Here is a 115,343-nt window from a genome sequence, read left to right as displayed (position 1 = left end):
TCTTCGGCGTGGGCGATCGCATCGGCAGCATTGCAGTCGGCAAGCAGGCCGACCTGGTGCTGTGGGAAGGCGACCCGCTGGATGTCGCCCACTACGCCGAGCAGGTGTGGCTGGGCGGCCGCGACATGCCGATGCGCTCGCGCCAGACCGAGCTGCGCGAGCGTTACATGCAACCGGCCGGCGCGTTGCCGCGGGCCTATCTGAAGTGATCGGGGCGGCGGGCGCGCGCGTGCCAGCGCAATGACACGCATGGCGTTGGGCGTACGCAGCGTCTACCTGCTGACCGCACTCGCCGTGTTTGTCATCGAAGTGGCGATCGGTGCTGGCACACTCGGCGGGCCCTGGGTGCGCGGCAGCCTGGGCGATATGCTAGCGGTGATCCTGGTGTATTGCGGGTTGCGCGGCGTGTTTGCGTTATCGCGACGCTGGGCGTGCGTGCTGGCGGTCGCGACCGGGTGCCTGATCGAAGGCCTGCAGGCGCTGCATCTGGCCGACCGGCTCGGGCTGCGCCCCGGCAGCGCGGCCTACATCGCGCTCGGCAACACCGCCACCCTGCACGATCTGCTGATGTATCTGGTCGGCGGCGGCGTGGCGTACATCGGTGATGTGGCGTCATGCCGTGTCGCTGCGTCTTCCCGGCGGCAAACGCCGCATTGATGCACTCCTTCGGGCCTACCGCATGTTTTCCGTCTGCTCATCGGCACTGATCGACAGCGTTGGCGCCCTGTCTGGGCAATGGCAGCAATGGCGTGCCCGCGCCAACCCTGCATCGCAGTGACTTCGCTGTTTCAAGGAAGCGGCTTGCGCTCGATCGATCGGGTCGTGTTACGCCAGGCGCCGGCCAATCTGCTGCGCGGCCTTGAGGCGGTCGGCGGGCGGCTGATCCTGACCGCCGATGCGCTGCACTTCCAGCCGCATCCCTACAACCTGCAGACCCGGTCGCTGACCGTGCACCTGACCCAGATCGCGACCGTGCAACCACGCTGGACGCGCCTGTTCGGCCTGTTGCCGGTGGCGCCGACATCGCTGGCGGTGCAGTTGCACCAGGGCGGCGAACACCGGTTCGTGATCGGCAAACGCGACCAGTGGATGGCCGCCATCGCCTCGGCGCGCGATGCCCTGCGCTGACGCTGCCCCGACACCCGCAGTCGCGCTGATCGATAAGACCGCAGTGCCCGACTGACCTGTCGCAATGCCCTGGCTGCTTTCCGGATACATCGCAGCGCAGACGAAGCGTGCCCTGCGCTGTGTTTCAGAATCGCCTCACGCGCATGGCAGAAGTCATGGCAGTGGTGAATGCTCAAGCAGGCGATCTTGGACACCTGATGCGAAACGTAGCCGTCGGTGGCCAGAGTCGTCGTGCGATCTTCGACGATTTTCGGCCATCGCAGGCGAAGCGGTACCGGCGTGTGTCGTGCTGCACGCCGGTCTCCGATGCCAACCGCGCACGCTCAGCCATGCGGCCGATTGGCGCTGCGCTTACTGCGCGTCCAACGTCGCGCTCACCTTGGCCCAGCCGCTGCCGCGTACCACTTCGAAACCGGCTTCGGCTGCATGCAGATACATGCTGTTGTTGTAGCGCCCATCCTTGGACCGGTTGGTCTGCAACCAGTTGAGGAAGGGCTTGGCGTCCACGTTGAGGCTGCCGCTGGTCTTCAGCGTGGCCTGCCCGGCAGTGCCGGTCGGGATGAAGGTGTAGACGTAGTAGCCGGCACCGGAGTTGAAGCCTTCCCACAGGTCGAAGGTGCGCCCGCCTGCGGTGATCACCTTGCTGGCAGTCAGCGTGCCGATCGGCCAGGAGTTGTGGTCGCCCCAGATCATGACTTCCAGCTGCGGGTTGCCCTTGGCGGTATCCCAGCGGAAGAAGATGTCATAGGCAAAATCGCCCGCGAGATTGGTTCCGCCCGCGCTGTAGGTGAACTTGAGCGGGATTTTGCTCAAGGAGGAAATCTGCCGCGGAAACAGCGTATCGCTGGTCGGGTTCCAGTCGTAGTGCCAGCCGCGCACGATCGCCGGATAGCCGTAGAGGTTGTAGTCGGCGAAGTTGAAGGTGACGGTCAGCTCGGGGGTGCTGCCGGTGCCGAACGTGCCCTGGATGATGTTGTTGGGATCGTTGAAATTATTGACCCACGCATAGTGGTTGCCGAAGACCTTGTAGGGACCGGCCAGCGCCGCTGGCGCCAGGGCGACCAGACCCACGGCCAGTGCAGCCTTCCACCAGCGCGATGCGCGCCGCCGTGTCGGCGGCGCCGGTGTGCCGGTCTGGGTGAGGGTGCGGGATTGGCTGTTTTGCATGGTGACTCTCTCCGTATGGGTTCAGCGCGGCGATGCCGGTGCGGCAGCGTCGAGAGCCGCTTTGCAGCGGTCGCGTTGGACCCTAGCAGCGGCCTTGTATCGGGAGCTATAGCAATTGCGACAGGCCTCGCTCGTCATCTGCGATAGCGGGCGCCATCCGCCAACCGAAGCGTGCGCAGATCCTCAGTTCGCGACCCAACCGGCAGCGTGACAGGATGTATCGGTCATCTGCATGACGGTACGGTGGACGCAAATGGTGCAGAGCCACATGGCTGCGGTCTGTGTCTCTGCCGCACCTGCGGCTGCTTGCTCCAGGCCCTATTCGGATGCGTCGAGCTTGCCTGGTGGCAGTGCGCCAGGCTCCCATCGCGCGATGTTCATTCAACGCAACAACGTCAGCGTATTGCCGATCGGCGTGCGCATCGGCGAAAGGGGGCTGGCCGATCACCGCGATGAGGAAGCGACGCTGCCTGCAGGCGCATGTGGCCGAAAGCGGACACCGAGCGCAGACACCAAGATATAAAGACAACCGGGCCTCCTAGTCGCGGCGTCGTTTACGCAAGGCGGTCAAACGCCCGGTTGATCGAGGGCGCGGTGTCCTTACCGCTCGCGGGACACATCATGCACTGCTGGCAACCACGCACGCCGATCATTTCGACCGGTCCTTGCCCGCCCGCCGTCGCGGGACCTGACGCGGCATGGATGCCGCGCAAGCGCCGACAAGGACGGACTTGCGGCGTCTCCCGCGATGGTGGGCAGGCAAAAACCCCGCAACCAAGCCGCAGCCCTGATGCACGCGGCCCACACCTCACCGCATCGTTAGCTCAGTGCAGCGTTATCGCAGCGGCACGTTCAATACCGATGGCGTTGCCGTCGGCGACGTAAACGTCACCGTGCCGCCGCCATCGCTGGCATCGGTGTAGCGCACATCGCGCGTGTCGATCACCAGCACCAGGCGCTGCCCTGCCGGAATCTCCGCAGCAGCCGCTTGCAGTGGCCAATCCAGCGTCACTGCGCGGCCTGCCGTGGTGCCGCGTAGCGTGTACGGTGCATGCGTGATCAGTTGCGCCACGCCGAATGCGTCCATGCGATACAGATACGCGAACAGGCTCACTTCCGATTGGCTGGGTACCACGGTCACGCGCAACGATGGACTGCCGGCCAGCCGCCGTGGCGTGCTCGACGGCGCACCCACCCACACTGCCGCGCCGATGCGATTGACCAACGGAATCGACGTGGTGACCGGCACACCGATGCCCTGCAACAGACCACTGACCAGTACCACGCCCGAGTCGGCCAACGTCGGCACATCGGTGGCAATGCGCGACTGCCATCCGCTGGCGGTGCCGCCGATCAAGCCGCCGGTGGGGCTGAGCAACCCGGCCGGTGCGGATAACCCCAGCCGCGTGCTTCCCTGTTGCACCGACGCCCAGTCCGCGTACTCCAGCCATTGCCCGGCACGCGGCGACAACCGCACCGGTGCTTCGCTGTCCACGCCGTTACGCAGCTGCTTGAGATGACGATCGAACCAGCGCGTGGCCGCCGTATAGACCTCGTTGGGCAGGCCTAGCGCGCCCGGCAATTCTGCGGTGGCGTGGTCGCCCTGGCTGAGCAGCAACTGCTTGGGTCCGCGCAGCTGGTTGAAGAACGCGATCGTCTGGTTCGGCGGAAACAGCCCGTCGTTGAAGGCATTGCCCAGCAGCACCGCGGTACCACGCGCATTGAGCGCGGCCACATCGCTTGACGGGCTGCGCGACGCGGCTTGCGGCAGGAAGCCCTGCACTGCACCGTCGTAGTCGCCAACTGCAACCCGGGTGCTGATCTGCGCCAGATCCGGGCCGGGACGTCCGGTCAACGCGCCTGCACCGACCAACAGGCCAACGCCTTGCTGGCTGACGGTGCGATTGGAATACAGCGACGCTTCCAGATCGGCCCAGCCGCTGAGCGCAGCCACGGCCTTGATGCGCGGATCGCGCTCGGCCGCCAACAGGCTGATGCCCGCCCCGTAGGAGATGCCCGATGCACCGATCGCATTCGCATTGGCCGGCGTATGTGCCAGCGCCCAGTCGATCACCGCGCTGACGTCTTCCACCGTGTCGGCGCCGGCAATATCGATCTGCCCGGCCGAATCCCAGAACCCGCGCGAGGTGTAGCTGACGACCACGTAGCCATCGCTGGCCAGCTGGGTCGCGCGTCCAAGGTATTCCAGATTCGGCAACGACCAGCTGGCCGGCATCACGATCAACGGAAACGGCCCGCTGCCCTGCCCCTGCGGCACCAGCACCAGCGCGCCCATCGGCGCACCATCCCAGCCGGGAATCCGTTCGTAGGTCTTGCGGAAGGCGCCCGCCACCGCCGACGCCGATGCCACCAGCAACGCCAAGGCGGCGATGCCTCCGATCCAATGCTTGTTCATGCGGATCTCTCCCACGCAAGGCCAGGCCGGGATGGCCCAGCGGCAACTGCCATGCATCCGTGGTTCGGGGGAGAACGTCGCGAACGTACCAGACGGTACGGTATGGCTCAAGGGGCGGGAATCGGGAATCGGGAATCGGGAATCGGGAATCGGGAATCGGGAATCGGGATTTGGGATTTGGGATTTGGGATTTGGGATTTGGGATTTGGGATTTGGGATTTGGGATTTGGGATTTGGGATTTGGGATTTGGGATTTGGGATTCGGGATTCGGGATTCGGGATTCGGGAGGCGGGTGCGTGCGCACCGCAATCGCCGGCTCGCAACTGGAAACAGCGTGCGCTTATCGCCTGGCCGCTCCAGACCCGCAGACGTTGGCTGCGATGCAGCACGCTTGCGCAACGCCTCCCGCGCGCTCAGCTCAGCCGACGAAGTGCTGATACCCGCGCCGCGGCGGCTGCCACGGGTTGCCGTCGGCGTCGTGGACCATCACCCCCGGCGTGGCGACGATCTGGCCGATGCGCGTCGCCGCGACGCCGGCGAAGTCCATCGCCTGCACCACCGCGTCGCGGTGGTGCACGGCGGCGGTGAAGCACAGCTCGTAGTCGTCGCCGCCGCCGAGTTGCCAGCCGATGCATTGCAGCGCGCTGATCCCGGTGCTGCACGGCATCGCCGGCAGTGCCGCCAGCGCCAGCTGCGCGCCCACGCCGCTGCGTTCGCACAGATGGCCCAGATCGGCCAGCAAGCCGTCGGAGACGTCCACACAGGCATGCGCAAGCCCACGCAAGCGCAGCCCGGCCTGCACACGCGGCTGCGGGCGCAACAGGCGACCGCGCCAAAGTTCGTGCAAGGGGTCGGTCGCCGCACAGGTCACGTCCAGCTGGCCGGCTTGCCACAGCGACAACGCCGCCGCCGCTTCGCCCGGCGCGCCGGTCACCCACACATCGTCGCCCACACGTGCACCATCGCGACGCAGCGCCGCACCCGGCGGCAGGCTACCGATCGCAGTCACCGCACACGCCAACGGCCCGCGCGTGGTGTCGCCACCGACCAGCGCAATGGCATGCGCATCGGCCAGTGCAAAGAATCCATCGGCGAACGCATCGACCCACTCGACATCGTCGTGCGGCAACGACAGCGACAAGGTGCACCAGCGCGGTTGCGCACCCATCGCGGCCAGATCGGACAGATTGACCGCCAGCGTCTTCCAGCCCAGATCCTCGGCACGCGTCTCGTGCGGGAAATGCACGCCCGCATTGAGCGTATCGGCAGTGATCGCCAGCTGCTCGCCTGGCGGCGGCTGCAGCAATGCCGCATCGTCGCCAATCCCCAGCGGCACATCCGCACGCGCCGCAATGCGCGCGCGCAAGCGGGCAATCAGATCGAATTCGGGCATGGGGACGGGAATCGGGAGAAGGGAATCGGGAATCGCAAAAGCACATCAGGAGATATCGGAGATGGTGCTCTTACAATTCCCCATTCCCGACTCTCCATTCCCGCGGCGCCTCAGGCGCCGCTGGCGCCCGACTCCAGCTTGCGCCACTCGACAGAGGCGCGATCCAGCACGCCATTGACGTAGGTGTGGCCATGCTCGGAGCCGAAGCGCTTGGCGGTTTCGATCGCTTCGTTGATCACCACGCGGTACGGCACGTCCTGGCGATACAGCAGTTCGTAGGCGGCCAGGCGCAGCACCGCGCGTTCGATCGCGTCGACCTCTTCCACGCCGCGATCCAGATACGGCGTCAGCGCGGTGTCAAGCTCGGCGCGGTTGCTCAGCACGCCTTCGACCAGGTTTTCGAAATAGGCCAGATCGGCCACTTCGTGCGCCTGCTCGTGCGCAAACTGGGAGATCACCTGCTTGGCGAACCCGCCGGAAATCTGCCAGGCATATACCGCCTGCAAGGCACGCCGGCGCGCGCGCGAACGCAGCACCGGGTCGATGCCGTCGCGACGGACGTGGCGGGCGTGTCCACCGGACTTGCTCATGGCAACAACTCCATCAAATTGACCAGTTCCAATGCCGCAAGCGCGCATTCTTCGCCCTTGTTGCCATGGCTGCCGCCGGCACGCGCCTCGGCATCTTCCACACGCTCGACCGCCAGCACGCCGTTGAGCACCGGGACGCCGGTCTGCAACTGCACGCTCATCAGGCCTTCGGCGCACAGGTCGGCGACGTGTTCGTAGTGGCGGGTGTCGCCGCGGATCACGCAGCCCAGCGCGATGATCGCCGCATGCTGGCCGGATTGCCCCAGGCGGTTGGCGGCGATCGGAATTTCCCAGGCGCCCGGCACGCGGACCACGTCGATGGCGTCCTCGCCGATGCCGTTGCCGGCCAGGCTCTGGCGCGCACCGGTGACCAGCGCGTCGGTGATGCGGGCATTCCAGCGGCTGGCGATGATCGCAAAGCGCGCGGTGGTGGGGCGGAGATCGCCTTCGTAGTGGGTCATGCGGGTCGGCAACTCGAGGGGGCGGCAAGTTTAACAGCTGCCGGGGCCTGGCCCGGCCGGTGCGTGCCGGCCGGGCTGCCGAAGCAGCCCCGGCCATGTCGCCAGGAAACGATTCGGGAGCGCGCAGTACAGGCTGGTGCGGCGGGCAGCTGGCGTGGTCGATGCGCGACAACCGTAAGAACCGCTCGACCAGCGCGGTTCCTGCGGCGCGTCCGGCAACCACCGGACAGCGGCGACTCCAGGCCGCCAGCGTGTCTCAGGGCAGCGCGGCCGCCGGCACCGAGCGCACGCCTGCGCCGGGGTGGCATTCGAGGTACTCCACCACCTCCAGCCCGAACCCGGCCAGGCCCACCTGACGCCGCGGCGTGCCCAGCACGCGCAGCTTGCCCAGGCCCAGTTCGGCCAGGATCTGCGCGCCGGCCCCGTTGCGCCGCCACTGGCTGACGTCCTTGGCGTTGGTGGCCGCTTCCGGTTGCTGGCGCAGCCGCGCCAGCAATGATTCGCTGTCGCGCGGTGCCGACAGCACCACCATCACGCCCTGCCCTTCTGCAGCGATCGCACGCAAGGCATCGGTGGCCGGCACGCCGAAGTCATCGCGCTGCCAATGCAGCAGATCGGCCAGCGGGTTTTCCACCTGCACGCGCACGAGCGTCGGTGTGTGCGGATCGGCAGTGCCGCGCACCAGCGCAAAATGCAGATCGTGCGCGATGCGGTCGCGGTAGGTCACCAGCGTGAACGGGCCGAACTCGGTACTGATCTCGCGTTCGTCAACGCGCTCGACGGTGTGCTCGTTGGCCAGGCGATAGGCGATCAGGTCGGCGATCGACCCCATCTTCAGCCCGTGCTCGCGCGCGAACACTTCCAGCTGCGGACGCCGCGCCATGCTGCCATCCGGGTTGAGCACTTCCACCAGCACGCCGGCCGGTTCCAGCCCGGCCAGCATCGGCAGGTCGCTGGCCGCCTCGGTGTGGCCGGCGCGGGTGAGCACGCCGCCGGGCTGCGAGATCAACGGGAAGATATGCCCCGGCTGGCTCAGATCCTGCGGCTTGGCATCCGGCCGCACCGCGGTGCGCACGGTGTGCGCGCGATCGTAGGCGGAGATGCCGGTGGTCACGCCTTCGGCCGCCTCGATGCTGACGGTGAAGTTGGTCTGGAACTGCGCGGTGTTGTTGCGCACCATCGGCGCCAGGCCGAGCTGCGCACAGCGCTCGCGGGTCAGCGACAGACACACCAGCCCGCGCGCGTGGGTCACCATGAAGTTGATGTCCGACGGCTTGACCAGCTCGGCGGCCATGATCAGATCGCCTTCGTTCTCGCGGTCCTCGTCATCGACGATCACCACCATGCGGCCGGCGCGCAGTTCCTCGATCAATTCCGGAACGGGTGCGAAATTCATGCCGCACCCCGCGTGCCGAGCAGGCGTTCGACATAACGCGCCACCAGATCGATCTCCAGATTCACCGCCGCACCAACCGCCGTCTGCGCAAACGCGGTATTGGCCACCGTATGCGGAATCAATGCGACTTCGAAGCCGTCCTCGTCCACGTCGTTGACGGTCAGGCTGACCCCGTCCACGCAGATCGAGCCCTTCTTGGCGACATAGCGCAACACCGCCGGCGGGGCGGCAAACCGCCAACGCTGCGCACGCGCATCGCCATGCACCGACTGCACCTGGCCCAGACCGTCGACATGCCCGCTGACCAGATGCCCGCCGAGGCGGTCGGTCGGGCGCATCGCGCGCTCCAGATTGAGCACCGCGCCTTCCGGCAAGGCGCCCAACGTGGTCAGCGACAGGGTTTCGGTGGAGGCATCGGCCTGGAAGCTGCCGGCATCGAAGGCGACCACGGTCAGGCACACGCCGTTGACCGCGATGCTCTCGCCCAGTTGCACCGCTTCGAACGGCAGGCTGCCGGTGGCGAAGGTGAAACGCACATCGCCGCCTTGCGGCTGGCGCGCCGCCAGACGGCCGACGCCTTCGATGATTCCGGTAAACATCAGCGCACCTCCGTCGTTGATGACGACAGCGCGGACGGAGTGCGGTGGAAGATCGCGACGCAGCGCGACGGGTGACGCATGGACATAGTCGTTTCTCGCAGGAGTTGAGCGAAAAACGCCACAAGGCAAACAGGCGCGCGCGCAGCCGCAAGGCTACGCGTTGGCCGTCTTCTTTCATCCGGACTATACCGTCGGCCCCGGCATCGCACCGGATCTGCTGACCTTGCGCAGCGGGGGTGTCGCGTTGGTCCGCTCAACCCAGGAGTGCAAGCGCTCGCGGGCTCGCATGCTTGCGCATGCCTACCGCCGGTGGGGAATCGCACCCCGCCCTGAAGACGTTTGTGAGTACCGGCGAACCGGCGTGCAAAGTCTAACAGGGCACATCGGCGCGATGGCCAAGGGTGAGCGCAGGCTGGCAGGACACTGCGTCATGTCGGGAAATCCCTCATAGCCAGGATTGTGAAGGATCTGTTAATTTACGCGCCGCGACGGGAGACGTCGCTTTTTCCATCCCGCAACGGGACGGAGACACGGACATCAATTCGGAGAGAGACATCCAATGCGTAACACCCTGATTCTGGCTGCCCTGCTGGCCGCCGCACCGTTTGCCGCTTCGGCCGAAGGCCTGAGCTATTCCTACGTCGAAGGCGGCTGGAACCGGACCGAGATCGGTGTAGACGGCGACGCCGACGATCTCGACGGTGGCTACCTCCGAGGCTCCTGGCAGATTGCCGAGCCGGTGTACGTCTTTGCTGGCTACCAGCGCGCGACCGAGAATTACAGCCCGTTTCCTGGTATCACTGCAGACATCACTGTGCAGCAGGCACACGTTGGTATTGGTTATCGCCAGGAAATGACCGAGCGTGTGGAGTTCACCGCCGACGTCGCTGCCCTCCGCAACAAAGGCGAAGTCGAATCGCGCGTCAACGGCCGCAGACTGGGTAGCGCATCGGATTCGACCAACCTGGGCTTCGCCAACCTGGGCCTGCGCGGCAAGCCCTCGCCGCGGACCGAAGCCTGGATCAAGGCCGGCTATATCGACGGTAGCGACGTGGACGAAGGCGAGTTCGTCGGCACCCTGGGTGGTCAGGTCAACTTCACCCGCACCTGGGGCCTGGTCGCCGAAGCGCAGTTCATCGACGACGCCAACCAGTACAAGGTCGGCGTGCGCGCAAGCTTCTGATCGACGCGACTCAGATACACCAAGGCCCCGCACGCGGGGCCTTTTTCATGCGCGCAACAGCACAGCTGCGCGGTATCGCGCGGGCCATGCAGCGCTCACCCGGCAACAACCGGCGCATAGCGCAGACGCAGATCCTGACCCAGCTGGCGCACATCCAGCAGCTGCAACGCAGCGCGCTGCGCCATCGTCTCGATGCCCAGCCCGGCCAGCAGCGGCCTGGCGGTATCGCCCAGCAGTACCGGGGCCATGTAGACCAGCAGCTCGTCGACCAGCCCGGCCTGCAGCAGCGCACCACCCAGCGTTGCGCCGGCTTCCACATGCACCTCGTTGATGCCGCGCTCGCCAAGCAGGGCCAACACCGCCGCCAGGTCGAAGCGGCCGGCTTGCAACGGCATCGCAAGGAACTGCGCATCGTCCAGCGACGGCGCGGCCACATCCTCGCCATGCAGATACAGCGTTGGCGCATCGCCCTGACGCATGTTCCTGCACGCCAACGTTCGCAGCCCGGCATCGAGCACCACGCGCAGCGGCGGCGCGAACGGCGTGTCCTCGCCCATCCGCACCGTCATGGAGGGGTCGTCGGCCAGCACCGTGCCCGCACCCGTGAGGATCGCGCCCGCACGCGCACGCCAGCGCTGCACATCCGCGCGCGCGTCACTTCCGGTGATCCATTTGGACTCACCGCTGGCCAGCGCAGTACGTCCATCCATGCTGGCGCCGAGCTTGACCCGCAGCCATGGCCTGCCCCGCTCCACCCGCGACAGAAATCCCTGGTTGAGCGCGCGCGCCTGTGTTTGCAGGACGCCGCTGAGCACCTCGATCCCGGCCGCGCGCAGCAGCGCAAACCCGCCGCCGTTGACCTGCGGAAACGGGTCGGCCATCGCCGCGACCACACGCGCCACGCCTGCATCGATCAGGGCCAGCGCACAGGGCGGCGTGCGTCCGTAGTGCGCACACGGCTCCAGCGTCACGTAAGCGGTGGCGCCGCGCGCCTGCGCGCCGGCCGCGCGCAGCGCGAACACTTCCGCATGCGGGCCACCGGCACGTTGATGAAAGCCTTCGCCCACGCACACGCCATCGCGCACGATCACGCAGCCAACCATCGGATTGGGGCGGGTGGTGCAGGCGCCGCGCTCGGCCAGGCGCAATGCCTGCGCCATCCAGCGGTGATCGTCGGCCGTTGCGCTCATTGCGGCGCCGCTTGCGGTTCGATACACATCACCACGATCTGCATCGGCCCCAGCAGTAATTCTGCATGCGTATGCCAGCCCAGCCGCTGATAAAACGGCAACAGCACTGGCTGGCAATACAGATACAACGCCGGCACGCCCATGCGCGCGGCCGCCTGCACGCAGTGCGTCACCAGCGCCTCGCCGATGCCCTGCCCGCGCGCCTGCGGCTGCACGTACAGCGACGCCAGCCATGGCGACCATTGGCGAATGCGCGCATCGTCGTTGTCCAGCAGGCTGACCGACCCGAGCCACTGCGCCTGATCGAGCGCCACCCACGTGGTCGGGATCACCCCGTCGCGGGTGTGGCTGCGCAACTCGCTTAAGGCCTCATCGAAATTCCAGTCCGGCAACAGACTGCCGAAGGCCTGCAGATGCGCCTGCGCGATCGCGGGCAGCAGCTGCGGCGTGTCGGCCACGCAGGCGATGCGCATCGCGCTCACCGCTTGCCGGGCTTGCCGGCGCGCTCCAGGGCCGCTTCCAGCAACGGCAATTGCTCGATGCCGACCGGTAGCTCGCGCTCGAGCTTTTCGATTTCCTCGCGGAAATCGGCCACGTCCTGAAAGCTGCGGTACACCGAGGCGAAGCGCACATAGCCCACGTGATCGAGCTTGCGCAGCTCGACCATGACGTATTCGCCGACACGCAGCGAGCCAACCTCGCGCTCGCCGGACATGCGCAACTGATGCACCACCGCGCGCACCGCCGCTTCGATCTGCTCTTCGGACACCGGGCGCTTTTGCAGCGCGCGGTCGAAACTGGTGCGCAGCTTGCGCGCGTCGAACGCCTCGCGCCCGCCATCGCTCTTGACCACGGTCGGCAGCTTGAGTTCGATCGTTTCCAGGGTACTGAAACGCTCGCCGCACGCCTCGCACTCGCGGCGACGACGAATCGTCGTCCCGTCTTCGGACACCCGCGAATCGATCACGCGGGTGTCGTTGTGCTGGCAGAAAGGGCAGTGCATCAGGCGTCCAGGAATAGGGAGAGGGGAATAGGGAATCGGAACGGCACAGCTATCGCAGCGTTGCTTCTACCATTCTCGTCTCCCTATTCCCCATTCCCACCTCAGCCATACACCGGATACTTCTTGCACTGCGCAGTCACCGCGTCGCGGACCTTGGCCAGCACGGCTTCGTCGCCGGGGGCGTCGAGCACGTCGGCGATCCAGTTGGCCAGGTCGACACTGTCCTGCTCCAGGTAACCGCGGGTGGTGATCGCCGGGGTGCCCAGACGCAGGCCGGAGGTGACGAACGGCGAGCGTGGGTCGTTGGGCACCGCGTTCTTGTTGACGGTGATGTGGGCCTTGCCGAGCGCGGCTTCGGCGTCCTTGCCCGAGACGTCGCGGCCGATCATGTCCACCAGCATCAGGTGATTCTCGGTGCCGCCGGACACGATCTTGTAGCCGCGCGCGATCAGCGTGTTGGCCATCGCCTGCGCGTTCTTGACCACCTGCTGCTGGTAGGTCTTGAATTCCGGCTCCAGCGCTTCCTTGAACGCCACCGCCTTGGCCGCGATCACGTGCATCAGCGGGCCGCCCTGGATGCCGGGGAACACGATCGACTGCAGCTTCTTCTGCAGCTCTTCGCTCGCGCCCTTGGCCACGATGATGCCGCCGCGCGGGCCGCGCAGGGTCTTGTGGGTGGTCGAGGTGACCACGTGCGCATGCTCCAGCGGGCTCGGATACACGCCGGCGGCGACCAGGCCGGCCACGTGCGCCATGTCCACGAACAGATACGCACCGACGCTGTCGGCGATGGCGCGGAAGCGCGCCCAGTCGATCTTCTGCGAATACGCAGAGAAGCCGGCCACGACCATCTTCGGCTTGTGCTCGGTGGCCAGACGCTGGACTTCGTCATAGTCGATCAGTCCCTGCGCGTTGACGCCGTACTGCACGGCGTTGAACAGCTTGCCGGAAACATTGACCTTGGCGCCGTGGGTCAGGTGGCCGCCATGGGCCAGGCTCATGCCCAGGATGGTGTCGCCGGGCTGCAGCAGCGCCAGATACACCGCCTGGTTGGCCTGCGAGCCGCTATGCGGCTGCACGTTCGCATAGTCGGCGCCGAACACCTGCTTGATGCGCTCGATCGCCAGCTGCTCGGCAATGTCGACGAATTCGCAACCACCGTAGTAGCGCTTGCCCGGATAGCCTTCGGCGTACTTGTTGGTCAGCTGGCTGCCCTGGGCTTCCATCACCAGCGGGCTGCAGTAGTTCTCGCTGGCGATCAGCTCGACGTGATCCTCCTGGCGGCCGGCTTCAGCAGCGATGGCCTTGGCCAGTTCGGGGTCGTAGGTTTCCAGTCGGACGTCGCGCGAGAACATGCAGAGCTCCGGGGCAGCTGTTGCCAGTAGGGGCGCAGATTGTAAGCCCCCGCGCGGACAGGTGACCAATTGCGACGCTGGCGCGGGCCGCGCATGCAATGGCCCGTTCCGCCCTTGAACGACAAAGGCGCACCGGAGTGCGCCTTTGCAGGATGCCCTGCCCGCTTGCCGGGCCGGGCCAGTGCCGTGGCCTAGTTGTTGAGCACCAGATCGGCGATCACACCGGTGGCGATGGCCACCAGCAGCAGATTGCCGGTGTTGTCGCGCTGCCAACGGTAGCCATACGGCGGGCGGCGCAGGTTGTAGCGGTCGTAGTCGTTGATCACGTAGACCGGGCCGTGGTAGCGCTGGCCGCGGGCCCAGTACGGGCGCGGCGGCGGGCCGGCGCGGTAATAGCTGGGGCGATCGTAGACATAGACCCGGTTGCGGTCGTAGCGACGGTCCTGATAACGGGCATCGCGATAGCCCTCGCGGTAGCCGTTGCTGTAGTAGCGGCGGTCATCGCGACGGTCGGCCCGGCGCTCGTCCTGCCAGTCGCGGCGATCGTTGCGCCAATTGCCATGCTGATCGCGGTCGCGATCGCGGTCGCGGCGATCGTCGCGGTCATGCCCACGACGATCGTGGCCGTGGCCCCAGTCGTCGGCAAACGCTGCCGGGGCCACGGAACCCAGCGCCAGGATGGAGGAAAGCACAACAGTCACGATGCGTTTGCGGTTCATGGGATTGCTCCTGTCTGCGATGTCGCAATTTCATTAAGGCGCTAACCGCCTTAACGCATTCCTGCTGGAATCGATTACGAAACCGCCCATTCAGGTGCGAGGTAAGCTGCCGTTTAGCTGCCGCATTGCCGCCGCGAGTCAGTCCGGTTGCCCGTATAATCGGCACAATCCCTTTTCCGCTGCCTCCGGCCCCGGCCGGCGGGCTGCCTGCGTCCACGGAGCACCCATGTCGCAATACATCTACACCATGAACCGCGTCAGCAAGGTGGTGCCGCCCAAGCGGCAGATCATCAAGGACATCTCGCTGAGCTTTTTCCCGGGCGCCAAGATCGGCCTGCTGGGCCTGAACGGCGCCGGCAAGTCCACGGTGCTGAAGATCATGGCCGGCGTGGATACCGACTTCGAGGGCGAAGCCCGTCCGCAGGCCGGCATCAAGGTCGGCTACCTGGCCCAGGAACCGCAGCTCAACCCCGAGCACACCGTGCGCGAAGCGGTCGAGGAAGGCGTGGGCGACGTGCTGCAGGCCCAGGCCGCGCTGGATGCGGTGTACCTGGCCTATGCCGAGGAAGGCGCCGATTTCGACGCCCTGGCCAAGGAACAGGAACGCCTGGAAGCGATCCTGGCCGCCGGCGATGCGCACACCCTGGAAAACCAGCTGGACGTGGCCGCCGATGCGCTGCGCCTGCCGCCGTGGGATGCGGTGGTCGGCAAGCTGTCCGGTGGCGAAAAGCGCCGCGTGGCGCTGTGCCGGCTGCTGCTGCAGAAGCCGGACATGCTGCTGCTCGACGAACCGACCAACCACCTGGACGCCGAATCGGTGGAGTGGCTGGAGCAGTTCCTGGCGCGCTACACCGGCACCGTGGTGGCGGTCACGCATGATCGCTACTTCCTCGACAACGCCGCCGAGTGGATCCTGGAACTCGATCGCGGCCGCGGCATTCCGTGGAAGGGCAACTACACCGACTGGCTGACCCAGAAGGACGAGCGCCTCAAGCAGGAAGACAACCAGGAAAAGTCGCGCCAGAAGGCGATCCAGAAGGAACTGGAATGGTCGCGCCAGAATGCCAAGGGCGGCCGTACCAAGGGCAAGGCGCGTCTGGCCCGCCTGGAAGAACTGCAGTCGGTGGATTACCAGAAGCGCAACGAGACCAACGAGATCTTCATCCCGCCGGGCGAGCGTCTGGGCAATGCGGTGATGGAGTTCAAGAACGTCTCCAAGAAGTTCGGCGACCGCCTGCTGATCGACAATCTGTCGATGATCGTGCCGCCCGGCGCCATCGTCGGCATCATCGGCCCCAACGGTGCCGGTAAGTCCACCCTGTTCAAGATGATCACCGGCGCGGAGAAGCCTGATTCCGGCGAGATTGTGGTCGGCCCGACCGTGCAGCTGTCGTACGTAGACCAGAGCCGCGACAAGCTGGAAGGCAACCACAACGTGTTCCAGGAGATCGCAGGCGGCCTGGACATCCTCAACATCAACGGTGTGGAGATCCAGTCGCGCGCCTACATCGGCCGCTTCAACTTCAAGGGGCAGGACCAGCAGAAGATGGTCGGCTCGCTGTCCGGTGGTGAGCGCGGCCGTCTGCATATGGCCAAGACCCTGCTGCAGGGCGGCAACGTGCTGCTGCTCGACGAACCCTCCAACGACCTGGACATCGAGACCCTGCGTGCGCTGGAAGATGCGCTGCTGGAGTTCCCGGGCAACACCTTCGTGATCTCGCATGACCGCTGGTTCCTGGATCGCATCGCCACGCATATCCTGGCGTTCGAAGGCGACTCGCACGTGGAGTTCTTCCAGGGCAACTACCGCGAGTACGAAGAAGACAAGCGCCGCCGCATGGGCGATGACGCAGGCCCCAAGCGTTTGCGCTTCAAGGCGCTGAAGTAAGCACGACGAGGGCGCCGCAAGGCGCCCTTGTCATATGCGGGTGCAGCTGCGGCACCGATGGCCTACAGGTCGTAGGACAGCACGTCTTCGAAGCCGAAGGTGGCGAAGTTCTCGATCCGCGAGGGATACAGGCGGCCGACCAGATGGTCGTATTCGTGCTGCACCACGCGTGCGTGGAAGCCTTCGGCCTCGCGCTCGATCGGGCTGCCGTCGGGTGCGAAGCCGCGGTAGCGAATGTGGCGATAGCGCGGGATGACGGCACGCAGACCGGGAATGGACAGGCACCCTTCCCAGCCGTTTTCCATTTCCTCCGACAGCGGTTCGATCTGCGCATTCGCCAACGCGGTGCGCGGCACCGCCGGCGCCTCGGGATAGCGTTCGCTGGCGTCGAAGCCGAACACCATCAGCTGCAGATCCACCGCGATCTGCGGTGCGGCCAGGCCAACGCCGCGTGCATCGTCCATGGTCTCGAACATGTCGGCCACCAGCGCGCGCAGCTCGGCGCTGCCCAGGTTGGTCACCGGTGGCGCCACGCGCAGCAGGCGCTTGTCGCCCATGCGGATAATCTCGCGAATCATCTGGCTGCTCCCCGGAAACGTTGCGGCGATTTTAAGACCTGTGCGGTAGGCGTAGGTGAGGTTGGGGAATGGGGATTCGGGATTGGTAGCTGGGCATTGGTTGCGCTGCTTGGCGGTTCGCATCTCCGCCAGGCTTCGCACGTCCCCGCGTCCGCCCATTCGGGGCAGCTTCTCCGGGAAGGAGAAAATCGCCGGCCCCGGTTGGTCGCGTCAAAAATCCGGCCGGCCCCAGATGCGAGCCGCCGCTGCTGCTCCCTGAAATTCCGCCGACGCAAGTGCACCGGTAACTGTTTCAGGCGAGCGCTTCGCGTTCAGCGCCCTATATGTCAAAAGATTGACACGCATCACGGATTCATGCTTCAGTCATGAACAGACTGAAACGGAAGGATTCCCCCGACGCCGGTGCCTGCATGGCGTTCCTTTCCCCTGTTGGACTCAAGGAAACCCCAACGATGATGAGCCTCCGTAAGCCCGGATGGATGCTGTCCGGAGTGTTGTGTGTCGTCTGCCTGCCGGCCATGGCCTTGGCGCAGGAGACTGCAACCACCAGTTCCAAGGTCGGTATCGATCCCGTCACCGGCAAGCTACGCCCGCTGACCGACGCCGAGAGCGCCGCGCTGGATCAGCAGGCTGCGTCGGCTGCCCGCAGCAGCGCTGCCCGCGCTGCGGTTCCGCAGACCGAATCTGCCGCACGCGCGACCGAGCGACGCCTGCCCAATGGCACCGTGGTGCGCAAGTTGCCGGCCACGCAGATGAGCTCGTTGATGGCGACGCGTCAGGCCGATGGCCGCATCGTCATCGAGCACAGCGAAGACGCCGACACCCAACCCGCCCACGCCGAGCACGGAGCGCTGCCGCATGAATAAGCCCTCGTTGCTGTTGTCTCTGGCCGTGGCTGCGGCCATCGCGCCGCTGCATGCAAGCGCCGCCAACGTCACGTTGATCAATGGCGACGCCGGCACCAGCGTCGGCTTGAACGACCCCACCACCGCAGCGCCCTTGGGTGGCAATCCGGGGCGCTCGGTCGGCGAGCAGCGCCGCATCGCCTACCAGTACGCGATGGACCTGTGGGGCGCGGTGCTGCAGAGCAATGTCGAGATCAAGGTGTATGCCTCGTTCGCGCGGCTGACCTGTACCGCCACCGGCGGCACGCTGGGCCAGGCCGGCCCGAACTGGATCGTCAACGACTTCCCCGGTTCCAAGCCCAATACGCTGTATCCGTCTGCGCTGGGCGACGCGATCGCCGGGCAGGATCTGGTCCCCGATCCCAGCGATCCGGCCGACGTGTTCTCGCAATTCAACGGCGATCTGGGCAAGCCCGACTGCCTGGCCGGCTCGGGCTGGTACCTGGGCCTGGACGGCAAGACGCCCGAGGGCCAGATCAACTTCCTCAACGTGGTGATGCACGAGATTGGCCACGGCCTGGGTGCGGCCGGCTTCCTCAACAAGACCACCGGTGTGCTCGGCTCGGGCAGCGGCCTGACCGATGTCTACACCGCGCAGGCCTTCGACAACGTGCAGAACAAGCGCTTCGACGACCCGGCCATGACCAATGCGCTGCGTGCAGAAGCGATGCGCACGCCCGGCCGTACGGTGTGGGCCGGCACGCGGGTCAACCGCGAAGCCGCGCTGATCCTGGATCCGCGCACCCTGTTGCAGGTGAGCGCACCGGCCAGCGCGGCAGGCAAGTTCGAGGTGGGCTTTGCCAGCTTCGGGCCGCTGGCCACGGCGGCCAATTTCCCGGCCCGCGCAGTGGTGACGGTCAATGACGGGGTGGCTGCCGCATCGGCCAGCGATGGTTGCGAAACGCCGTTCGTCAACGCGGCCGAGGTGGCCGGCAGGGTGGCGCTGATCGACCGCGGCACCTGCGCGTTCGCGATCAAGGTCAAGAACGCACAGCTCAACGGTGCGGTGGGCGTGATCGTGGCCAATAACGCGGCCGGCGTGCAGACGATGGGCAATGCCGCCCCGCCAATCACCGACATCACCATCCCGGCGATCATGGTGTCGCAGACCGATGGCGCGCGGCTGAAAGGCAACGCCGGAGTGGTGGCGGCGTTGTACGAAGACCCCGAGCTGTTGCAGGGCACCGATACCGCGGGCCGCACGCGGCTGTATTCGCCCAGCGTGGTGGCCGGCGGGTCGACGTTCTCGCACTTCGATACCGACCTGCAGCCGAACGCGTTGATGGAACCATTCGATACGCCGGAAGTGCAGGCGCATCTGAACATCGACTTGACCCCGGCGCTGTTTGCCGATATCGGCTGGACGCTCAATCGCGGGCTGGCCAAGCTGGGCAACTGCAATACGCTGGTGCCGACGCTGGAAACCGGCGGGCTGATTCCCGGCGCGAACATCTCGGCCGAAAACAGCCTGTGCAAGACGCAGAACGCCGGTAACCGTCTGGGGTACCTGACCTGCATGGACGAGCACGCACGCGAATTGCAGAACCAGGGTGCAATCAGCCGCATTCAACAGGCAGCGGTGTTTGTCTGCGCCACCAAGGTGCGCCCGTAAGCGACGGGCGCGCTCTGCAGGTAGTTGGTGGAATGCGAACGGCGCCCCTAAGGCGCCGTTCGCTCACCCCCTCATGCCGCTCAAGCCGGGCCGCGCCACCAGCAGCGATGACGCACAACGCCTTACCGGGCCCGGCGCGCAGTCGTCTCAGTCATTGCCGCGCGGATTCGCCCGCTTCCGGCATCGGCAGCAAGCCGAACACATCGCGCAGATAGCGCAGGTAACCGGCGTCCTCGCACATGCTCTTGCCGGGCGAGTCGCTGAGCTTCGCAACCGGCTGCCCATTGCAGCGGACCATCTTGATCACGATCTGCAGCGGCGTCGGCCCCAGGTCGTTGGTGAGGCTCGTGCCTACGCCAAATGCCAGCCGGCAGCGCGTGTGGAAGTGCGCGTACAGCCGCATCACCTTGTCGATATTGAGGCCGTCGCTGAACACCAGCACCTTGGTCGCGGGATCGATGCGGTGTGCCTGCAGGTGGGCGATGACCCGCTCGCCCCATTCGAACGGGTCGCCCGAATCATGGCGCATGCCGTCGAACAGCTTGCAGAAGTACAGATCGAAATCGCGCAGGAAGGCGTCCAGCCCCACCACATCGGACAGGGCGATGCCCAGATCGCCACGGTACTCGCGCGCCCACGACTCCAGCGCAGCCACCTGCGAGTCGCGCAGCCGCGGCCCCAACGCCTGGAACGCCTGCAGGTACTCGTGCGCCATCGTGCCCAGCGGGGTCAGGCCGTAATGCTTGGCGAAATACACATTGCTGGTGCCGACGAACTGCTCGCCCAGGCCATCGCGCAGCAACGGCAGCAACTCGCCGTGCCAGTGCCGCGAATAGCGCCGCCGGGTGCCGTAATCGGCGATCTTGCAGCCGGCCGGCATGCTGCGCAGGCTGCTCACCTTCTCGCGCAGGCGGCGACGGCCTTCTTCGTAATCCGGCTCGGAGGTGTTGCGGAACCACACCTCGTTGATGATCGCCAGCAACGGCACCTCGAACAGGATGGTATGCAGCCAGGGGCCGCGGATGGTCAGCTCGATCTCCCCTGGGTGGCTGGTCGATGCCGACAGCTGCAGATACTTGCGGTCCAGATGGAACAGCGCCAGGAAGTCGGCAAAGTCCGGCTTGATGAAGCGCAGGCCGCGCAGATAGCCCACTTCATCCTCGCGCAGACGCAGCCGGCACAGCGCGTCGATCTCGCGCGAGATTTCGTCGATGAACTGCGCCAGATCCACACCAGGCGTGCGGCACTTGAAGCGGTAATCGACTTGCGCGGCCGGATGCTGATGCAGCACCGCCTGCATCATGGTGAATTTGTACAGGTCGGTGTCGAGCAGCGAATGGATGATCATGCTGCCGGATTATGCCCGCAGCGGCGATCGCGCTGCGTGCAAACCGTTCCCATGCCCCGGGCGGCGGTGCGCTGCGCGGCGGCAGTGCGCTTGGCGATCTCACTTGGCAACTGCGCTCGGCAGCTTCTCTGAGAGATGGCCGGGCGTGATCGCTCAGCGCGCCAGCACCTGCTGCGCAGGTTTGCCCTGCACGGTGAAGTCGCTGTCGCCTGGCCCACCGGCCTTGGGGTCGGTGTACCAGCACCACAGCGCGATGCCGTCCACGCCGTGCGCCTGCAGGACCTTGCGCCACTGCTGCAACACCTGCAGCTGCAGGCGGGTGTCGACTGCGGCGGCGCGTTGTTCCGGGCTTTCCCATGGCGCGGCCAGGCTGCCGCGTGCAGAACGCAGCCCCAGCTCCGCCACCCACACTGGCTTGCCCACGCGCTGCCCGAGTTGCTGCAGACGCTGCGCGGCAGCGTTCATCTCGGCCGTGCGTGTAGCGGCCGCTTCGGACAGCCGCGGATACAGGCTGGTGCCCACTGCATCGAACAAGGACCAGTAACGGAAGCTTTCGGCGTGCTCCATGCCGTCGGCCACGTACAGCAGCTTGCCGTGGTAGACCTTGCGCACTTCCGCCACCAGGCCAGGCCACTGCGGCGCGTCCTGCAGCTTGCGCAGTTCGGTGCCGATCACCAGCGCTTCGGCGTGCTCGTCTTCGGCCAGTCTGGCCAACGGCAGCAACGCGTTCTGATACGCGGCAAACCAGGCTGCCTGGTCTGTGGGCGCCGTGTCGCCGGCCCAATGTCCGGGAATCCACACATGCACCTTGAGCGTGGCCTGCAGGCCGGCGTGGTGGCTCTGCCGCAATGCGGCGCGCATGGCCTCCACGCTGCTGTCGCTGCCCAGCACCGGGTCGTTCGACTGCGGGTTGGCCTGCCACACAAATGCCACCAGCAGCGCCTTGCTGGCGCCGGTTCTGGCCAGCGCGTCCAGCGACTGCGCCGCCGCTTCGCTTTCCCACGGCGCATTGGCCGAGACCTTGACGTTGGCGCCCATCCACGTCGATGCGTCCGCGTTGCAGCCGTTGACCAGCATGCACGCCCCGACCAGAAACGCAGTGCTCAGAACGCGTCTGAACATGCGGCAGATGCCTCGGTGGTGGAGGCTGTCGTGGTGCGCGCGCAGTCCGCTGCACCGATGCCAGCGGCGTTCCTGCCCGGCTGCACCATTGCAGCAGTGGCAGCTCTGGCGTCAACGGGCGCGCTGGCACCGGCAGCGACCTGCCCGGACACGGCCGCGGAAGTGGCTGCGGGGGGCCGCGACTGCCTAGCGTCCGCTGCCGACGTTGCCGCGCCGTTGGTGGGCAACGAGACCGGCGCAGCCATGACCATCGCCTCGCCCTGCAGCAAGGATTGCGCATCGGCAGGCGCCGCACGCATCCAGCTGCCCCAGCCCTGCGGCTGCACCCAGGCCGCACCGATCAGACCCAGCAACAGCAGGCCGGCGGCCTGACTGCGCTGATCGGCATGGAGTGCACGCAACAGCAATGCCACCGGCACCCACAGCAGCAACAAGGCGTCGAACCCGGCCCAGCCGAAGGCAAATGACAACGCCGCTGCGCAGATCACGGTGCCGGCGCTGGCCACCACGCCGCGCGTGAGCGCGCTGCTGCAACTGCGGGCCAGCAATGCCAGGACCGGGAAGCAGACCACCGCCGCCACGCCCCACCGCACGGCCGGCAACCAGCCCAGCGCGTGGTCGGCCAGCGGCAACGGCAGCGGATGCGCGCCCTGCCCGATGCTCGACAGCGACGGCCACGGTGCGTTGAACACGGTCAGATTGACGTAGGCCCACATGCCGACCAGGAACGCGAACGGCAGATAGCACACCAGATAGAACGACCCCGGCGCCTTGCGCAGCATCTGCGGCGGCATCACCAGCAGCAGCCACGGTGCCACCATCGTCGACAGCGCAAGTGTCTGCACATCCAGACACAGCAGGATGCACAACCAGCCGGCGATGCGCAGGTAGGTGAAGGCCTCCACCGGCATCTGCAGGCGGCGCAAGGTGCGGCACAAACCGTAGAACGCCAGCAGACCCACCGCCTGGCTTCCACCGGCGGCGATCGGCAACAGGAACAGCGGATTGCAGCCCACCAATACCGTCAATCCGCTGGCCCAGCCGCGTCCGAACACGCCGGCCAGATCGCGCCACAGCAGCGACAGGAACAGTGCATTGGCGGCAACTGCCAGGAACGGCCAGACCTGGAACGGCAGATTCCAGCTGTCCAGTCCGAGGTTGATCGCCCACGCCAGCAAACTGGTCGCCGGCAAGCTGTCCGCGGGCGCGATTGCCGGTGCGGCGGAGCCGACCGACTGCAACAGCAAGGGTTGGCTCAGCAGCGACAGGGCCACCACGGCGACCAGAAACGCCGGCAGCCCGCTGTGACGACGCGAGACGGCCGACTCACTCTTCGAGTGCGGCGCGGCGCTCGTTTTCCGAATGCTTGCTGATGCCATGAGTGGTCTTCTCCCAATAGAACGGATTGTGGATCAGCTGCCAGAGACCCTTGTAAGCGGCGATCGACTGCAGCGCCCAATAGAACGGCACAGTCAGCGCGTAGGGCGCCAGCTTGAAGTAGTCGCGCTTGAACGCAGCCACCAGCGTGATGTAGATGAAGAACGCATTGGCCAACAACAGATTGACCAACGACACGGTCGCCAGCCAGGGCGGGAAGAAGCGCTCGAACGCGGTTGTCCCGGTCACGGCCCAGACCACATACAGCGCCCACAGCACCGGCACGCCCAATGCGGTGAAGAAGCCGCCGCCAATGAAGAACTGAAAGCCCCAGAAGCCCTTGAAACCGGTGCTGCGATACAGATGCACCGGGTCGCGCATGTGCACCAGCCAGGTCTGCATGTAGCCCTTGAGCCAGCGCGACCGCTGCCGGATCCAGTTGGGAATGCTGACGTTGGCTTCTTCGAACGTGGTGGAATTGACCACGTTGACGCGGTAGCCGTTCTGGATCAGCCGCACGCCCAGATCGGCGTCTTCGGTGACGTTGTACGGGTCCCATGCACGCACCTGGCGCAACACATCCAGACGGAAGTGGTTGGACGTGCCGCCCAGTGGAATCGGAATGCGCAGGTACTCCAGCGCCGGCAGGTAGAAGTCGAACCAGAGCGTGTACTCCAGCGTGAACATCCGCGTCAGCCAGTTCTCGTCGGCGTTGTAGTAGTTCAAGCGCGCCTGGATGCACACCACGTCCTTTTCGGCCTTGCGGAATGCGGCCACCACGCGCTTGAGCTGATCCGGCTCGGGCTTGTCTTCGGCGTCGTAGATGGTGAGCAGTTCGCCGCGCGCAAAATGCAGCGCGTAGTTGCAGGCCTTGGGCTTGGTCTTGGGCTGCGACGGCGGCACCCGGATGATTTCGAAGAACGCCTCCAGGCCGAGTTTCTTGGCGGCTTCGATGGTGTCGACATCGTCCGCTTCCAGCACCAGCTTCACGTCGAGCTTGCTGATCGGGTAATCCAGCTTGCGCAGCGCGTTGGCCAGGATCGGCAGGACTTCCGGCTCCTTGTACATCGGCACCAGCACGGTATAGACCGGCAGGTCGTCATCGCGCAGCGCGGCCACTTCGTCTTCGGTGACCTTGATGTCGATGCGGTGGCGCGAGCCGAACCACACCAGCAACAGCTTCAGCCCGAAGGTTGCCAGAAAGCCCAGCGCCACCAGCGTGTTGACGGTGATCAGGGCCGGCACCGGGAACAGCACCATTGAGATCACCAGCACCGCGGCAATTGCCCACAGCGTGAACTTCTGTCCGCGCGTCACCACCTGGCGCGCCGAATAGGTCGGCGCATGCGCTGCAAGCAGGTTCAGCGCGTTGTCGGTGAGCTGCTCGTCGGCATAGCGCTGCAGGCTCCAGATGATGTCGAACTTGGCGGTGCCGACAAAACGCACGTCTTCGCCATAGTGCGCACGCGCCCAGGCAAACACCGCCGGGTCGGGATCGGCCACGGCCAGCACCAGCACGCCGTCCTCGCGACGCCACGGCAGCAGCAGGCGCTGCGCGTAACTTTCCAGATCGCCGGGGGTGAGCAGTTCCGGATCCGGCGGCTGCTGCACCAAGTCGATGAACTCAAGACCGAAATGCGCGGCGACGATGGCGTAGAACCGCTGCGCCGGTACGCCGCGCTGGGCCAGGATCACATCGCCCAGGCGCGAGTTCCAGCGTTGCTGCAACGCCAGCGCCGAGCGCAGCTGTTCGTCGGTGATGACGCCTGCCGTGACCAGCGCGCGACCCAACAGACCGCGCTCGCGGCCGATGTCCGGTGCCCGTCCAAGCGCCTCCATTTCGCAGGTGACCGTCATTGTCGTGGCGTCCTTAGAACCGCCACCAGGCGGCCACGAATGGCCCACCCGCGGCGCCGGTGTTGCGGCCCATGACAGGCTGCTGATAGCCCACCTGCCACTGGCTGCCGCCCGGCGCGGTGTACAGCGTGGACAGCTGCAGCTTGGTGAGGTCGTAGTTGGTGCCGGTGGCGACGAAGCCGGAATCGCCAGGTGTCGAGCCAACGACAAACGCGTCGTTACGACCGTTACCCAGGCCCTGGATCACGTTGACTTCGCCGAGCAGCAACCAGCTCGGGGTCAGGCTCAGGCCGGTGGATGCATCCACCCGCACTTCGTCGGAAGCGGCACTGCCGCGCAAGCGCACCGCGCCCCCCAGATCGACGTAGCCGTTGCGCCCGCCCAGCGTGTAACCACGCCCACGGCTGTAACGCAGCTCCAGGCCGTAGTCGCCGAGGCCGAGCGCGGGGTCGCGCCCAGGATTGTTTGGGTGATAGGTTTTGCTACGCCCGTAGGCCGGGAGACTGACCAAGGCCTGCACCGCGCTACGCCAGACGTCGTCGGCCGCGCTTGGCAGTGCGTAGCGCAGGCCGATCTCCTGATCGGCAAAGCCGGTCGTGCTGCGGCGTGCCCGCCCGGGCGCACCGTTCACCGGTTCGTCGTTGTTGAAGCCGACTTCGGTGAAATAGAAATTGCCGATCACGCTCAGCGTATCGCTCAGACCATGCTCGACATACACATTGAGCTGGTCCTGGCGGCTGCGTCCGTTGTTGCCGAAATCACCGCGGTGATGGGCGTCGTCGAACCAGCCGGTGCCATCGCTATGCAGCGCCTTGACGATCACCAGGGTGTCGCCCTGCGGCTGGGTCCAGGCACCGGCCAAGGCCGTACCCGGCACGGCAGCCATCAGGCAGCTCAACGCGAGCGCCGACAGCGCAGCCACCGGCGCGCGACACATGGTGGACTCAAGAGAAGGGGGCAAGGCAACCGAACTGGACTGCAGCGCGGCGGCGCATGGCTGACGTACCCGCAGCTGCGGGTCGTTGTGTAAGGACATTGCACGATTCCTGATGGGGGACCCGGAAGGGACAGGAAGCTAGTGATTGATCACACTTCGAGGCGAAACGTATCACAGTTAAGTTCCGCCACCCATCACCGATTTATCACAAATTTAACGCGAGCGGACTCATCTGTTTTGCAACAATCTCGGCACCTGGGCGGCCGCATGGGTCCAGATCGCCAGCCAGACGCCAAGCCGGGTGAACCGCCCGCGCCGGCCCGCCTCGAACTTGCGGAAATAGCGCCACAGGCCGCGGTGCTTATGCCACTCGACAAAGAACGGCCGCGAACGACTGGACACGCCGCGCACATGCAGGACCTGCAGATCGTTGGCCACCGCCACCAGCGCGCCGGCCTGACGCGCACGTCGGCACAGGTCCAGGTCTTCGGCGTGCAGCCGGTAGCCGCCATCCCAGCCGTCGAGTCGGTCGAACAGGCTGCGTTGCATCAGCATCAAGGCGCCGGAAATGGCGTCCACCACCTGCAAGGTCGCAGATGGATCGGCCGGCACCGCCAGCTGGGCGGCAGCGCGCGGTGCGCGCAGCATCGCCGCAAAATCCGGATCGCGACGGCGCACGGCGGCATCCGGCTGCCCCTGCTCGTCTACCTGCTCCACGCCCAACAGCACCGCCGCGTGCCCGGCCGCGCGCGCGCACAGCTGCGCCAATGTGTCGCGTTCGACCATCAGGTCCGGGTTGATGAAGACCAGCCAGGGCGCCTGCGAGTCGCGCGCGCCCTGGTTGCAGGCGGTCGCAAAGCCCGGGTTGTCCGGATTGGCGATGAAGTGCAGCCGCGCATCGGCCAACGCATGCCGCTGCACGACCTCCAGCGTATCGTCGCTGGACGCGTTGTCGACCACCCGGATCTCGCTGATGCCCTCTGCCGCGCGCAGCCGCAACAGGCATGCATCGATGGTGCTGCTGCTCTGATAGGTGACGACGACGGCGGCAATCTGGACGGGAGTCATCCGGCCATTATCCGGCGCCGGGGCAGCGCAACGCCATCGGGCGTGTGCCGGCGCCGATCTGGCGGCTGGCAGCCGCAGCAGGCATACTGCGCGCCCGGAGCCGCCCAGCGGCTTTGCGCAGGCGCCGCCCACGGCGCACCCCACATTCAGTATCGAGATGACGGCCAGCGACCTTTCGGTGTTGCGCTGCCTTTTCATTCCCTGCAACGCAACCGCCTGATGGTGGGCGCGCCGCAACGACGGCCTGGCAGCGCCGTCCATGTTGTCGCCGGCGCGCGCGCCGGGTGCGCCCCTTCGACACCGATTGGCTGGTCTATACCACTGGACGGCTCAACATTGCCGGATCCGCGCGCATGAGCACCTCGCATCAGGTGCACGGCATGGGCCTGGAGTTGGCGCTGCCGGACTGGCCGGTGTTGACCGCCGACGAAATCCATCGCGTGCTGCAGCACTTTCCCGCTCCTGGCGGTGGCGAACTGATTCGCTGGCATAGTGCGCGCCCGTTTTCCGCCGCCGCCTGCGTGGACACCGCCAACGGCACGGTCATCGTCAAGCGGCATCACCGCAGCGTGCGCAATGTCGCTGCGGTGCGCGAAGAGCACCGGTTCATGGCGCATCTGCGCTGGGCCGGGGCACCGGTGGTCGAGGTGCTGCACGATGCCGCGGGCCGCACCGCCCTGGCCGATGCGGACTGGGTCTACGAAGTGCAGCGCGCGGGTCTCGGCCAGGACCTGTACCGGGATGCCTTGTCGTGGACGCCCTTTACCTCCGCCACGCACGCGTGGGCGGCAGGTGCCGCGCTGGCCCGCCTGCACCTGGCAGCGCAGGGATTCGATGCGCCGCCACGCCAAAGCAGCGTGCTGGTGGCCAACCTGGCCCTGTTCGCGCAGGCCGACCCGATCCGGGCGGTGGAACAGGCATTGCTGTCGCGCCCCGGCCTGGCCGCCGATTTTCAGGACCGGCCCTGGCGCCGCGACCTGACCGACCACCTGCTGCCCTGGCACGCCCGGGCATGGCCGGTGCTGTCGGCGCCCGGTGCCCTGCCGCCGCTGTGGACGCATGGCGACTGGCATGCCTCCAACCTGCTGTGGCGCACGCATGACGATGGGGCCATCGCGGTCAGTGCGGTGTTCGACTTCGGCCTGTGCGACCGCAGCTTTGCGATGTTCGACCTGGCCACGGCAATCGAACGCACTCTGATCCCATGGTTGAACCTGGATGCAGGGCAGCGCGCGCAGCCGCAGCTGGAGCAACTCGACGCCTTGCTGGACGGCTACGCCCGGCACTGCGCGCTGGACGCCGCGCAGCTAAGGCAGCTGGCCGCCTTGCTGCCGATCGTGCATGCCGACTTCGCACTGAGCGAGATCGACTACTTCGCCGGCATCACCCGCTCGGCCGACAACGCCGACATCGCCTACCACCGTTACCTGCTCGGCCATGCGGACTGGTTTGCCAGCGCCGATGGCCAGTGTCTGCTCGATCACCTGCGCGCACGCGCGCGCCGGTTGCCATGAGCGTTCTTCCTTCTCCTTTTCGAGCCCTGCGCATGCACCTGTCCGCCCCCCTGCCCCACCGCCGCCCGCTTGCGCTTGCACTTGCGCTGTGCGTCGCCACGCCTGCACTCGCGCAGCAACACCCCGGTGCCGAGGCGGTCGAACTGGATGCGGTCAACGTGCGTGGCGAACACGCCGACGCCAGCACGGCCTTGACCGGCTTCGGCGCCACGCGGCTGCTGGATGCCCCGGCCTCGATCGCGGTGATCGATCGCCAGCAATTGCTCGACCGTCAGGCTCGCGTGCTCAGCGAGGTATTGCGTGCCGATGCCTCCGCCGGCGATGCCTATGCACCGATCGGCTACTACGAAAATTTCGTCGTGCGCGGCTATTCGCTCAACGCCGCCAACAGTTACCGCATCAATGGCCTGAGCGCAGTGGGCGAACAATCCATCGCACTGGAAAACAAGCAGCAGGTGCAGATCCTCAAGGGCCTGGCCGGGCTGCAATCGGGTGTCAACGAACCGGCCGGGCTGATCGACTACCGCACCAAGCGGCCCGAGCACGTGCGCAGCGTGACCCTGGGCACCGACGAACAAGGCTCGCGCTATGTCGCCGCCGACCTGGGCGACTGGTTCGGTGCCGAGCGCAGCCTGGGCCTGCGCGTCAACGCAGCGCGCGAAGACATCAACAGCTATGTCGAGCACGCCGACGGCTATCGCAATTTCCTGTCGCTGGCCGGCGACTGGAAGATCAGCCCGCAATCGCTGCTGCAGCTGGATGTGGAGTATCAGCATCGGCAGCAACGCTCGGTGCCGGGTTATCAGCTCCTGGACGGCACCCAGGTGCCGCGCGCTATCGATGTGCATCGCCTGCTCGGCTACCAGCCGTGGTCGCGGCCGGTGGAGATGGATTCGCTCAATGCGCAGCTGCGCTACGCCTACCAGTTCAACGACGACTGGCGCGCTACCGCTGAAGCGTCACGCAGCCGCTCGGTGATCAACGATTTCTCCGCGTTCGCCTGGGGCTGTTATGGCGCGGCCAGTTGCGCCGACAGCGTCACCCCGAACTTCTTCAGCGCGCAAGGCGAGTACGACGTCTACGACTACCGCAGCCCCGACGACACCCGCGTGCACGATCAACTGCGCGCCACGCTGGAAGGCCGTGTGCTCACCGGCGCGCTGGATCACCGCCTGAGCATCGGCGGCGACTGGCTACGCCGCACCATCGATCGTTTCGGTTCGGTCAACGAATTCGTCGGCAGCGGCAGCATCGACCGCGACCCCGCAGTGTTTGCACAGACCGACGTCGCCCTGGACCCGAAGCAACGCCGCCTGGACAGCCGTCAACGTGCGTTGGTATTGGCCGACCGGATCGGTCTTGGGTCGCAATGGGAGCTGTCGCTGGGCGCGCGTTACGTGCGCCTGGACGAGCGCAGCTTCGACCGCGATGGCGTGCTGGAGCGACGCACGCGCAAGGACACGCTGCTGCCGCAGGCCGCGCTGCTGTTCAAACCGCAGCAGCAGGTATCGCTGTACGCCAGCTACGCCAAGAGCCTGGCCGCCGGCGGTACCGCCCCGTGGTTTGCCGACAACGCCGATGAGATCCTGCCCCCGACCAATGCCTACCAGCTGGAGACCGGCGCCAAATTCGAGCTCGACAGCCTGCGTCTGGGCGCGGCGCTGTTCGACATCCGCCAGGCCTACCAGTTCACCCAGCCGCAGGCCGATGGCGGCCTGCGCTATGTGCAACAGGGCCGCCTGCACAACCGCGGCCTGGAGTTGTCGGCCGATGGCGCGGCCACCGCGCAGCTGCGCATCTTCGCCAGCGTCGCGGCGATCCGCGCACGCGCCGAAGACACCGACATTGCCGAGTACGAAGGCCACCAGGCCATCAACGTGCCCAAGCTGCGCGCCAGCCTGCAGGCCGACTACAGCGTGCCCGGCATCGATGGCCTGGCGCTGCTGGCAGGCATGCGATACAGCGGGCGCAAGTTCGCCGACCGGCTCGGCAACGCCAGCGTGCAGGCCTACACCGTGGCCAACCTGGGCGCACGTTACGCCACTGCACTGGGCGGGCTGGCCACCACCTGGCGCTTGAACGTGGACAACGTGTTCGACAAGCGCTACTGGCGCGATAGCGGCGAATACCAGGGCGATGCGTACCTGTTCCCGGGTGCGCCGCGTACGGCGCGTCTGACCGTGCAGGTGGACTTCTAAACGCGGCCGATGCGGCCATGCGATCCGCTGACGCATGAGCTGCACGGGTTACGCGACAGCGGTGCTGCGCGGGCCGAGTGCGCTGCAGGTATCGGCTACAGGCAGTGAACGCGCTCGGCCTGCTCGCACGGTCGCGTTGAACTGTTCTGCGTCCCAGCCCCCGATCCATCGCCCATCAGACATCCTCCCCAGACCTTCCATGTCATTGCTCGAATCCATCGCCGTCGTGATCAACCTGCTCGGTGTCTGGCTGACCGCGCGGCGCATTCGATGGTGCTGGCCGGTCGGCATCGTGGCGGTGGCGCTGTATGCCTGGCTGTTCTACCAGTGGAAGCTGTACTCGGACATGTTGCTGCAAGGCGTCTACGTGCTGACCCAGCTGTACGGCTGGTGGCAGTGGCAGCGCGGGATGGCCGCGCGCGCACGCATTCGCCCGTTGCCGATGCCGCAGGCGGAGCTGTGGATCTCGCTGTGCAGCGGCGCCGTGTTCGCCACCGCGCTCGGTGCCTACATGCATCACCGTACCGATGCCGCACTGCCGTGGCTGGACGCGGCGCTGGCCAGCTTCAGCCTGGTCGCCAGCGTCTGGGCCGCACGCAAACGCATTGCCAACTGGATACTGTGGATCGTGCTCGATTGCGTCTACGTGGGCGTGTTCGTCAGCAAGGGGCTGTACCCCACCGCACTGCTGTATGCAGGCTTCGTGCTGCTGGCGCTGTATGGATGGCGCAGCTGGAAAACCCAACAGCAGCAGAACCCGGCCGGCCTTGCCTGAGCCGCCTGCGGTTTGCGGGCGCGTTCTTCTTTACCATCGCAACATGCATCTCTTTCATCACACTGTCTTGCACATGCGCGGCTTCCGTCATCGGTGGATCGCCGCATGAGCGTGTCGCGCCAACACGCCATCACCGAAATCGTCTCGTCGCAGATCGCCGCCGGCGAATGGGGCCCCGATCAGCGCCTGCCGGTGGAGCGCGAGCTTGCCGAACGCTTCGGCTGCACCCGCATCACCTTGCGTGAGGCCCTGCAGCAACTGGAAGCGCAGGGCCGCATCTATCGCGAGAACCGGCGCGGCTGGTTCGTCAGCGCGCCGCGCGTGCGCTACGACCCCACCAGCATCGCCGGCTTCATGCAGTACGTGGCGGCGCAAGGACGCAGACCGCGCACCGAGCTGTTGAGTGCCACCCGTCAGGCAGCGGGGGCCGCCTACGCGGCGGCGCTACGGCTGGAGACGCCGTACGAGCAGGTCTTCGTGCTGCAACGCCGGCGCTGGATCGACCGCCGCGCGGTACTGCTGGAAACCAACGTGGTGCTGGCCGCCTGGGCACCGGGCCTGCTGGAGCACGACCTGGCCGGCTCGCTGTCGAGCGTGTTCAACCAGAAACTCGGGCTGTTCCTGAGCCGCGCGCAATTGTCGATGCATCCGGCCGGGCTGGACGCCACGCAAGCCCTGTTGCTGCAGTCCACCACCGGCACACCCTGCTTCCGGCTGCAGCGGATCAGCTTCGCCGAAGACGACCGCGCGGTGGAGCTGGATATCGAATCCTGGCGCCACGATGCACTGGATGTGGTGGTACGGACCGAGGCACCGATGCGGTCGGCTTCTTGAGCGGCTAACAAGACTACGTCACGTCAGTCACTGCACTGCGGCCTGGCTGCAGGGGCCCTTGCCCGCCCACCATCGCAGGACACGCTGCAAGTACGTCCTTGTAAGCTCTTACGCGACGGTGGGCGGGCAAGGACCCGTCAAGATGGTCGGTGTGCATGTTTTCAACAAAGCAACCGACTCACTCTCTGGTGCGGTGCCCTCGCCGATTGCGGGACCGTGTGGCGGCATGGATGCCGCCACCGAGCCCCCACGGACGGGTTCACGGCGTGTCTCGCGAGCGCTGAGGGCACCGCGCCCTCGACCCACTCGGCGTTTGACCTGGACGTCCGATAGCATCCACCAACATACGGCCGACAAAGCCACTTCACTCAGCGCACGGCGAGCAGTCGTCAGGTTGCATAGGACAGCGCTCAGGAACTGCACTGTAGGAGTCCACCGAACACCTGCTGCGCCCGCCTGACGGTGAGCATGCCGCGTTAGCAGCTGTTCTACGCGTCAAATAGCCTGCGTTGTGGATCCGGCGGCGGTAAATCGGCTAGCAGCTGCGAGAGTTGATCGCGCTGCGCGCGCAGCGGGTCGTGCATCAGGAAGTTGGCCAGGCGTGCGTGCCAGGCCGGCCAGCGTGTGGCCAGTGCATCCATGTCGCCATCGGCGGGGCGGCCTTCGTGCGGCGAGGCGACGAAGGCGGTGTCGCACAGTACGTTGCGCCAGCCCAGCCCAGCCATGCGCAGGCTCAGATCGACCAGTGCCGCATACCAAGAGCCATAGCTGCTGGCATCCAGGCCGCCGGCCTTGCGCCGTGCGCTGCCGCGCAGCAGCACCGCGTGGCCGATTGCCGACGGCAGTTCCGGATGCAGTGGCGGCATCGCTGCACATGCAGCGGCAAGCCGCTCCGGCGCGGCGGGCATCGGATTGAGTTCGCCCAGGCGTGGCCAGCTGCAGGCTTCGCCCACATTGCTCCACGGGGTGGCGGTGGCGATCGCCGCATCGCGCGCAAAGCAGGCGTTGAGCTGATTCAACCACCCCGGCAGCGGGCAGGCATCCACACCCAACACCACCACATCGGCATCGCCGCAGCCGCTGAGCATTTCATCCAGATGCGCCACCTCGCCGAGCATGCGCTGGCGGCGGGTGTGATGCGCCTGCAACGGCGTGCGCGCCAACCAATGTTCAATCACGGCACGGCCGCGCGGGCCGGCCTGCGCATCGTCGGCCAGCCACACCCGCGTACCGGCGGGCGTGGCTGCATCCAATGCGCCTAAACAAGCGTCAAGTCGATGCTCATCCAAACCAACGCTCATTAGAACAATAGGCAAAGCCTCAACCATTACTCAGCCTAGAAAAGGAGCAAAATAATACAATATTAAAATAAATTGATTACAAATTACCCAGGGATTTGCTTCGTGCATGTAATAGTAGCTATCACTACATAACCGCCCGCCGAGCCGTTGGGCTGATACCAAATAAGATTAGTTAAAGGGCATAATTTATCTGCCACTTGCGGAGTATTTGCTCCAAGCCAACCATCAAAATAGGCACGCATTCTTGCATACCCAATAGCATCAATTCGGGCGGTCTCATAGCGCGGACCAGATGCTTCCCCATTGTAAGTCACACTAAACGGAACAGCCTGGGCACTCGTTACAAAAAAACCGGAAAAAACAGAAACTGCTAGCACAGATTTAATTAAAAATTTTGAGCTACTCTTGTTCATATTAAATCCTAAGTTGGCCTATTATTTCCAACAGCAACTAATGATCAGAAATACCACCTCCTTTTAACGAGCATCAATCCTTCTCAATCGGTTTCATAGCATTGAATTTTTGACCGTATTCATCCGTCAAATCTCGCGCATCTTGAGGGTTACGCACTATAGATGGCGTAATTAGAACAATAACTTCCCTACGATTCCTATTCTGTGTCTTGCGTCCAAAAAGAGACCCTACAACTGGTAGCTTGCTCAGAAAGGGTAGGCCGTCACTGCCATCTGAAGTCGTGTCATCAATTAAACCAGCCAGCATGATTGTATCTCCATTCTGAACAGCTGCCTCGGTCTTGACACGCCGAGTATTAATGTCCACGTTACAGGCAGCACTGTTCACAGTGGTGGTTGCTGCAGCGGTGCATGCAGCAGGACGTGCACCTGGTGTACTAACCTCCTGAACAATATCCAGGAAAACCATACCATCTTTGGTTACGCGCGGACGCACCTTTAAAATAACACCAGTATCAATATATTGCACAGAAGAAAAACTACTATCACTACCTAGCCCAGTGTTGATCGATGTCGAATTGATAGGAATACGGGACCCAACATTGAGCGTAGCCTCGGCATTGTTCCGTACAAAAACCGAAGGAGTTTGAAGAAGACGCAAATTCGTGACCCGATCCAATGCGCTAATTATCGCGGCCGCGTTTTTCCCTAAGAAAGTCCACGCAAGACCATTATTTGTAACGCTCCCAGATACATCCCCCCAAATACCTCTTCCCACAGCGGGTGCCAACCCAGCGCCGCCACTACCATCTGCATTTATAGGCGCATTTACTGCATTCTCGAAATACCAGTTAACACCGTATTCCAGCTGGCCAGTCAGGGTTACTTCTGCAATCTGCGCTTCGATATGAACCTGCATCGGCATTACATCGAGCTTTTCAATTACATCACGAATAGAGCTCCACGCCTGAGCGCTTGCGCGCACGAGCAAGGTATTGGTCTCAGCGACTGCCGAAACACCAACTTTGTCGCCCTCCACCTCCAGCGTGACGCTAGCGTTCTGGTTGGTACTAGGCTGTAGCTGAAGCATGCCACTGCCGCTACTTCCGCCGAAGCTCCCTGACGTACCCGACTGATTCGAACCATTACTCGTGCCACCTATATCTCCACCAGTGGTACCACTACTACTTCCAAGACTTTCATCCCGATCAGCCCCGCCACTGTTATTACCTAACATATTCACAACACCGCCCGGCACCAAAGAAGGACCGCTATTACCGCCATTGCCACGCCCGCCGAACACCTCAGACAACCGATCGGCCAGATCCTTGGCCTTGATGTATTTCAACTCGTACGAAAACAGCCGCACGCCGCCACCGGCGCTGTCGATGCGGTCCAGCCATTGCTGGATCTGGTCCAGATAGCGCGGCTGCGGGGTGATCACCAGCACCGCGTTGGCGTTTTCCAGCGGCATGAAACGGAACATGCCGGCGCTGGGTGTCTTGCTCTGTTCGCCGAACACCTTCTCCAGATCGGCGGAGACCTTTTCGGCCTTGCCGGACTGGATCGGGAACACGCCCACCGACATGCCCGACAGCCAGTCCACGTCGAAGATCTGCACGGTGCGCAGGTAGTTTTCCAGCTCGGCGCGGGTGCCGCCCAGGGTGATCACGTTGCGCGAGGGATCGGTGCCGACGATGGCGTTCGGGCGAGCGTACGGCTCCAGCACCTTCTTCATTTCGCTGGCGGAGATGAACTTCAACGGCACCACGCGCACTTCGAAACCGCGCGCGGCAGACGGCGATGCGGTGCTGGGCGCGACAGTGCCGGCCAGCGCCTGGTCGGCCGGCACGATGTTGTAGCGGCCACCGCTGAACACCATGCGTGCGTTGTTCCAGCCCAGCACCATTTCCAGCAGGTTCAAGGCCTGCGCCGGCGAGACCGGATTGGGCGTGGCCAGGGTCACGGTGCCCTGCACGCCGGGGGCAATGACGTAGTTCTGCCCGAGCATGTCGCCCAGGATCGCCTTGACCACCGCCTGCACCGATTCGCCTTCGAAGTTGAAGGTGGCGCTGCCGCTGCTGGCCATGCCCAGCGTCGGCGCCGGCGCGCCCGCCGCGCTCTGGTTGATCATGGTGCCGCTGCCACGCCGGATCACCGGGGTGGGCTTGGCGCTGGCATTGCCCTCGGCGCGTTGCTCGGCGCCGGTCTGGGTGGCGCCGGCAGCGCCGACTTGCGGGTCCAGGCGCGCGTTTCGGCGCACGTCCGGCGGCGGAGTGGTGGCGCAACCGGCCAGCAGGCCGATCAGCAGGGACACGGGAAACAGGCGCTGCGTCATGCGTTCACTCATTGGGTCTGACCGGGGGTAGAGCCGCTCTGGCGCTGCTGTTGCAGCTGGCGGCGTCGGGCTTCGATACGTTCGCGGATGGCGCGCATCTGATCATCGGAGGGGCGTGGGGCTTCCTGGGCGCCATCGCTACGCTGCGGCGGCGCCGTCGGCGGTGCCTGCCCACCGGGCTGCTGGGGCGGCGTGGCGGGCTGGGTCTGCGGCGGCTGCGCCGGCGCGACCGCGGCGGCATCGGGCGACGGTAACGGCGGGATGGCGCCGCCAACGCCGCGCGCGCCCGCATTGGCGGTGGGCGGTTGCCCGCCCAGGCCGTTGAACACGTGCAGCTCCAGTGTCTGCGTGCCGCCGGGGCCTTCGATGGTTGCGCTGCGCGGCTGCAGGGCAAGCAGGCGCCAGCCCTTGACCGCCTCGCCGCCCAGTTGCACCCGCACCGAATCCTGCGGGTCCAGCGTCAGCGTGGCCATCTTGAAGTTGTCCGTCAGCAGCACGCCGGTCAGGCGCACCGTCGAGGCGGCGCTGCTGCCCTCGTTACCGGACAGGAAGAACGGATGCGGCAGGCGGTCTTCGGCGAAGGCCGGATGCGCGGCGATCTCCGAATACTTTTCGAACGCGCCCAGCCGTTCCGGTGCCGGTGCCGGCAGGGTGGGCAGGCGCTGCACCAGTGCCGGGTCGTCCGGCAGCAGCTCCACGCGCTTGCCCAGCCCGGCCACGGCCAGCACGCACACCAGCAGTGCCCAGCCGACCACGGTGGCCAGCAGCCAGGTGCGCAGTCCGATCATGTCAAGGCGCATTGCTGGCCTCCGCGGCGTCGGCTGCGGTGGGCGCCGCGTCGGTGTTCAACGGCGCGGCGCTGGCGCCGGGGCGCAGGTAGCCGGCCAGTTCGAAGGCGATATCCAGGCCGTTGCCGCTTTCGTTGGGCGAGAGTTGATAGCGCTGCGCCATCACGTTGAGGTTGTCCACGAACAGGCGCGGGGTGCCGTTTTCCAGGCTGTACAACACCGAGGCCAGCTCCGGGGTGCCGCAGCGCAGGCGCACCTGCACCGCGACGCGGGTGAAGCGGTCCTTGCTTTCCGGCTGCAGCGGCGAGCGGTTGCTGATCGCGCAGCTGCGGTTGCCGGGGCTGGCTTCCACCACGGCGCGTTCCAGCCGCTGCACCAGGCCGGCCGACGCCAGTTCGGCCGAGGTTTCCGGCAGGAAGCCCGGGCGGCTTTGCAGCGTCTGGCGCGCCTGGCGTAGCCGTTTGCTGACTTCCGGTGCCTGCTGCAGCTGCACGCGCACGCGCAGCTCGCGCTCGCGCAGCGCCTGCAGGTCGTCCTGCACTGCGATCATCGGCTGGGTGAACCAGGGGTGCACCAGCACCAGATAGGCCACGCCGATCACCAGCAACAGCAGGCCCAAAGCGATCCAACGATCGCGCTTAACGCTGCGTGGCATCGGCCGCCTCCTTGGCATCGGGGCCGGCCAGTTCGGCGGTGATGGTGAAGCGGTCGACGTTGCGACCGGCATCGCTCTGCAGCACGCCGGTCAGCGAGGGCGTGCGCCACAGCGGCGAGCCTTCCAGGCGCCGCACCAGCGAGGAGGCTTCGTTGCTCAAACCGATCAACTGCAGTTGCCCGCCTTCGACCGAGAATTTTTCCAGATAGGTGCCGCCCGGCAGACGCCGACTCAGCTCGTCCCAGATTTCCACCGAGGTGGGGCGGGTGGCGCGCTGCTGCTGGAAGAAGCTGGCCCCTTCGACCAGATCCAGCAATTGCTGGCGTTCGGCGGCGACCTGTCGCGCGCGCGCGGCGTTGGCCTGCACCTTGGCACGCAAGTCGTCGGCGGCCTGGCGGCGGTTGTCCAGCAGCAGCCAGCCGGCCACGGCCAGCAGCACCAGTGCGGCGGCAGCGAGCAGCAGATTCCAGCGCTGCATCGGGTCGCTGCGCCGCAGCCGCCGCGCCGGCGGCAGCAGGTTCACGCCCAAGGGCAGGCCCTGCGCGTCGGCGACATCGATGCCGGACAGGGCGCTGGCCCATGCGTCGGGCACGCCGGCCGGGCCATCGATCATGCGCCGCGGCACCACCACCAGTTCGGCATCGAGCTGGCCGTCTTCGCGCACATCCAGCACGCGCGCATCGAAGTACACCTGGTCGGCAGTGAACGGGGTTTGCCGGTCGATCTCGAAGCGCGCCACATCCTGCAGCCGCGCCGCCGCCGCCGCGGGCAGGCGCAACGGACGACGCAAGGCATGCGCGGCCGGCAGCAGCCAATGCCGTGGCAGGCCTTCCAGCGCGGTCGGCAGCAAGGCATGGACTTCCTGCGGCTGCACCGGCCACGGCAGGCTGGCGATGGCCTCGCTGCTGTGATCGCGCTGACGCAGCAACTGCAGCGCAGATCCGTCGGGCTGCAACAACAGCCGCGACGGCGACAGGCCCAACTGCCATTGCCAGCGCTGCGGCAGCCAGGCCAGCAGCGATTGTTGCCACCAACGCCAGAAGCCTCCGGCTCCCGGCATGGCGCGTACGCCGATACGACCCAAGGTGTCCCGCCATGCGGTCATTGCACTGCTGCTCCCTCTTCCCAACGCAACACGGTATACGCCGACCCGGGTAATGCGGACGCACTGGTGGAGACGACCGCCCGCAACACAGCCTCGCGTCCCTGACTCAGTCGCGCCCGGCTCTCGATACTATAAGTGTCCGACCCACCGACCGTCGCCTCGCTGCCCGGCAAACCCGGCGGCGCGTCACGCTGGGCCAGCAGTTGCCGCGCATCCAGGCCCATCGCGGTCAGCACCGGGCCCGGCGCAAAGCGCGCTTCGGGACGCGAGCGGCCGCTGTACAGGGTGAGGTTGGGCAACAGCTTGCGATACAGCTCGCCATCCATTCCCAGCACCAGGCGCAACTCGCCCAGCGTTTCGAACGGGCCGTCCTTGGCGCCGTACGGCAATCCGGCATCGGCATAATCGCGGTCTTCCGCGCCACCGCCCGGCTGGCTGAGCGAGTCGCCATCGCGCCAGTCGACGATCGCACCGGCAATGCGGGTATCGCGGCCCTGTTCGCCACCGACCGCGCGTACCAGGCCGGCCAGCAGCGCGGGCTCGGCCATGTTCAAGTCCACCTTGCCGCTTTCGTCGGTAATGCGGATCTCCACCGTGGCATCGTCCATCTGCCAACGATAGCGCCGGCCGTCCGCACGCCAGCGTGCCTGGGTGTCGGTGCTTTGCAGGCGGGACAATGCGTATTCCAGCCCGGAGCGCGCGTACTCCTGCGCCTGCGCGCCGTTGCGCAGCATGCTGCCCTGCAGCGCTTCCACCCGCGCGGTCAGCGCGAATGCGCCGATCATCGCGGTGAGCAGCGCAATCAGCCATAGCACCAACACCAGTGCGGCACCGCGCATCGCGCTCATTGCCCCGCTCCCGGGTTGCTGGATTGCGGCAAGGCCACCACCAGCGGCGGCCAGGCGGCACCGCCGCTACGGATCTCGATGCGCACCAGCAGCGGCAGACGGTCGTGCCATTCCCACTGCGGCAACCACGCGCTCAGGCGGCCACTCTGCGGATCCATGCCGCGATACCGAAAGCTCACCTGCTGCACGTCTTCGGCAAGTGTTTCCGGCGGCAGCGTGGCGCCCTCTTCGATCGACTTGCCCGATTGCAGCATGGTCAACGCGATCCGCAGCGTGCGCTGTTCGCCTTCGCCGGCCACCGACAGGTCATGCAGGTACGGCCCGCCGCGGCCCAGGTAATCCGGCACATCGGCGGCAAAACGCATGCGCTGCGGCTCGCCGATGAACAGCATCGGCTGCTGGCTCTGCGGGTCGATGCCCATCGCGATCGGCAGTGCCGCCGCCAGCCGCCGGCGCAGGAACTCTTCCACCGCACGCACGCGTTCGCTGCGCTGGGCGATCGCCTCGCCGCGCTGGCTCACCGCACTGGCAGAGCGCAAGGTGGCAAATGCCAATGCCAGCCCGCCGACCAGCAACATCGTCGCCAGCAATACTTCGATCAAGGTGAAACCGGCACTGCGCGAGCGACTCATGGCGCGCTGCCCGGCTGCGCCGCAGCCACCAGCCGCAAGGTGCGCCACTGCAGCACCTGATTGGGCTGCTCGCCCCAGCGCACCACCAGGGTCAGCTGCAGCAACGTGTGCGCGCCGGGGGATACCGGCGCCTGCGGATTGCGTCGTGGCTCGTCGTACGGGCGCACATCCATCGACCAGCGGAAATGCCCGTCTTCGAACGTGCCTTGCTGCTGCTCGGGCACCAGCGGCTTGTCCATGCCCTGCGCCGCCAGCAACGACTGCGCATGCAAGGTGGCGCGCGTGCTCTCGTCGGCCGCGCGCACCTGACGCGCGGCACCGGACAGCGATCCCAGCAACAGGCTCAACGCCAGCGCCAGCAACGCAAAGGCGACGATCACCTCGATCAGGCTGTAACCGCGCTGTCGCTTCATGGCGCCGGCGTCCGCAACTGCCCGGAACGCACTTCGCCGGTGATCCAGCCCACATCCACACGCCAGGTCGCGTCCTTGACGCGCAGATCGATGCGCCCGCCGGTGGAGGCGCCATCGGGGAAGAACTGAATGGCGCCCTGATCCTGCCGCGACTGCACCTGCCGCGCGCCGGTGAAGCGCACTTCCAGCGACGACGGCAGATCGCCGTGATGGCCGCCGGGCGCTTCCCAGCGGCGCTGCTGCGGGTCGATCAGAAAGCGCTGCGGCGTGCCGGTGGCAATCGCCTGGGTACGCGTATAGCGCAGCTGCGAGGCGATCGCCTTGCCTGCAGTGCGCAGGCGCATGCCGTCGATCCCGCCGTTGAGCGCTGCGGCGGCCAATACGCCGGCCATCGCGATCAGGGCGATCACCAGCAACATCTCCAGCAACGAACTGCCACGCGTGCGTGTACGACCAGGGCCGACCACTCCATGCGGATGACGCAACGGCTGACACGCAACGCGCATGACGAACGGCTTATTGGTACTTGATGTCCGCGTCGTAACTGCTGCCGCCGGGGCGGCCGTCCTTGCCCAGGCTGATCAGATCGAACGGCTGGCCATCGCCGGGCACGCGGTATTCGATGGTGTGACCCCACGGGTCGTTCAATTCGACCGGCTTGGCGTACGGGCCGAGCCAGCCGCTGCTGCCGCCCGGCTGGGTCACCAGATCATCGAGCTTGCTCGGCAACTTTCCGGTGTCGAGCTGGAAATTCTCGATCTTGCCGGCCAGGGTCTGGATCTGCGACTTGGCCAGATTGGCCTTGCCGCGATCGGCACCACCGAGCACCCGGCTACCGACCAGGGTGAGCACCGCGCCGATCAGCACGATGACGATGATGATTTCCAGCAGGCTCATGCCGGCCTGGCCTGCACGCGATGGACTACGGGTGATGGAGCGCTTGATCATGAACGATTTCCTTGCACGTCGATGAAGGTTGCTGCCGCCAGAAGATGACACGGCGGGCGTTGCAATGGTTCCCGCACGCATGTCGCGCGGTCGCCGGGAAGTTGTTGAGAATCCGACGCCACGTTATCCGATGGCATTGGTCAGGTCATACAGCGGTACCAGCACGGAAATGATGACAAGCCCCACCACCGAGGCCAGCACCAGCGTGATCAACGGCACCAGCGCGGCCAGCGCGCGGTCGATGGCCTGCGCGGTTTCGAGCTCGAAGGTGTCGGCAGTCTTGAGCAGCATCGTGTCCAGGGCGCCCGATTCTTCGCCGACCTGGATCATCTGCAGGGCCAGCCGCGGGAAGCGCTTGCCGCGTGCCAGCGACATCGCCAGGCCATGGCCGTTCTTGACGTCGTCGGCCGCGGCGTCGACATCCTCGACCAGCGCCAGGTTGGACATCACGTTGCGCGCAATGCCGATTGCCGCCAGCAACGGCACGCCGTTGCGCAGCAAGGTGCCCAGGGTCCGCGTCAGCCGTGCGGTTTCCAGACGCGCGATCAGGCTGCCGACCACTTTCTGCCGCAGCAACCACTCGTCCAGCGCGGCACGGAACGCGGCATTGCGGCGTTTGCGATCCAGCCACAACCCCAGCACGCCCGGCACCACGATCAGCACCAGCCACCAGTCGCGCACCAGCAGGCCCACGCTCAACACCGCCTGGGTGAACCACGGCAAGGCCACATCCAGGCTTTCGTACATCTGCGCGAACTGCGGCACCACATAGCCAAGCAGGAACAGCAACGCGCAGCCGACCACCGCCAGCAGGATCGCCGGATAGATCAATGCGTTGATCACCTTGCCGCGCAGCGCACGGCTGCGCTCCAGGTAATCGGCCAGGCGCTGCAGCGTGTCCTGCATGCTGCCGCCGGCTTCGCCCGCGCGCACCATGTTGATGTAGAGCTTGGAAAACAGCCCGTGCTGGCGTTCCAGTGCCGAGGACAGCGGCGCGCCGCCACGCACGGTGTCGCGTACATCGCCGATCACGCGCCGGCTTTTGTCGTCTTCGGGCAGATCCATCAGGATCGACAACGCGCGATCCAGCGGCTGGCCGGCACCGATCAGCGTGGACAGCTGCTGGGTGAACTGCACCAGCGCAGCGTTGTCGAACGGCTTCTTGCGCAACAGCATGCGCAGCGACGGCGAGTCGTTTTCGCCAGTCGCCAGGCGCGTTTCCACCGGCAGGTGGCCCTGCTCCTGCAGGCGCAGCGCGACGTCCGCGTCGCTGGCCGCTTCCATCTGGCCATCTAGCATTTCGCCATGGGCGTCGAGCGCTTTGTAGCGGTACAGGGGCATCAGGCGGGAAGGCCGGGATTGGGGAATCGGGAATCGGGAATCGGTAAAAGTGCGATGCCGCGCTGCGTTGGCGCGACTGGGCGCAGCCGTGCGCGTGCGCGGCGCATTGCCGGGACCTTGCTCTGCTTATCTTCCGATCCTGAGCATCCGATGCTCGCTGTGGCTCCGTTGACTCTCACGCATCCTCCGTAACGCGCAGCACTTCTTCGATGGTGGTTTCGCCGCGCAAGGCCTTGGACAGGCCGTCCTCGTACATGGTGCGCATGCCGGCCTTGCGGGCCAGTTGTTCGATCTCGCCCATGCCGGCGCGGCGCATCACCGCGCGCCGCAACTCGTCGTTCATCACCAGGAATTCGACGATGGTGGTGCGGCCAAGATAACCGGTCGGCGCAGCGGCCGACGCGCGCGGGCGGTACAGATAGATCTCGCCGTCCGGTTGCAGCCGGCGCAGGTTGAAGCGTTCGACCTCTTCCGGCGATGCCAGGTAGCGCTCGGCGTTGGCCAGGTCGAGCTTGCGCACCAGGCGCTGCGCCAGAATGCCGTTGATGGTGGAGGTGAGCAGATAGTCTTCCACGCCCATGTCGAGCAGACGGGTGATGCCGCCGGCCGCGTTGTTGGTGTGCAGCGTGGACAGCACCAGATGGCCGGTGAGCGCGGACTGGATCGCGATGCGCGCGGTTTCCAGATCGCGCATTTCGCCGATCATGATGATGTCCGGATCCTGACGCACGATGCTGCGCAACGCGTTGGCAAAATCCAGCCCGATCTGCGGCTTGGCCTGGATCTGGTTGATGCCTTCGATCTGGTATTCCACCGGGTCTTCGACAGTGATGATTTTCACGTCCGAGGTGTTGAGCTGGCTCAACGCGGTGTACAGCGTGGTGGTCTTGCCCGAACCGGTCGGGCCGGTCACCAGCATGATGCCGTGCGGTTGCTCCAGCACCTTGCGAAACTGCGGCAGAAACTCTTCGGTGAAGCCGAGCTTGTAGAAGTCGAACACCACCGTTTCGCGATCGAGCAGGCGCATCACCACGCTCTCGCCGTGCGCGGTGGGCACGGTGCTGACACGCAGATCCAGCTCCTTGCCCTGCACGCGCAGCATGATGCGGCCGTCCTGCGGCAGCCGGCGTTCGGCGATGTTGAGCTTGGCCATGATCTTGATGCGGCTGATCACCGCAGCGGTGAGCTTGGCCGGCGGGCTTTCGCCTTCCACCAGCACGCCGTCCACGCGGTAACGCACCTTGAGCCGGCTTTCGAACGGTTCGATATGGATGTCCGATGCGCGCAGTTCCACCGCGTGCTGGATCACCAGATTCACCAGCCGGATCACCGGCGCTTCGGACGCCAGGTCGCGCAGCGCTTCGATATCGTCGCTGCTGTTGGCATCGCCATCGGCGGTTTCCACGATGGTGCCCATCGCGCTACGGCCCTGGCCGTACCAGCGTTCGATCAGATCGTCGATTTCCGAGCGCAGACCGACCTGCAGCAACAGCGGGCAGCCGGTCGCAAGCCGCACCGCATCGATCGCGTAATCGTCGTAGGGATCGGCGATCCACAACTCAAGCCGGCCATCGCGTTCGCCGACCGGGCATAGATGAAATTGTTTGAGGAAGCGCAGCGACAGTCCCTGCACTTCCGGCAGCATTTCCGGTGGGGTATCGCCGAGCTGGCGTGCATCCACCAGCGGCAGACCCAGCACATCGGCGCAGGTCTCCGCATGATCGCGTTCGGATACCAGGCCCAGACGGCCCAGCAAGGCCAGCAGGCCCATACCGGATTCGGTCTGCAACTGGCGCGCGCGCAGCAGATCGGTGTCTTTCAGACGACGGCGTTCAAGCAGCGCTTCGACGATGCGTGTCTCCGCACTGCGATGCTCAATTGGATCGACGGCAACCGCGTTCACACTCGTCTCCACTGGTCCGGCGCCGACTGTAGCAGTTTGCCGCGACGATCAACCGCACGCATCTGCATCGTCCTGAAAAACGATGCCCCCGGTGATTGGCCGGGGGCATCGGTCACACTATGGGACGGCTTACTGTCGTGCGACGAGCGTCAGCTTCGCGTAGTCGGCAGCGCCCACCAACTTGATGTAGTAGGTGCCTGCCTTGGGGGCGGTGAAACGCACGGTTTCGCTGTTACCCGGGCGGGTCGACTTGGCGTCGTAACTGGTCGCGCCGGGTTCGGCTTCATAGCTGACGTACACCGACACATCGCCGGTGCCGCCGTAGGTCATGAAGCTGAGCACGGCACCGGCCTTGGCCTGGAAACTGTACAGCGTGGAGCTGCCACCGGCACCGCTCAGGCCGGTCAGCGGAGCCTTGTTGGTCAGGGCGATCGCGGTCGGCGCGCAGCTCTGGGTGGCCGGATCGCAGGGCTCCACCAGCACCGCTTCCAATGCGGCCTTGGCATCGACGATGCCGCTGCCGATCGGGGTGCTGGCCGGCGGCGTCACCGGGAAGCGGCGGCTGGTCTGCTTGAGCAGGGCTTCCACTGCGGCCGGGGTCAGCGGGCCATCGCCAAGACCGATCGCCGCGCTCTGCACCAGGGCGACGACACCGGCCACGTGCGGCGATGCCATCGAGGTGCCACCCAAGCCCATGTAGGTATAGCTTCCCGAGGTCGGCGTGGTCGCACCGGTGTAGCCGGCCTGCCAGATGTAACCGCCCGGATTGCCGTCCACGCTGCCGCCGCCGCCCGGACCGGACAGGTCGACCTTGCTGCCGTAGTTGGAGTAGTAGGTGATGCCGCCGGTGATGCGCGTGGCACCCACGGTGATGGTGTTGTTGCAGCTGGCGGGCGAATGGTTGGCCGCATCTTCGCCGCTGTTGCCGGCCGCCACCACCACCGTGGTGCCGCGCGCGACCGCGCCGTTGATCGCCAGCTGGGTGGCCGAATCGCAGGGCTCGCCGCCGCCCAGGCTCATGTTGATCACCTCGGCCGGGTTGGTATTGGCCGGTACGCCGGCGACCGTGCCGCCGGACGCCCACACGATCGCATCGGCGATGTCGGAGGTGTAGCCGCCGCAGCGGCCGAGCACGCGCACCGGCAGGATGGTCGCCTTGGGTGCTACGCCAGCCATGCCTACGCCGTTATTGGTCGCCTCGGCCACGGTGCCCGAAACGTGGGTGCCGTGCCAGGAACTTTCCTGTGCCACCGAGCCGTCATAGCAGACGTTGTCGGCCTCTTCCCAGTCACCGTAATCCAGCGCGCCCGGCACGCGGGCATCGGTGGGACGACGCGAGACTTCGGCATCGGTGATGAAGTCGTAACCCTGCAGCAGGTTGCCGGCAAAGTCGGGATGGCCCGGCAGGATGCCGGTATCCAGCACTGCCACCACCACGCCCGCGCCCTGCGACAGGTCCCATGCGGCCGGCGCATTGATGCCGCCGTTGGGGTTGCTCAGATGCCACTGGTATTGGGCGTACAGCGGGTCGTTGGGCACCAGTTGCGGGGTCACGTCGGTGGCGGCAACGCTCTTCTTGATCTCGACCGGGCGCAGCATGCGATCGATCTGCACGTCGGCCACGGACGGGTCGTTCTTGAGCTCGACCACCACCTTGTCCACCTGTGCGGTAGTCAGCGTGCTGGACAGCTTGATCAGGTCCGAGCCGATGCCGAGCTTGCGCACATACGTCGCCTTGGCGGCGGCTGCGCTGCTGCGTGCGCCGGTGCTGGCACCGACACGGCCGACTGCGGCCTGCACCGCACTCAGCTTGCTGGCGCGATCGGTCGCAGCAGCAGTGTTGTCCTTGTAGCGCACGATCAGGCGGCTACTGAACGCAGCGCCGGCCGATGCTGCCTGGGTCGGTTCCTTGACCAGCAGTTTCGGGGCAGCAGCGAGCGTGCCCGATGCACCCAGGGCCATCATCAAGATGGCGCCGGTCAGCGGGGAGAGACGGAAATTCTTGTCGATCACGGTGAAGTCCTCTTCGTGTTTTTCGTCGATCAGCTTGGAGCGGCTTCCGAACTGCGGCGCAACTGCGGTGCAGCGCGCTGCGTTCGATCAGCCACTCCTGGTAAGGCCATCACTCCATCGAATCCGTTGGCCGGCCCAGCCACGGTCCTTGCCCGCCCCCTCAGGCCTTGCTCTGGCGCGGCGGCGCACGGTGGCGCCGCCGCGTGTCATGCAGCAGCGCATTACCAACCGAAGCCGGCACCCACGCCGATCGAACTGTCGTCGCCGCTGAGCGCGCCGCCCACCGTCAGGGTGGCGCGCGGGCTGATCGCACGCTGGTAGCCCACCGACAACGCCGACTCGCCGTTCTGGAAACCGACGCCGGCACCGACGCGGTTCTGCGTGGCGATGCCACCGACGCTGGCGGCCATGTTCAACATCGCCGAACTCATCGCACCCTGACGATCCAGGCGACGGTTCTGCCGGCGCAGACGCTCTTCGATGTCGCCCTGGTAGGTCTCGAAACTGTCGGCCATCGCGTTGTAGCGGCTGTCGGTATAGCTGTTGGCCGCGGCAACGCCGTTGTCCAGCTGGCCCTTATTGACCGCATCGGTGGCACGCGTGCCGGCGGCCACATTGGCCACCTGACGCTCACCGCCGACGCTGCCCACCGACACCGTGTTGGCACGATCGGCAACCGACCCCTGCCCCAGCGCGACCGCACCTTGCGCACTGGTACGTGCGCCCTGTCCGATCGCCGTGCCGGAGGCCGCACTGACCTGCGCGCCTTCGCCCATCGCCACCGCATTGGTCGCCACCGCGGCGATCTGCGTATTGGCGCCGACCGCGGTGCTGCCATCGGCATTGACGCGCGCATTGCTGCCGATCGCGGTGTCGTTGGGGCCATGCGCATACGCGCTGCCGCCAATCGCCGTGCCGGTCACGTGGTTGGCCACTGCGGCCGTGCCAACGGCGGTGGAGCTTGCGGCCGGGGTGATGCTGCCGACCACTGCGGCGGTCGGCGTGCCCTGCACGCTTGCGCCGGTGTCGGCAACGGCGTTGCTCGATGCGCTCACTGCGCTCGTGGCAACCGCAGGTACCGCTGCAGTGCGCAGCGACAGCGTACGTGCCGCCGTGCTGGCGGTTGCGGCACCACCGCGTGCATCCAGCTCGGTGACCTTGCTGTCCAACGCGGTCAATGCCGCACCGACGTTGTTGTAGCTGGCACCCTGGATCACGTAGGTCGGCGCGACGAACACGCCCTGCGCACCGATCGCCGCGCCACCGCCGAGGAAGCTGGCGGCGTTGCTCAACGACTGGAACAGCTGGCCGCCGTTGATCGCATCGGTACTAGCACCGGCAATCGCACCATTGCCGACGTTGACGATGCGGCGCGTGGCCGGGCCGCCGCGGCCATCGCCGCTGCCGACCGAGACCACGTTGGCGTCATAGGTACGCGAGCCCGAGCCCAACGCCACCGAGTCGGCACCACTGGCACCGGCATTGGCACCCAGCGCCACCGCGTTGGCACCGCTCTGGCGCACGAAAGAGTTGTAGCCCAACGCCACACCGTTTTCGCCGATGGCATTGGTCTGCCGGCCCATCGCGGTGCTGTTCACGCCGCTGGCGCTGCTGTCCACACCCATGGCGCTGGCGCCGGTGGCCGAGGCGCGGCTGCCGGAGGCGATCGCCACGCTGCGTGCGCCGCTGGCGGTTGCGCCGGCGCCCGCCGCAGTGGCGCGATCACCGGTTGCGCTGGCCACCCCTTCACCGGTGGTTTGCACCATGCCGTTGGTGGTCTGCACATCGGCCGCCAGGGCATCCAGCTGGCCCTTGTTGACCGCATCGGTCGCCGCCTGGCCGTCGCTGACATTGACGATGCGACGCGTGGCCGGACCACCGCGGCCATTGCCGCTGCCGATCGACACCGTGTCGGCTTCGTAGGTGCGCGAGCCCGAGCCCAGCGCCACCGAATCGGCACCGGTCGCACCGGCGTTGGCACCGAGGGCCACACCATTGACCGCGCTCTGGCGCACGAACGAGTTGTAGCCCACCGACACCGCGTTCTCGCCGATCACGTTGACCTGACGACCGACACCGGTGCTGTTGATGCCGGTTGCCGATGCATCCACACCGACCACGCTGGCGCCGACCGCATCGGCGCGGCTGCCGCCACCCAGGGCCAGCGTATTGTCGGCAAGGGCCGCCGCGCTCTGACCGAGCGCGGTGGCATTGACGCCGTCGGCATACGAATTCCAGCCGATGGCGGTGGTGTAGTCGGCCGTGGCCCACGCGCCCGCACCGAATGCGGCAGCGCCGGTGCCGGAGGCACGCGCCGGGATGAAGCCGAAGAACGTGCTGCCGCCGACGGCCACGCTTTCTTCGCCGGTGGCCTCGCTGAATTCGCCCACGGCCACTGCACTTGCGCCGGAGGCCAGTGCGGCGGCACCCACGGCGGTGCTGTAGTCGCTGGACGCCACCGCACCATAGCCCAGCGCCGACGACAGCCTGCCGCTGGATTCGCTGTAACCACCGAAGGCGGCGCTGCCGACATTGGAGGCGGTGCTGCGGAAACCGGCTGCGGTGGCCTGGTTGTCCGATGCCACCGCTTCGCTGCCGAGCGCGGTCGCATAGGTCGAAATTGCCTGCGCGCCGGCACCGTTTGCGCTGGCGCCGACATCGCTGGCCAGGGCATTGCTGCCGACGGCGCTGCTGTTTTCGCCGGTGGCCTGGGCGTTGTTGCCCACCGCCGCTGCGCCGGTTCCGCTGGCCAGCGCACTCACGCCAACCGCCGTTGCGTTATCGACCACCGCCTGCGCACCGGCACCCAACGCCGTGGCGCCGGTACCGGTGGCATTGGCGCCCTCGCCTGCGGCCAGGGCGTTGTCGCCCTCGACGTAGGCACCGGCATCGCTGTCATCGCTGCCGCTGGCCTGGAAGTACTTGCTGGTGGATTGTGCGGTTTCGGCAACGGCGTTGAGCTGATCCAGATTCACCGCGTCGGTGCCCTGCGTACCGGCGGCCACGTTGGTGATCTGACGCTCGTTGCCGGCGCTGCCCACCGAGACCGCAAAATCGCGATCGGCCACCGAATCGGCACCCAGCGCCACGCTGCCTTCGCCGGTGGATTCGGCAAAATTGCCGAGCGCGGTGCTGTTGAGGCCCGGTGCCCATGCCGCGCCGCCGAGCGCGGTGGAGTAGTCCCCGGAGGCTTCGGTCGGCAACAGGCCGAGCAGGGCGCCACCGACCGACACGCTGTTGTAGCCGCTGGCCACGCTGCCCTGGCCGGCCGCAACGCTGTAGTCGCCGGTTGCGGTGGCATCGCCACCCACGGCCACGGTATTGGAGCCGCTGGCGGTGCTGAAATTGCCCAGCGCGGTGCTGTTGAAACCGGTCGCACTGGAATAGCCGCCCAAGGCGGTGGAGTAGTTGGAGGTGGCCTCGGCACCGAAGCCGAACGCCGCCGCGCTGGTGCCATCGGCCACGCTCTCTGCGCCGACCGCAGTGGCCGACTCGCCACTGGCGCTGGCGAAATAGCCCACCGCGGTGGTTTCGCTGCCATCGGCCACGCTCAGCGTGCCAGCGGCCAGGGAACCATCGCCATAGGCACCTGCCGCCGCACCCAGCGCGGTGCTCTGCGCGCCGGCGGCTTCGCTCTCGCCACCCACGGCCACGGCGTAATCGCCGCTGGCCTGACTGAAGGCGCCATTGGCGATGCTGCCGTAGCCACTGGCAGCGGCGTTGTAACCGGCCGCAGTGGCGTACTGCGCGGTGGCGCTGGCACCGCTGCCGAGGGCGACGGCGCCGATCGCGGTGGCCTGGCTGCTGGAACCGAACGCGCTGCTGTAATCGCCGTCCGCAGTGGCGTTGGAGCCGGCCGCGGTGGCGTCCTCGCCCTGCGCATCGGCCGTGCCGGTGCCGGTGCCGGCAAACAGACGCGCAGTGGTTTGTGCGGTTTCGCCGACTGCATTGAGCTGGTCCAGGTTCACCGCATCGGTGCCCTCGGTACCGGCGGCAACATTGGTGATCTGGCGCTCGCCACCGACCGTGCCCACCGACACCGTGTTGGCGCGGTCGGCAACTGCACCGACGCCGAGCGCAACGCTGTTGTCGACCGAAATGCGCGCGCCGTCGCCGATCGCGATGCTGTCGGCGCCTTCGACGAAGGCCTCGGCGCCCAGTGCGATGCTGCGATCGCCATAGCCGACTGCTTGCGAGCCGATGGCGATCGCACGCCCACCGCCGGCATAGGCGTTATCGCCGATGGCCACCGAGACGCTGCCGCTGGCGGCCGAGGTGATGCCTACCGCGACGCTGCGCGCGCCGTAGGCCGTGCTTTCCGCACCCACGGCGGTGCTGGTATCGCCCCAGGCCACGCTGGCAAAGCCCAGCGCAGTGGATTCGAGACCATTGGCGATGCTTTCGAACCCGATTGCGGTACCGCCACGGCCATTGGCCACGCTGGTGCCGCCGACCGCAGTGCCATAGAAACCCGATGCCGTGCTGTCGGCACCCACGGCAGTGGCATAGCGGTCGCTGGCGATACTATTGAAGCCGAGCGCGGTGGCATTGTTGACATTGGCCACCGCACCACTGCCGACCGCAGTGGTGTTGACCGCTGACGCCAGGCTGCTCGAACCCAGCGCAGTGCTGTAATCCTCGTAAGCCGATGCATTGGAACCGGCCGCAACGCTGTCGATGCCCTCCGCAATCGCGGTGCCATCGCCGGTGGCCACGAACGTGCGCGCGGTGGTGGAAGCAACGTCGGACACTGCGGTGAGCTGATCGAGATTGACCGCATCGCTGCCTTCGGTACCGGCGGCGACGTTGGTGATCTGACGCTCGTCGCCCGCCGCACCTACCGACACAGTGTTGGCACGCGCGGCCACCGAGTTGGCGCCCAATGCAACCGAGTTGGCGCCGCGTGCGGTGCTGTAGTAACCCAGCGCCGTGCTCAGCTCACCGCTGGCCCAGGATTCCGGGCCGACTGCCGTGGCACCTTGGCCAGGCGCATAGGCGAAATAACCCACCGCGGTGGCCTCGGTGCCGGAGGCTTCGCTGAGCGTTCCCACTGCCGTGGTGTAGGTGCCCGATGCGATCGCACCGGCGCCGAGCGCGGTGGAGGCTTCGCCGCTGGCCTGGGTCTGCACGAAGAAACCCAGACCGGGAATGAAATCGACCGGACCACCGACAGCGGTGCTGCTGGTACCGCTGGCACTGGTCTGCGTGCCCACGGCGGTGGCGTAATCGCCTGCCGCATTGGCGACCGCACCGAACGCGGAAGACTGCGCACCGGCCGCATACGCACCGACGCCGAACGACGAGGCGGCAAATCCATCGGCATTGGCGCTGGCGCCGACTGCGGTCCCGCCGACGCCGGCGCTGGTGGCGCCGGTGGTGACGGGCACGCCGCCACTGGTGATCAACGGCTCGCCGTCTTCGTCCACTGCAGCACCGCCAACGGCCACGCTGCCGGGGCCGTTGGCCTGCGCGTTGTGGCCGAATGCCGCGCTGTTCTGCCCGGAGGCGAGCGCATTGGCGCCGACCGCAGTGGCATTGTCGGCCACCGCATTGGCACCGGTTCCCAGTGCCGTGGTCGCCGTACCCACCGCATTGGCGGCATCGCCGGCAGCCAGCGCGCTATCGCCTTCGACATAGGCACCGACGCTGTCTTCGCCAGGGGTCGCCTTGAAGAACGTGGCCGTGTCTTCGGCCACATCGGCCACGTCGCGCAACTGCGCCACGTTGACCGCATCGGTGGCGTTGATGCCGGCGCTGACGTTGGTGATGCGACGCGTGGCCGGGCCGCCGCGGCCATTGCCGCTGCCGACCGAAACCACATCGTCTTCGTGGGTACGCGAGCCTGCGCCCAGCGCCACCGAGTTGGCACCTGTCACGCCGGCGTTGGCACCCAGCGCCACGCCGTTTTCGCTGCTCTGGCGTACGAAACTGTTGTAGCCGATGGCCGCCGCGTTCTCGCCGATCGCATTGGTCTGGCGTCCGATCGCGCTGCTGTTGACGCCACTGGCGCTGCTGTCGGCACCGGTGGCGAGCGCGCCGGTCGCGCTGGCGCGACTGCCGGCGCCGATGGCGGTAGCGTTGGCGGCAGATGCCGACGCGCCGCGGCCGACTTCCACCGATTGCGCCATTGCAGAAAGGGGGATTGCAATGCCGGCGCTACCCAGCGCCAGGGCGATCGCGGCAACCAGGCAGCGGCTCTGGCAGCGGTCGATGAATGCGGCGGTGCTCACTGCGCCCGGGCTGTCGCCGCTGGCCAACTCCGATGCCACGGCCCACACGCCTAACGATTTGTTCCAGACCTTGCGATAAATCCGATTCATCGACGCACTGCTCCTGAATGTTGGGACTGGTTTTTTGACGAACACCCACCATCGCGAGGCCTGTTCGCCGCTGCGATCCCCCGTGGTGATTGGCGCCATGGGCCAAATGGCGGTGCGCGGGAAGCTGCACCCCGGGTAGTCAAAAAGTGAACGCTACCCAACCATAGAACTGAGCAAAGTGTTAACAGCCATCAAATTGGGCGTCAAGTTTTTGACAGAAGGCACAACCGAGCGTGCGCGCCATCACACTTCGGCCTGCTTTTGTTCGTTTTTTGATAATTCTTTGGAAAACAGCGATCTAGATCATGTCTCGCAAGACATTTCCAAGCTGAATACGCATGTCCGTTGCGGACATGAAAGCCCGCCGGCAGGACGCCGGCAAGCCTGCTTGCGCAAAACCGCGCGCGGGACAGGCCAGAAATCGGACCAGCGCTCGCCGCGCCGACGCCTCGGACCAGCACGATCGGCGACGGGACCGATCTACCTGCATCACTTCGCCAGAAAACCGACGTCCGCATCGCCTCGCGCCGCCGTGTGTCGGATCACCGGCGCGCCATTGGCACTGGCGATCGCGCCGCCGCCGACATTGACGATGCGGCGTGTGGCCGGACCGCCGCGGCCCTTGCCGGTGCGCGTCGACAACCCCTGCCCCCGTCGCTGCGCCAACCCGCGTCCAGCGCCGATGGCGGTTGCCGATTCCCCTGCGGGTGACGCATTGCGTCCGATCGCTGCCGCGCCGCGCTCCAATGCCAGGCTTCCGCCGCCAAATGCATTGGTTCCATCGCCCAGGGCATTGCTCGCATTGCCCATTGCCAGCACACCCTGACCATCTGCAAACGCCGGTGCATCGGCATCGGTCGCAGGCGTTGCCGCTGGCGGCCCCGATTTAGTTGAAAACCAAAATCCGATTAAGATCGACGCTACACAGGCCGCATCAGCAGGCGCTTGGACTAAATGCCAGAAGTTTTCCGATGGTTACTTGAAGTAAACCGTGCGTCGACTTCACTAAATGCATTTCATCGCAGCAACGCCGATGCGATCGCAGGTATAGGCCTCATCCGCAACGCCTGCAAAGTGAGAGCGAAAAGTCTCTCAACGGCCGCTGACCATGCTTGAACGCAGTATTCCCCGAATGTCCTGCCGATGCGCACGCTTCGTGCAAGGGACGTCGCTGCTATCGGCAACTGTCGCAGGCAAGCCTGGCTCCGTGAGAGCCTATCTGGTGCTGTCGACCCAGCCGCGGCCGTGCACTTTCTTGCTCATAACGCATCGCACATCGCCACAGCGAGCGCGGCAAGGGGCGAACGACCCGGCACCATCGCAGGCAGTTGCGCAGAGCCGACACCGGAAACGACGACGGCCGTGCGCATCGCTGCACGCGGCCGTCGAATGACACTATTGCTGCGGCGCTTCAGCTCACGCCGCACAACTCACCATCAACCGCACCAGACCCGCGCATTGCGGAACATGCGCAGCCACGGCGCGTCATCGCCCCAGCCGGCCGGGTGCCAGCTCAGGTTTGCCGTGCGCGGGGTGCGCTCCGGATGCGGCATCAAGATGGTGACGCGACCGTCGGTGCTGGTCAGCCCGGTGATGCCGTCCGGCGAGCCGTTCGGATTGAGCGGGTACTGCGATGCCACCATGCCATCGCCGTCGATGAAACGCAGGGCCACGCGGGCAGCCGCCTGATCCACCACGGTATCGAACTCGGCGCGGCCTTCGCCATGCGCCACCGCCACCGGGATCCGCGAGCCGGCCATGCCGCGCAGGAAGATCGACGGCGACTCCACCACTTCCAGCAAGGCGGTACGCGCTTCGAACTGCTCGCTGCGATTGCGCAAAAAGCGCGGCCAATGCTCGGCACCGGGAATGATGTCCCTGAGCTGGCTGAGCATCTGGCAGCCGTTGCACACGCCGAGCGCGAAGGTATCGCTGCGCGCGAAGAACGCGGCGAATGCATCGCGCAAGGCGGTCCGCTCCAGGATCGAGGTGGCCCAACCGCGGCCGGCCCCCAGCACGTCGCCGTAGCTGAAGCCGCCGCAGGCGGCAAACCCGGAGAATTGCGCCAGATCCACGCGGCCTTCGATCAGGTCGCTCATGTGCACGTCGAACGCACGGAAACCGGCGCGCTCGAAGTTGTAGGCCATCTCGATCTGTCCGTTGACGCCCTGCTCGCGCAGGATCGCCACCTTGGGCCGCACGCCGGTCGCCACGAAGGGCGCGGCCACGTCTTCGGAAGGGTCGAACACCAGCTTCGGGCGCAAGCCCGGCGCCTGGAAGTCGCGTGCCTGTGCGCGCTCTTCGTCGGCGGTTTCCGGGTTGTCGCGCAGCCTCTGCATGGCGTGCGTCACCGACCACCAGGCATCGAACAAGGCTTCCCAACGCCACTCGGCCAGCACCCGGCCCTGCCCGCTCACGCGGATGCGCGGCGCACCGGTAGGCCGCGCAATGCGCTGCGCGCATTCGGTCAGGGCATGCCGTTCGACCAGATCGGCGAACGCGGCGCGATCCTCGTTGGCGATCTGCACCACCGCACCCAGTTCCTCGTTGAACAGGCTGCGGAATGCATCGTCGCCCCAGGCATCGAGAGTGATATCCAGGCCCTGCCGCGAGGCGAACGCCATTTCGCACAGCGCCGCGAACGCCCCGCCATCGCTACGGTCGTGATACGCCAGCAGCAGGCCGCTCTCACGCGCCGCGCGGATCAGCTCAAAGAAGCTGCGCAGCCGCTGCGCATCGTCCAGATCCGGCACCTCGCCGCCGAATGCCGGCAACGCCGCAGCGTCTGCATACACCTGCGCCAGCACCGAGCCACCCAGACGCTGCTTGCCGCCACCCAGCCCGATCAACCACAGCTCGCTCTCTTCGTCGCTACGCAACAACGGCGTCAACTGGGTGCGCACATCGCCAACGGGCGCGAACGCACTGATGATCAGCGAGACCGGTGAAACACTCTTGTGGGTTTCACCGGGAATGGGGAATGGGGAATGGGGAATGGTGGAAGCGGAGGGCTGCGGCGTTTCGCCATTCCCGATTCCCGATTCCCCATTCGCGTCAACCCACTGCGCCTGCATCGACAGCGAGTCCTTGCCCACCGGCACGCTCAGTTCCAGCGCCGGGCACAGCTCCATGCCGATCGCGCGCACCGCGTCGTACAGCAAGGCGTCTTCGCCGGCGTGACCGGCGGCGGCCATCCAGTTGGCCGACAGCTTGATGCTGTCCAGCGTCTGCACCGGCGCGGCGCACAGGTTGGTGATCGCCTCGCCCACCGCCATGCGCGCCGACGCGGCGGCATTCAACAACGCCAGCGGGGTGCGCTCGCCGATCGACATCGCCTCTCCGGCAAAAGTGTCGAAGCCGGCCAGGGTGATCGCGCAATCGGCCATCGGCAGCTGCCACGGCCCGATCATCTGCTCGCGCGCGGTCAGGCCACCCACGCTGCGGTCGCCGATGGTCACCAGAAAGCTCTTGGACGCCACCGTGGGATGCGCCAGGACGCGCAGACCAGCCTGCTGCAGATCCAGCGCGGCGGTTTGCAGCACCGGCCACTGCGGCGCCGGCGGATGCACCGCATCGCGATGCATCTTTGGCGCCTTGCCGAAGAGCACGTCCATCGGCAGGTCGATCGGCAGCGGGGAATCGGGAGTGGGGAATGGGGAATGGGGAGAAGCGAAATCGGCAGCCGGCAGCGTGCTGTCGCCATTCCCGATTCCCAATTCCCGATTCCCGGCGTCGAGGACGCCATAGCCAACCACCAGCCGCTCCTCGGCCGTGGCCACGCCGACGGCGGCAAACGGGCAGCGTTCGCGCGCGCAGATGGCGGCGAATTCGTCCAGGCGTGCCTGTGGTACGCCCAGCACGTAGCGCTCCTGCGATTCGTTGCACCACAGTTCCAGCGGCGACAGCGAGGGGTCGTCGGTGAGCACGCGGCCCAGGTCGATGATGCCGCCCACGCCGGAGTCGTGCAGCAGCTCGGGGATGGCGTTGGACAGGCCGCCCGCGCCCACGTCGTGAAACCAGCGGATCGGGTTGTCGGTGCCCAGCGCCACGCAGCGGTCGATGACCTCCTGGCAGCGGCGCTCCATCTCCGGGTTTTCGCGCTGCACGCTGGCGAAATCCAGCGCCTCGGCGCTGTCGCCGGCCGCCACCGAGCTGGCCGCACCGCCGCCCAGGCCGATCAGCATCGCCGGGCCGCCCAGCACGATCACCGCATCGCCGGGCTGCAGGCGCAGCTTCTCGACCTGGTTGCGATCGATCGCGCCCAGGCCGCCGGCCAGCATGATCGGCTTGTCGTAGGCGCGGGTCAGGCCCTGACCTTCGGCAAGCTCGAAACTGCGGAAATAGCCGAGCAGGTTCGGCCGGCCGAATTCGTTGTTGAACGCGGCGCCGCCGAGCGGGCCGTCGAGCATGATGTCCAGTGCCGGGGCCATGCGCGGGTTCAGCGCGCGCGGCGCTTCCCATGGCTGCGGCAGGGTCGGGATGCGCAGGTGTGACACCGTGAACCCGGTCAGCCCGGCCTTGGGCTTGCCGCCGCGGCCGGTGGCGCCTTCGTCGCGGATCTCGCCACCGGCACCGGTGGCGGCGCCGGGAAACGGCGCGATCGCGGTCGGGTGGTTATGCGTTTCCACCTTGATCGCAAACGCCGACGGCAACACCGCCTCGGCGCGGTACTCGCCGCTGGCCGGATCCGGCCGATAGCGCGCGGCCGGCACGCCTTCCACCACCGCCGCATTGTCGCTATAGGCAGACAGGGTGTGCTGCGGGGTCTGCTGGTGGGTGTGCTTGATCATGCGGAACAGCGAGCGTTCCTGCGGCTTGCCGTCGATGGTCCAGCTGGCATTAAAGATCTTGTGCCGGCAGTGCTCGGAGTTGGCCTGGGCGAACATCATCAGCTCGACATCGGCCGGGTCGCGGCCCAGCTCGGCGAAACGTTCGCGCAGGTAGTCGATCTCGTCCTGCGCCAGCGCCAGACCGAGGTCGCGGTTGGCCTGTCCCAGCGCCGCCAGCGGCACGCGCTGCAACTGTCCGCGATCGGGCACGTTGAACAGCGCCTCGGCGGCCGCGGCCGAGCCGAGCAGCGACTGCGTCATCGGGTCGTGCAGCAGCTTGGCCACGGCGGCCTGGATCGCTTCGTCGGCCGGCCAGCCGGCCAGATCGATGCGGGTACCGCGCTCCACGCGCTGGATCGGCTGTCCGGCCCCGCGCACCAGTTCGGTGGCCTTGCTCGACCACGGCGACAAGGTGCCCAGACGCGGTACCACATAGCGCGAGGAGGCGTCCTCGGCCCGCGGCGCGGGGGCGGCTTCGGCCTGCAGGATCCGCTGCAAGGTGGCCTGATCGGGCGCTTGCCCGGCCTCGGCGCGGATGAAGTACACGTGCCAGGCGCCGGTGATGCGCAGCGCGGGAACGAGGGTTTGCAGGCGGGTTTCGAGCCGAGCGCGGCGGAACGGCGAAAGGGCAGAAGCGCCCTCGAGGACCATCATGTCCGGGGAACCGTGTCAGAAACGGGGCTGCAGATTGTAACGGAGCTGATGCGCCGGCGCCGGACCCGGCGTGGGTGGGCCGCCAATCCATGCGGTGATCATCGGCACAGCCCGGGCCGGATGCGGCGCGTTCCGGCCGATGCGGCAACGGCGAAGGCGGATGGCGATGCCAGCAGGGATTGTCGCGTCCACCTGTCTTTGGGCCGGTCTCCGCGCGGTGGCGACGTCCGCAGTGCTGGCACTGCCGGTCCACCGCCGCTCTCACCCTATAAACCATGCAGCCGGCCCGACCCTGAAACGCAAGAGGCCGGAATGCATGCGCATTCCGGCCTCCTGATCGATCACACCGACCGCCGCAGCGGCCCGCATCCCGGCGCCGCTGTCGGATACCTCAGCGGCTGCCGCCGGCAGTGGTGACCGCGCGCTTTTCCAGCGCCTCACGCAGCTGCGCCGGCGGCAGGTAGCCACCGAGCTGAGTGCCGTCCGGCGCAAAGATCGCCGGGGTGCCATTGACGCCAAGACGCTGGCCCAGCGTGTACTCCATCGACACCGGGTTCTTGCAGTCCTTGGCATTCACCGGCTGCCCGGACTTGGCCGCGGTCAGCGCCTGCTTGCGGTCGGCCGCGCACCACACTGCGATCATTTCCTTGTGGTCCTGGCTACCCAGGCCCATGCGCGGAAATGCCAGATATTCCACCGCGATTCCCTGCTTGTTGAGCTCGCCGATCTCGCTGTGCAGCTTGCGGCAGTAACCACATTCCACGTCGGTGAACACCGTCACGGTGTACTTGGGATTTGCCGGCGCAAATACGATGCGGTCGGCCTTGGGCACGGTCTCCAGCTGCTTGCGGCGGTAGGCCAACAGACCCGGGCTGGCAGCGAACTGCTTGTTCTGGATGTCGAACGGCTGCGCCTGGATCAGGTAACGGCCGTCGTCGCTGACGTACAGCACCTGCCCGCCGACCACCACCTCACGGAAACCGGGAAACGGCGCGGCGCCGATGTAATCCGGCTTGAAATCCGGATCCAACGCCTTGAGCGCGACGCTCACACGCTGGTCCACATTGCCCGAGGCGGCGGGGGCGGCAGCGGCGGCTGGCTTGGCGCCGGCGTTGCTTGCCGCAGGCTGCGAGGACTGCGCGCAGGCGGTAAGGCTGATTGCGCCCAGCAGCGCGGCGATGGCAAGACGATACATTCACGCATCCAGTGGAATGGGGTGCCTGGATTCTCGCACAGCGCAGATGAAGCCAGGCAGCCAGCAGGCCGGCCTGTCTGCTGGCTGAGCCGCTGAATGGACCGCCGCCTCGGCCGAAGCGGCACCGCCGCTGCCTCTGCGGCCGCGGTCAACCGCGCGGATGATGGGTGGCGTGCAGCTTCTGCAGGTGCTGACGGGCCACAAGCGTGTAGATCTGCGTGGTGGACAGCGAGCTGTGACCGAGCAGCATCTGCAGCGCGCGCAGGTCCGCGCCGTGGTTGAGCAGATGGGTGGCAAAGCTGTGCCGCAGCCCGTGCGGGCTGACCGTGGCGGGATCGATTCCGGCCACCGCCGCATAGCGTTTGACCAGCGCCCAGAACTGCTGGCGGCTGGGCGGCTGACGCGCTGCATCGATGAACAACGGCACCTGCCCGTCCACTGCCGCCACCGCCTTGTGGCTGGCCAGCAGCGGGCGCGCCTGGCTCAGATATCGCTCCAGCCAGTGCTGCGACTCCTCGCCCAGCGGTACCAGCCGTTCCTTGCTGCCCTTGCCGGTGACCCGCAGCACGCCCTGGCGCAGGTTGACCCCCACCGCCGGCAGGTTGACCAGTTCGCTGACCCGCAGGCCGGCCGCATACATCAGCTCGAGCATCGCGCGGTCGCGCAGGCCCAGCGGCGTGTCGATCTCGGGCGCGGCCAACAGCGCCTCGATCTGCGTTTCGGTCAGCGCCTTGGGCAGCGAGCGCGGCAAACGTGGCGGGTCCAGCAATGCGGTGGGGTCGTCGCTGCGCACGCCATCGCGCAGACACAGGCCATAGAACGCACGCAGGGTCGACAACAACCGGGCATTGCTGCGCGGCGAATAACGCGCCTCGGTGCGCCAGCGCAGATAGTCGAACAACACCGCGCGATCGACCCCCAGCAGGCCGCCGCCACCGTCGCGCCAACGCGCCAGCCCTTCCAGGTCGCGCCGGTAGCTGTCCAGGGTCTGCCGCGCCACGCCCTGCTCGGCCCACAACCGCTCCAGGAAGCGTTCGATGGCAGCGGCATCGGCGGCCTGCACCGGTGGCAGGTGTTGCGCCAGTTGGCGACGTTCGGCGGGACTGCTGGCTGACATCGCAACAGCATAGAGCGTGGCATGCGTGTTGCGGCGCGCCGTGTTGGCCAGGCGCGGGATTGCCGCAGCGCGACGTTGCCCGATCGCCTGCGCCGGCTATGCTCGCGGCATGACCTCGCCCCCTTCACCGCGCAGCGCGCGACCGCCCGCCCTGGTGGTCTGGCGCCTGCTGGCCATGTGCTACGACGCCTGGCCGGTCCTCGCGCTGTGGATGCTGATCTCTGCCGCGTTCACGCTGGGGTTCACGCTTGCCGGACACCCGGCTCGCGAAAACATCGCCCCCTTCAGTGGCTGGCAATGGCTGTTGTGGCTGTGTTGCTGGATCGCTGCCGGGGTGTACGCCACCGTCAGCTGGCGACGGGGTGGCCAGACCCTGGGCATGCGCCCATGGCGGCTGTCGCTGGTCGGTCCGCAAGCCTCCTGGCGTACGCTCTGGATCCGCTATACCGTCGGTACGCTGTCGCTGGGCTTGGCTGGCGCAGGGTTCTGGTGGGCCTGGCTGGATCGCGATCGCTTGGCCTGGCATGACCGCGCCAGTGGCACCCGGCTGCAGCGCACCCCGAAGCGCTGAAACGGTCAGGCCGGCCCCTTGCCGCTCTCTACGGCAGGCGACGTTGGAGTGCGGCCGTCATGCGGAGTACTGACCGCCCAGAGGCGCGAAGCGGTAACCGCTGCTCAGAGCAGGCAGAGCACGGTTCCGAAGACGCTGAACCGACCCATCGGCGTCAGCTGCTGCGCCGTCGGAACAACCACGCCGACACGCCCAGCATCACCATCGGCGGCAGCGCGTAGGCGATGCGGTAATCCAGCTTGAGCGCGCCGGCCATGCGGCCGAAGAACAGCTGCAGCAGCCAGAACCCCAACGCGAACAGGATGCCCAGGAACAGGCGCTTGCCCAGGCCGCCGCTGCGCAGCGAACCGAACGAAAACGGAATCGCCGCCAGGCACAGTGCCAGCACGTTGAGCGGATAGAACCAGCGGCTCCAGTACTGATCTTCGTAATCGCGTGCGTCCAGGCCGTTGCGGCGACGGTACTCGATGCTCTGTTCCAGATCGCGCGCGGACAGGTTGCGCGGTTTGGCCAGCCCGGCCGCCAGCGCTGCAGGGCTCAGCTGCGATTGCCAGGGCAGTTCGGGGAAGGTTTCGCGCTGCACCGAGCGGTCCTGGAAGGTATCGCGTCGCACCTGGCGCAGCGTCCAGGTCCCGTTGCGGTTCTCGGCCAGCCCCGCATAGGTCAGCTGCTGCAGACGGCCACTGGCATCGAGGTGATACAGCCGCACGTCGTGCAGATCCAGCGCGGTGCCGCCGTCATCGAGCAGCTTCTCTTCGCCGCTGAGCGCATTGAGGAAGGTGTCGCCTTCGCGCGCCCACAGGCCGGAATAGCGTGCCATTGCCATGTTGCTGTTGTAGCGGGCGCTGGTTTTCAGGGTATCGGCCTGGTTCTGCGCCCACGGCCCCACGGTCTCGCCGCTGATCACCATGGTGGCGGTCAGCAGCGCCATGGCGGCCACTACCGAGGCCGACATGCGCTTGCGCGACACGCCGAGCGCGCGCAGTGCGGTGAGCTCGGACGTCGCCGCCAGCTGGCCCAGGCCCATCAAGGCGCCGATCACCGCCGCAGTGGGGAACAAGGTGTAGGCCCGACGAGGCACCGTGTAGGCCACATACGCGATTGCATGGCCGAAGGTGTAAGTCCCCTGGCCGATGCTTTTGGCCTCGCTGGCAAACGCGTTGACCAGGTCCAGGCCCAGCAACACCGCCCATGTCAGCAGCACGGTGAACAGCACCGCACGCCCGATGTACCAATCATGCACCCGCGGCATCAGCCTCATGCGCGCACCCTCGGCCGACGCACGCGGCCATCGCGTGCATACGCCCAGATCGCCACTGCCAGCAGCGGCAGGGTCAGCCACCACAGCCCGAGCGCGGCCGGCGTCTTGCCGTTGGCGATCCACTGGGTGCCGACGATCATCAGATTGGTGCCCACCATGTAAGCCAGGAAGGCCAGCATGATCCGGCCATACCGCTGCTGCCGCGGTGCGCTGCGCGACAGCGGCAGGGTCAGCAGCGCGAAAGCAAGCGCCAGCAGCGGTGGCGCCAGGCGTTCATGCAACTGCGCGCGCGCGGCGGGGCGCTGGTCCGACAGCAACTGCGTGGTCCACATCACTTCCGGATCGTTGGCATCGTGCACCTGGGTCCGGTCGGGCAAGGCCACATCGTTGCTGGCGAACTTCATCAGGCGGTAGTCCAGGGTGTTGCCGGCGGCCGGGCCTTCGATGCGGTAGCCGTCCTCCAGGCGCAGATAACGGTCGGCCTTGCCTTCGAAGAACATCGCGCCGCGGTCGGCGGTGACCACATCGATGCGGTCGTCCTTCTGGCGCTGCATGAAGACCTTGCCCAGGCCCTTGCCGTCGGCCGAGATCGTGGTCAGGTAGACCACCCCGCCGCCGGACAGCGGAGTGAACTTGCCCGACTCCAGGCCGGCCATCACGATGCTGCGGTTGGCGTCTTCCAGCATGGTCTCGGCGGTGCGGCTGGCCCAGGGGCCCAGCCACAGCGAGCACAGCCCGATCACCACCACCACCGGCACCACCAGCATCAGCATCGGCCGCAACATGCGCCGCGGGCCCACACCGATGGCGGTAATGACGGCCATTTCTGAATCGCGGTACAGCCGCGCCAACGCCAGTAACAGCCCCAGCATCAACGCCAGTGGCAGGATGATCGGCAGATACGCCACAAATTGCAGGCCCACCTGGGACAGCAGCAAGCGAGCAGGGATGCGGCCGTCGGCGATATTGCCGAGGATATCCACCAGCACACCGCCCACGCTGACGACCAGCAGCACGATCAGGGTGGCCAGGAAGCTCTGGGTGAAATCGCTAAGCAGGTATCGATCGAGCTTCGGCATGGGGTGGGCTTGTTTTAAACTCTCGGATTCGTTCGCGGCGGCGCCAGCCTAGTCCGGTTGGCGTAAACAGCCCGCGATTGTACGGATTTGCCTACGGAATCTGATCAATGGCCCTGCAATTCACCCTGAACCAAGACGCGCCGGCAAGCGCCGCCGTCGACTGCATCGTGGTTGGCGTGTTCGCCGACAAGACCCTGTCGCCCGCCGCCCAGGCGCTGGACAGCGCCAGCCAGGGCCGTCTGACGGCCCTGGTGGCACGTGGCGATGTGGCTGCCAAGACCGGCAGCACCAGCCTGCTGCACGACCTGCCCGGTGTCGCCGCCCCGCGCGTGCTGGTGGTCGGCCTGGGCGAAGCCGGCAAGTTCGGCGTGGCGCCGTATCTCAAGGCGGTCGGCGACGCGACCCGCGCGCTGAAGACCGGCCCGGTCGGCACCGCCCTGCTCACCCTGACCGAATTGCAGGTCAAGGCGCGCGATGGCGCCTGGAACATCCGCCAGGCCATCATCGTCAGCGACCACGCCGCCTACCGTTACACCGCCACGCTGGGCAAGAAAAAGGTCGACGAGACCGGCCTGACCACGCTGGCGATCGCCGGCGACGACGCCCGTGCACTGGCCGTGGGCGTGGCCACCGCCGAGGGCGTGGAGTTCGCCCGCGAGCTGGGCAACCTGCCGCCGAACTACTGCACCCCGGCCTATCTGGCCGAGACCGCCGCCGCATTCGCCGGCAAGTTCCCCGGCGCCGAGGCCGAGATCCTGGACGAGACGCAGATGGAGTCGCTCGGCATGGGCTCGCTGCTGTCGGTGGCGCGTGGCTCGGCCAACCGCCCGCAGCTGATCGTGCTGAAGTGGAACGGCGGCGGCGATGCGCGGCCCTACGTGCTGGTCGGCAAGGGCATCACCTTCGACACCGGCGGCGTCAACCTCAAGACGCAGGGCGGCATCGAGGAAATGAAGTACGACATGTGTGGCGGCGCCAACGTCATCGGCACCTTCGTGGCCACGGTCAAGGCCGAGCTGCCGATCAACCTGGTGGTGGTGGTGCCGGCGGTGGAGAACGCCATCGACGGCAATGCCTATCGCCCCTCCGATGTGATCACCAGCATGTCCGGCAAGACCATCGAGGTCGGCAATACCGACGCCGAAGGCCGCCTGATCCTGTGCGATGCGCTGACCTATGCCGAGCGCTTCAACCCCGAAGCATTGGTGGACGTGGCCACGCTGACCGGCGCCTGCATGGTGGCGCTCGGCCACCAGACCGCCGGCCTGATGAGCAAGCACGACGACCTGGCCAACGAACTGCTGGCCGCCGGCGAGCACGTGTTCGACCGCGCCTGGCGCCTGCCGCTGTGGGACGAATACCAGGGCCTGCTGGATTCCACCTTCGCCGACGTCTACAACATCGGCGGCCGCTGGGGCGGCGCGATCACCGCCGGCTGCTTCCTGTCGCGCTTCACCGAGAACCAGCGCTGGGCGCATCTGGACATCGCCGGCGTCGCCAGCGACGAAGGCAAGCGCGGCATGGCCACCGGTCGCCCGGTCGGGCTGCTGACCCAGTGGTTGCTGGATCGCGCCAAAGGTGGGAATTGAAAATCGGGAATAGGGAATCGTGAATGCCCTTTCCTTTCAGGCACCGCCGCGACCTTCGAGGTCGCGGCGGTGCCGTGACCATTCCCAATTCTCCTCTCCCGATTCCCTGCCCTGATGCCCCGTGCCGACTTTTACCTGATCGCCAAACCGCGCTTCCTCAACGAACCGCTGCGGCTGGTCTGCGAGCTGGCGCGCAAGGCCAACGACGCCAATCTGTCCACGCTGATCCTGGCGCGCGACGCCGCGCAGGCCGAGGCATTGGACGACCTGCTGTGGGCATTCGACGACGAGGCCTACATCCCGCACCAGATCGCCGGCACCGACGAGGAAGACGAACTGGCGCCGGTGCTGATCGCCTCACCGGAGTTCGATGCGCCCTCGCGCCCGCTGGTGATCAACCTGCGCGACGATCCCTACCTGGGCGCCTGCGACCGCGTGCTGGAAGTCGTGCCGGCCGACCCCGCCGCTCGCGAACCGCTGCGCGAACGCTGGAAACAGTACAAGGCCCTGGGCCTGGAACTGACCAAGTACGACATGTGAATCGGGAATGGGGAATCGAGAATTGAACGTCGACTACCCCGTAGACCTTCACTTTTCAACACGCCTGCTTTCCCCATTCCCTATTCCCGACTCTCCATTCCCCGCCTTATGACCACCCTCGCCTCCAGCTACGAACCCTCTTCCTTCGAATCGCGCCTGTACGCGCAGTGGGAGGCTGCCGGTTATTTCGTGCCGTCCGGCAAGGGTGAGCCGTACACCGTGCTGCTGCCGCCGCCGAATGTGACCGGGACGCTGCACATGGGCCATGCGTTCCAGCAGACGCTGATGGATGCGTTGGTGCGCTATCACCGCATGCGCGGTTTCGACACGCTATGGCAGGTGGGCACCGACCATGCCGGCATCGCCACCGAGATGGTGGTGTCGCGCAACCTGGCCCTGGAAGGCAAGGGGGACACGCGCGACTCGCTGGGGCGCGAAGGCTTCATCGCCAAGGTATGGGAATGGAAGGCCGAATCCGGCGACACCATCGAGCGCCAGATGCGCCGGCTGGGCACCTCCAGCGACTGGTCGCGCAGCACCTTCACCATGGACCCGCAGCCGTCGGCCGCAGTCAACGAAGCCTTCGTGCGCTGGTACGAGCAGGGCCTGATCTATCGCGGCCAGCGCCTGGTCAACTGGGACCCGGTGCTGAAGACCGCGATCTCCGACCTGGAAGTGGAAAACGTCGAAGAAGACGGCTTCCTGTGGTCGATCCGCTACCCGCTGGCCGATGGCGTGACCTACGAGCATGTCGAACACGATGCCGACGGCGTCGAGACGCTGCGCGAAACCCGCGATTATCTGGTGGTCGCCACCACCCGCCCGGAGACCATGCTGGGCGATACGGCGGTAATGGTGCATCCGGAAGACCCGCGCTACGCCACGCTGCACAGCGCCGGCATCGTGCTGCCGCTGACCGGCCGGCGCGTGCCGGTGATCACCGACGATTATGTCGACCGCGCCTTCGGCACCGGCGTGGTCAAGGTCACGCCTGCGCATGACTTCAACGATTACCAGGTGGGCGTGCGGCACGACTTGCCGCTGATCAACCTGTTCACCGTCACCGCCACCATCAACGCGAATGCGCCGGAGCGTTATCGCGGTCTGGACCGCTACGACGCACGCAAGCTGGTGCTGTCCGAACTGGAAGACCTGGGCGTATTGGTCGAAACCAAGCCGCACAAACTGCAGGTGCCGCGCGGCGATCGCACCGGCCAGGTGATCGAGCCCTATCTCACCGACCAGTGGTTCGTGAAGATGGACGCGCTGGCCAGGCGCGGGCTGGAGCTGGTCGAGAGCGGCCAGGTCAAGTTCGTGCCGCCGAACTGGATCAACACCTATCGCCACTGGATGGAGAACATCCAGGACTGGTGCATCAGCCGTCAGCTGTGGTGGGGGCATCGCATCCCGGCGTGGTTCGACGAGGCCGGCAAGTGCTATGTCGGCCATGACGAAGCCGAGGTCCGCGCGAAACACGGCCTGGGTGCCGACGTCACGCTGCACCAGGACAGCGACGTGCTGGAAACCTGGTTCTCCTCGCAACTGTGGCCCTTCTCCACGTTGGGCTGGCCGGATGCGAACGCGATGGCCGAGCGCGGCTTCGAGCGCTATCTGCCGTCGTCGGTGCTGGTCACCGGCTTCGATATCATCTTCTTCTGGGTGGCGCGCATGATCATGGCCACCGACAGCTTCACCGGCCAGGTGCCGTTCCGCGATGTCTACATCACCGGCCTGATCCGCGATGCGCAGGGCCAGAAGATGTCCAAGTCCAAGGGCAACGTGCTCGATCCGCTGGACATCATCGACGGCATCAGCATCGAAGACCTGGTGGCCAAGCGCACCAACGGGCTGATGCAGCCGCGCATGGCCGAAAAGATCGAAAAAGCCACGCGCAAGGAATTCCCGGACGGCATCATCGCCCACGGTGCCGACGCGCTGCGCTTCACCATCGCCGCACTCGCCACGCATGGCCGCGACATCAAGTTCGATCTCGGCCGCGCCGAAGGCTACAAGAACTTCTGCAACAAGCTGTGGAACGCCACGCGCTTCGTGCTGATGAACACGCGCCCCGGGGATCCCGCGGCCGCGGAAGCGACAGACGCGTCGCCACGCGCCCGGGGGGCAAACCATGCGGACGCCGCCTCGCATCCGGACTCGGGCAAGCATGTGCCGGTCACCGATGCAGAAAAGTGGATCCTGGTGCGGCTGGACAAGGTCAGCGCCGAAGCCGAGGCGCACTACGCCGGCTATCGATTCGACCTGCTGGCGCAGTGCCTGTACGAGTTCGCCTGGAACGAGTTCTGCGACTGGTTCCTGGAGCTGACCAAGCCGGCGTTGAACGGCGACGACGCCCACGCCGCCGACAGCACCCGCCGCACCCTGCTGCAGGTCCTGGAAGCGCTACTGCGCCTGCTGCACCCGCTCATCCCATTCGTCACCGAAGAACTGTGGCAGCAGGTCGCACCGCGCCTGGGCATCACCGCCACCACGATCTCGTTGCAGGCATTCCCGCAGGCCGGCGATATCGACACCGCGCGCTACGCCGGCGCAGAGGCCGATGTCGAATGGTTGAAGTCGATGGTGTCGGCACTGCGTCGTGTGCGCAGCGAGTTGAACGTGCCGCCGTCCAAGCAGGTGCGCCTGCTGCTGCAGGCAGGAACTGCCGACGATCGCGCCCGTGTTGGCCGCTTTGCCTCGCAGCTGTCGTTCCTGCTCAAGCTCGAAGCGATCGACTGGCTGGAGGCCGGCCAGGACACGCCGCCGTCGGCCACGGCCATCGTCGGCGAGCTCACCCTGCTGGTGCCGCTGCAAGGCCTGGTCGACATGGACGCCGAACGCACGCGCCTGGACAAGGAAATCAAGCGCGTGGAAGGCGAGATCGGCAAGTGCAACGGCAAGCTGGGCAACGCCACCTTCGTGCAGAACGCACCGGCCGTCGTCGTCGAGCAGGAGCGCGCGCGCCTGAACGACTGGACCACGCAGCTGACCGGCCTGCGCGAACAACGCGCCAAGATCTAGCGCCGCCACAACGCACAACGCCCGCAGTGTTGCGGGCGTTGCGGGAAGCGGTGCAACGCGGCAGGCATCGCAGCGTTGCGAATGGCAGACGCCTTACAGCTTGCCTGCGCCGGCCTTTGCCTTGACGTCCGCAGCGACCTTGTCGGCCGACAGCAGGCTATAGGTATACGGTGGGGTCCAGCCGATGTTGGTATTCCACGAGCAGGTCAGCGCCTTGCCGTTGAGCAGCGAGCCCTGGTCGCGGTACACGCTGCCGCCGTAATCGGCCGCAATCTTGTCGCAGCCGCTCACCCCGCTGATGTCGAACACGTTGTGCTCGGAAAAGATCTTCGACTCCTTGCCCACGCCATGTGCGTAGGAGAACGGATAGACCTTATTGCTGGTGCTGCCGACGTGGTAATTGTTGTACAGATGCACCTGTCCGAAACGCACACGCGGTGCGCGCGCGGAGATGTTCTCGAACAAGGTGTTGTGGATGGTCACCTTGAGCTTGCCGCTGTCGGTGCTGGAGGCGCTGTCGCTGGAGCCGATCAGGTCGTTCTTCTCGTGCGATTTGAACGCCGAATAGGAAATGGTGACGAAGTTGGCGCCCTTCTTGACGTCCATCGCCCCGTCGTGATGCTGCTTGGGGCGGCCGTTGGCAGTGCCGTTCTGGTCGTCGGTGCGGCGGCCGTCGGTGAAGGTGACATGGTCTACCCACACGTTGGTCGCGCCTTCGACCGTGAGGCCATCGTATTCGGCATTCCAGTTGCCGGCGCTGCCGTCATCCGGATCCCAGACCGGCTCCGGATCCCATGGATTTTCGATGGTGAGGTTGCGGATGATGACGTCGTTGGCCTTGACGTAGAAATAGCCTTCGCGGATCTCCGCGTTGCCGGTGATGCCGATCAGCGTGGTCTTGGTCGGAATGTCCAGGCGCGCGCGGGCCTTCATATCCGAGGTCGTGGTGTACGGCTTGCCTTCGCTGACATCGATGATGCCGCTGATCTTGATGATGCGCCCGTTGCTGCCCACGCTGGCCTTGAGCGCGCTCTTCAGCTCTGCGGCAGTCTTGACCGTGTAGATGTTGGCAGCTGCCGCTTTGGAGCCGCCCTTGGTCCCACCGTTCTGTGTCGCCCAACCGGTGGTTGCAACTTCCAGCGCAGGATCGGCACAGGCAACGCCAACGACCAGCAACGACCCGACAAACAGCGACGCGGCGGCCGCCGTTGAGAATTTCGGCTTCATCTTGATGTCTCCCTCGGATGGGTTCGATGCGCCGCGCGGCGGCACACCCCTCGTCTAGCAGGCGCGGAACATAATTTTCATCTCTGTAATGTTCAGTTCCGCGGCATCGATACTAGGAGCATCGCATTGGCTTGTATCTAGCCGATGCATCGATGTGCACGCGTAGTCACGCAAACGGTTGCGAGACACGCAAGAGAAGACAAAACGCTGCAACCAAGACAGGTGGAGACAGGCCCAGGGACACTGCAGCGCAGCATGACCTGCCTTACAACGCAGGCAGTCACGGGTCCAGCACGGTGTGCCAGCACGACCACATGCCTGCATGTGCTTTTTGACGCGCATAGCGGCTGCAATGCGAACTATCGCCATCACGCTGCGTCTCGCGCGTTTGGACGCAACCGATCGCACCATTGAAAACGTAAAATGCAACATGGCGAAAGAATCACCATGACGCGTACAAGCGCGTCATGGCAGATGACGGCACGCAAGTGGCCGACTCACACGAGGTGGCAGGAAAAATGTGCGCCTTGTTGCGATCGATTGCAGCGAGGCGCAAGGGCGTTGCTCACGGCACGCGCGACTGCCTGTTTACCTGATCGTATTTTGTAACGACAAAACCGCACTCGCTGCGAAACAGGGAAGCACCGGAGCCGTCGTCCGCCCGCGATGCCGGGGCCGGGGCCGGGGCCGGGGTAGCGTCTTCAGGTCGCGATCCCCGTCACCAATGCAACCGCGTGGCACGTATCAGGCAAATCATGCTGTTCAAGCCCGGTGCGCGTGAACGCTCCCATCAGCAACGGCCGATGGCGCTCAGGAAAACCCTTCGAAGGACAACTCGATCGCCATCACCAACGCATCTTCGCGACCGGTGTTGGAGGGGTAGTAGCGGGGGCGCCGCCCGATTTCGTTGAAGCCTTCGGAGTGATACAGCGCGATCGCCGACGGATTGGACAGGCGCACTTCCAGAAACGCGCGCCGCGCACCGCGATCGCAGGCTCCCTTGATCAGCGCGCGCAACAGCACCCGGCCATGCCCCTGGGATTGCGCCTCCGGTGCGATGCAGACATTGAGCACGTGCGCCTCGTCGGCGGCGATGCTGATCACCCCGTAGCCAATGACCTGGCCCCCCTGCTCCATCACCCAGCCCGGATAGCCGGCCTGCAGGCAGTCGCGAAAGATGCTGCGCGTCCACGGAAACGGATAGGCGCGATGTTCGATGTCCATCACCACATCCAGATCGCTCTCGCGCATGGCGCGCAGCGAGGTGTGCAGCGGCGCGTTCAAGGCGCTCATGCCGGGTCCTGTCGCCGCCGCAGCGCGCGCAGCTGCGGCCACAGCGCGCGCTTGGCTGCTGGATTGCCGCGCAGCTCGGCCAGCGGCCAGGACGCCATCAAGGCTTGCGTATTCGGATCGCCCGGGTTGCAGCCGGAGGCGCGCAGCAACGCCATCTGCAGGCGATCGGGCAGGCCAACCCGGCTGCGCCGCTGCGGCGCTGTCGATGATGCAGTCGTGACCGTCGGCGGCGCGTCGGCCGGCGCCGCCGGAGCGCTGCGACGGACCACAGGCGGTGCCGCAGGCGCCGGCATTGATGGCGTGCGCTCCACGCGCGGCGGTGCGGCCACCGGCGCGCGTTCGATCGTCTCGTCAGGCGCCGCCGCGTCCACGGTATCGCGGTCCAGATACACGGTGTGCCCCAACGCCTGCAGATACGACACCTGCAAATCGGACCACATCGGCTCTGAGGCCAATTGACTCATGGCAGCTCGGGCGTGCGCCGCCAGCGCCGCCACAGCCACATCGCCGGGCCGGACAGCGCATACAGCACGCCGATCACCAGCAGCGAACGGGCCAGATCGATCACCAGCAACGCGATCACCACCGTGGCGATCGCCAGCGCCAGGAATGGCACACGGTCGGCACGCGGACCACGCGCGCCGCCCTTGAAACTCCAGAACCGGATCCGGCTGACCATCAGCAAGGCCGCCACCACGGTAACCGCCAGCGCCAGATAACGCAGCTGCTCGCCATCGAAGCCCAGGCTGTCGTCGGCAAACGCCCAGACGAAGGACATCATCAGGCCGGCGGCCGCCGGGCTGGCCAGGCCGATGAACCAGCGCTTGTCGACCACGCCCACCTGCGTGTTGAAGCGCGCCAGGCGCAGCGCCGCGCAGGCCGCATACAGAAACGCGGCCGACCAGCCGACCCGGCCCATCACGTTGCTGTCGTACTTCAATGCCGACAGCGACCAGTGGTACATCACCAGCGCCGGGGCCATGCCGAAGCTGACCAGATCGGCCAGCGAGTCGTACTGCACGCCGAACTCGCTGCTGGTATTGGTCAGGCGCGCGACCCGGCCGTCCAGCCCGTCCATCACCGCAGCCACGAACACCGCCATGGCGGCCTGGACGAACTGCCCGTTGGCGGCGGCGATGATGGCGTAGAAACCGGAAAACAGCCCGGCGGTGGTGAACAGGTTCGGCAGCAGGTAGATCGTGCGCGAGCGCGGGGGCGGTCTCATCTCATCCATCCGGCAAGTGTAGGGCCTGAGGTCCGTCAGGCGGTAGCGCGCCTGCATCGTGCGTGCGTGCCAGCGGCATCACTTGCCAGCGCGGGCCGCGGATGCTGCAATCGCCGCGGGAATCATCCAGGGGAAGCCACATGCACCTGTCGTCCGGGCTTTGCGCCCTGTTGCTGCTGGTCAGCACCGTCGCCGGCGCGACCGATCTGTATAAATGGAAGGACGCCAAGGGCGTCACCCACTACACCGAAACCCCGCCACCGACCGGCCAGCGCTACGAAGCACGCCGGATCGATGCGCGCAGCGGCACGGCCGCCATCGCCGCGCCGGAAACCGCCACACCCGAATCGGCCGACTGCCTGACCGCCCGCCGCAACCTGGAGCTGCTCAGCGGCAAGGGCGAGGTGACCATGGGAGCCGGCGCCGACGGCAAGCCCGGCACCCCGCTGGACCCGGATGCCCGCGCGGCGCAGCGCAATCTCGCCCAGGCGGCCGCCAAGGCCTATTGCAAGCCGGCAGCAAGCCGCAATCCGGCCAGCTGAGCCGGCCCGCGACCGGCCACATGCCGGTCCACCCGGCCGGCGCCACTGACCGGCAGGGCGCGAGACTGGCAAACTATGGGCTTTCCGCCCAAGCGAAGCCCGATGCGTCTTTCCCAGTTCCACCTGCACACCACCAAGGAAACCCCGGCCGACGCCGAGCTGATCAGCCACCGTCTGATGCTGCGCGCGGGCATGATCCGCAAGCTGGCCTCCGGGCTGTACACCTGGTCGCCACTGGGTCTGCGCGTGCTGCGCAAGGTCGAGGCCATCGTGCGCGAGGAGATGAACCGCGCCGGGGCGGTGGAAGTGCTGTTCCCCACCATCCAGCCGCGCGAGCTGTGGGACGCCACCGGCCGTTGGGAGAAGTTCGGCGGGCAGTTGCTCAAGATCAAGGATCGCAAGGAGCAGGAGTTCTGCTACAGCCCGACCGCCGAAGAGGCCGCGGCCGAATTCGCGCGCCAGGAGATCAACAGCTACAAGCAGCTGCCGCTGAACTTCTATCAGATCCAGACCAAGTTCCGCGATGAGATCCGCCCGCGCTTCGGCGTGATGCGTGCGCGCGAATTCCTGATGAAGGACGCCTATTCCTTCCATCTCACCGATGCGGACATGGCGCGCGAGTACGACAACATGCGCGCGGCCTATACCCGCATCTTCACCCGGCTGGGGCTGGAATTCCGCGCGGTGCAGGCCGACTCCGGCGCCATCGGCGGCGACGCCTCGCAGGAGTTCCACGTCATCGCCGCCTCCGGCGAGGACTCGCTGGCATTCTCAACCGGCTCCGATTACGCCGCCAACGTGGAAACCGCCAGCGCCGCCCTGCCCGCCCCGCGCGCCGCGGCTGGCGAGGCGATGCGCCAGGTCGCAACGCCCACCCAGAAGACCTGCGAAGACGTCGCCGGGTTGCTGGGCATCGCACTGCAGCGCACCGTCAAGTCGGTGGCGGTGATGACCGAAGCCGGCTTCGTGCTGGTGCTGGTACGCGGCGATCACGCCGTCAACGAGATCAAGCTTGGCAAGGTCGCCGGCCTGGCCGGCTACCGCCTGGCCAACGAAACCGAGATCCGCGAGCACCTCGGCTGCGAGCCTGGCTTCCTGGGTCCGGTGAACACCGCCCGTCCGGTGCGCGTGGTGGCAGATCGCGATGTCGCGGCAATGGCCGATTTCGTGGTCGGCGCCAATGTGCCCGGCGCGCACCTGGTGGGCGTCAACTGGGGCCGCGACCTGCCGGAACCGGAAACCGTTGCCGATGTACGCAACGTCATCGACGGCGAACGCGCCGCCGATGGCGGCGAACTGCGGCTGGCCCGCGGCATCGAAGTAGGCCACGTGTTCCAGCTCGGCAGCCAGTATGCGCAGGCATTGCAGGCCACCGTGATCGACGAGAACGGCAAGCCCGCAGTGATGAAGATGGGCTGCTACGGCATCGGTATTTCGCGCATCGTGGCCGCGGCGATCGAGCAGAACCATGACGACGCCGGCATCGTCTGGCCCGCGCCGATGGCACCGTGGCAGGTCGTGGTCTGCATCATCAACCCCAAGCAGGATGCGCAGGTGGTTGCCGCCGCTCAGGCATTGCTGGACGAGTTGATCGCCGCAGGGATCGAAGCGGCGCTGGACGACCGCGGCCTGCGCCCGGGCGCGATGTTTGCCGATATGGAACTATTGGGCATTCCGCATCGGGTGGTGGTCTCCGAACGCGGATTGGCGGCCGGCACATTTGAATATCGCGCCCGCACTGCAGAGGCAGCAGAAAACCTGGATAAGGCCGGGTTATTCTCCCGCCTGGGTCATTGATCAAATCACCCGGAACCACTTCAATCGGATGAACAAAAGTCGCCGAATTATTTCGGCGCGTTTGTCACCCGGGTTTTCTGACATTATGATGGCCAGCGCTGCCACGGACCGGCATTCTTTTTTCTCTCATCTTCCGGAGTAGTGATGTCGATCGATCTTAGCGGCCTGTCGGCCAAGCAATTGGGTGCACTGATCAAAAATGCGAAAAAGCAGCAGACCGTGGTTGCCAAGCGCGCCCCGATTGCCAAGGTTCGCACCCAGCTGACCCGCGCGGCAAAAGCCCAGGGTTATTCCATCGACGAATTGTTTGGCGCCAGCGCCGGCCCGGGTCGTCCGGCTGCCGCTGCCAAGCCGAGCCCGCGCGCCGGCCGCAAGCTGGGCAAGGTTGCGCCGAAATATCGCAACCCCGCCAATCCTCAGGAAGCCTGGACCGGCCGCGGCAAGCAGCCGCGCTGGCTGGCCGAACTGACCGCCGCCGGCAAGAAAGTCGAAGACTTTCTGATCAGCAAGGTCAGCGCCAAGAAGACCCCGGCCAAGAAGGCAGCGCCGCGCAAGGCCGCCACCAAGCGCGCGCCCAAGAAGTCCAAGGCTGCTTGATTCATACCAATAAAAACGCCGGCAGTGCCGGCGTTTTTATTGCGTGTTTTTTCCATCGGTCATAAATTCTTGCGGGCCGGAATCAACAGATTGCCGAACAGCAAACCGGCCATCAAGGCCATCACGATATTGGTCACCGCCAATAGTGCGGCCTGCCCGACGCTGACATCCTGTTGCTGTACCAGGGTCAGAAAACCACGCAGGCTGACACTGCCCGGAACCAGCATGATGATGCCGGGCAAACGGATCAATGCACCGGGTTTTTGCACCACCCGCCCGAACAGATTACCGGCGGCAGTCAATGCCATGGCCGATGCAAAGACACCGGCCGGCCCACCCCAGGCATGCCCGGCATAACGCGCGATGACATACCCGGACATGGCCGCTGCCATGATCCATAAATAATCGCGTCGATTGGCCTTGAATAACACCGCAAACGCATAAGCGGCCACCAACAGCGAGGCCCATTCCACCCAGCCGGACTGTGGGCGCAATGCGGCCACCCGCGGGTGCAGGCCGAGCACCTGGGTCAGCGTCACCGCGATCACCGCGCCGACGGTGAGCTTGAGCACCGTGGTCACTGCACCGGCCAGCCGCGCAGTGCCCGAGACCCAATGCTGGCTGGCCAGCTCGTTGAAGGCATTGGTCAACGACATGCCGGGCAGCAGCACCACCAGCGAGGCGATGATCACCGTATTGAGGTTCAATGGCCCGACCAGCGCAGCCACCACCGCGGCTACCACCCCGGCCAGCAGGCCGGCCAGCGCCTCGCCCGCCTCCTTGGTCGCCGGCCGTTTGTCGGTGTATTGGGTCAGCAGGCCGATCGACATCCCGATCGCGCCGGCGGTGGCAATGTCCAGCCAGGGCAGTTTCCACAACCCTGCCACGCCGGCAGCGGCCAGCCCGAATGCCAGCACCTGCATGGTCTTGCCGCGCCGATCGACCTCGCGGTCCAGCCGCCGCAGCGCGGTGTGGCCCTGCGCGATGCTCATGCGCCCGTTGGCCACGCTGTCGGCCACGTAATCGGCCACGCTGAGCTTGTAAAGATCGTTTTCGCCCGGGGCCAGCCGGATCACCCGGGTGATGTCGCTGGAGCCGATGGCTTTGGTCGGGTCGCTGAAGCTCAAAATGATCCCGGTGGGATTGGACCAGGGCTCGCAGTCCAGGCCCAGTTTCTGCGACAGTCCGACCACGGCGGCCTCCAGACGCTGCGCAGTGGTGCCATAGGAATGCAGGCGTCCGGCGATTTCCGAAACAAAGGCGACGCGCTGGGCATAGGTGGCGCTGGCGGACGGTTGGACGACGGTGGCAGCGGACATGCGTGGCGGGTCGGATCGGAGAAACGCCGTCAGGCGAGGCCGCCAGTGTATGCCGCAGCGCACCTGGCCGGCGCGCCGATTGTCTGTGCCGGGACGTCAGGTGCGAAGCGTCCCCATCATTCGCTCACGCCGGGCGCGGTATGCTGGCGCCACGGACAGGCCACCCATGATCAAAGCGCAACCTCCACGCATCGAACAAGACTCCCAGGATCACGCACAGGTCCGCCTGGCTGGCAGTTGGGTCCTGGCGACCGCCTTGCCCCAGGCCGAGCTGCTGCAGGCCGTGCCCGAAGGAATCCGGCGCATCGACGCGCGCGGCATCGGGCAACTGGATTCGGCCGGCGTGCTGCAGTTGCTGCGCTTCGCCAGCCGCATGGGCCTGAAGGAAGACGCGATCGATTTCCGCGATGAGCACCAGGCGCTGGTGTGTACCATTGAGGAACTCAACGACGAACGCCCCAAGCCCAAACGCGACTACGGCTTCGTCGCCGCGTTGGACCGCCTGGGCCGCACCACCCACGGCGTGGGCCAGGGCATTCTGGAGCTGAACAGCTTTCTGGGAGAGAACCTGGTCAAGATCGCGCGGCTGATCCACGAGCCGCGGCGCTTCCGGCTGACCTCCACCGTGCACCACATGGAGCAGGTCGGCCTGGATGCGGTGCCGCTGGTGGTGCTGCTTTCGTATCTGGTCGGCGCGGTGATCGCGTTCCTGGGCTCGACCATCCTGCGCGACTTCGGCGCGGAAATTTATGTGGTGGAACTGGTGTCGATCGCCTTCCTGCGCGAGTTCGCAGTGCTGCTGACCGCCATCGTCCTGGCCGGGCGCACCGCCAGCGCGTTCACCGCGCAGATCGGTGCGATGAAATCGCGCGAGGAAGTGGATGCGATCCGCACCCTGGGCCTGGACCCGATCGACCTGCTGGTGATTCCGCGCCTGCTCGCGCTGATCTTCACGCTGCCGCTGCTGACCTTCATCGCGATGATCGCCGGCCTGGCCGGTGGCGTCACCGTGGGCGCGTTCGATCTGGATATTCCACCGCAGATGTACCTGGCGCGCATGCACGACACCATCCAGCTGCGGCATTTCCTGGTCGGGCTATCCAAGGCGCCGCTGTTTGCGCTGGTGATCGGCCTGATCGGCTGCCTGGAAGGCCTGAAGGTCAGCGGCACCGCGCAATCGGTTGGCGAGCGCACCACCTCTTCGGTGGTGCAGACGATTTCCTTGGTCATCATCCTCGACGCGGTTGCCGCGCTGTGGTTCATGAAGATGGGGTGGTGATGAAGCCGAGATTCGACATTCGGGATTGGGGATTCGTGCAAGGCAGAAGCGCAGCTGGCGCCCCGACCTTCGGGAGAGCTGTGCTGTGACCGATCCCGAATCCCCAATCCCCAATCCCGGCACAGAGACCGACGCCGACGACGACCAACTGGCGATTTCGGTGCGCGGGCTGACCAACCGCTTCGGCAGCCAGGTCGTGCACGAGGAACTGGATCTGGACGTGCGTCGGGGCGAGATCCTGGGCGTGGTCGGCGGCTCGGGCACCGGCAAGTCGGTACTGATGCGCAGCATCCTGGGCCTGCGCGAGCCGGATGCCGGCAGCATCCAGGTGCTGGGTGCGGACGCGCGCTCGGGCCGTTTCGCCGACCGCCAGCACATCACCCGCAATACCGGCGTGTTGTTTCAGGACGGCGCGCTGTTCTCGTCGATGACCGTCGGCGAAAACGTGCAGGTCCCGCTGAAGGAACATCACGGCGAGTTTCCCGAGCGCTGGTATTTCGAACTGGCGCTGCTGAAGATCAAGCTGGCCGGCCTGCCGGCCGATGCGCTGGACAAGCTGCCTTCGCAATTGTCCGGCGGCATGCGCAAGCGCGCCGGCCTGGCGCGGGCGCTGGCGCTGGATCCGCCGCTGCTGTTTCTGGACGAACCCACTGCCGGACTGGACCCGATCGGCGCGGCCGCCTTCGACCGGTTGATCCGCACCCTGCAGCAGGCGTTGGGGCTAACCGTGTTCCTGATCACGCATGACCTGGATACGCTGTACGCCATCTGCGACCGCATCGCGGTGCTGGCCGATCGCAAGGTGATCGCCAATGCGCCGCTGGCCGAAGTCGAACAGATCGATCATCCCTGGATCCAGGAATATTTCCACGGTCCGCGCGCCCGCGCCGCGCGCGCGGCCAAGACCGACTCCACCGAGACCGCCTGAGCATGGAAACCAAAGCCAATTACGTCCTGATCGGCGCCTTCACTATCGTGGCGGGCCTGGCCCTGCTGCTGTTCGGGCTATGGGCCGCGAAATACTCCTCCGACCGTACCTGGCAGCAATACCGGGTCGTGTTCCGTGAGGCGGTGACCGGCCTGACCGTCGGCAGCCCCGTGCAATACAACGGCATCGCGGTCGGCTCGATCACCGAGCTGACGCTGGCGCCCAACGACCCGCGCCAGGTCGTCGCGCACGTGCGGGTGAACTCCACCACGCCGATCAAGAGCGATACCCGCGCCAAGCTGGCCATCACCAGCCTGACCGGCCCGTCGATCATCCAACTCTCCGGCGGCACGCCCGAGGCACCGTCGCTGACCACCATCGACAAGAGCGATGCGCCGATCATCCAGACCACGCCGTCGGCGTTGCAGAACATCACCGACACCGCCAACCGCATCGTCGAGCGCATGGACCAGATGCTCTCGGACAAGAACGTGGCCAGCATCACCGCCACCTTGCAGAACCTGGAAAAGATCAGCGGCGGTATTGCCGATCGCGACGAGGGCATGCAGGCGCTGATCGTCAGCGCGCGTGATGCCGCGCGCAATCTGGACACCACCCTGACCACCACCAACGGCACCATCAAGCGGCTGGACCAGAACCTGGTGCAGCAGCTGCCGGGCATCCTGGAAAAGCTCGATGCCACCCTGGTCAAGCTGGATTCGGCCGCCGGCAACGCCGACAACATCCTTGGCGAAAACCGCGCGGCCATCAATAGTTTTGCCAACGACGGACTGGGCCAGCTCGGGCCTACGCTGACCGAATTGCGCGGCCTGATCCGCGATCTGCGCCGGGTCAGCGACAAACTGGACAACAACCCTGCGCGCTACCTGCTCGGCCGCGACGCACCCAAGGAGTTCGAACCGAAATGACTGCCATGCGCCTGTTGCGTCCCTTGTTCTGCGTTTCGTTGCTGGCGCTGGGCGGCTGCTCGGTGTTGACCGGCGGCGACCAGAAGCCGGCCACCATCTACGCGCCCACTGTGCGGATCACGCCGAACCCGTCCTGGCCGCAGGTAACCTGGCAGCTGTCGGTGTCCAAGCCCAGCGCCGCGCGGGTGATCGACAGCCCGCGCATCAACGTGCGCCCGACCCCGGGCGAGTTGCAGGTCTATCACGGCGCAGGCTGGGCGCAGCCGGCCACCGACATGCTGGAAGACAGCGTGGTACGCGCGTTCGAGGACTCCGGCAAGATCGCCGCCGTCGCCCGTGTCGGCACCGGCATCCGCTCCGACTACAAGCTGGCGATCGACCTGCGCCGCTTCGAGTCCGATTACGCCGGCCAGTCGCTGCCCTCGGCCACCATCGAGCTCAACGCCAAACTGCTGCACGCCGCCGATCAGCGCGTGGTGGCCTCGCGCACCTTCCTGGTCGCACGCCCGTCCAGCGGCACCGACACGGCTGCCGTGGCAGCGGCATTCGAACAGGCGATGACGCAGGTCACCACCGAACTAGTCGGCTGGACCTTGGTCACCGGCCAGCAGGACAGCCAGACCCTGCCGCGTTCGTTGTAAGCGCAGGCGACAGATCTTAGAGCGGTTAACAAAAGCACTTCACGCCGGTCTACCGCGGGGCGGCTGATCTGCGGCCTGGCTGCAGGGCCCTTGCCCGCCCACCATTGCGGGACACGCCGCAAGTACGTCCATGTAGGCTCTTCTGGGGCATCCATGCCGCATAAGGTCCCGCGACGGTGGGCGGGCAAGGACCCGTCGAGATGGTCGGTGTGCATGGCTTTCAACAAAGCAGCCAGCAAACTGTCTGGTGCGGTGTCCTCACCGATTGCGGGACCGTGTGGCGGCATGGATGCCGCCACCGAGCCCCCAGGGACGGGTTCACGGCGTGTCCCGCGAGCGATGAGGGCACCGCGCCCTCGACCCACTCAGCGTTTGACTCTGCCTGCTGACTGCATCCACCAAGATGTGGACAACAAAAACACTGCACTCACCGCCAGCCAAGCGCTCGCTACGCTTCGTTAGCCGCTCTTATGGCTGGGACACGCGCGGCGCAATCTGACGAAAGGTCAGATTGATGCGCTCGCCGATGGGCTTTGCGGTGCGCGGCAATGCATGCTTGTAGTGGCGCTGGGTATCGCCGCCCATCAACAGCAGATCACCATGCGCCAGCTCCAGCGTCTGCTTCACCGCCGCATCGTGGCGATGCTTGAATGCAAACCGCCGCGTCGCACCCAGACTCAATGACGCAATCAGCGGCTGTACGCCCAGCTCCGGCTCGTCGTCGCTATGCCAGCCCATCGCATCGTTGCCCGAGCGATAGCGGTTGACCAGCATGCTGTTGAACGGCCGGCCGGTCTCGGCCTGCAATCGTGCGCGCACCGGCTGCAGCGCGTCCAGCCACGGCTGCGGCGCGAACTGCGTGCCCGAGTAGCGATAACTCGCCTCCGGATCGCCGATCCAACTGCTCAAGCGTGGCGAATCCACCATTCGCCCGAACATGCGGATGCGATGCACCTCCCACTGCACCTGCGCCAGCAGTGCCTGCATCAGCACATCGGCCTGCGCGCGCGGCAACCAACCGCGGCACCAGGCGATCTCTGCTTGCGGCAATGCAATCCGAATCTTCATGCAGCAAACGCTAGCACGCACCTGCTGAGTGGAAGCTGCGCGGCGTCGATGAATCGATCCGATTTGCCGCCGTCACCTCGAATCCCGGAAAATGCGCAGCAGCCATCGAGCCAACGGGAGCGGAGCAATGTCGGAAGCAGGAGTCGGCGCATATGCGCCAGAGACGGTCGAGCGCGACGTGATGGAGTACGACGTCGTCACCGTCGGCGCCGGTCCGGCCGGGCTGGCCTTTGCGATCCGGCTCAAGCAGCTCGATCCGGCCATCAGCGTCTGCGTGATCGAAAAATCCAGCACCATCGGTGCGCATATCCTGTCCGGCGCGGTGATCGAGCCGGGCCCGCTGGATGCCTTGCTGCCGGGCTGGCGCGACAACCCGCCGCCGATCTGCGTGGCCGCCACCGACGACGAGTTCTGGTTTCTCGGCAAGGACCGCGCGCGCAAGTTCCCGGTGGTGCCGCCAGGCATGCGCAACCACGGCAACTTCATCGTCAGCCTGGGCGCAATGTGCGCCTGGCTGGCGCCGCAGGCCGAAGCGCTGGGCGTGGAGATCTACCCGGGCTTTGCCGCCGCCGAGACGCTGCACGACGACAACGACCAGGTCGTCGGCGTGCGTATCGGCGACATGGGCGTGGCCAAGGACGGATCGCACAAGCCGGGCTACACCGCCGGCATCGACATCCGCGCCAAGGTCACGGTACTGGCCGAAGGCGCGCGCGGGCATCTGACCAAGCGCCTGCTCAAGCGCTTCGACCTCACCGCCGATGCCGACCCGCAGGGCTATTCGATCGGCATCAAGGAGCTGTGGCAGGTAACCGAGGGGCGCGTCAGCCCCGGCAAGATCGTGCACACGCTCGGCTGGCCCGCCGACAACCGCACCTACGGCGGCAGCTTCCTGTATCACCTGGACAACAACCAGATCGCGCTCGGCTATGTGAGCGGGCTGGACTACAGCGACCCGATGTACCAGCCGTGGGAAGCCTTCCAGCAATGGAAGAACCACGCGCTGATCAAGCCATTGCTGGAAGGTGGCAGCATCCTCTCGGCGGGCGCGCGCGCCATCGTCACCGGCGGCTGGCAATCGCTGCCGAAGGTGGAAATGCCGGGCGCCCTGTTGATCGGCGACACCGCCGGCCTGCTCAACGTGCCCAAGATCAAGGGCACCCATCAGGCGATCCGTAGCGGCATGCTGGCCGCCGAACATCTTGTGCAATCGCAGCTGGTACCGCAAGGCTTCGATGCCAAGTTGCGCGCGTCCGATGCGATGACCGAGCTGAAGCAGGTGCGCAACATCAAGCCAGGCTTCAAGAAAGGCCTGTGGTTCGGCTTGCTCAACGCCGCCTGGGAAACCGCGCTCAAGGGCGCCTCGCCATGGACGCTGAAGAACAAACCCGACTGGTCGGCATTGCACAAGATCGGCGACTACGAGCAACCCAGGCGTGACTACGGCACGCGCGAGCTCGCCCCGCGCGACCGCCTGCAGGCGGTCTACTTCGCCGCCACCGAGCATGACGAAGACCAGCCCGTGCACCTGAAAGTGCTCGACACCGACGTGTGCGCCACCCGCTGCGTGCAGGAATACGACAACCCCTGCACCCGCTTCTGCCCGGCCAACGTCTACGAAATGGTCGCAGACACCGGCAGCCCCTCCGGCAAGCGCCTGCAGATCAACGCCGCCAACTGCGTGCACTGCAAGACCTGCGACATCAAGGACCCCTACGAGATCATCACCTGGGTCACGCCGGAGGGTGGTTCGGGCCCGAACTACCAGAATCTGTGAATACAGCGGGACGCTCGATGCAGTCACGTGTGCGCGCGCAACTGTTTGGACTGTTGCGCGCAGGGTTTCGTGCAGTTCCTTTGAGTGATGCGACACGTGACCGGTGGCGCAGCTGGTTCCTGGACCGACATGCCGACTGGGTACCTGAGCCTGTACGCGGCCGTGCAGCCCATGGCATCTGGCGACGCCCAGCAGCACGCAGTGATGAAGCGGCGATCGGCCACGTACCTTATCGCACTTCCGCATTGCCCGAGACGCTTCCCGCAACCCTGGTTGCGTTCTATCTGCCGCAATTTCATCCCATCCCGGAGAACGATGCGTGGTGGGGCAAAGGCTTTACCGAATGGCGCAATGTCAGCCGCGCGCTCGCACAGTTTGAAGGCCATCAACAACCGCGCCTTCCGGCGGATCTGGGCTTCTACGACCTTCGCACCCCGCAGGTCATGCGCGAGCAGGCACGTTTGGCACAGGAGTATGGCCTTGGCGCGTTCTGCTTTTATTTCTATTGGTTTGCCGGTAAAACCTTGCTGGAAATGCCGGTTGCCCAATGGCACGAAGACGCCTCGATCACGTTGCCTTTTTGCCTCTGCTGGGCAAACGAGAAGTGGGCGCGCCGCTGGGATGGCCGTGGCGATGACATTCTGATCGACCAGTCGCACAGCGCCGAGGACGACCTCGCCTTTATCGCCCATATCGCGACTTACCTACGTAATCCGACGTATCTGCGCGTGGATGGCCGCCCGTTGCTATTGGTGTATCGGCCACATTTATTGCCCGACCCCGCACGGACCGCAGCGCGTTGGCGCAAGTGGTGTCGCGATAACGGGGTCGGCGAAATTCACCTGGTCTATGTGCAGGGTTTTGAGCGCCCCGATCCGCGCGACATCGGATTCGATGCCGCAGTCGAGTTCCCTCCCAATATGAGTACGCCAGCGTCGGTCACTGCCAGACAGCGATTGGTGAACCAGGAGTTCAATGGCGAGGTACTCGATTGGCGAGAACTTGCGCGCGACATGGAACAGCGACCGCTACGCCATTACACGCTATACCCGGGCGTAAATCCGGGCTGGGACAACGAACCACGACGCTCTGGAAAAGGGCGCATCTACCTGTACGCATCCCCCCGTCGCTACCGGGACTGGCTATCGCGCACCCTGCAACGTCGCCTTGCCGGTGCGCCGCCGGCTGAGCGCATGGTGTTCATCAATGCATGGAACGAGTGGGCCGAAGGCGCGGTACTCGAACCAGATGCGCGCATGGGATACGCATGGCTGGAGGCAACACGACAGGCGCTGACGCGCGTGCCCGAGATCGCAACTGAAGCACGTCCGCCAAGCGTATGCGTGGTCTTGCACGCCTGGTATCTTGATGTACTAACCGAGATGCTTGATGCAATTGCTGAGTGCGGAACGCCGTTGCGCATCGTCATCACGACCGACCTCACCAAGGTCACAGAAGTCAGTAAGTGCGTGCAGCAGCGCGGCATCGAGGCCGAGGTGGAAGGCTTTGAAAATCGTGGACGCGACATCCTGCCTTTCCTGCACGTGGCCAACCGGCTACTCGATGAGGGCGTGCAGCTGGTTTTGAAGCTGCACACCAAGAAATCGACCCATCGCGATGACGGAAATGCCTGGCGGAACGAGATGCTTGCCGCATTGCTAATGCCGCAGCGGGTCGATGCGATCGTGGACGCGTTCTCTACCGATCCGTCCGTCGGCCTCATGGCACCTGATGGCCATCTATTACCAGTAACCGACTTTATCGGCGGCAATGCTGACGCACTGGATTATCTTGCCGTTCGCACAGGCACGGATGCACTGGACGCAGATAGCTTGTTTGCTTCCGGCAGCATGTTCTGGGCACGGCTGGAGGCGCTACGCCCATTGCTGGATGCGCATCTTCATCCGAGCGAATTTGAAAGCGAACAAGGCCAGATCGACGGCACCCTTGCGCATGCGATCGAGCGCTTCATCGGTCTCGCAGTGACGCATTCCGGGCATCGCGTCACCACGATCGAACAAACACTGGGCATTGCCAAAACACCATTGGCCGAGCCTTATCGGTATGCACGCAGGGCGCCGTGACGGCGCCTTGCCGATTGCAACGGAACTAGTCCCCTGCTTGCACAACGAATGCGACACCGGTTTTGGCGCGCAACTCCTCCAGCTCTGCTCCCTCGGCCGCCTCTACCAACACCAGTCCGCCATCGGTGACATCGAATACCGCCAGGTCGGTGATGATGCGATCGACCACGCCGACGCCGGTCAATGGCAGGTCGCATTCGTGCAGGATCTTGTGGCTGCCGTCCTTGGCGACGTGCTCCATCAGCACGACAACGCGCTTGACGCCGGCCACCAGGTCCATCGCGCCGCCCATGCCCTTGACCATCTTGCCGGGCACCATCCAGTTGGCCAGGTCGCCGCGCTCGGTCACCTGCATTGCACCGAGAATCGCCAGATCGATGTGCCCGCCGCGGATCATCGCGAACGAGTCGTGGCTGCCGAAATAACTGGCGCCGGCACGTGCGGTGACTGTCTGCTTGCCGGCATTGATCAGGTCCGCATCCACCTCGTCCTCGGTGGGAAACGGGCCGATGCCGAGCAGGCCGTTCTCCGATTGCAGCCAGACGTCCACGCCATCGGGAATGTGATTGGCCACCAGCGTCGGCAGGCCGATGCCCAGGTTGACGTAGGCGCCATCGGTCAATTCGCGCGCCGCACGTGCGGCCATCTGGTCTCTGGTCCAGGCCATCAATGCTTTCCTTCGCGCACGGTGCGCTGTTCGATGCGTTTTTCCGGGGAGGCGTTGAGCACCAGCCGGTCGACATAGATGCCGGGCAGATGCACCTGATCCGGATCGATCGCGCCCACCTCCACGATCTCCTCGACCTCGGCAACGCAGACGCGGCCGGCCATGGCGCAGGCCGGGTTGAAGTTGCGCGCGGTCTTGCGGAACACCAGGTTGCCGGCCGCATCCGCACGCCAGGCCTTGACCAGGGCGACATCGGCCTGCAGCGCGGTTTCCATCACGTACTGCTTGCCGTCGAATTGCCGGGTTTCCTTGCCTTGGGCGACGATGGTGCCGTAGCCGGTTGCGGTATAGAACGCGGGAATTCCCGCACCGCCCGCGCGCAGGCGCTCGGCCAGCGTGCCCTGCGGGTTGAATTCCAGCTCCAATTCGCCGGCCAGGTACTGCCGCTCGAATTCCTTGTTCTCGCCCACGTAGGACGAAATCATCTTGCGGATCTGCCGGGTGGCCAATAATTGACCCAGCCCGAATCCATCGACACCCGCATTGTTGGAGATCACGGTCAATCCGCCGACCCCGCTCGCGCGTACTGCCGCAATCAGCGCTTCCGGGATTCCGCACAATCCGAAGCCGCCGACCGCCAGGGTCTGGCCATCGGCCAGCACCCCATCCAGCGCCGCACCGGCGTCGGCATAGCGTTTGCCGCTTGCCGCACCACGTCCACCATTGCTCATCACCGCCCTCGCCTCGCTGATGTGAAGCGGCCATTCTAGCCGCTGACTGTTCCCTGTCCCCGGTCGCAATTCCGCCACACCCAAGACACGGCGCAGCCGCTAAACTCGGAAATCCCCCACCCCAGGAATTGCCCATGACGCTACCCGCCTTCAAGGCCTACGACATTCGCGGCCGCGTGCCGGATGAACTCAACGAGGACTTGGCGCGCCGCATCGGCGTGGCACTGGCGGCGCAGCTGGAGCAAGGGCCAGTGGTCTTGGGCCATGACGTGCGCCTGGCCAGTCCCGGCCTGCAGGAAGCGCTCTCGGCGGGCCTGCGCGCCAGCGGCCGCGAAGTGATCGACATCGGCCTGTGCGGCACTGAGGAGGTCTATTTCCAGACCGATCACCTCAAGGCGGCCGGCGGCGTGATGGTCACTGCCAGCCATAACCCGATGGACTACAACGGCATGAAGCTGGTCCGCGAGCAGGCGCGACCGATCAGCTCCGACACCGGCCTGTTCGCGATCCGCGACACCGTCGCTGCCGATACCGCTGCACCCGGCGAGCCAACCGCAAGCGAGCAGAGCCGCACCGACAAGACCGCATATCTTGAGCATCTGCTCAGCTACGTGGACCGCAGCACGCTCAAGCCGCTCAAGTTGGTGGTTAACGCCGGCAACGGCGGCGCCGGCCTGATCGTCGACCTGCTTGCACCGCAGCTGCCGTTCGAGTTCGTCCGTGTCTTCCACGAACCAGATGGCAACTTTCCCAACGGCATCCCCAACCCGCTGCTGCCGGAGAACCGCGACGCCACTGCCAGGGCGGTCAAGGAACACGGCGCCGATTTCGGCATTGCCTGGGACGGCGACTTCGATCGCTGCTTCTTCTTCGATCATACTGGCCGCTTCATCGAAGGCTATTACCTGGTCGGCCTGCTGGCCCAGGCGATCCTGGCCAAGCAGCCCGGTGGCAAGGTCGTACACGACCCGCGCCTGACCTGGAACACCGTCGAGATGGTCGAAGACGCCGGCGGCATTCCGGTGCTGTGCAAGAGCGGCCATGCTTTCATCAAGGAAAAGATGCGCAGCGAAAACGCCGTGTATGGCGGCGAAATGAGTGCGCACCATTATTTCCGCGAGTTTGCCTACGCCGACTCCGGCATGATTCCGTGGTTGTTGATCGCCGAGCTGGTGTCGCAGTCCGGTCGTTCGCTGGCGGATCTGGTCGAAGCGCGCATGCAGAAATTCCCCTGCAGCGGCGAGATCAACTTCAAGGTGGACGACGCCAAGGCGGCGGTTGCCCGCGTGATGGATCACTACAGCGACCAGTCGCCGGAGCTGGACTACACCGACGGCATCAGTGCCGACTTCGGCCAATGGCGCTTCAACCTGCGCAGCTCCAATACCGAGCCGCTGCTGCGTCTGAACGTGGAAACGCGCGGCGATGCCGCACTGCTGGAAACGCGCACGCAGGAAATTTCCGATCTGCTGCGCGGCTGATTCACCCCCTCTCCCACCTATAGACGCACTTTGGAGTTTCCCCCGCCCATGAGCGACGTCCTTCCCATCATCCTGTCCGGCGGTTCCGGCACGCGCCTGTGGCCGTTGTCGCGCGAATCCTATCCCAAGCAGTTCCTGCCGCTGGTCGGCGAGCACAGCATGCTGCAGGCCACCTGGCTGCGTTCCGCTCCGATAGCGGCGCATGCACCCATCGTGGTGGCCAACGAAGAGCACCGCTTCATGGCCGCCGAGCAGTTGCAGCAGTTGGGCGTGAAACCGTCGGCCATCCTGCTTGAGCCCAAGGGGCGTAATACCGCACCTGCCATCGCCGTTGCTGCACTGGAAGCGACGCGCAACGGTAGCGACCCGCTGTTGCTGGTGCTGCCGTCCGACCACGTGATTCAGGATGAAGCGGCATTCCAGGCCGCGGTCACCTTGGCTGCGACTGCGGCCGAACAAGGCAAGCTGGTTACCTTCGGCATCAAGCCCACCGCGCCAGAAACCGGCTACGGCTATATCAAGGCAAGCGCGGGTACGGGCGTCAGCGCCGTCGAGCGCTTTGTCGAAAAGCCCGACCTGGCTACCGCGCAAGGCTATCTGGCCAGCGGCGAGTATTACTGGAACAGCGGCATGTTCCTGTTCCGTGCCTCGCGCTACCTGGAGGAGCTACGCAAGTTCCAGCCCGCCATCGCCGATGCGTGCCAGAAGGCATGGGAAGGCGGCAAGCGCGACGCCGACTTTACCCGTCTGGACAAGGATGCATTTGCCTCCAGTCCGTCAGATTCGATCGATTATGCAGTGATGGAGAAGACCGCCGATGCGGTGGTGGTGCCGCTGGATGCCGGCTGGAACGATGTCGGTTCGTGGTCGTCGCTGCTGGATGTGTCCAAGCAGGACGCCCAGGGCAATGCGCACCATGGCGATGTCATCCAACTGGATTGCCAGAACACCTATGCGTATGGCTCGCGCCTGATCGCCATGGTCGGTCTGGAGAATGTGGTGGTGGTGGAAACCGACGACGCGGTATTGGTCGGACACCGCGACCGCATCCAGGAGGTCAAGGAAGTGGTCAGCCAGATCAAATCGGCCGGACGTTCCGAGGCCACCTGGCACCGCAAGGTCTATCGTCCGTGGGGCGCCTACGATTCGATCGACATGGGCCAGCGTTTCCAGGTCAAGCGTATCACCGTCAAGCCGGGCGCCACGCTCAGCCTGCAGATGCACCACCATCGCGCCGAGCACTGGATCGTGGTGAGCGGCACTGCCGAGGTCACCCGCGGTGAAGAAGTGCTGCTGCTGACCGAAAACCAGAGTACCTACATCCCGCTGGGCGTCACCCATCGCCTCAAAAACCCGGGCAAATTGCCGCTGGAACTGATCGAAGTGCAGTCCGGCAGCTATCTGGGCGAAGACGACATCGTGCGTTTCGAAGACACCTACGGGCGGACCTGATCGGTCGCTTTCAGGACTCTGCAACACATACACAAACAGCCGGGAATTCCCGGCTGTTTGTTTTTGCGGCATCCCTTGGTCGGAGGAAATATCGCCACCGACCAGGGTCGCGGATTTACTGTCTGGCAGCGGCGATTTCGGCAATCACGCGCTGCAGGCCGATCTGCCAGTCCGGCAACACGATGTCGAAATCACGCTGCAGTTTGTCGATCGACAGCCGCGAATATGCCGGCCGCTTTGCGGGCGTCGGGTAGTCGGCGGTCGTGATCGGCACCACGCGCGGTGCGCGCGACAGCAAGCCTGCGCCGACAGCTTCCTGGAAGATCGCCTCGGCAAAGCCATGCCAGCTGGTCTGCCCTGCAGCCGTGAGGTGCCAGGTACCCGAGGTGTCGGGTCTGCGTTGGCGCAGCAACTGCGCGGTGACATCGGCAATCAGGGCGGCGGGTGTCGGTGTTCCGACCTGATCGGCCACCACCCGCAGTTCCTCGCGCTCGGCACCGACACGCAACATGGTGCGCAGGAAATTCGCGCCGTGCGAGGCGTACACCCAGGCCGTGCGCAGGATCAGATGCTGTGCGCCCGAAGCGCGGATCGCCTCCTCGCCAGCAAGCTTGGTCTGGCCATACACGCCCAGCGGCGAGGTGCGCGCATCTTCCGGATACGGCGCGGTGCCCTGCCCGTCGAAAACGTAGTCGGTCGAATAGTGCACCAACGGCACATTGTTGGATGCACACCATGCCGCGATGATGCCGGGCGACGTCGCATTGGCACGCAATGCACCGTCGCGGTCCTGCTCGGCGCGATCCACTGCGGTGTAGGCGGCGGCATTGACGACGCGGGTCGGGCCGATCCGGTCCAGCAAGGACGTCAGCGTCTGCGGCGCGTCGAAGTCCGCCACCTCGCAGGCACTGCCGTCAGGCAACTGACCGCTGCGCGTGGTGGCCTGCACTGCACCATCGGTTGCCAGTGCGCGCAGCAGCTCGGTGCCGACCTGCCCGTTCGCCCCGAAGACCAAGGTGGTCACGGGGTAAACACCGGCAAGCGATCAACCGCTACGTCGCCCAGGAACGGCGCGTCGGCATCCTTGGCAGACAGCAACGGATCGCTGATCGGCCAGTCGATCCCGATCGCCGCATCGTCCCAGCGCACGCCGGCATCGGCTTCCTTGACATAGACGTCGGTGCACAGGTAACTGAACACTGCACGTTCGGACAACACCGCAAAGCCGTGCGCGAAGCCTTCCGGAATCCAGAACTGCTTCTTGTTCTCCGCGCTCAGCACCACCGCCGCCCATTGACCGAAGTTGGGCGAGCCGTGACGAACATCGACGGCGACGTCATAGACCTCGCCCTCCAGCACGCTGACCAGCTTGCCCTGCGGACGCGGCCACTGGTAGTGCAGACCGCGCAGCACGCCCTTGGCGGAGGTGGACACATTGCTCTGCACGAAGTGCGTCGGCAAGCCGTGCTGGCCGAAGCGTTCGGCATTCCATGTTTCGAAGAAATAGCCGCGCGCATCGCCGAACACCGCCGGCTCGATGACGACGCAACCGGGTAGACGCGTTTCGATCACTTTCAAGGCACTACTCCTCGTACGGCCAATTCGTGCAGATACCTGCCATAGTCATTCTTCAACAACGGCGCCGCCAGGCGCTCGAGCTGCTCGGCATCGATCCAGCCCTGGCCAAATGCGATTTCTTCCGGGCAGCACACCTGTAGACCCTGACGCATCTGGATGGTCTCGATGAAATTGGCCGCTTCGTGCAATGACTGATGCGTGCCGGTATCCAGCCAGGCATACCCGCGCCCCAGGGGCTCCAGGTGCAGGTCGCCGGCATCGAGATAGCAGCGGTTGAGATCGGTGATCTCCAGCTCGCCGCGCGGCGAGGGCTTCAAGGCAGCCGCGTAGTCGCTGGCCTTGCCGTCATAGAAATACAGCCCGGTGACCGCGTAGTTGGAACGGGGCTTTTCCGGCTTTTCGGCGATGTCGATGACCTTGCCTTGCTGATCGAATTCGGCAACGCCGTAGCGCTCGGGATCGTTGACCCAGTAACCGAAGACGGTGGCACCCTGCTCACGCGCATCGGCGCGACGCAAGGTGTCGGTCAGGCCATGCCCATGGAAAATATTGTCGCCCAACACCAGGCAACTCGGCTTGCCGTCGACGAACTCGCGCCCAATCAGATAGGCCTGCGCCAGACCGTCCGGGTTGGGCTGCACGGCATACTGGATATTGACGCCCCACTGGGAACCATCGCCCAGCAGCGACTGGAACAGCGCCTGCTCGTGCGGCGTGTTGATGATCAGAATGTCGCGAATCCCCGCGAGCATCAGCACGCTCAGCGGGTAATAGATCATCGGCTTGTCGTACACCGGCAACAGCTGCTTGCTGACGCCCTTGGTGATCGGGTACAGGCGCGTGCCCGAGCCGCCCGCCAGAATGATGCCTTTACGTTGTGTCATCGGGGATGTCCTGTTGGAGGCCCGCACACGCATGCATGCGCGGGCCCTTGCTAATGGCTCGCGTTAGGCCGCGGCGCCGATCCGTTCCAGCCGATAGCTGCCATCCAGCACGCCCTGCACCCAGGCCTGGTTGGTCAGGTACCACTCCACCGTCTGCGCGATGCCTTGCTCGAAGGTATACGCCGGCTCCCAGCCCAGGTCGTTCTTCAACTTGGAGGCATCGATCGCGTAGCGACGGTCGTGTCCGGGGCGGTCGGTGACATGGGTGATCTGGCTCGCGCGCGGCTTGCCGTCTTCACGCGGGCGATGCTGATCCAGCAACGCACAGATCGCCTGCACGACCTCGATGTTCTGGCGCTCGGAGTTGCCGCCCACGTTGTAGGTCTCACCGACCTTGCCCTTGGCCAGCACGGTGCGGATCGCCTCGCAATGGTCGCTGACGAACAACCAGTCGCGCACCTGCTTGCCGTCGCCGTACACCGGCAACGGCTCGCCTGCCAGCGCCTTGGCGATCACCAGCGGAATGAGCTTTTCCGGGAAATGGTACGGGCCGTAGTTGTTCGAGCAGTTGGTGGTCAGCACCGGCAGCCCGTAGGTGTGGTGAAACGCGCGCACCAGATGATCCGAAGCCGCCTTGGACGCCGAATACGGAGAATTGGGCGCATACGGCGTGGTTTCGGTGAACTTGCCGGTCTCGCCCAGCGTGCCATAGACCTCGTCGGTGGACACATGCAGGAACCGGAAGGCCGCGCAACGCGCGTCCGGCAGCGCTTTCCAGTAGTCGCGCACCGCTTCGAGCAAGGCCAGGGTGCCGACGACGTTGGTCTGGACGAACGCGCCAGGGCCCTCGATCGAGCGATCCACATGGCTTTCGGCAGCGAAGTTCAGCACTGCGTCCGGCTGATGTTCCTGCAGCAGACGAGTCACGAGCGCGCCGTCGCCGATGTCGCCCTCGACGAAGACATGGTCCGGGTTACCCTCCAGCGATGAAAGCGTTTTCAGGTTCCCCGCATAGGTGAGCGCGTCGAGATTGATCACGCGGATCCCGCGCGCGACTGCCTCGAGAACGAAATTTCCGCCGATAAAGCCGGCCCCGCCGGTCACTAGCCAAGTCGCCACTATCTACCCCTCCTGGTCGCGCGCGCCGCGCTGCGTTTCAAACCACACAGGATATACGGTCAGAGCAATACCGGGCCTAAGCAGTACCCAAACAATGCGCGGAGGTGTTGCGCCGCAGCATCCATACGCCATCGCATGGTGCGCCCTGCCCGGTTAGAATGACCATACTCCCGAGCCTGCCGCCGCGGCCGGGCCTTCCCGCAACAGCTGAAGGATCTCCTACACGATGAAAATCCTCGTCGCCTACAAGCGCGTGGTGGACTACAACGTCCGCATTCAGGTCAAGCCCGATGGCTCCGGTGTGGTCACCGACGGCGTCAAGCTCTCGCCGAACCCGTTCGACGAAATCGCCCTGGAAGAGGCGTTGCGCCTGCGCGACGCCGGCATCGCCACCGAGGTGGTGGTCGCTACCCTGGCGCCGGCCGATGCTGCGGCGCATCTGCGAAACGGCCTGGCCATGGGCGCCAACCGCGCCATCCACGTGGTCACCGACGCGGCGATCCAGCCGCTGACCGCCGCGCGCACCCTGCTCAAGCTGGTCGAAAAGGAACAGCCGGACCTGGTCATCCTGGGCAAGCAGGCGATCGACGACGATGCCAACCAGACTGGCCAGATGCTGGCTACCCTGTGGGGCCGCCCGCAGGCGACCTTCGCCGGCAAGCTGGTCGTCGCCGATGGCAAGGCCACGGTGACCCGCGAAGTCGATGCCGGCCTGGAGACGCTGGAAGTGGACCTGCCGGCAGTGGTCACCACCGATCTGCGCCTGAACGAGCCGCGCTTCATCAAGTTGCCGGACATCATGAAGGCCAAGAGCAAGCCGCTGGAAACGCTGGCATTTGCCGATCTCGGCGTCGCTGCGCACGATAGCCTGGCCACCACCCACTACGCGCCGCCGTCCAAGCGCAGCCGCGGCGTGATGGTCAAGGACGCCGCCGAGCTGGTGGCCGCACTCAAGCAGAAGGGGTTGCTGTAATGGCCAAGGTTCTCATCGTTGCCGAACATCTCAACGGCCAGCTCAATGCGGCCACTGCCAAGACCCTGAGCGCCGCGCTGGCGGTGTCGGCCGAATCCATCGACATCGTCGTGCTCGCGGCCGATCCTGCCGCGGTTGCGACCCAGGCCGCGCAGCTGGCGGGTGTTGCTCGCGTGCTGACGGTGGCAAACGCCGCCAACGAACATGCCATCGCGCAGGTCCTGGGGCCGCAGATCGCCCAGCTCGCCGGCAAGGGCTACACCCATGTGTTCGGTCCCTCGACTACCTTCGGCAAGGACCTGATGCCGGTGGTGGCCGCGCTGCTTGGCGTCAACCAGGTCTCCGATCTGATGGCGGTCGACGATGCCTACACCTTCAAGCGCCCGATCTATGCCGGCAACGCGATCATCACGGTGAAAGCGCCGGCCGACCAGGTCGTGGTCGCCACCGTGCGCAGCGCCTCCTGGCCGGAAGCGGCAGCCGGCGGCAGTGCGACGGTCGAAGCAGTCACTGCCGATGCCGCGCTGCCCACCCACACCCGCTTCGTCGGCCTGGCCGCAGGCAGCTCCGATCGCCCGGACCTGCAGAGCGCCAAGCGCGTGGTCTCCGGCGGCCGCGGCGTCGGCTCGGCCGAGAACTTCCAGCACATCTACAGCCTGGCCGACAAACTCGGCGCCGCCGTGGGCGCCTCGCGCGCCGCCGTGGACGCCGGCTACGTACCGAACGAACTGCAGGTCGGCCAGACCGGCAAGATCATCGCACCCGAGCTGTACGTGGCGATCGGCATCAGCGGCGCGATCCAGCATCTGACCGGCATCAAGGACGCCGGCACGATCGTGGCGATCAACAAGGACCCGGAATCGCCGATCTTCGAGATTGCCGATATCGGGTTGGTGGGGGATTTGTTCACGCTGCTGCCGGAGCTGGAGGCTGCACTGGGCTGAGGCCCTTCTGCTGCAATGGATTCACCTTTGCCTCCCAGCATCGACGGTGCCGCAAGATTGCGGCACCGTCTGGATTATCTGGCCGCCTTCGTTCTCCTGCTGTGCGCCGGGTATGTCGCCGTATTGGTCTGGGTGGACCACGGAAACGGGACCTTTTCGCGGCTGAGCGGGCTCTGGCAGTTGATGTCGCTCGCAATCGTGCCGGTCTCCATCACGTATCTGTTCCGGTACTGGCGGTGGCACTGGCTCCTCCGCCGCAAGGGGCATCATGTACCGGTGTTACCCGGCCTGGCTGGCTATCTGGCGGGCTTTGCCCTGACCGCAACGCCCGGCAAGGCCGGCGAACTGATGCGGATTCGCTATTTCGCGCGCATGGGCATTCCGGCCGAGCGCACGTTGGGCGTCTTCGTCTTCGAGCGCGCGTCCGACCTGCTGGTCATCCTGTCCTTGTCGCTGCTGGCTGCGTCGGTGTTCCCGACCCTGGGCGCCCTGGTGGCCGTGGTGCTGGGATTTGTCTGTGTGCTGTTCGGGGCGGCGGCGTGGCCTGCGCTACTGAATAATCTGGCACGTTTAACCGAGCGCCTTCCTGGCCGCTGGCTGCGACGATTGGCCCGCTTCTGCCTCGCGGCGGCGTTGGAGCTGCGTAGCTGCCTGGATCTGCGCGCGTTCGGGCAAAGCATGCTTGCCGGATTCCTCGCCTGGGGACTGACATCGGCTGTCTTCGTTAGCCTGTGCGTTGGCATGGGCTTGCAGTTGGACCCCATGGTCGCGCTCGGTATCTATCCGCTCGCGATGCTGATCGGCGCGCTGTCGTTCGTCCCTGGTGGCGTCGGCACCACCGAACTGGCCATCGTGTTGATGCTCGATCGGCTCGGGGTCTCTACCCCGGAGGCAATTGCGGTCGCCGTCGCGGCGCGTCTGGTCACGCTCTGGTACGCCATTGTCGTCGGCGCGGCGGCCATGCTGATCGCAGAATTTGCATCGCGGGAAGAAGCAGGTTGATCGACTAGGTATAATCGCCGCCCCGCAATGGATCGCCAGGCAGTCGATGTCCGCCCCTACCAGCAGCTCCACCCGTCCGGCTGTTTCGGGGCGCGCACTTTGCGTGGATCTGGATGGCACGCTTTTGAATTCCGACATCCTCTACGAGTCGGTACTGGCTCTGCTGGCGCGAAACCCGCTGTACCTGTTCTTGCTGCCGCTGTGGCTGTTGCGCGGCAAGGCTGCGCTAAAGCGAGAACTTGCCTCCCGCGTCGTCCTGCCTGCAGAGACACTGCCTTACAACGAGCAGGTGCTGGAACTGTTGCGCACCACGACGCAGCGCCCGCGCGTGCTGTGCACGGCGTCCGACGCACTCCTGGTGAGGCCTATTGCAGAGCATCTCGGCCTGTTCGAGCAGGTGATCGCCAGCGATGGCAAACGCAATCTGTCTGGTCGCAACAAGGCAGATGTGCTGGTCGAGGCGTTTGGTCAGGGCAACTTCGATTACGCAGGCAACGGCAGCGTGGATTTGCACGTCTGGGAAAAGGCCGGTGGCGCCTGGGTCGTCAACAATGGCGCCGCACTCGCCAAGGCGGCTGCGCAGCGGACGACCGTGCATGCGCACTGGCCTGCCCCGCCGCGTGCCCGTGCCTGGCTCAAGGCATTGCGCCTGCATCAGTGGCTGAAGAATCTGCTGGTGTTCGTTCCCCTGCTGACCGCGCACCGCTTCCTGGATCTGGAATCGGTGGCGCAATCCACGATTGCGCTGGTGGCGTTCGGGCTATGCGCATCCGGCGTCTATGTGCTCAACGATCTGCTGGACCTGACGCCTGACCGCCAGCACCCGCGCAAGCGCAAGCGCCCGTTCGCAGCAGGTCGGCTTCCTCTTTTGCAGGGTCTGCTGGTCGCCCCTGCGCTGACCGTTGCCGGCCTCCTGCTGTCACTGGCATGCAGCATCGAATTCACCCTGGTATTGCTTGCCTACTACGTCATGACATTGGCGTATTCGCTACGCTTGAAACGCATCGTAATGATCGACGTCGTGCTGCTGGCAGCGCTCTACACCGTACGCATCATCGGCGGCGCCATGGCGATCGGCGTCGAACTGTCGTTCTGGCTGTTGGCGTTTTCGATGTTCATGTTCCTGTCGCTGGCCCTGCTCAAGCGCTATACCGAACTGCATGCCATGTTGAGCAGCGGCAAGACCAGGGCCAGTGGCCGCGCCTATTCGGTGGAGGATCTCTCGCTGCTGCAATCCATGGGCGCGGCGGCTGGCTACATCGCGGTGATGGTCATGGCGCTGTACATCAACAGCCCCGAGAGTGTGGAGCTATACCGCAATCCCAAGCTGCTGTGGCTGGTGTGTCCGGTGCTGCTGTACTGGGTGAGCCGGGTCTGGATCATCGCCCATCGCGGAGAGATGCATGATGACCCGATCGTGTTCGCTGCCACCGACCGTGTGAGCCAGATCGTTGTGGTGCTGTGCGGGTTGTTCGCCCTGAGCGCCATCTGATGGCGGCGGGGCAGTCCTGGGGGCGCTATCCCAGAGCACACCAGACGCTGCTACCGATCCATGATCGCGCGGCAAGCCTGCCGGCATTCGATGGCCGTGCCCTGCCTCGTGGTAATGGACGCAGTTATGGCGACAGCTGCCTGAACCCGGATGGTGCGCTGCTGTGCGCACGCGGGCTCGATCGATTCATCGCCTTTGATCCGAGTAGTGGCGTCCTGCGCTGTGAGGCGGGGGTCACCCTTGCCGAAATCATCGAGCTGGTGTTGCCGCAAGGCTGGTTTCTGCCAGTGACGCCCGGCACTCGCTACGTTACCGTCGCCGGCGCGATCGCCAACGACGTGCATGGCAAGAACCACCACCGCACCGGCAATTTTGGCCACCATGTGCGCGCATTCGAGCTGCTGCGCAGCGACGGCGAGCGGCGGCTGTGCACCCCGGATGACGCCGATCGCTGGTTTGCGGCCACGGTGGGAGGGCTGGGCCTGACCGGCCTGATCACCTGGGCGGAAATTCAGTTACGCCGTGTCGGCAGTTCCGCGCTGGAAGCAGAGAACATCCGCTTCGGCTCGCTCGACGAATTTTTTGCATTGTCGGCCGCATCGGCCGACAGCCACGAGTACGGCGTGGCATGGATCGATTGCCTGGCAGGCGGCAGGGCGCGCGGACGCGGACACTTCACCCGCGCCGACCACTGCACCGGGCTTGCCGAGGAGCGACCGAAATCTCCAGGCGCAGGCCTGTCCATGCCTGTCACGCCACCGATTTCGCTGGTGAACAAGGTGTCTCTGCTGCCTTTCAACGCGCTTTACTACTGGCGCCAGCCCGCCCTGCACAAACGCTTCGTCAGCCACCTGTTGCCGTTCTTTTACCCGCTGGATGGCATCCGCGACTGGAACCGGATGTACGGCCCGTCCGGCTTTCTGCAGTATCAATGTGTCTTACCGCCTGCAACTGCGCGGGACGGGGTCGACGCGCTGCTTGCCGAGATCGCACGCAGCGGCAGTGGCTCGTTCCTGGCAGTGCTGAAAGAGTTCGGCAACATGCCTTCCATCGGCATGCTGTCTTTCCCAAGGCCGGGGACGACGTTGGCGCTGGACTTCCCCAATACCGGCCCTGACGTATTCCGCCTGCTTGAGCGACTGGACCGCATCGTCGACGAGGCAGGCGGTGCTCTGTACCCTGCCAAGGACGCACGTATGGCAGCGCAGTCGTTTCAGCGCGCCTATGGCCGCTGGCGCGAGTTCGGCAGCTATCTCGATCCACGTTTTTCTTCCGGCTTCTGGCGCCGGGTCACGGAGTAGACATGCAACGCGTCCTCATCATCGGTGCCACCTCGGCCATCGCCGAAGCAACCGCCCGACGCTACGCCGCACGCGGGGCGGCCATCCATCTGCTCGGCCGACAGGCAGGCCGCCTGGAGACGATCGCGGCGGACCTGACCACACGCGGAGCCGAGACCAGCACCGGCGTACTCGACGTCAACGACAGTCAACGCCATGGCGAAATACTAAACGCTGCCTGGGCGGCGCTGGGTGGCGTTGATGTCGTGCTGATCGCACATGGCACGTTGCCCGATCAAGCAGCATGCAACGCATCGGTCGAGCTGTCGCTACACGAGTTTGCTACCAACGGCACGTCCACGATCGCGTTATGCGCGGCGATTGTGCCGCGACTGACGTCGGGCGCCACGCTTGCAGTCATTTCTTCGGTGGCGGGAGACCGCGGCCGAGCCAGCAACTACCTCTATGGCAGCGCCAAGGCGGCTGTGACTGCATACCTGAGCGGCCTGGGCCAGCGCCTGCGCCCGGAGGGCATCAACGTGCTCACGATCAAGCCCGGCTTCGTCGACACACCCATGACCGCGGCTTTCAAGAAGGGCGCGCTGTGGGCAAAGCCGGACCAGATCGCCAAGGGAATCCTCGGTGCAGTGGACAAGCGTCGCGCTGTGGCCTATCTGCCAGCATTTTGGTGGGCCATCATGCTGGCGATCAAGAACATACCCGAATTCGTTTTCCGCAGGATCAAGCTCTGACATGACCGACAAACACGCCAAAATTGTCATCACCGGTGCCGCAGGGCTGGTCGGCCAGAATCTGATCGTCGAGCTCGAACAGCAGGGCTACGCCCAACTGGTGGCAATCGACAAACATGCGCACAACCTGCAGATTCTGCGCGAGCTGCATCCTGCCGTGCGCGTCGTGCATGCGGACCTGGCCGAACCGGGCGAATGGGCCCGCGAGTTCGAAGGTGCGGCCAGCGTCGCTCAATTGCATGCACAGATCACCGGCAAAACCACCGAGCTTTTCACCCGCAACAATCTGGTTGCCACCTCGCACGTGCTCGACGCCTGCAAAGCGGCCGATGTGCCCTTTGTGGTCCACATCAGTTCGTCGGTGGTGAATTCGGTCGCTGTGGATGATTACACCAACACCAAGCGCTCCCAGGAGGAGATGGTGGTGAACAGCGGCTTGCGTCATTGCGTATTGCGGCCAACGCTGATGTTTGGCTGGTTCGATCCAAAGCATCTGGGCTGGCTGTCGCGCTTCATGGCCAAGACCCCCGTCTTTCCGATCCCGGGTGATGGCAAGTTCATGCGTCAACCGCTCTACGAACGCGATTTCTGCCGCTGCATTGCCAAATGCATCGAGCGCGAACCCAACGGCGAGGTCTACGACATCGTCGGTGATACCCGGGTCGATTATGTCGACATCATCAAGACCATCAAGCGGGTCAAACGCCTGCATACGCTGATCGTGCATATTCCTATCGGTTTCTTTGCCTTCCTTCTGCGCGTGTATTCGCTCTTTAGCAAGAAACCCCCATTCACGGCCGACCAGCTCAAGGCGCTCAGCGCCGGCGATGACTTCAAAGGCGTCGATACCGAGAAAGTCTTCGGCGTGCGCCAGACGCCATTCGAGGACGCGATCCGCGAAAGTTATACCGACCCGCGCTATAGCCACATCGTGCTTAAGCGCTGAACTGTCACCACGAGATAAACACATGAGCTCATTCGCGATCGTCGGCAGCGGCCCCATGGGCCTGATGGCTGCCATGGAACTACTGAAGAAAGGTCATCAGGTCGATGTATACGAACGCGACGACCGTATCGGTGGCATGTCCGCCGATTTCGATTTCGACGGCCTGCGCATCGAACGCTACTACCACTTCATCTGCAAGACCGATTTCCCGCTGTTCAAGCTGCTCGAGGAGCTGAAGCTGTCAGACCGCCTGCACTGGACCGACACCAAGATGGGTTACTACTACCAGGGCAAGCTGCACAAATGGGGAACGCCGTTCGCGCTGCTCGGTTTCCCGCACCTGGGACTGGTCGACAAGATTCGCTACGCCCTGCACGTCATGCACACCAAGGGTATCAGCGACTGGACATCGCTCGACAAGGAGAATGCACGCGACTGGATCACCCGATGGATCGGCCCGAAAGCCTACAAGGTGATGTGGGAGAAGGCATTCGCGCTGAAGTTCTTCGAGTACCAGAATGACCTGTCCGCCTCGTGGATCGGCACCCGTATCAAGCGCGTGGCGTTGTCGCGGCGTAATCTTCTTAACGAAAGCATGGGCTATCTGGAAGGCGGCTCGGCCGTTCTGCTGGAACGCATGGCGGCAGAAGTTGCGCGCCTGGGCGGTCGCATCCTGCTGTCGCAACCGATCGAGGAGATCGCCTCGGCCGACGGCCAGGTCACCGGCATCCGCACCCGCGACGGCCACCATGCCTACGACGGCGTCGTGTCGACCGCACCGATCCAGTACGTGCCCGGCATGGTTCCCGGCCTGCCCAAGACGTTTGCCGACCAAGTCGGCGCGATCGAGAACATTCCGGTCGCCTGCGTGATCCTGAAGCTGTCCAGGCCGGTCAGCGAAAACTTCTGGATGAACATCAGCGACGACCGGATCGCCATTCCCGGCCTGATCGAGTACAGCAACCTCAACCCCGGCAAGGGTCCCGGCGAGCACATCGTGTACGCGCCCTACTACATGCCCAAGAGCCACCCGAAGTGGCAGTGGAGCAATCAGCAGTTGATCGACGAGGTCATCAGCTATTTGCCGATGATCAACCCGGATTTCAAGCCGGAGTGGATCCGCGCAACCCATTGCCACCGTTACGAGTACGCGCAGACCATCTGTCCACCGGGCTTTCAAGATATGCTCCCTTCAATGAAGACTTCGTTGCGGGGCTTCTACATGGCCGACACCGCCTACTACTACCCTGAAGACCGTTCGATCAACGAAAGCATCGACGTGGGCAGGCGCCTGGCGGACGTCGCGGCGGCGGCATGATCAGCAAGCGGTTCTTCTTTTTCCTGCTGTCCGGCGGCATCGCCGCGCTGGCGAACTTCGGATCGCGCATTCTGTTCAGCCACTGGCTGCCCTATGCGGCAGCCATCGTGCTCGCCTACCTGGTGGGCATGACGACGGCCTTTGTGCTGATGCGCAAACTTGCATTCACGCAAACCTCCAACAGGCAGCGCACCCAGGTCGCCTGGTTCGTGGTCGTCAATGGCCTGGCAGTACTGCAGACGTTGGTGATAAGCCTCATGCTCGTACGCTGGGTCTTTCCGTGGCTCGGCATCCACTACCACGACGAAACGCTCGCCCACGCAATCGGCGTGGCAGTCCCGGTGGTGACGAGCTACCTCGGGCACAAGCATCTGTCGTTCAAGAACTGACCTTATTGCCGAGGATGGCGAATGCCTCCTCGGTAAGTCTCTCGCAATCGACTGCCGGCAATCGAACACCATGCACAACCAGCAATCGACCTCTCCTTTCCGCCAAGCGTTCGCACGCCATCTCGATGCGCACCCGCCCCTGCGGGACCTGGTCTATCCATGGGCTGCGCTGACCCTGTGCCTGAGCCTCTACTACGCCTGGTCGGGCTTGAACATCCAGCCATTCCGGGCCGAGTCTGGCGTCTTCATCGCATGGGCGTGGGGCGACGACCGATCGCAGTTTCTTCGCGAGTACATCTTCGCGGCCTACAACGGCCATTTCACGCCGCTCCAGTTCAGCGCCGAGCTCCTGCAGGCACGCCTGTTCGGCGCCAGTGAGCGGCTGTGGTTCTGGCGGCAGATGGTCCTGCTGGGACTGCTGGGCACAGCGCTGGCCTGGCTGTCCCGGACCGTTCTGCAAACTATGGGAAACAGCAGGTACGTCTGCCTCATAGCCGGTTACGCGCTGGCGCTGATGTTCCTGCTACAGCCCGCTGTGGCCGAACTGGCATCGTGGCCGTTCATGTCGGCACAGCTGCTGTGCCTGACGTGTGCGGCGATGGGTCTGCTGAACCTCGTCCGGGTCTGCGGCCTGCAACGGCACGAAGCGGCCGTCTGGGCACTGGCGTGGTCCTACGCTTCGATGCATTTTCTGGGAGTGGGCATCGCCATCAGCGCGGCCATGCTTGCATGTATCGGCGTGGCTGCCTGGTGCTACCGCTGGCCTGCCCGGCGCTGGCGCGTCGTCGCCGTATTCGCGGCACTGACCGTCCTGCACGGCATGGCCATGGCACATAGCGCGCAACCCTCCACGCTTGCGGTTCACTTCTCCACCTTGGTGAAGCGCTTCGGCGCGCTCTACATGGGACTTGCGCACGGTGGCCTGCAGGCGCTCTGGGCAAGCGGCCGCTTTCGTTGGCCGGATGTCGGGTCGTTTCCGATAGACGCTATCTACGGGCTGGCGCTGCTTGCGGCAGCATTGACTGCCGCAGTGGTGATGGCGTGGCGAGCGCGCGAGGACCGCCGCCCCCAGCTCCTGCTGGCGAGCGTCGTCGCCGGGTTTCCGGCACTCTCGCTGGCGATCTTCAGCGCGCTTCCGGTGCTGCGAAGCAAGGGCATCGCCGATCCGCACGCGCTGGATGCCTACCTGTACGGCACGCGCTACCTCATCTTCGCCGCCTTTCTGCTGTACCTGCCGATCAGCGCGCTGGCAGGCCAGCTGGCGCGCAGCATCGGCGGCTGGATGCTCACCCCGCTGCTCGTCATGGCGCTGGGATCGGCGGCGGGCACCACCGCGTTCATCCGCTTCACGCTACCGGGACTGTGGCCGCATCTGGCCGTTCCCTCGGCGGTGCTGTGGAGCAAGGTCGTCGACGACGCGGCCGTGCAGCTGCGTACGCAAGGCTATGTCCTGGACCGCCCCCTCCCGGAACTCGATCAGGACTTCAAGCCGCCGCTGCATCTTTACACTCCCCTGCTGGAGCATGAGCTCGGCTGTACGGGATGCGTGCGCTTCGAAAAGCGCTAGGCGCAAACAGCCCACGCCGGCTGCTTGCCTCCATGCGGTTCGCCGCAGCACTCCTTAGCCCGGCTCTGCCGGCAGAGGACGTAAAGACGCGACCCGGATTGGCGGGTTCCCATGCAGCACCTACCCCATCGAAAAGCGATGAGAAGCTGACGGCGTCCTGGGTCAAACCGGGGCTTGGCAATGCATCGAATGCAGGCACCAGCCACCAACATCGACCGCGGCATGTATCCTTCCGCGTAACTCGGCGCACCGCAAGCCAGAAAGCGTTGCCGGACATCGACCGCCAGGCAGGGATTATCAGTGAACCCGAGAGATTCGCGGCGCGGCGTGATCGGCGGCATGGTAGCCGCCCTCCTGATCAGTGGCCTAGCATTTTTCCTGGCAGCCAGGGTCCAACCGCTCGGCTTTCCAATGACGCTTTCGCCACGCCTGCAGATTGCATCGCTCTCCGCCATTGCGCCGACGTTTACGCTGGTGATTTGCATCATGCGGCTGGCCAGGCATCGATTCGAAACGCCGCAGGATCTCGATGGAGGCGGGCTGACGACCAACAGCGAAAGAGCCAACCTGCTCCAGACGTTGATCCAGAACACACTGGAGCAGTTGGCCATCGCTTTGCCGACATACACCGCTTGGAGCATTCTGGCGCCCGACCACCTGGTTCATCTAGCGCCCGCTTCTTCCATCTTATTTTTGTGCGGCCGAATTCTTTTCTTCTTTGGCTACCGCCATGGTGCATCCGGACGTGCATTTGGTTTTGCGCTTACGTTCTACCCTACCGTTGGACTACTGATCTGGACGACCGTCCTCGCAATTCAACGTCTTGCCTGATCTAGGTATTCTGAAGATATTCGTGGCATGCGTTCCGGCCGGCGAGCGCCGGGAGGCGACCCGCCGCAGACCCGAGATCAACGCTGGTACATCATGAGGTTCATGATGCGCGGCTCGGGCTTGCCATCCAGTACCAGCGTCCCCTTCCCCAGCGCGGGATAGAGCCACACCACCAGGTTGCCATCGCCCTCTTCACGGGCGAGCTCGTAGCGGACCACGCCCCGGCTTTGCCGCAGCGGCAGTTCCGAATCCAGGTGGATCATCAGGTAGTCGTTGTCCTTGGAGCCGGCGAGGTCGCCTCTGCCGATCGTGCACGCCTCATCCTGGCACAGCTTCAGCGCGACCTTGCCGCGCGCAGCGCCGCCACTGTTGCCGATCTGCACCCCGACCTCGCTGATCTTCATGGTGGCCGGCGATGCGAAGGTGCCCGCGAGCACCTGCTTGTTGGCAAGCGGGACCGCCATGTTGGACGAATCGTCCATGGGCGCGCGCATGGACACTTCCCGCGTCCCTCCGGCGTACTTAACGCACTCGCTTTCCGGGTACTGCCGGCAGCCCGCCAGCAGTACCACGCATACCGACATCACTGCGAGACTTCGCATGACCATTCCTTCACCTGTAAATTCGAAGACCAACTACAACGATCTCGCCCGAACCCACAGCAGGCCGAGGTTGAGCAAGAGCTGGAGCACCACGAAGACGACCACGAGCGCGGGACGCGCGCGATCCTGCATGAACCGCACCGCGAACACCGACAACACGATCCCGATCGGTTGCAGGCCGTGCACCGCAGGTACCGCCGGCGAACTGAAGACACCCACCAACAGGATGGCGGGCAACACGATCAGCGCCAGCAGTTCGCGCGGGTGATGCCTTCCGTACGTCCATGCACCCGCGTAAGCGGGGATGCACATCAGCAACCCGGTCGCGCCGGTAATGGAGACCAGCGTTTCCTGGAACACCTGGTTCGCCACCAGAGGGTACGTCCCGAGGTAGAGCGGCAGGAAGGTTCTTGCGGCATTGCTGACGCGGGCCCAGGCCAGATCGGCCACGCTTGCCGAACTGAGCAAGTTCTGGGCGACCAAGTCTGAAGGAATTTCCAGGTACCAGCGGGTCCACACTAACCACGGCGCCACGCAGGCCAGCAATGCGATGCCATAGAGAGCGAACGCTCGCAGGCTGTCCGAGCGCAGTCCGTCCCTGACCAGGACATACAGTCCGAAACAGGCAGCGAACACGATCGCGTAGGGATGCGACCAGTAGGCCATTCCGGCAAAGATGCCCGCTACCCACGCGTGGCGGCGGAAAAGCAGCGTGCAGGCGCCGAGGATCAGGAAGAAGCCTGCCAGTTCCTTTGGCCAGGTGAACAGGGTCTGGGCGATGAAGTAAGGGCTGGTCGCGATGAGCGCCAGACCCGCGATCACATAGCCGGCGCGAAGGCCCATCCGCGAGAGCAACAATGCCGCGGCGAGCATCAGGGTGCTGTTGAGCACGATGCCCACGGCCAGGAACTGCCGGAAGGCGTCATCCTCGCCGAGGCTCCCCACGTCAGGCCAGTCCTGCCCCACGTACTGAAACCGGGGCAGTGCGGCCTGGGCCTTCTGGGGCGGGTCGATGGCAGCCCGGAACGGAACCGTGACCAGCGACATCAGGACCGGACGGTTGGACAGCTCCTGGCCGGGCATGAGCGGCCGTTCGAACGCGAACTGGATATCCCTCAGCAGGAATTCGCTTGCGAGAAAGGGAAGATAGTTGTCCGCCGGGAACGCCCCCATCATCACCTGCACCTTGACGTGCAGATGGTGGTTCTTGATCACATAGGGGCCGTCCGGCAATTCGCCGGGAAAGCGGACCGGCATGAGCACGATCGCCATGCAGGACAGCGCCATTGCCAGCCAGGCGACAAGGCCCAGCAGCGCCGAGCGACGGCCCTCGCCGAACAGCTTCCAAGGAATGCGGTGGCTGTACCACTGCCAGCACGACAACAGGTACAGCAGGCCGAAACCCAGGCCGGCGTTGAGCTGGTTGTCGGTCGGCAGCGAAACGACCAGCACGCCGAGCGCAGCATGTCCGATGACGCCGACCGCCACCGAAAACGCAAGCAGTTCAAGGCCACGTAGCCGCCTGCCCGCTTCCAGCAAGGACAGCAGCCCGGCCCCCACGAACAGCAGCGAGAAAGCGACCAGTACGCATAGCCCGAGACTCATCCACAATTCAACTGACACGTCTTCGCCCCCTTGGCCCATCGACGCAACACATTAACCCGATGGCACGCGGCACCGCAGGGTGCTGCAACCACGTCACAGATCTACCCCGACCTAGCCCCTACGCCACTGCTCCAGGTATGCCAGCATCGTCTGCGCGCGGCGCAGATAGGTATGGTCGCGCAAGGTGCGTTGCTGGGCCGCCTCGGCGATGGCCAGGCAACGCGTAGGATCGGACAGCATGGCGGAGACGCACTCGGCGAACTCCGTCACCGAGTTGTAGAGCAGCACTTCGCTGCCCGGCGTGTAGTAATCGACGATCTCCAGGCTCTCGACGAAAAACACCTGGGTCGTTCCCGCCATCGCGGCCTCGAATGTTCTCGGTCCCGGGGTCGAAGGATCGAGCTTGAACCGATCGTTGGCGTAGTGGTAGTCGCGCCCCATGTTGAGGGTGATCCACGAGCGCGCATAGCGATCGGAAAGTTCGTCGTTGGGCAGGCGCTGGTTGTGGCAAAACGGCAGCTCCATTTCCGGCCACCCGTCTCCGAGCACCACCGCACCATGTGCCTGCAGTGGCTTGGAAAGGTCGCGGAGCAGCTTGATGCGGTTGGCGAAGGCCACCCCGCAGAAAAAGATGCTGACGTCCTTGGAAGGCCCGATAACGCGACGGTGCGCTCGCTCGCTGGCGGCCAGCGGAAGATGGTAAGCGCGCGGGTGGGCGTAATGCTCCGCACACCATTTGTCGTTGCTGAAGACGATATCCGCGATGCCGCTGATCTTGTAGCTGTAGTCGAACTCGTAGGGGTCGTCGTGCAGCCAGAACACCAGCGGCGTCCCGGTCTGCGCGCAGTAGCGCTTGATCTGCCCATAATCCGCATCGTCCGGCATGCACGAACCAAAGCACAGCACCAGTTCCGGCCGCGTCGCCCACGCCTTGTCGGCGGCATACTCGAGCGGTGCGTTGACGACCTGCCGCATGCCCGGCACCTGGGCGAACCCCTCGGCGACATAGCTGCGCAGCACCACATTACGGTTCTGGTTGTCCGGCGACGCGCCGCACACCAACACGCTGTTCGGTGCGCTCATCGGATCACCTGCCGGCTGCGGCGGAGAATCTCGCCCACCGCCCTGCGCGCGGTCCTCATGACCCCGTTCCTCCTGAGATAGCGATAGGTCTTCCTGAGCAGCCCCGCCTCGGGCGCCGGCACCAGCTGCGCACTTTCGCCGACCACCAGCGTCGTGCCGCGCGGCGGGATTGCCCAGGCCCGGTCCATGACCAATACCCCGAGCGCCTTCAGGGTATTGCCCTGCGGCTCGGCGCCCTCTTCCCGGCCGACCGGCATGCGGTCGGCGTTGAGCAGCGCCCGGTAATGCTGCGCCAGCCAGGCCATGTGCTCGTCATGCCCGACGCCGAGCCCGGCATGGATGTTCGCACGGACCCGCTCGACCTCCGCGCGGTCGGACACCAGCCGGCGCACCAGCGCGATCATGGCGCCTGCCTCGCCCAGCGGCAGCTTGTAGCCGTTGATGCCATCGGCCACCCGTTCCCCCAGCGCGCCGGTGTCCGAGACGATCGGCACCAGACCGGCATGCCAGGCCTCGGACAGGCTGATGCAATAGGTCTCCGGCCAGATGGAGCAGTGCATCGACATCGAGAAACCGGCCAGGATCTGCGGCAGACTTCCCGGCACATAAGGGCCGTGGACGTGCACATTCGGGATTTTGAGAACACCGAGAATCTCGCCATAGGGCTCGGAGAGCTTGCCGATGATCGTGAACTCGACATCGTCTTCGCGCAGCTGGTTGAAGGCGTGGACAAGCTGGTCCCCGCCCTTGTTCTTGGTGAAGTTGCCCACAATGGCGACGCGCAGCGGGCCAGGGGATGCCGCCGGCCGCGGCGGCGCGAGTGGACGCACCACATCTTCCGAACGCGGCATCGGCACGCCCATGACCTTGAGCTTGGCGCTGCCGTCGAGCAACGGGTACATCCGCCGGTACAGATCGGCGACGCCTTCGGTGTTGGCATGCAGCACGTCGATCGCCTGCAGGAGTCTGCCGAAGAAAGCACGCCGGCGTGCCTGGCTGCCCGCACCGATCCCCTGCGCGGCATTCAAACAGACGTCGCACGTCTGCGGCGGGAGCTCCGGAATGTTGCAGTACATGCCCCGGTAGTCCAGCAGGTTGAACCGCGAACACACCGCATAGTAGTCGTGCAGGCTCAGCAGGGTGGGGATGCCGAGCGACGACGGGATGAAGCCCAGCGACGGCACGTGTCCTATCAAATGCTGGAAGTGCACGAGTTCGATTCGATGGCGCCGAAGTAGACGGGAGAACAGCTCCTCACGCTCGGGGCACGACAGCAGGTACTCGTCCAGCGGTGCGGCGCAGTCCAATGCCTCCACCGTCGCCAGGGACTCGTCCAGCAGCAGATAGCGCGCACCCAGCGCGCCCACCCCGCGGTCCGGGACGTAGAACAGCAGCTCGAACTGATCCCTCAGTGCCTGCCGGATCGAATCCTGGTAGACCTCCACGCCGCCATAGGGTTCGACTCCCAGGATGTTGTGACTGACCACCAACAGGCGAGGACGGGGATCCGGCTGGCCTGCCGCCACCGAGGGCACGGCCGGCACCCTGACATCTTCCAGTGCCTCGAACAGCGCGGAGACACGATGCGCGTAGAGATGGTGCTCGCGTGCACGGCGCTGGGCGGCACGCGCGATCTCGAGCCGCTGCTGAGGATGGGCCAGATAGAAGGAAAGCTTGTCGATGCATTCGCGCACGCTTTCAAAGCCGACGAACTCGCTGCCTTCCTCGAAGAAGTCGCCGACCCTGATCTCGGGAATCGACGTATCCACCAGCTGGAAGCCACCGGCCAGCGCGACCTCGAAGAACCGCGGGCCCGGCGTATGTGCCACCGGGTCGTTGCCGGAGGAGGAAAAGGCCCGGTGCAGGGTCAGTACCGAGCGGCTGCGATTGGAGAACTTGGCGAACTCGGTGTTCGGCGTGCGCCAGTCGTACTCGCTGATTCCCATCCCGAGCTTGGGCTCGGGAATATACGGATTGGCCGGCAGCGCCAGCTTGAGGTTGATGCTGGGAATGGCCGACTGGAGCTTTGCGAGGAATTCCGCGCGGTTCGGCCAGGCGGTGCCTGCGAAGAACAGGTCGTAAAAATAATGACCGTCGTCGGTCTCGGGGATCGCATGAAGATGGAAACGCTCATCGGCTGCGAACGGAAGATGCCGGCCCTTGGCGCCATAGCCGGCGACGCTGCCGGCATCGTTGGTGAACACCAGGTCGAACAGGTCCGCATTGCGCTTGTTCACGCTGCGCTCGTAGGGATCCTCGGTCACCCACAGCACGCTGCGTCCGCATACGTGCACCAGCCGTTCGACGATCGTACGGTCGAGCTCCTCCCCATCGAACGCGATCAGCAGGTTGCATCCATGCAACCGGGCCTGATCGATGGCAGCAGCGTACTCGGCCTTGACCACGACCTCGACCACCGCGCTGTCTCCCAAGGCCCGCGCGATGGCCAGGCAGATGTAATGATTGGGATTGCTTCGCTTGGTATCGAGAAGCAGGACACGCCATGGTTTCATCAGGTTTCCGGTAAGGGCTGCGGTCAACGGGTCTTCACCGAAATATTAACATTCCTGGCTGCAGCTTAACTGCTCCTGCGCAGCGCCCGGAAGGGTGCCATCAGGCGCCAGCTGAACGAGTTGCGCATTCGTTCCAGTTCCAGCCGGTCGCTCTGGGCGATTTCATGGAGCCGATTGATCTCGAGATCCTTGGCCTCGACCAGTTGCCGGATGCCCTCCAGTTCGGACTGGAAACGCTCGACGGCGGCAGGAAGGTCGGCGGTGCGGGCGATCATTTCCGAAAGCTCCGAACTGCGCGCGAGTTCGCCGTGGTAGGCGCCCTCCTGGTCCGCCAGCCTGCCCCGCAATGTCTCGCATTCGTTGCGGAGCGCAGCGTTCTCGGCTCTCAACTCGGTCCCTGCCGCTTCCGAGAGCTCCGAACTGCGTGCCAGCTCGCCATGGTAGGCGCCCTCCTGGGCCGCCAGCCTGGCCTGCAGCGACTCGCATTCGTCGCGGAGCGAGGCCTTCTCGGCATGCAAGCCGGCGGCTGCCGCCTCGCTCTGGTTCAGCAGCCCGGCCAGCCGCCCTTGTTCCCGCGCCAGGGTACCGATGTCGATGTTGGCCGAGATCAGTCGCCCGGCGTTGTCGAACATGCGGTTCACCAGGACCTCTCCGTCCCCCGACGCTCCTGTGGCACACAGCTGTCGCAGCGCCTCGGGCTGCTCGGGGCCGACCAGCAGGACACCCAGGCCATGGGTATGGGTGAACTCGAAGGAGGGGTAGCGCTCCCGCATCTCCGCCCAGTAGCGCCACACTCCGAAATCCCGCTCGCGCACGTTGATGTCGTGGAACAGGACCACCGCACGTTGCGAGAGCTTGGCCTGCCATGTCTCGAAATCGCCACGGACCGCTTCGTAGGTATGCAGCCCGTCGATGTGCAACAGGTCGACGCTGCCGTCTTCGAAGTACCCCACCGCCTCCTCGAAGCGCATGCGCATCAGCCGCGAGAACTCGGCGTAGTTGCGCTGGTGGTAATCGAGCAAGGTGAAGAAGACTTCTTCGCTGTACTCACCGGCGTGATCGTCACCTTCCCAGGTATCCACCGCGTAGCACTTGGTCTGTACCGCGCAGCGCTGGATCGCCTGGCAGAAGGCGAGGTAGGAGGCGCCGCGGTGGGTGCCCAGCTCTACCAGGATCCCGGGCCGCATCACTTCTATCAGCCAGCCCGCGAACGGAATATGCCCCAGCCAGGCGCTCTCTGGCGTGCTCTGGGGCTGCATGAACATCGTATTGTTGATGGGAAAACTGATCACATGACTCTCCTTGCATCGAGCAGCACGGCACGTTATCGAGCCTGCTCAGCCCGTCTTTTCCGCAAATGCGGCGATGAAACCATCGATATCTTCGTTGCACAGCAGATGCTGGTGCGCGTGGATGTCTTCGACGGGCCAGTCCCACCAGCGAATGGCCAGAAGTCGGGAGATCTGCTCGGGTGCGAACCGGTAGCGCACTACGCGTGCCGGGTTGCCTCCCACCACGGCGTAAGGCGGCACATCACGGGCCACGACCGCCTGAGCGCCGATGATTGCACCATCGCCCACGGTCACCCCGGACAATATGGTGGCGCCATGTCCGATCCAGACATCGTTACCGATCCGGGTTGGTCCCTTGCTGGCTGGATGACCGTCCTGTCCAGCCAATGGATCGCCGAAGGCTATGCGCAATGGAAACGTAGTCACCCAGTCGCTGCGGTGTTCGCCGCCGCCGAAGATCAAGACACCTTCGGCAATCGAACAGAACGCACCGACACTGATGGATTCGCCCTCGCTCCAGACCTTGAAAGCGGGATTACCGTACGTGAAGCGCCCTACCGATATGCGCGGATCGTCGCTGACCAGCGGTGCGATCCTGCTCGCATAAACATCCGTCATCGTGCACCCACAACCTTCATGTCGACCTTCCCGAAAGGAATGCCCACGAGCCCGTAGCGCAACGAGGGCGAGGACACCTTGATGATCAAGGCGTCGTGTAGCCAATGGTGCTGCGTGTTCGTCCAGGGATCACCCTCGGCGATGGAGACGGTCATCGAGTAGTCCCCATTCGGCAGCAGCGGGAGATGGAAAACGAACTCGGACTCCAGCGACTCACCAGCGGCCACCTTGAGCGGAGGCTGCACATGCGTGAACGTGTGTTCGCCGAAGAGAGACTGACCCAGACTGTCCTTGACGAAGAACCCGAGAATCGGGCTGACCATGTCCTGGTGCGCCTGCGCGGAGATACGCAAGGCAACGTGTTCGCCGCCGAAGAAATAGGGCCGCCCCGGATCGTCGAGATTTACCAGTTCCACTGACGTGATGCTGGCCGCACCCGACTTCCAGCCATCCGAATGGGCGATGTTGTCAAACAGCTCGAGCTTGACTTCCTCTACCGTCTTGGCGGCCGCCCGCGTCACTTCGGCCGGGCCAGTCCGGCGCCGCTCCAGCGCCTGAAGTTTTACCTCGTCGCCGTAACTTTCCTGTGCACAGTATTCGATGTAGGCCTGGGTGGTTTCCTGAGCAGAGGCATGCATGCGCATTGCCCCCTTGTCCAGCCAGAGCGCCGACTGACAGAAACTCAGCACCGAGCCGGTGTCATGACTGACGAACAGCAGGGTTCCGCGCTCACGGAATGCGCGCAGAAATCGCATGCACTTCTGCACGAACACCGCATCGCCCACCGCCAATGCCTCGTCCACTACGAGGATGTCTGCATCGACATGGGCAATCACCGCGAAGGCCAATCGCACGTACATGCCGCTGGAATAGACTTTCACCGGTTGATCGACAAAGTCTCCAATGTCGGCGAAGGCGAGGATGCGATCCAATCGCTCCTCAATCTGGGCATGCGACAGGCCCAGAATGGTCGCGCTCATGAACACGTTTTCCCGGCCGGTGAACTCGGGATTGAAGCCCGCTCCCAGTTCGAGCAGCGCCGCCACCCGGCCCTTCACGTTGATACTGCCGGACGTGGGCGTGAGCGTGCCGCAGATCATCTGCAGCAACGTGGACTTGCCGGAACCGTTGCGCCCGATGATGCCCACCGTATCGCCGCGCCGCACCTCGAACGACACCTCCTGCAGCGCCCAGAACTCTTTAAAGTACTTGCGCGCTCCCAGGCCCAGCGATCGCCCTACCCGCGGAAAAAGCGCCTGTTTAATACGGTCGTGCGGCTTGTCGTACACCTGATAACACTTGGATACGGCTGATACCTGTATCGCCAATTCCGACATGGGAAACCTTTAGGTGGAAGCGAACGTTGCGAAAGACGACTAAACGACGTCGGCAAAGCCGCGACGTACGAGTTGAAACCAGAAGTAGCCCAGGTAAGCGAGAACCAAGCTGCCGATGAAGTACTTGAGAAGACCCATCCAGTCTGGAGGCAAGCCCCACATCAGCACGTTACGGGATTGCTCGATGATGAACGTTAGCGGATTCAGATAGATCCACTTGCGCATGCCCTCTGGCAGCGACGTTATTGGATATAACGCTGGGCTCATGAAGAGCAGCACGGTAGCCAGTAGGCCCGTGATCTGTCCGATATCGCGGTAGTAGACGCCCAAAGCGGCGAAGAACCAGGTGACGCCTGCCGCCAAGAGCACCAATGGAAGGATCACCAACGGGAAATAGAAGACCGTCAGGGGGAACCGACCGAGTAGCAGATATTGAGCGATCAACAGCACCGAAAGAGTGATGAGCATGTGGAAGAAAGACGACGCCACTGCGGACCACGTCAGGATATCCAGGGGGAACACCACTTTCTTGACGTAGCTAGCGTTCGCCAGCACCAGCATCGGCGCCCTGCTGATGCATTCGGTCAGAAATCCATGAACCATGATTCCAGCGAACAAAATTATTGCGAACTCTGCCCTGTTGCCGCCTTCCGCCGAGGTTCCCCAACGAGCGTTGAACACGTAGGAAAAAACGAA

The 115,343-nt window shown here is 65.3% G+C and carries 97 protein-coding genes, 1 pseudogene and 1 riboswitch (2 of these 99 cut by a window edge); of the genes and pseudogenes, 38 read left to right on the top strand and 60 right to left on the bottom strand.

Going from position 1 to position 115,343, the window contains the following annotated elements:
* The 3 genes from FHT08_RS01825 to FHT08_RS01815 form a co-directional block, all read left to right on the top strand.
* A protein-coding gene (locus FHT08_RS01825; protein WP_166774122.1) for an amidohydrolase family protein crosses the window boundary here: on the top strand, positions 1-209 show its 3' portion. It extends 1,072 nt beyond the left edge of the window; the window shows 209 of its 1,281 coding nt (coding positions 1,073-1,281); its start codon lies beyond the left edge, outside the window; the stop codon is at positions 207-209.
* Between the two features lie 31 nt (positions 210-240).
* Positions 241-657: a DUF2809 domain-containing protein gene (locus tag FHT08_RS01820; RefSeq protein ID WP_047130665.1), complete on the top strand. Its 417-nt coding sequence runs from the start codon at positions 241-243 to the stop codon at positions 655-657.
* Between the two features lie 144 nt (positions 658-801).
* Positions 802-1,128: a hypothetical protein gene (locus tag FHT08_RS01815; RefSeq protein WP_196299017.1), complete on the top strand. Its 327-nt coding sequence runs from the start codon at positions 802-804 to the stop codon at positions 1,126-1,128.
* 351 nt (positions 1,129-1,479) lie between these two features.
* Here the strand turns inward: FHT08_RS01815 and FHT08_RS01810 are convergent, their stop codons facing one another.
* Positions 1,480-2,295: a cellulase gene (locus FHT08_RS01810; protein ID WP_047130652.1), complete on the bottom strand. Its 816-nt coding sequence runs from the start codon at positions 2,293-2,295 to the stop codon at positions 1,480-1,482.
* A gap of 373 nt (positions 2,296-2,668) precedes the next feature.
* Here FHT08_RS01810 and FHT08_RS01805 point away from each other — a divergent pair.
* Positions 2,669-2,807, top strand: a pseudogene (locus FHT08_RS01805) (fatty acid-binding protein DegV); the annotation flags it as partial.
* A 323-nt stretch (positions 2,808-3,130) separates the two neighbouring features.
* Here FHT08_RS01805 and FHT08_RS01800 read toward each other — a convergent pair.
* From FHT08_RS01800 to FHT08_RS01775, 6 genes are all read right to left on the bottom strand, one after another.
* A complete protein-coding gene (locus FHT08_RS01800) occupies positions 3,131-4,711 on the bottom strand; it encodes a CocE/NonD family hydrolase (RefSeq protein ID WP_166774120.1) in 1,581 nt (526 codons plus the stop codon).
* A gap of 419 nt (positions 4,712-5,130) precedes the next feature.
* Complete coding sequence (thiL, locus tag FHT08_RS01795) at positions 5,131-6,105, bottom strand: thiamine-phosphate kinase (protein WP_047130650.1); 975 nt, start codon at positions 6,103-6,105, stop codon at positions 5,131-5,133.
* Between the two features lie 110 nt (positions 6,106-6,215).
* Positions 6,216-6,695 (bottom strand): transcription antitermination factor NusB, encoded by a 480-nt coding sequence (gene nusB / locus FHT08_RS01790; RefSeq protein WP_047130649.1) that lies wholly within the window; start codon positions 6,693-6,695, stop codon positions 6,216-6,218.
* Entirely contained in the window at positions 6,692-7,156 is a 465-nt protein-coding gene (gene ribH, locus FHT08_RS01785) for a 6,7-dimethyl-8-ribityllumazine synthase (protein WP_039423375.1), read from the bottom strand. The genes nusB and ribH overlap by 4 nt, the downstream gene beginning before the upstream one ends.
* A gap of 256 nt (positions 7,157-7,412) precedes the next feature.
* Positions 7,413-8,552 carry a 3,4-dihydroxy-2-butanone-4-phosphate synthase gene (gene ribB / locus FHT08_RS01780; protein ID WP_047130648.1) on the bottom strand — a complete coding sequence of 380 codons (1,140 nt, stop codon included), beginning with the start codon at positions 8,550-8,552 and terminating at the stop codon, positions 7,413-7,415.
* Positions 8,549-9,151 carry a riboflavin synthase gene (locus FHT08_RS01775; RefSeq protein WP_166774118.1) on the bottom strand — a complete coding sequence of 201 codons (603 nt, stop codon included), beginning with the start codon at positions 9,149-9,151 and terminating at the stop codon, positions 8,549-8,551. Before FHT08_RS01775 ends, ribB begins: the two co-directional genes overlap by 4 nt.
* A 162-nt stretch (positions 9,152-9,313) precedes the next feature.
* Positions 9,314-9,492: riboswitch (FMN riboswitch) on the bottom strand.
* Positions 9,493-9,710: 218 nt separating this feature from the next.
* Between FHT08_RS01775 and FHT08_RS01770 the strand changes: the two genes are divergently transcribed.
* Complete coding sequence (locus tag FHT08_RS01770; RefSeq protein ID WP_016905113.1) at positions 9,711-10,334, top strand: outer membrane beta-barrel protein; 624 nt, start codon at positions 9,711-9,713, stop codon at positions 10,332-10,334.
* A 95-nt stretch (positions 10,335-10,429) separates the two neighbouring features.
* Here the strand turns inward: FHT08_RS01770 and ribD are convergent, their stop codons facing one another.
* The 5 genes from ribD to FHT08_RS01745 form a co-directional block, all read right to left on the bottom strand.
* On the bottom strand, positions 10,430-11,524 hold the full coding sequence (gene ribD, locus FHT08_RS01765) for a bifunctional diaminohydroxyphosphoribosylaminopyrimidine deaminase/5-amino-6-(5-phosphoribosylamino)uracil reductase RibD (RefSeq protein WP_166774116.1): 1,095 nt from the start codon (positions 11,522-11,524) through the stop codon (positions 10,430-10,432).
* Positions 11,521-11,997: a GNAT family N-acetyltransferase gene (locus tag FHT08_RS01760; RefSeq protein WP_166774114.1), complete on the bottom strand. Its 477-nt coding sequence runs from the start codon at positions 11,995-11,997 to the stop codon at positions 11,521-11,523. Before FHT08_RS01760 ends, ribD begins: the two co-directional genes overlap by 4 nt.
* Before the next feature lie 5 nt (positions 11,998-12,002).
* The gene (nrdR, locus tag FHT08_RS01755) at positions 12,003-12,527 is read right to left on the bottom strand and encodes a transcriptional regulator NrdR (protein ID WP_006453216.1); all 525 of its coding nucleotides are present in this window, start codon (positions 12,525-12,527) and stop codon (positions 12,003-12,005) included.
* Between the two features lie 101 nt (positions 12,528-12,628).
* Entirely contained in the window at positions 12,629-13,882 is a 1,254-nt protein-coding gene (gene glyA, locus FHT08_RS01750; protein ID WP_104536286.1) for a serine hydroxymethyltransferase, read from the bottom strand.
* A 191-nt stretch (positions 13,883-14,073) separates the two neighbouring features.
* On the bottom strand, positions 14,074-14,601 hold the full coding sequence (locus FHT08_RS01745) for an RcnB family protein (RefSeq protein WP_104536287.1): 528 nt from the start codon (positions 14,599-14,601) through the stop codon (positions 14,074-14,076).
* Between the two features lie 226 nt (positions 14,602-14,827).
* Between FHT08_RS01745 and ettA the strand changes: the two genes are divergently transcribed.
* A complete protein-coding gene (ettA, locus tag FHT08_RS01740) occupies positions 14,828-16,489 on the top strand; it encodes an energy-dependent translational throttle protein EttA (RefSeq protein WP_024940592.1) in 1,662 nt (553 codons plus the stop codon).
* 62 nt (positions 16,490-16,551) lie between these two features.
* Here ettA and def read toward each other — a convergent pair whose 3' ends face one another.
* Positions 16,552-17,067: a peptide deformylase gene (gene def / locus FHT08_RS01735; RefSeq protein ID WP_166774113.1), complete on the bottom strand. Its 516-nt coding sequence runs from the start codon at positions 17,065-17,067 to the stop codon at positions 16,552-16,554.
* Positions 17,068-17,519: 452 nt separating this feature from the next.
* On the opposite strand from def, the gene FHT08_RS01730 reads away from it, so the two are divergent.
* Entirely contained in the window at positions 17,520-17,933 is a 414-nt protein-coding gene (locus tag FHT08_RS01730) for a hypothetical protein (RefSeq protein WP_104536289.1), read from the top strand.
* Positions 17,926-19,584, top strand: a complete 1,659-nt coding sequence (locus tag FHT08_RS01725) for a PA domain-containing protein (RefSeq protein ID WP_166774112.1) — start codon at positions 17,926-17,928, stop codon at positions 19,582-19,584. The genes FHT08_RS01730 and FHT08_RS01725 overlap by 8 nt, the downstream gene beginning before the upstream one ends.
* Before the next feature lie 151 nt (positions 19,585-19,735).
* On the opposite strand, the gene pncB is transcribed toward FHT08_RS01725, so the two are convergent.
* The 6 genes from pncB to FHT08_RS01695 all read right to left on the bottom strand — a co-directional run bounded on the left by pncB (position 19,736) and on the right by FHT08_RS01695 (position 27,293).
* Positions 19,736-20,932, bottom strand: coding sequence for a nicotinate phosphoribosyltransferase (gene pncB, locus FHT08_RS01720; RefSeq protein WP_166774110.1), 1,197 nt, complete (start codon positions 20,930-20,932; stop codon positions 19,736-19,738).
* Between the two features lie 153 nt (positions 20,933-21,085).
* Positions 21,086-22,054, bottom strand: a complete 969-nt coding sequence (locus FHT08_RS01715) for a glycosidase-like protein (protein ID WP_166774108.1) — start codon at positions 22,052-22,054, stop codon at positions 21,086-21,088.
* On the bottom strand, positions 22,036-23,331 hold the full coding sequence (locus tag FHT08_RS01710) for a hypothetical protein (protein ID WP_166774748.1): 1,296 nt from the start codon (positions 23,329-23,331) through the stop codon (positions 22,036-22,038). Before FHT08_RS01710 ends, FHT08_RS01715 begins: the two co-directional genes overlap by 19 nt.
* Before the next feature lie 49 nt (positions 23,332-23,380).
* The gene (locus FHT08_RS01705; RefSeq protein ID WP_166774107.1) at positions 23,381-25,288 is read right to left on the bottom strand and encodes a glycosyltransferase family 2 protein; all 1,908 of its coding nucleotides are present in this window, start codon (positions 25,286-25,288) and stop codon (positions 23,381-23,383) included.
* A 13-nt stretch (positions 25,289-25,301) separates the two neighbouring features.
* A complete protein-coding gene (locus FHT08_RS01700; RefSeq protein WP_166774105.1) occupies positions 25,302-26,324 on the bottom strand; it encodes a hypothetical protein in 1,023 nt (340 codons plus the stop codon).
* 129 nt (positions 26,325-26,453) lie between these two features.
* Complete coding sequence (locus tag FHT08_RS01695) at positions 26,454-27,293, bottom strand: glycosyltransferase family 2 protein (RefSeq protein ID WP_166774103.1); 840 nt, start codon at positions 27,291-27,293, stop codon at positions 26,454-26,456.
* 353 nt (positions 27,294-27,646) lie between these two features.
* Between FHT08_RS01695 and FHT08_RS01690 the strand changes: the two genes are divergently transcribed.
* From FHT08_RS01690 to FHT08_RS01675, 4 genes are all read left to right on the top strand, one after another.
* The gene (locus FHT08_RS01690; protein ID WP_166774101.1) at positions 27,647-28,807 is read left to right on the top strand and encodes a phosphotransferase; all 1,161 of its coding nucleotides are present in this window, start codon (positions 27,647-27,649) and stop codon (positions 28,805-28,807) included.
* Positions 28,808-28,839: 32 nt separating this feature from the next.
* On the top strand, positions 28,840-31,005 hold the full coding sequence (locus FHT08_RS01685) for a TonB-dependent receptor (protein WP_166774099.1): 2,166 nt from the start codon (positions 28,840-28,842) through the stop codon (positions 31,003-31,005).
* Positions 31,006-31,204: 199 nt separating this feature from the next.
* Positions 31,205-31,780, top strand: a complete 576-nt coding sequence (gene pnuC, locus FHT08_RS01680; protein WP_104607609.1) for a nicotinamide riboside transporter PnuC — start codon at positions 31,205-31,207, stop codon at positions 31,778-31,780.
* Positions 31,781-31,885: 105 nt separating this feature from the next.
* A complete protein-coding gene (locus FHT08_RS01675) occupies positions 31,886-32,614 on the top strand; it encodes a UTRA domain-containing protein (RefSeq protein ID WP_166774097.1) in 729 nt (242 codons plus the stop codon).
* 488 nt (positions 32,615-33,102) lie between these two features.
* Here the strand turns inward: FHT08_RS01675 and FHT08_RS01670 are convergent, their stop codons facing one another.
* From FHT08_RS01670 to xerD, 19 genes are all read right to left on the bottom strand, one after another.
* Positions 33,103-33,942: a glycosyltransferase gene (locus FHT08_RS01670; RefSeq protein ID WP_166774096.1), complete on the bottom strand. Its 840-nt coding sequence runs from the start codon at positions 33,940-33,942 to the stop codon at positions 33,103-33,105.
* A 56-nt stretch (positions 33,943-33,998) separates the two neighbouring features.
* On the bottom strand, positions 33,999-34,328 hold the full coding sequence (locus FHT08_RS01665) for a hypothetical protein (RefSeq protein ID WP_139051641.1): 330 nt from the start codon (positions 34,326-34,328) through the stop codon (positions 33,999-34,001).
* Between the two features lie 73 nt (positions 34,329-34,401).
* A complete protein-coding gene (gspD, locus tag FHT08_RS01660; RefSeq protein WP_166774095.1) occupies positions 34,402-36,678 on the bottom strand; it encodes a type II secretion system secretin GspD in 2,277 nt (758 codons plus the stop codon).
* Positions 36,675-37,466 (bottom strand): type II secretion system protein XpsN, encoded by a 792-nt coding sequence (xpsN, locus tag FHT08_RS01655; protein WP_166774093.1) that lies wholly within the window; start codon positions 37,464-37,466, stop codon positions 36,675-36,677. The genes gspD and xpsN overlap by 4 nt, the downstream gene beginning before the upstream one ends.
* Positions 37,456-38,109, bottom strand: coding sequence for a type II secretion system protein GspM (gene gspM, locus FHT08_RS01650; protein WP_104536302.1), 654 nt, complete (start codon positions 38,107-38,109; stop codon positions 37,456-37,458). Before gspM ends, xpsN begins: the two co-directional genes overlap by 11 nt.
* A complete protein-coding gene (locus FHT08_RS01645) occupies positions 38,093-39,214 on the bottom strand; it encodes a PilN domain-containing protein (RefSeq protein ID WP_166774091.1) in 1,122 nt (373 codons plus the stop codon). Before FHT08_RS01645 ends, gspM begins: the two co-directional genes overlap by 17 nt.
* Positions 39,211-40,062 (bottom strand): type II secretion system protein GspK, encoded by an 852-nt coding sequence (locus FHT08_RS01640; RefSeq protein ID WP_166774090.1) that lies wholly within the window; start codon positions 40,060-40,062, stop codon positions 39,211-39,213. Before FHT08_RS01640 ends, FHT08_RS01645 begins: the two co-directional genes overlap by 4 nt.
* Positions 40,059-40,694 carry a type II secretion system protein J gene (locus FHT08_RS01635; RefSeq protein WP_104536304.1) on the bottom strand — a complete coding sequence of 212 codons (636 nt, stop codon included), beginning with the start codon at positions 40,692-40,694 and terminating at the stop codon, positions 40,059-40,061. Before FHT08_RS01635 ends, FHT08_RS01640 begins: the two co-directional genes overlap by 4 nt.
* Positions 40,691-41,107, bottom strand: coding sequence for a prepilin-type N-terminal cleavage/methylation domain-containing protein (locus FHT08_RS01630; protein ID WP_046344331.1), 417 nt, complete (start codon positions 41,105-41,107; stop codon positions 40,691-40,693). The genes FHT08_RS01635 and FHT08_RS01630 overlap by 4 nt, the downstream gene beginning before the upstream one ends.
* A complete protein-coding gene (locus tag FHT08_RS01625; protein ID WP_046344332.1) occupies positions 41,104-41,613 on the bottom strand; it encodes a GspH/FimT family pseudopilin in 510 nt (169 codons plus the stop codon). Before FHT08_RS01625 ends, FHT08_RS01630 begins: the two co-directional genes overlap by 4 nt.
* Positions 41,614-41,623: 10 nt before the next feature.
* Positions 41,624-42,055: a type II secretion system major pseudopilin GspG gene (gene gspG, locus FHT08_RS01620; RefSeq protein WP_104536305.1), complete on the bottom strand. Its 432-nt coding sequence runs from the start codon at positions 42,053-42,055 to the stop codon at positions 41,624-41,626.
* Between the two features lie 123 nt (positions 42,056-42,178).
* The gene (locus FHT08_RS01615; protein ID WP_039510376.1) at positions 42,179-43,396 is read right to left on the bottom strand and encodes a type II secretion system F family protein; all 1,218 of its coding nucleotides are present in this window, start codon (positions 43,394-43,396) and stop codon (positions 42,179-42,181) included.
* Positions 43,397-43,571: 175 nt separating this feature from the next.
* Entirely contained in the window at positions 43,572-45,299 is a 1,728-nt protein-coding gene (gspE, locus tag FHT08_RS01610; RefSeq protein ID WP_024939119.1) for a type II secretion system ATPase GspE, read from the bottom strand.
* A gap of 129 nt (positions 45,300-45,428) precedes the next feature.
* Positions 45,429-47,312, bottom strand: coding sequence for a diffusible signal factor-reguated S8 family serine peptidase (locus FHT08_RS01605; protein WP_104536308.1), 1,884 nt, complete (start codon positions 47,310-47,312; stop codon positions 45,429-45,431).
* A 221-nt stretch (positions 47,313-47,533) separates the two neighbouring features.
* Positions 47,534-53,632: an ESPR-type extended signal peptide-containing protein gene (locus FHT08_RS01600; protein WP_166774088.1), complete on the bottom strand. Its 6,099-nt coding sequence runs from the start codon at positions 53,630-53,632 to the stop codon at positions 47,534-47,536.
* A gap of 489 nt (positions 53,633-54,121) precedes the next feature.
* Entirely contained in the window at positions 54,122-54,274 is a 153-nt protein-coding gene (locus tag FHT08_RS01595; RefSeq protein ID WP_166774086.1) for a hypothetical protein, read from the bottom strand.
* 794 nt (positions 54,275-55,068) lie between these two features.
* A complete protein-coding gene (purL, locus tag FHT08_RS01590) occupies positions 55,069-59,115 on the bottom strand; it encodes a phosphoribosylformylglycinamidine synthase (RefSeq protein WP_166774085.1) in 4,047 nt (1,348 codons plus the stop codon).
* Positions 59,116-59,506: 391 nt separating this feature from the next.
* Positions 59,507-60,310 (bottom strand): DsbC family protein, encoded by an 804-nt coding sequence (locus FHT08_RS01585; protein ID WP_104536311.1) that lies wholly within the window; start codon positions 60,308-60,310, stop codon positions 59,507-59,509.
* Positions 60,311-60,458: 148 nt separating this feature from the next.
* Positions 60,459-61,427, bottom strand: coding sequence for a site-specific tyrosine recombinase XerD (gene xerD / locus FHT08_RS01580; RefSeq protein WP_104536312.1), 969 nt, complete (start codon positions 61,425-61,427; stop codon positions 60,459-60,461).
* Positions 61,428-61,536: 109 nt separating this feature from the next.
* Between xerD and FHT08_RS01575 the strand changes: the two genes are divergently transcribed.
* Positions 61,537-61,998 (top strand): RDD family protein, encoded by a 462-nt coding sequence (locus FHT08_RS01575; protein WP_104536313.1) that lies wholly within the window; start codon positions 61,537-61,539, stop codon positions 61,996-61,998.
* Between the two features lie 154 nt (positions 61,999-62,152).
* Here FHT08_RS01575 and lptG read toward each other — a convergent pair whose 3' ends face one another.
* Positions 62,153-63,259: an LPS export ABC transporter permease LptG gene (lptG, locus tag FHT08_RS01570; protein ID WP_047127275.1), complete on the bottom strand. Its 1,107-nt coding sequence runs from the start codon at positions 63,257-63,259 to the stop codon at positions 62,153-62,155.
* Positions 63,256-64,338 carry an LPS export ABC transporter permease LptF gene (lptF, locus tag FHT08_RS01565; RefSeq protein ID WP_024939128.1) on the bottom strand — a complete coding sequence of 361 codons (1,083 nt, stop codon included), beginning with the start codon at positions 64,336-64,338 and terminating at the stop codon, positions 63,256-63,258. The genes lptG and lptF overlap by 4 nt, the downstream gene beginning before the upstream one ends.
* Before the next feature lie 107 nt (positions 64,339-64,445).
* On the opposite strand from lptF, the gene FHT08_RS01560 reads away from it, so the two are divergent.
* The 3 genes from FHT08_RS01560 to FHT08_RS01550 all read left to right on the top strand — a co-directional run bounded on the left by FHT08_RS01560 (position 64,446) and on the right by FHT08_RS01550 (position 69,485).
* A complete protein-coding gene (locus tag FHT08_RS01560; RefSeq protein WP_104605885.1) occupies positions 64,446-65,927 on the top strand; it encodes a leucyl aminopeptidase in 1,482 nt (493 codons plus the stop codon).
* A 114-nt stretch (positions 65,928-66,041) separates the two neighbouring features.
* Entirely contained in the window at positions 66,042-66,467 is a 426-nt protein-coding gene (locus FHT08_RS01555; RefSeq protein WP_047127277.1) for a DNA polymerase III subunit chi, read from the top strand.
* Between the two features lie 108 nt (positions 66,468-66,575).
* Entirely contained in the window at positions 66,576-69,485 is a 2,910-nt protein-coding gene (locus FHT08_RS01550; protein WP_166774083.1) for a valine--tRNA ligase, read from the top strand.
* Positions 69,486-69,578: 93 nt separating this feature from the next.
* Here FHT08_RS01550 and FHT08_RS01545 read toward each other — a convergent pair whose 3' ends face one another.
* The 4 genes from FHT08_RS01545 to pssA form a co-directional block, all read right to left on the bottom strand.
* A complete protein-coding gene (locus tag FHT08_RS01545) occupies positions 69,579-70,712 on the bottom strand; it encodes a pectate lyase (protein ID WP_166774081.1) in 1,134 nt (377 codons plus the stop codon).
* Positions 70,713-71,522: 810 nt separating this feature from the next.
* Positions 71,523-72,005 carry a ribosomal protein S18-alanine N-acetyltransferase gene (gene rimI, locus FHT08_RS01540; protein ID WP_166774080.1) on the bottom strand — a complete coding sequence of 161 codons (483 nt, stop codon included), beginning with the start codon at positions 72,003-72,005 and terminating at the stop codon, positions 71,523-71,525.
* Complete coding sequence (locus FHT08_RS01535; protein WP_166774078.1) at positions 72,002-72,469, bottom strand: alanine acetyltransferase; 468 nt, start codon at positions 72,467-72,469, stop codon at positions 72,002-72,004. The genes rimI and FHT08_RS01535 overlap by 4 nt, the downstream gene beginning before the upstream one ends.
* Positions 72,466-73,239 (bottom strand): CDP-diacylglycerol--serine O-phosphatidyltransferase, encoded by a 774-nt coding sequence (gene pssA, locus FHT08_RS01530; protein ID WP_047127282.1) that lies wholly within the window; start codon positions 73,237-73,239, stop codon positions 72,466-72,468. Before pssA ends, FHT08_RS01535 begins: the two co-directional genes overlap by 4 nt.
* Before the next feature lie 131 nt (positions 73,240-73,370).
* Here pssA and FHT08_RS01525 point away from each other — a divergent pair, with 131 nt between their 5' ends.
* The 3 genes from FHT08_RS01525 to FHT08_RS01515 all read left to right on the top strand — a co-directional run bounded on the left by FHT08_RS01525 (position 73,371) and on the right by FHT08_RS01515 (position 76,166).
* Positions 73,371-73,772, top strand: a complete 402-nt coding sequence (locus FHT08_RS01525) for a DUF4124 domain-containing protein (protein WP_166774076.1) — start codon at positions 73,371-73,373, stop codon at positions 73,770-73,772.
* A gap of 102 nt (positions 73,773-73,874) precedes the next feature.
* A complete protein-coding gene (locus FHT08_RS01520) occupies positions 73,875-75,569 on the top strand; it encodes a proline--tRNA ligase (RefSeq protein ID WP_104605890.1) in 1,695 nt (564 codons plus the stop codon).
* A gap of 144 nt (positions 75,570-75,713) precedes the next feature.
* Positions 75,714-76,166 (top strand): H-NS family nucleoid-associated regulatory protein, encoded by a 453-nt coding sequence (locus FHT08_RS01515; protein WP_104536319.1) that lies wholly within the window; start codon positions 75,714-75,716, stop codon positions 76,164-76,166.
* Positions 76,167-76,225: 59 nt separating this feature from the next.
* On the opposite strand, the gene FHT08_RS01510 is transcribed toward FHT08_RS01515, so the two are convergent.
* Positions 76,226-77,485, bottom strand: coding sequence for a threonine/serine exporter family protein (locus FHT08_RS01510; protein ID WP_104536320.1), 1,260 nt, complete (start codon positions 77,483-77,485; stop codon positions 76,226-76,228).
* 166 nt (positions 77,486-77,651) lie between these two features.
* On the opposite strand from FHT08_RS01510, the gene FHT08_RS01505 reads away from it, so the two are divergent.
* The 4 genes from FHT08_RS01505 (at position 77,652) to FHT08_RS01490 (ending at position 81,262) form a co-directional block, all read left to right on the top strand.
* Positions 77,652-78,764 (top strand): ABC transporter permease, encoded by a 1,113-nt coding sequence (locus tag FHT08_RS01505; RefSeq protein WP_046344362.1) that lies wholly within the window; start codon positions 77,652-77,654, stop codon positions 78,762-78,764.
* A gap of 85 nt (positions 78,765-78,849) precedes the next feature.
* Positions 78,850-79,692 (top strand): ABC transporter ATP-binding protein, encoded by an 843-nt coding sequence (locus FHT08_RS01500; protein WP_104605892.1) that lies wholly within the window; start codon positions 78,850-78,852, stop codon positions 79,690-79,692.
* A 2-nt stretch (positions 79,693-79,694) separates the two neighbouring features.
* Positions 79,695-80,621 carry an MlaD family protein gene (locus FHT08_RS01495; RefSeq protein WP_016903957.1) on the top strand — a complete coding sequence of 309 codons (927 nt, stop codon included), beginning with the start codon at positions 79,695-79,697 and terminating at the stop codon, positions 80,619-80,621.
* A complete protein-coding gene (locus FHT08_RS01490) occupies positions 80,618-81,262 on the top strand; it encodes an ABC-type transport auxiliary lipoprotein family protein (protein WP_166774074.1) in 645 nt (214 codons plus the stop codon). The genes FHT08_RS01495 and FHT08_RS01490 overlap by 4 nt, the downstream gene beginning before the upstream one ends.
* Positions 81,263-81,730: 468 nt before the next feature.
* On the opposite strand, the gene FHT08_RS01485 is transcribed toward FHT08_RS01490, so the two are convergent.
* Positions 81,731-82,330: an alpha-ketoglutarate-dependent dioxygenase AlkB gene (locus FHT08_RS01485; RefSeq protein WP_166774072.1), complete on the bottom strand. Its 600-nt coding sequence runs from the start codon at positions 82,328-82,330 to the stop codon at positions 81,731-81,733.
* A 127-nt stretch (positions 82,331-82,457) separates the two neighbouring features.
* On the opposite strand from FHT08_RS01485, the gene FHT08_RS01480 reads away from it, so the two are divergent.
* A complete protein-coding gene (locus FHT08_RS01480; RefSeq protein ID WP_166774071.1) occupies positions 82,458-84,107 on the top strand; it encodes an electron transfer flavoprotein-ubiquinone oxidoreductase in 1,650 nt (549 codons plus the stop codon).
* A 17-nt stretch (positions 84,108-84,124) separates the two neighbouring features.
* Complete coding sequence (locus FHT08_RS01475; RefSeq protein WP_208408803.1) at positions 84,125-86,191, top strand: glycoside hydrolase family 99-like domain-containing protein; 2,067 nt, start codon at positions 84,125-84,127, stop codon at positions 86,189-86,191.
* 25 nt (positions 86,192-86,216) lie between these two features.
* Here FHT08_RS01475 and FHT08_RS01470 read toward each other — a convergent pair whose 3' ends face one another.
* Together FHT08_RS01470 and FHT08_RS01465 are read right to left on the bottom strand one after the other, a co-directional pair.
* Entirely contained in the window at positions 86,217-86,858 is a 642-nt protein-coding gene (locus tag FHT08_RS01470; RefSeq protein ID WP_166774067.1) for a 3-oxoacid CoA-transferase subunit B, read from the bottom strand.
* Complete coding sequence (locus FHT08_RS01465; RefSeq protein WP_166774065.1) at positions 86,858-87,589, bottom strand: CoA transferase subunit A; 732 nt, start codon at positions 87,587-87,589, stop codon at positions 86,858-86,860. The genes FHT08_RS01470 and FHT08_RS01465 overlap by 1 nt, the downstream gene beginning before the upstream one ends.
* Before the next feature lie 134 nt (positions 87,590-87,723).
* On the opposite strand from FHT08_RS01465, the gene FHT08_RS01460 reads away from it, so the two are divergent.
* Both FHT08_RS01460 and FHT08_RS01455 read left to right on the top strand, forming a co-directional pair.
* Positions 87,724-89,070, top strand: a complete 1,347-nt coding sequence (locus tag FHT08_RS01460; protein WP_166774063.1) for a phosphomannomutase — start codon at positions 87,724-87,726, stop codon at positions 89,068-89,070.
* 48 nt (positions 89,071-89,118) lie between these two features.
* Entirely contained in the window at positions 89,119-90,522 is a 1,404-nt protein-coding gene (locus tag FHT08_RS01455; protein WP_166774061.1) for a mannose-1-phosphate guanylyltransferase/mannose-6-phosphate isomerase, read from the top strand.
* Between the two features lie 115 nt (positions 90,523-90,637).
* On the opposite strand, the gene rfbD is transcribed toward FHT08_RS01455, so the two are convergent.
* The 4 genes from rfbD to rfbB form a co-directional block, all read right to left on the bottom strand.
* Entirely contained in the window at positions 90,638-91,546 is a 909-nt protein-coding gene (gene rfbD, locus FHT08_RS01450; RefSeq protein ID WP_166774060.1) for a dTDP-4-dehydrorhamnose reductase, read from the bottom strand.
* Positions 91,543-92,100: a dTDP-4-dehydrorhamnose 3,5-epimerase gene (rfbC, locus tag FHT08_RS01445; RefSeq protein ID WP_166774059.1), complete on the bottom strand. Its 558-nt coding sequence runs from the start codon at positions 92,098-92,100 to the stop codon at positions 91,543-91,545. Before rfbC ends, rfbD begins: the two co-directional genes overlap by 4 nt.
* On the bottom strand, positions 92,097-92,984 hold the full coding sequence (rfbA, locus tag FHT08_RS01440) for a glucose-1-phosphate thymidylyltransferase RfbA (protein ID WP_166774057.1): 888 nt from the start codon (positions 92,982-92,984) through the stop codon (positions 92,097-92,099). The genes rfbC and rfbA overlap by 4 nt, the downstream gene beginning before the upstream one ends.
* A gap of 63 nt (positions 92,985-93,047) precedes the next feature.
* Positions 93,048-94,103 carry a dTDP-glucose 4,6-dehydratase gene (gene rfbB, locus FHT08_RS01435; protein WP_166774055.1) on the bottom strand — a complete coding sequence of 352 codons (1,056 nt, stop codon included), beginning with the start codon at positions 94,101-94,103 and terminating at the stop codon, positions 93,048-93,050.
* A 226-nt stretch (positions 94,104-94,329) separates the two neighbouring features.
* Between rfbB and FHT08_RS01430 the strand changes: the two genes are divergently transcribed.
* From FHT08_RS01430 to FHT08_RS01380, 11 genes are all read left to right on the top strand, one after another.
* Complete coding sequence (locus tag FHT08_RS01430) at positions 94,330-95,076, top strand: electron transfer flavoprotein subunit beta/FixA family protein (protein ID WP_104536331.1); 747 nt, start codon at positions 94,330-94,332, stop codon at positions 95,074-95,076.
* Complete coding sequence (locus FHT08_RS01425) at positions 95,076-96,020, top strand: electron transfer flavoprotein subunit alpha/FixB family protein (RefSeq protein ID WP_166774054.1); 945 nt, start codon at positions 95,076-95,078, stop codon at positions 96,018-96,020. The genes FHT08_RS01430 and FHT08_RS01425 overlap by 1 nt, the downstream gene beginning before the upstream one ends.
* Before the next feature lie 15 nt (positions 96,021-96,035).
* Positions 96,036-97,022 carry a lysylphosphatidylglycerol synthase transmembrane domain-containing protein gene (locus FHT08_RS01420; RefSeq protein WP_166774052.1) on the top strand — a complete coding sequence of 329 codons (987 nt, stop codon included), beginning with the start codon at positions 96,036-96,038 and terminating at the stop codon, positions 97,020-97,022.
* Positions 97,023-97,125: 103 nt separating this feature from the next.
* On the top strand, positions 97,126-98,514 hold the full coding sequence (locus tag FHT08_RS01415; RefSeq protein ID WP_166774747.1) for a UbiA family prenyltransferase: 1,389 nt from the start codon (positions 97,126-97,128) through the stop codon (positions 98,512-98,514).
* A complete protein-coding gene (locus FHT08_RS01410) occupies positions 98,514-99,815 on the top strand; it encodes an FAD-binding oxidoreductase (RefSeq protein WP_166774051.1) in 1,302 nt (433 codons plus the stop codon). Before FHT08_RS01415 ends, FHT08_RS01410 begins: the two co-directional genes overlap by 1 nt.
* A gap of 2 nt (positions 99,816-99,817) precedes the next feature.
* A complete protein-coding gene (locus FHT08_RS01405) occupies positions 99,818-100,546 on the top strand; it encodes an SDR family oxidoreductase (RefSeq protein ID WP_166774049.1) in 729 nt (242 codons plus the stop codon).
* A gap of 1 nt (position 100,547) precedes the next feature.
* On the top strand, positions 100,548-101,492 hold the full coding sequence (locus FHT08_RS01400) for an NAD-dependent epimerase/dehydratase family protein (RefSeq protein ID WP_166774047.1): 945 nt from the start codon (positions 100,548-100,550) through the stop codon (positions 101,490-101,492).
* Positions 101,493-101,514: 22 nt separating this feature from the next.
* The gene (locus tag FHT08_RS01395; RefSeq protein ID WP_166774045.1) at positions 101,515-102,810 is read left to right on the top strand and encodes an NAD(P)/FAD-dependent oxidoreductase; all 1,296 of its coding nucleotides are present in this window, start codon (positions 101,515-101,517) and stop codon (positions 102,808-102,810) included.
* Positions 102,807-103,199 (top strand): GtrA family protein, encoded by a 393-nt coding sequence (locus FHT08_RS01390; RefSeq protein WP_166774044.1) that lies wholly within the window; start codon positions 102,807-102,809, stop codon positions 103,197-103,199. Before FHT08_RS01395 ends, FHT08_RS01390 begins: the two co-directional genes overlap by 4 nt.
* Positions 103,200-103,269: 70 nt before the next feature.
* Positions 103,270-104,766 (top strand): hypothetical protein, encoded by a 1,497-nt coding sequence (locus FHT08_RS01385; RefSeq protein ID WP_166774042.1) that lies wholly within the window; start codon positions 103,270-103,272, stop codon positions 104,764-104,766.
* A gap of 300 nt (positions 104,767-105,066) precedes the next feature.
* Positions 105,067-105,597 (top strand): MAPEG family protein, encoded by a 531-nt coding sequence (locus FHT08_RS01380; RefSeq protein WP_243848923.1) that lies wholly within the window; start codon positions 105,067-105,069, stop codon positions 105,595-105,597.
* 77 nt (positions 105,598-105,674) lie between these two features.
* Here FHT08_RS01380 and FHT08_RS01375 read toward each other — a convergent pair whose 3' ends face one another.
* From FHT08_RS01375 to FHT08_RS01340, 8 genes are all read right to left on the bottom strand, one after another.
* Complete coding sequence (locus FHT08_RS01375) at positions 105,675-106,199, bottom strand: hypothetical protein (protein WP_166774040.1); 525 nt, start codon at positions 106,197-106,199, stop codon at positions 105,675-105,677.
* 33 nt (positions 106,200-106,232) lie between these two features.
* Positions 106,233-107,804 carry a hypothetical protein gene (locus tag FHT08_RS01370; RefSeq protein WP_166774038.1) on the bottom strand — a complete coding sequence of 524 codons (1,572 nt, stop codon included), beginning with the start codon at positions 107,802-107,804 and terminating at the stop codon, positions 106,233-106,235.
* A gap of 111 nt (positions 107,805-107,915) precedes the next feature.
* Positions 107,916-108,887, bottom strand: a complete 972-nt coding sequence (locus tag FHT08_RS01365; protein WP_166774037.1) for a glycosyltransferase — start codon at positions 108,885-108,887, stop codon at positions 107,916-107,918.
* A complete protein-coding gene (locus tag FHT08_RS01360) occupies positions 108,884-111,400 on the bottom strand; it encodes a glycosyltransferase (RefSeq protein ID WP_166774035.1) in 2,517 nt (838 codons plus the stop codon). The genes FHT08_RS01365 and FHT08_RS01360 overlap by 4 nt, the downstream gene beginning before the upstream one ends.
* Positions 111,401-111,465: 65 nt before the next feature.
* Positions 111,466-112,692: a class I SAM-dependent methyltransferase gene (locus FHT08_RS01355; RefSeq protein WP_166774033.1), complete on the bottom strand. Its 1,227-nt coding sequence runs from the start codon at positions 112,690-112,692 to the stop codon at positions 111,466-111,468.
* A gap of 45 nt (positions 112,693-112,737) precedes the next feature.
* Positions 112,738-113,310 (bottom strand): CatB-related O-acetyltransferase, encoded by a 573-nt coding sequence (locus tag FHT08_RS20115; RefSeq protein ID WP_166774031.1) that lies wholly within the window; start codon positions 113,308-113,310, stop codon positions 112,738-112,740.
* Positions 113,307-114,647, bottom strand: coding sequence for an ABC transporter ATP-binding protein (locus FHT08_RS01345; RefSeq protein WP_166774030.1), 1,341 nt, complete (start codon positions 114,645-114,647; stop codon positions 113,307-113,309). Before FHT08_RS01345 ends, FHT08_RS20115 begins: the two co-directional genes overlap by 4 nt.
* Positions 114,648-114,686: 39 nt before the next feature.
* Positions 114,687-115,343, bottom strand: the 3' portion of a protein-coding gene (locus FHT08_RS01340; RefSeq protein ID WP_166774028.1) for an ABC transporter permease. 165 nt of this gene lie beyond the right edge of the window; only the last 657 of its 822 coding nucleotides appear in the window; its start codon lies beyond the right edge, outside the window; its stop codon occupies positions 114,687-114,689.

This window comes from Xanthomonas sp. CFBP 8151 (genome assembly GCF_011761885.1).
In the GTDB taxonomy this organism is placed as follows: Bacteria; Pseudomonadota; Gammaproteobacteria; order Xanthomonadales; family Xanthomonadaceae; genus Xanthomonas; species Xanthomonas arboricola_B.
Note: the sequence above shows the minus strand (reverse complement) of the source record. Positions and strands in the feature narration are given on the sequence as shown.

Bases quoted from the DNA above. Each gene is read 5' to 3' on its own strand.
- FHT08_RS01820 (WP_047130665.1), top strand. From the start codon at position 241: ATGACACGCATGGCGTTGGGCGTACGCAGCGTCTACCTGCTGACCGCA.
- FHT08_RS01810 (WP_047130652.1), bottom strand. From the start codon at position 2,295: ATGCAAAACAGCCAATCCCGCACCCTCACCCAGACCGGCACACCGGCG.
- FHT08_RS01800 (WP_166774120.1), bottom strand. From the start codon at position 4,711: ATGAACAAGCATTGGATCGGAGGCATCGCCGCCTTGGCGTTGCTGGTG.
- thiL (WP_047130650.1), bottom strand. From the start codon at position 6,105: ATGCCCGAATTCGATCTGATTGCCCGCTTGCGCGCGCGCATTGCGGCG.
- nusB (WP_047130649.1), bottom strand. From the start codon at position 6,695: ATGAGCAAGTCCGGTGGACACGCCCGCCACGTCCGTCGCGACGGCATC.
- ribH (WP_039423375.1), bottom strand. From the start codon at position 7,156: ATGACCCACTACGAAGGCGATCTCCGCCCCACCACCGCGCGCTTTGCG.
- ribB (WP_047130648.1), bottom strand. From the start codon at position 8,552: ATGAATTTCGCACCCGTTCCGGAATTGATCGAGGAACTGCGCGCCGGC.
- FHT08_RS01775 (WP_166774118.1), bottom strand. From the start codon at position 9,151: ATGTTTACCGGAATCATCGAAGGCGTCGGCCGTCTGGCGGCGCGCCAG.
- FHT08_RS01770 (WP_016905113.1), top strand. From the start codon at position 9,711: ATGCGTAACACCCTGATTCTGGCTGCCCTGCTGGCCGCCGCACCGTTT.
- ribD (WP_166774116.1), bottom strand. From the start codon at position 11,524: ATGAGCGCAACGGCCGACGATCACCGCTGGATGGCGCAGGCATTGCGC.
- FHT08_RS01760 (WP_166774114.1), bottom strand. From the start codon at position 11,997: ATGCGCATCGCCTGCGTGGCCGACACGCCGCAGCTGCTGCCCGCGATC.
- nrdR (WP_006453216.1), bottom strand. From the start codon at position 12,527: ATGCACTGCCCTTTCTGCCAGCACAACGACACCCGCGTGATCGATTCG.
- glyA (WP_104536286.1), bottom strand. From the start codon at position 13,882: ATGTTCTCGCGCGACGTCCGACTGGAAACCTACGACCCCGAACTGGCC.
- FHT08_RS01745 (WP_104536287.1), bottom strand. From the start codon at position 14,601: ATGAACCGCAAACGCATCGTGACTGTTGTGCTTTCCTCCATCCTGGCG.
- ettA (WP_024940592.1), top strand. From the start codon at position 14,828: ATGTCGCAATACATCTACACCATGAACCGCGTCAGCAAGGTGGTGCCG.
- def (WP_166774113.1), bottom strand. From the start codon at position 17,067: ATGATTCGCGAGATTATCCGCATGGGCGACAAGCGCCTGCTGCGCGTG.
- FHT08_RS01730 (WP_104536289.1), top strand. From the start codon at position 17,520: ATGATGAGCCTCCGTAAGCCCGGATGGATGCTGTCCGGAGTGTTGTGT.
- FHT08_RS01725 (WP_166774112.1), top strand. From the start codon at position 17,926: ATGAATAAGCCCTCGTTGCTGTTGTCTCTGGCCGTGGCTGCGGCCATC.
- pncB (WP_166774110.1), bottom strand. From the start codon at position 20,932: ATGATCATCCATTCGCTGCTCGACACCGACCTGTACAAATTCACCATG.
- FHT08_RS01715 (WP_166774108.1), bottom strand. From the start codon at position 22,054: ATGTTCAGACGCGTTCTGAGCACTGCGTTTCTGGTCGGGGCGTGCATG.
- FHT08_RS01705 (WP_166774107.1), bottom strand. From the start codon at position 25,288: ATGACGGTCACCTGCGAAATGGAGGCGCTTGGACGGGCACCGGACATC.
- FHT08_RS01700 (WP_166774105.1), bottom strand. From the start codon at position 26,324: ATGTCCTTACACAACGACCCGCAGCTGCGGGTACGTCAGCCATGCGCC.
- FHT08_RS01695 (WP_166774103.1), bottom strand. From the start codon at position 27,293: ATGACTCCCGTCCAGATTGCCGCCGTCGTCGTCACCTATCAGAGCAGC.
- FHT08_RS01690 (WP_166774101.1), top strand. From the start codon at position 27,647: ATGAGCACCTCGCATCAGGTGCACGGCATGGGCCTGGAGTTGGCGCTG.
- FHT08_RS01685 (WP_166774099.1), top strand. From the start codon at position 28,840: ATGCACCTGTCCGCCCCCCTGCCCCACCGCCGCCCGCTTGCGCTTGCA.
- pnuC (WP_104607609.1), top strand. From the start codon at position 31,205: ATGTCATTGCTCGAATCCATCGCCGTCGTGATCAACCTGCTCGGTGTC.
- FHT08_RS01675 (WP_166774097.1), top strand. From the start codon at position 31,886: ATGAGCGTGTCGCGCCAACACGCCATCACCGAAATCGTCTCGTCGCAG.
- FHT08_RS01670 (WP_166774096.1), bottom strand. From the start codon at position 33,942: ATGGTTGAGGCTTTGCCTATTGTTCTAATGAGCGTTGGTTTGGATGAG.
- FHT08_RS01665 (WP_139051641.1), bottom strand. From the start codon at position 34,328: ATGAACAAGAGTAGCTCAAAATTTTTAATTAAATCTGTGCTAGCAGTT.
- gspD (WP_166774095.1), bottom strand. From the start codon at position 36,678: ATGAGTGAACGCATGACGCAGCGCCTGTTTCCCGTGTCCCTGCTGATC.
- xpsN (WP_166774093.1), bottom strand. From the start codon at position 37,466: ATGCGCCTTGACATGATCGGACTGCGCACCTGGCTGCTGGCCACCGTG.
- gspM (WP_104536302.1), bottom strand. From the start codon at position 38,109: ATGCCACGCAGCGTTAAGCGCGATCGTTGGATCGCTTTGGGCCTGCTG.
- FHT08_RS01645 (WP_166774091.1), bottom strand. From the start codon at position 39,214: ATGACCGCATGGCGGGACACCTTGGGTCGTATCGGCGTACGCGCCATG.
- FHT08_RS01640 (WP_166774090.1), bottom strand. From the start codon at position 40,062: ATGAGCGCGATGCGCGGTGCCGCACTGGTGTTGGTGCTATGGCTGATT.
- FHT08_RS01635 (WP_104536304.1), bottom strand. From the start codon at position 40,694: ATGAGTCGCTCGCGCAGTGCCGGTTTCACCTTGATCGAAGTATTGCTG.
- FHT08_RS01630 (WP_046344331.1), bottom strand. From the start codon at position 41,107: ATGAAGCGACAGCGCGGTTACAGCCTGATCGAGGTGATCGTCGCCTTT.
- FHT08_RS01625 (WP_046344332.1), bottom strand. From the start codon at position 41,613: ATGCGCGTTGCGTGTCAGCCGTTGCGTCATCCGCATGGAGTGGTCGGC.
- gspG (WP_104536305.1), bottom strand. From the start codon at position 42,055: ATGATCAAGCGCTCCATCACCCGTAGTCCATCGCGTGCAGGCCAGGCC.
- FHT08_RS01615 (WP_039510376.1), bottom strand. From the start codon at position 43,396: ATGCCCCTGTACCGCTACAAAGCGCTCGACGCCCATGGCGAAATGCTA.
- FHT08_RS01600 (WP_166774088.1), bottom strand. From the start codon at position 53,632: ATGAATCGGATTTATCGCAAGGTCTGGAACAAATCGTTAGGCGTGTGG.
- purL (WP_166774085.1), bottom strand. From the start codon at position 59,115: ATGATGGTCCTCGAGGGCGCTTCTGCCCTTTCGCCGTTCCGCCGCGCT.
- FHT08_RS01585 (WP_104536311.1), bottom strand. From the start codon at position 60,310: ATGTATCGTCTTGCCATCGCCGCGCTGCTGGGCGCAATCAGCCTTACC.
- xerD (WP_104536312.1), bottom strand. From the start codon at position 61,427: ATGTCAGCCAGCAGTCCCGCCGAACGTCGCCAACTGGCGCAACACCTG.
- FHT08_RS01575 (WP_104536313.1), top strand. From the start codon at position 61,537: ATGACCTCGCCCCCTTCACCGCGCAGCGCGCGACCGCCCGCCCTGGTG.
- lptG (WP_047127275.1), bottom strand. From the start codon at position 63,259: ATGAGGCTGATGCCGCGGGTGCATGATTGGTACATCGGGCGTGCGGTG.
- lptF (WP_024939128.1), bottom strand. From the start codon at position 64,338: ATGCCGAAGCTCGATCGATACCTGCTTAGCGATTTCACCCAGAGCTTC.
- FHT08_RS01560 (WP_104605885.1), top strand. From the start codon at position 64,446: ATGGCCCTGCAATTCACCCTGAACCAAGACGCGCCGGCAAGCGCCGCC.
- FHT08_RS01555 (WP_047127277.1), top strand. From the start codon at position 66,042: ATGCCCCGTGCCGACTTTTACCTGATCGCCAAACCGCGCTTCCTCAAC.
- FHT08_RS01550 (WP_166774083.1), top strand. From the start codon at position 66,576: ATGACCACCCTCGCCTCCAGCTACGAACCCTCTTCCTTCGAATCGCGC.
- FHT08_RS01545 (WP_166774081.1), bottom strand. From the start codon at position 70,712: ATGAAGCCGAAATTCTCAACGGCGGCCGCCGCGTCGCTGTTTGTCGGG.
- rimI (WP_166774080.1), bottom strand. From the start codon at position 72,005: ATGAGCGCCTTGAACGCGCCGCTGCACACCTCGCTGCGCGCCATGCGC.
- FHT08_RS01535 (WP_166774078.1), bottom strand. From the start codon at position 72,469: ATGAGTCAATTGGCCTCAGAGCCGATGTGGTCCGATTTGCAGGTGTCG.
- pssA (WP_047127282.1), bottom strand. From the start codon at position 73,239: ATGGATGAGATGAGACCGCCCCCGCGCTCGCGCACGATCTACCTGCTG.
- FHT08_RS01525 (WP_166774076.1), top strand. From the start codon at position 73,371: ATGCACCTGTCGTCCGGGCTTTGCGCCCTGTTGCTGCTGGTCAGCACC.
- FHT08_RS01520 (WP_104605890.1), top strand. From the start codon at position 73,875: ATGCGTCTTTCCCAGTTCCACCTGCACACCACCAAGGAAACCCCGGCC.
- FHT08_RS01515 (WP_104536319.1), top strand. From the start codon at position 75,714: ATGTCGATCGATCTTAGCGGCCTGTCGGCCAAGCAATTGGGTGCACTG.
- FHT08_RS01510 (WP_104536320.1), bottom strand. From the start codon at position 77,485: ATGTCCGCTGCCACCGTCGTCCAACCGTCCGCCAGCGCCACCTATGCC.
- FHT08_RS01505 (WP_046344362.1), top strand. From the start codon at position 77,652: ATGATCAAAGCGCAACCTCCACGCATCGAACAAGACTCCCAGGATCAC.
- FHT08_RS01495 (WP_016903957.1), top strand. From the start codon at position 79,695: ATGGAAACCAAAGCCAATTACGTCCTGATCGGCGCCTTCACTATCGTG.
- FHT08_RS01490 (WP_166774074.1), top strand. From the start codon at position 80,618: ATGACTGCCATGCGCCTGTTGCGTCCCTTGTTCTGCGTTTCGTTGCTG.
- FHT08_RS01485 (WP_166774072.1), bottom strand. From the start codon at position 82,330: ATGAAGATTCGGATTGCATTGCCGCAAGCAGAGATCGCCTGGTGCCGC.
- FHT08_RS01480 (WP_166774071.1), top strand. From the start codon at position 82,458: ATGTCGGAAGCAGGAGTCGGCGCATATGCGCCAGAGACGGTCGAGCGC.
- FHT08_RS01475 (WP_208408803.1), top strand. From the start codon at position 84,125: ATGCAGTCACGTGTGCGCGCGCAACTGTTTGGACTGTTGCGCGCAGGG.
- FHT08_RS01470 (WP_166774067.1), bottom strand. From the start codon at position 86,858: ATGGCCTGGACCAGAGACCAGATGGCCGCACGTGCGGCGCGCGAATTG.
- FHT08_RS01465 (WP_166774065.1), bottom strand. From the start codon at position 87,589: ATGAGCAATGGTGGACGTGGTGCGGCAAGCGGCAAACGCTATGCCGAC.
- FHT08_RS01460 (WP_166774063.1), top strand. From the start codon at position 87,724: ATGACGCTACCCGCCTTCAAGGCCTACGACATTCGCGGCCGCGTGCCG.
- FHT08_RS01455 (WP_166774061.1), top strand. From the start codon at position 89,119: ATGAGCGACGTCCTTCCCATCATCCTGTCCGGCGGTTCCGGCACGCGC.
- rfbA (WP_166774057.1), bottom strand. From the start codon at position 92,984: ATGACACAACGTAAAGGCATCATTCTGGCGGGCGGCTCGGGCACGCGC.
- FHT08_RS01430 (WP_104536331.1), top strand. From the start codon at position 94,330: ATGAAAATCCTCGTCGCCTACAAGCGCGTGGTGGACTACAACGTCCGC.
- FHT08_RS01425 (WP_166774054.1), top strand. From the start codon at position 95,076: ATGGCCAAGGTTCTCATCGTTGCCGAACATCTCAACGGCCAGCTCAAT.
- FHT08_RS01420 (WP_166774052.1), top strand. From the start codon at position 96,036: ATGGATTCACCTTTGCCTCCCAGCATCGACGGTGCCGCAAGATTGCGG.
- FHT08_RS01410 (WP_166774051.1), top strand. From the start codon at position 98,514: ATGGCGGCGGGGCAGTCCTGGGGGCGCTATCCCAGAGCACACCAGACG.
- FHT08_RS01405 (WP_166774049.1), top strand. From the start codon at position 99,818: ATGCAACGCGTCCTCATCATCGGTGCCACCTCGGCCATCGCCGAAGCA.
- FHT08_RS01400 (WP_166774047.1), top strand. From the start codon at position 100,548: ATGACCGACAAACACGCCAAAATTGTCATCACCGGTGCCGCAGGGCTG.
- FHT08_RS01395 (WP_166774045.1), top strand. From the start codon at position 101,515: ATGAGCTCATTCGCGATCGTCGGCAGCGGCCCCATGGGCCTGATGGCT.
- FHT08_RS01390 (WP_166774044.1), top strand. From the start codon at position 102,807: ATGATCAGCAAGCGGTTCTTCTTTTTCCTGCTGTCCGGCGGCATCGCC.
- FHT08_RS01385 (WP_166774042.1), top strand. From the start codon at position 103,270: ATGCACAACCAGCAATCGACCTCTCCTTTCCGCCAAGCGTTCGCACGC.
- FHT08_RS01375 (WP_166774040.1), bottom strand. From the start codon at position 106,199: ATGCGAAGTCTCGCAGTGATGTCGGTATGCGTGGTACTGCTGGCGGGC.
- FHT08_RS01370 (WP_166774038.1), bottom strand. From the start codon at position 107,804: ATGAGTCTCGGGCTATGCGTACTGGTCGCTTTCTCGCTGCTGTTCGTG.
- FHT08_RS01365 (WP_166774037.1), bottom strand. From the start codon at position 108,887: ATGAGCGCACCGAACAGCGTGTTGGTGTGCGGCGCGTCGCCGGACAAC.
- FHT08_RS01360 (WP_166774035.1), bottom strand. From the start codon at position 111,400: ATGAAACCATGGCGTGTCCTGCTTCTCGATACCAAGCGAAGCAATCCC.
- FHT08_RS20115 (WP_166774031.1), bottom strand. From the start codon at position 113,310: ATGACGGATGTTTATGCGAGCAGGATCGCACCGCTGGTCAGCGACGAT.
- FHT08_RS01345 (WP_166774030.1), bottom strand. From the start codon at position 114,647: ATGTCGGAATTGGCGATACAGGTATCAGCCGTATCCAAGTGTTATCAG.